At 35.0% G+C, this 108,924-nt stretch carries 96 protein-coding genes and 5 tRNA genes (1 of these 101 only partly in view); 39 read left to right on the top strand and 62 right to left on the bottom strand.

Annotated features, from left to right (window positions below):
- The 8 genes from J3U63_RS01835 to J3U63_RS01800 form a co-directional block, all read left to right on the top strand.
- On the top strand, positions 1-185 hold a 185-nt coding region (locus tag J3U63_RS01835; protein ID WP_267370314.1), incomplete at its 5' end, for a hypothetical protein.
- An 806-nt stretch (positions 186-991) separates the two neighbouring features.
- A complete protein-coding gene (locus J3U63_RS01830) occupies positions 992-1,300 on the top strand; it encodes a phage holin family protein (protein ID WP_267333252.1) in 309 nt (102 codons plus the stop codon).
- Between the two features lie 201 nt (positions 1,301-1,501).
- Entirely contained in the window at positions 1,502-1,942 is a 441-nt protein-coding gene (locus J3U63_RS01825; RefSeq protein WP_267370313.1) for a lysozyme, read from the top strand.
- Positions 1,943-1,964: 22 nt separating this feature from the next.
- Entirely contained in the window at positions 1,965-2,312 is a 348-nt protein-coding gene (locus J3U63_RS01820) for a hypothetical protein (RefSeq protein ID WP_065633599.1), read from the top strand.
- A 563-nt stretch (positions 2,313-2,875) separates the two neighbouring features.
- The gene (locus J3U63_RS01815) at positions 2,876-3,712 is read left to right on the top strand and encodes a hypothetical protein (protein ID WP_267333250.1); all 837 of its coding nucleotides are present in this window, start codon (positions 2,876-2,878) and stop codon (positions 3,710-3,712) included.
- 696 nt (positions 3,713-4,408) lie between these two features.
- Positions 4,409-4,726: a hypothetical protein gene (locus J3U63_RS01810; RefSeq protein WP_267333249.1), complete on the top strand. Its 318-nt coding sequence runs from the start codon at positions 4,409-4,411 to the stop codon at positions 4,724-4,726.
- Positions 4,727-4,940: 214 nt separating this feature from the next.
- Positions 4,941-6,320, top strand: a complete 1,380-nt coding sequence (locus J3U63_RS01805; RefSeq protein ID WP_267370312.1) for a sialate O-acetylesterase — start codon at positions 4,941-4,943, stop codon at positions 6,318-6,320.
- Between the two features lie 80 nt (positions 6,321-6,400).
- Positions 6,401-7,243, top strand: a complete 843-nt coding sequence (locus J3U63_RS01800) for a hypothetical protein (RefSeq protein WP_267370311.1) — start codon at positions 6,401-6,403, stop codon at positions 7,241-7,243.
- A 584-nt stretch (positions 7,244-7,827) separates the two neighbouring features.
- Here J3U63_RS01800 and J3U63_RS01795 read toward each other — a convergent pair.
- From J3U63_RS01795 to J3U63_RS01640, 31 genes are all read right to left on the bottom strand, one after another.
- The gene (locus J3U63_RS01795) at positions 7,828-8,469 is read right to left on the bottom strand and encodes a cysteine hydrolase (RefSeq protein WP_267370310.1); all 642 of its coding nucleotides are present in this window, start codon (positions 8,467-8,469) and stop codon (positions 7,828-7,830) included.
- 674 nt (positions 8,470-9,143) lie between these two features.
- A complete protein-coding gene (locus J3U63_RS01790) occupies positions 9,144-9,407 on the bottom strand; it encodes a PAAR domain-containing protein (RefSeq protein ID WP_267370309.1) in 264 nt (87 codons plus the stop codon).
- Positions 9,408-9,423: 16 nt separating this feature from the next.
- Entirely contained in the window at positions 9,424-10,293 is an 870-nt protein-coding gene (locus J3U63_RS01785; RefSeq protein WP_267344929.1) for a hypothetical protein, read from the bottom strand.
- On the bottom strand, positions 10,293-11,078 hold the full coding sequence (locus tag J3U63_RS01780; protein ID WP_267344927.1) for a hypothetical protein: 786 nt from the start codon (positions 11,076-11,078) through the stop codon (positions 10,293-10,295). Before J3U63_RS01780 ends, J3U63_RS01785 begins: the two co-directional genes overlap by 1 nt.
- Positions 11,079-11,081: 3 nt before the next feature.
- The gene (locus J3U63_RS01775) at positions 11,082-11,429 is read right to left on the bottom strand and encodes a hypothetical protein (RefSeq protein ID WP_267344925.1); all 348 of its coding nucleotides are present in this window, start codon (positions 11,427-11,429) and stop codon (positions 11,082-11,084) included.
- Between the two features lie 95 nt (positions 11,430-11,524).
- The gene (gene tssE / locus J3U63_RS01770; RefSeq protein WP_065632972.1) at positions 11,525-11,959 is read right to left on the bottom strand and encodes a type VI secretion system baseplate subunit TssE; all 435 of its coding nucleotides are present in this window, start codon (positions 11,957-11,959) and stop codon (positions 11,525-11,527) included.
- The gene (gene tssJ / locus J3U63_RS01765; protein WP_267333244.1) at positions 11,956-12,474 is read right to left on the bottom strand and encodes a type VI secretion system lipoprotein TssJ; all 519 of its coding nucleotides are present in this window, start codon (positions 12,472-12,474) and stop codon (positions 11,956-11,958) included. Before tssJ ends, tssE begins: the two co-directional genes overlap by 4 nt.
- A gap of 16 nt (positions 12,475-12,490) precedes the next feature.
- The gene (tssG, locus tag J3U63_RS01760; protein ID WP_267344923.1) at positions 12,491-13,531 is read right to left on the bottom strand and encodes a type VI secretion system baseplate subunit TssG; all 1,041 of its coding nucleotides are present in this window, start codon (positions 13,529-13,531) and stop codon (positions 12,491-12,493) included.
- Positions 13,495-15,258 (bottom strand): type VI secretion system baseplate subunit TssF, encoded by a 1,764-nt coding sequence (tssF, locus tag J3U63_RS01755; protein ID WP_267370307.1) that lies wholly within the window; start codon positions 15,256-15,258, stop codon positions 13,495-13,497. The genes tssG and tssF overlap by 37 nt, the downstream gene beginning before the upstream one ends.
- Before the next feature lie 54 nt (positions 15,259-15,312).
- Complete coding sequence (tssA, locus tag J3U63_RS01750; RefSeq protein ID WP_267370306.1) at positions 15,313-16,923, bottom strand: type VI secretion system protein TssA; 1,611 nt, start codon at positions 16,921-16,923, stop codon at positions 15,313-15,315.
- 28 nt (positions 16,924-16,951) lie between these two features.
- Positions 16,952-20,278 carry an ImcF-related family protein gene (locus J3U63_RS01745; RefSeq protein ID WP_267370305.1) on the bottom strand — a complete coding sequence of 1,109 codons (3,327 nt, stop codon included), beginning with the start codon at positions 20,276-20,278 and terminating at the stop codon, positions 16,952-16,954.
- Between the two features lie 5 nt (positions 20,279-20,283).
- Entirely contained in the window at positions 20,284-21,282 is a 999-nt protein-coding gene (locus J3U63_RS01740; RefSeq protein WP_267370304.1) for a hypothetical protein, read from the bottom strand.
- 203 nt (positions 21,283-21,485) lie between these two features.
- Positions 21,486-21,758: a PAAR domain-containing protein gene (locus tag J3U63_RS01735; RefSeq protein ID WP_082209441.1), complete on the bottom strand. Its 273-nt coding sequence runs from the start codon at positions 21,756-21,758 to the stop codon at positions 21,486-21,488.
- A 113-nt stretch (positions 21,759-21,871) separates the two neighbouring features.
- Positions 21,872-22,570, bottom strand: coding sequence for a hypothetical protein (locus J3U63_RS01730; RefSeq protein ID WP_267370303.1), 699 nt, complete (start codon positions 22,568-22,570; stop codon positions 21,872-21,874).
- Positions 22,571-22,635: 65 nt separating this feature from the next.
- Positions 22,636-23,526 carry a DUF6708 domain-containing protein gene (locus J3U63_RS01725; RefSeq protein WP_267370301.1) on the bottom strand — a complete coding sequence of 297 codons (891 nt, stop codon included), beginning with the start codon at positions 23,524-23,526 and terminating at the stop codon, positions 22,636-22,638.
- Between the two features lie 27 nt (positions 23,527-23,553).
- Positions 23,554-26,961 carry a toxin VasX gene (locus J3U63_RS01720; protein WP_267370300.1) on the bottom strand — a complete coding sequence of 1,136 codons (3,408 nt, stop codon included), beginning with the start codon at positions 26,959-26,961 and terminating at the stop codon, positions 23,554-23,556.
- 19 nt (positions 26,962-26,980) lie between these two features.
- On the bottom strand, positions 26,981-27,889 hold the full coding sequence (locus tag J3U63_RS01715; protein WP_267344939.1) for a hypothetical protein: 909 nt from the start codon (positions 27,887-27,889) through the stop codon (positions 26,981-26,983).
- Positions 27,890-30,271, bottom strand: coding sequence for a type VI secretion system Vgr family protein (locus J3U63_RS01710; protein WP_267370298.1), 2,382 nt, complete (start codon positions 30,269-30,271; stop codon positions 27,890-27,892).
- Between the two features lie 13 nt (positions 30,272-30,284).
- Positions 30,285-33,071 (bottom strand): type VI secretion system ATPase TssH, encoded by a 2,787-nt coding sequence (tssH, locus tag J3U63_RS01705; RefSeq protein WP_267370296.1) that lies wholly within the window; start codon positions 33,069-33,071, stop codon positions 30,285-30,287.
- A 75-nt stretch (positions 33,072-33,146) separates the two neighbouring features.
- A complete protein-coding gene (locus tag J3U63_RS01700; protein ID WP_065632981.1) occupies positions 33,147-33,635 on the bottom strand; it encodes an Hcp family type VI secretion system effector in 489 nt (162 codons plus the stop codon).
- A gap of 35 nt (positions 33,636-33,670) precedes the next feature.
- The gene (locus J3U63_RS01695; protein WP_267370295.1) at positions 33,671-35,428 is read right to left on the bottom strand and encodes an OmpA family protein; all 1,758 of its coding nucleotides are present in this window, start codon (positions 35,426-35,428) and stop codon (positions 33,671-33,673) included.
- Between the two features lie 11 nt (positions 35,429-35,439).
- Entirely contained in the window at positions 35,440-36,105 is a 666-nt protein-coding gene (gene tssL, locus J3U63_RS01690; protein ID WP_267344944.1) for a type VI secretion system protein TssL, short form, read from the bottom strand.
- 9 nt (positions 36,106-36,114) lie between these two features.
- A complete protein-coding gene (gene tssK / locus J3U63_RS01685; RefSeq protein ID WP_267344945.1) occupies positions 36,115-37,467 on the bottom strand; it encodes a type VI secretion system baseplate subunit TssK in 1,353 nt (450 codons plus the stop codon).
- 35 nt (positions 37,468-37,502) lie between these two features.
- The gene (tssC, locus tag J3U63_RS01680) at positions 37,503-39,035 is read right to left on the bottom strand and encodes a type VI secretion system contractile sheath large subunit (RefSeq protein WP_065632985.1); all 1,533 of its coding nucleotides are present in this window, start codon (positions 39,033-39,035) and stop codon (positions 37,503-37,505) included.
- Between the two features lie 77 nt (positions 39,036-39,112).
- Positions 39,113-39,613 (bottom strand): type VI secretion system contractile sheath small subunit, encoded by a 501-nt coding sequence (gene tssB / locus J3U63_RS01675; RefSeq protein WP_267344947.1) that lies wholly within the window; start codon positions 39,611-39,613, stop codon positions 39,113-39,115.
- Positions 39,614-39,993: 380 nt separating this feature from the next.
- A complete protein-coding gene (locus J3U63_RS01670; protein ID WP_267370291.1) occupies positions 39,994-40,176 on the bottom strand; it encodes a hypothetical protein in 183 nt (60 codons plus the stop codon).
- 107 nt (positions 40,177-40,283) lie between these two features.
- Complete coding sequence (locus J3U63_RS01665) at positions 40,284-40,982, bottom strand: hypothetical protein (RefSeq protein ID WP_267370290.1); 699 nt, start codon at positions 40,980-40,982, stop codon at positions 40,284-40,286.
- 54 nt (positions 40,983-41,036) lie between these two features.
- Positions 41,037-41,927 carry a DUF6708 domain-containing protein gene (locus J3U63_RS01660; protein ID WP_267370288.1) on the bottom strand — a complete coding sequence of 297 codons (891 nt, stop codon included), beginning with the start codon at positions 41,925-41,927 and terminating at the stop codon, positions 41,037-41,039.
- A 150-nt stretch (positions 41,928-42,077) separates the two neighbouring features.
- Positions 42,078-43,289: an MFS transporter gene (locus J3U63_RS01655; protein ID WP_267370287.1), complete on the bottom strand. Its 1,212-nt coding sequence runs from the start codon at positions 43,287-43,289 to the stop codon at positions 42,078-42,080.
- Positions 43,290-43,786: 497 nt separating this feature from the next.
- Positions 43,787-44,641 carry a methylated-DNA--[protein]-cysteine S-methyltransferase gene (locus J3U63_RS13275; protein ID WP_323849516.1) on the bottom strand — a complete coding sequence of 285 codons (855 nt, stop codon included), beginning with the start codon at positions 44,639-44,641 and terminating at the stop codon, positions 43,787-43,789.
- A gap of 837 nt (positions 44,642-45,478) precedes the next feature.
- A complete protein-coding gene (locus J3U63_RS01640; RefSeq protein WP_267370285.1) occupies positions 45,479-46,018 on the bottom strand; it encodes an HPP family protein in 540 nt (179 codons plus the stop codon).
- Between the two features lie 114 nt (positions 46,019-46,132).
- Between J3U63_RS01640 and J3U63_RS01635 the strand changes: the two genes are divergently transcribed.
- Complete coding sequence (locus tag J3U63_RS01635; RefSeq protein ID WP_267370283.1) at positions 46,133-46,690, top strand: TetR/AcrR family transcriptional regulator; 558 nt, start codon at positions 46,133-46,135, stop codon at positions 46,688-46,690.
- 190 nt (positions 46,691-46,880) lie between these two features.
- On the opposite strand, the gene J3U63_RS01630 is transcribed toward J3U63_RS01635, so the two are convergent.
- Positions 46,881-46,968: transfer RNA gene (locus tag J3U63_RS01630), tRNA-Ser, on the bottom strand.
- 191 nt (positions 46,969-47,159) lie between these two features.
- On the opposite strand from J3U63_RS01630, the gene J3U63_RS01625 reads away from it, so the two are divergent.
- The 6 genes from J3U63_RS01625 to J3U63_RS01600 are packed head-to-tail and all read left to right on the top strand — an operon-like array spanning position 47,160 to position 50,683.
- Complete coding sequence (locus J3U63_RS01625; protein ID WP_267333231.1) at positions 47,160-47,477, top strand: TusE/DsrC/DsvC family sulfur relay protein; 318 nt, start codon at positions 47,160-47,162, stop codon at positions 47,475-47,477.
- Between the two features lie 22 nt (positions 47,478-47,499).
- Positions 47,500-47,796 (top strand): cell division protein FtsB, encoded by a 297-nt coding sequence (gene ftsB, locus J3U63_RS01620; RefSeq protein ID WP_065632994.1) that lies wholly within the window; start codon positions 47,500-47,502, stop codon positions 47,794-47,796.
- A gap of 11 nt (positions 47,797-47,807) precedes the next feature.
- Positions 47,808-48,509, top strand: coding sequence for a 2-C-methyl-D-erythritol 4-phosphate cytidylyltransferase (gene ispD / locus J3U63_RS01615; RefSeq protein WP_267348063.1), 702 nt, complete (start codon positions 47,808-47,810; stop codon positions 48,507-48,509).
- An 8-nt stretch (positions 48,510-48,517) separates the two neighbouring features.
- Positions 48,518-49,003, top strand: a complete 486-nt coding sequence (gene ispF, locus J3U63_RS01610) for a 2-C-methyl-D-erythritol 2,4-cyclodiphosphate synthase (RefSeq protein WP_267370282.1) — start codon at positions 48,518-48,520, stop codon at positions 49,001-49,003.
- A 23-nt stretch (positions 49,004-49,026) separates the two neighbouring features.
- Positions 49,027-50,049 (top strand): tRNA pseudouridine(13) synthase TruD, encoded by a 1,023-nt coding sequence (gene truD / locus J3U63_RS01605; RefSeq protein WP_267343739.1) that lies wholly within the window; start codon positions 49,027-49,029, stop codon positions 50,047-50,049.
- A gap of 4 nt (positions 50,050-50,053) precedes the next feature.
- The gene (locus tag J3U63_RS01600) at positions 50,054-50,683 is read left to right on the top strand and encodes a protein-L-isoaspartate(D-aspartate) O-methyltransferase (protein ID WP_267333227.1); all 630 of its coding nucleotides are present in this window, start codon (positions 50,054-50,056) and stop codon (positions 50,681-50,683) included.
- Between the two features lie 233 nt (positions 50,684-50,916).
- On the opposite strand, the gene pnuC is transcribed toward J3U63_RS01600, so the two are convergent.
- Both pnuC and nadR read right to left on the bottom strand, forming a co-directional pair.
- Positions 50,917-51,606 carry a nicotinamide riboside transporter PnuC gene (pnuC, locus tag J3U63_RS01595; RefSeq protein ID WP_267366750.1) on the bottom strand — a complete coding sequence of 230 codons (690 nt, stop codon included), beginning with the start codon at positions 51,604-51,606 and terminating at the stop codon, positions 50,917-50,919.
- A 2-nt stretch (positions 51,607-51,608) separates the two neighbouring features.
- Positions 51,609-52,844, bottom strand: a complete 1,236-nt coding sequence (gene nadR / locus J3U63_RS01590; protein ID WP_267333225.1) for a multifunctional transcriptional regulator/nicotinamide-nucleotide adenylyltransferase/ribosylnicotinamide kinase NadR — start codon at positions 52,842-52,844, stop codon at positions 51,609-51,611.
- Positions 52,845-53,074: 230 nt separating this feature from the next.
- Here nadR and J3U63_RS01585 point away from each other — a divergent pair, with 230 nt between their 5' ends.
- Both J3U63_RS01585 and recD read left to right on the top strand, forming a co-directional pair.
- Complete coding sequence (locus J3U63_RS01585; RefSeq protein WP_267370281.1) at positions 53,075-54,652, top strand: mucoidy inhibitor MuiA family protein; 1,578 nt, start codon at positions 53,075-53,077, stop codon at positions 54,650-54,652.
- Between the two features lie 24 nt (positions 54,653-54,676).
- Positions 54,677-56,533 carry an exodeoxyribonuclease V subunit alpha gene (gene recD / locus J3U63_RS01580; RefSeq protein WP_267370280.1) on the top strand — a complete coding sequence of 619 codons (1,857 nt, stop codon included), beginning with the start codon at positions 54,677-54,679 and terminating at the stop codon, positions 56,531-56,533.
- Positions 56,534-56,972: 439 nt separating this feature from the next.
- Here the strand turns inward: recD and J3U63_RS01575 are convergent, their stop codons facing one another.
- The 12 genes from J3U63_RS01575 to trxB all read right to left on the bottom strand — a co-directional run bounded on the left by J3U63_RS01575 (position 56,973) and on the right by trxB (position 68,595).
- Positions 56,973-57,698 (bottom strand): amino acid ABC transporter ATP-binding protein, encoded by a 726-nt coding sequence (locus tag J3U63_RS01575; protein ID WP_065634203.1) that lies wholly within the window; start codon positions 57,696-57,698, stop codon positions 56,973-56,975.
- Positions 57,695-58,396 (bottom strand): ABC transporter permease subunit, encoded by a 702-nt coding sequence (locus tag J3U63_RS01570; RefSeq protein WP_065634202.1) that lies wholly within the window; start codon positions 58,394-58,396, stop codon positions 57,695-57,697. The genes J3U63_RS01575 and J3U63_RS01570 overlap by 4 nt, the downstream gene beginning before the upstream one ends.
- Position 58,397: 1 nt before the next feature.
- On the bottom strand, positions 58,398-59,132 hold the full coding sequence (locus tag J3U63_RS01565; protein WP_065799040.1) for an amino acid ABC transporter permease: 735 nt from the start codon (positions 59,130-59,132) through the stop codon (positions 58,398-58,400).
- 80 nt (positions 59,133-59,212) lie between these two features.
- Positions 59,213-60,121, bottom strand: a complete 909-nt coding sequence (locus J3U63_RS01560) for a glutamate/aspartate ABC transporter substrate-binding protein (RefSeq protein WP_267333222.1) — start codon at positions 60,119-60,121, stop codon at positions 59,213-59,215.
- A 229-nt stretch (positions 60,122-60,350) separates the two neighbouring features.
- A complete protein-coding gene (gene lnt / locus J3U63_RS01555) occupies positions 60,351-61,892 on the bottom strand; it encodes an apolipoprotein N-acyltransferase (protein ID WP_267370278.1) in 1,542 nt (513 codons plus the stop codon).
- The gene (corC, locus tag J3U63_RS01550) at positions 61,885-62,757 is read right to left on the bottom strand and encodes a CNNM family magnesium/cobalt transport protein CorC (RefSeq protein WP_267333220.1); all 873 of its coding nucleotides are present in this window, start codon (positions 62,755-62,757) and stop codon (positions 61,885-61,887) included. The genes lnt and corC overlap by 8 nt, the downstream gene beginning before the upstream one ends.
- 73 nt (positions 62,758-62,830) lie before the next feature.
- On the bottom strand, positions 62,831-63,295 hold the full coding sequence (ybeY, locus tag J3U63_RS01545; RefSeq protein ID WP_267333219.1) for an rRNA maturation RNase YbeY: 465 nt from the start codon (positions 63,293-63,295) through the stop codon (positions 62,831-62,833).
- Between the two features lie 19 nt (positions 63,296-63,314).
- Positions 63,315-63,785: a 23S rRNA (pseudouridine(1915)-N(3))-methyltransferase RlmH gene (rlmH, locus tag J3U63_RS01540; RefSeq protein ID WP_267370277.1), complete on the bottom strand. Its 471-nt coding sequence runs from the start codon at positions 63,783-63,785 to the stop codon at positions 63,315-63,317.
- A gap of 4 nt (positions 63,786-63,789) precedes the next feature.
- Positions 63,790-64,107 carry a ribosome silencing factor gene (gene rsfS / locus J3U63_RS01535; RefSeq protein ID WP_267370317.1) on the bottom strand — a complete coding sequence of 106 codons (318 nt, stop codon included), beginning with the start codon at positions 64,105-64,107 and terminating at the stop codon, positions 63,790-63,792.
- A gap of 178 nt (positions 64,108-64,285) precedes the next feature.
- The gene (gene cydC / locus J3U63_RS01530) at positions 64,286-65,917 is read right to left on the bottom strand and encodes a heme ABC transporter ATP-binding protein/permease CydC (protein WP_267370276.1); all 1,632 of its coding nucleotides are present in this window, start codon (positions 65,915-65,917) and stop codon (positions 64,286-64,288) included.
- A complete protein-coding gene (cydD, locus tag J3U63_RS01525) occupies positions 65,911-67,629 on the bottom strand; it encodes a heme ABC transporter permease/ATP-binding protein CydD (protein ID WP_267333216.1) in 1,719 nt (572 codons plus the stop codon). The genes cydC and cydD overlap by 7 nt, the downstream gene beginning before the upstream one ends.
- A gap of 12 nt (positions 67,630-67,641) precedes the next feature.
- A complete protein-coding gene (trxB, locus tag J3U63_RS01520) occupies positions 67,642-68,595 on the bottom strand; it encodes a thioredoxin-disulfide reductase (RefSeq protein ID WP_267370274.1) in 954 nt (317 codons plus the stop codon).
- Positions 68,596-68,915: 320 nt separating this feature from the next.
- Here trxB and J3U63_RS01515 point away from each other — a divergent pair, with 320 nt between their 5' ends.
- Entirely contained in the window at positions 68,916-69,101 is a 186-nt protein-coding gene (locus tag J3U63_RS01515) for a hypothetical protein (protein ID WP_065633294.1), read from the top strand.
- Positions 69,102-69,168: 67 nt separating this feature from the next.
- On the opposite strand, the gene J3U63_RS01510 is transcribed toward J3U63_RS01515, so the two are convergent.
- Both J3U63_RS01510 and J3U63_RS01505 read right to left on the bottom strand, forming a co-directional pair.
- A complete protein-coding gene (locus J3U63_RS01510) occupies positions 69,169-69,834 on the bottom strand; it encodes an NAD(P)H-dependent oxidoreductase (protein ID WP_267370273.1) in 666 nt (221 codons plus the stop codon).
- 8 nt (positions 69,835-69,842) lie between these two features.
- Complete coding sequence (locus J3U63_RS01505; protein WP_267343746.1) at positions 69,843-71,105, bottom strand: AmpG family muropeptide MFS transporter; 1,263 nt, start codon at positions 71,103-71,105, stop codon at positions 69,843-69,845.
- Between the two features lie 266 nt (positions 71,106-71,371).
- Between J3U63_RS01505 and J3U63_RS01500 the strand changes: the two genes are divergently transcribed.
- A complete protein-coding gene (locus J3U63_RS01500; protein ID WP_267333258.1) occupies positions 71,372-72,361 on the top strand; it encodes a 2-hydroxyacid dehydrogenase in 990 nt (329 codons plus the stop codon).
- A gap of 56 nt (positions 72,362-72,417) precedes the next feature.
- Positions 72,418-73,497 carry a lytic murein transglycosylase B gene (gene mltB, locus J3U63_RS01495; RefSeq protein WP_267333212.1) on the top strand — a complete coding sequence of 360 codons (1,080 nt, stop codon included), beginning with the start codon at positions 72,418-72,420 and terminating at the stop codon, positions 73,495-73,497.
- 117 nt (positions 73,498-73,614) lie between these two features.
- On the opposite strand, the gene J3U63_RS01490 is transcribed toward mltB, so the two are convergent.
- Positions 73,615-74,427 (bottom strand): sulfite exporter TauE/SafE family protein, encoded by an 813-nt coding sequence (locus J3U63_RS01490; protein WP_267333211.1) that lies wholly within the window; start codon positions 74,425-74,427, stop codon positions 73,615-73,617.
- Between the two features lie 306 nt (positions 74,428-74,733).
- On the opposite strand from J3U63_RS01490, the gene J3U63_RS01485 reads away from it, so the two are divergent.
- The 3 genes from J3U63_RS01485 (at position 74,734) to J3U63_RS01475 (ending at position 77,332) form a co-directional block, all read left to right on the top strand.
- Positions 74,734-75,153: an OsmC family protein gene (locus J3U63_RS01485; RefSeq protein ID WP_065633299.1), complete on the top strand. Its 420-nt coding sequence runs from the start codon at positions 74,734-74,736 to the stop codon at positions 75,151-75,153.
- A gap of 111 nt (positions 75,154-75,264) precedes the next feature.
- Positions 75,265-76,620, top strand: a complete 1,356-nt coding sequence (locus J3U63_RS01480; protein WP_267333210.1) for an APC family permease — start codon at positions 75,265-75,267, stop codon at positions 76,618-76,620.
- Between the two features lie 85 nt (positions 76,621-76,705).
- On the top strand, positions 76,706-77,332 hold the full coding sequence (locus J3U63_RS01475; RefSeq protein WP_267333209.1) for a LysE/ArgO family amino acid transporter: 627 nt from the start codon (positions 76,706-76,708) through the stop codon (positions 77,330-77,332).
- A 216-nt stretch (positions 77,333-77,548) separates the two neighbouring features.
- Here the strand turns inward: J3U63_RS01475 and J3U63_RS01470 are convergent.
- The 3 genes from J3U63_RS01470 to J3U63_RS01460 form a co-directional block, all read right to left on the bottom strand.
- A tRNA-Lys gene (locus J3U63_RS01470) sits at positions 77,549-77,624 on the bottom strand.
- A gap of 20 nt (positions 77,625-77,644) precedes the next feature.
- A tRNA-Val gene (locus J3U63_RS01465) sits at positions 77,645-77,720 on the bottom strand.
- Positions 77,721-77,755: 35 nt separating this feature from the next.
- Positions 77,756-77,831, bottom strand: a tRNA-Val gene (locus J3U63_RS01460).
- A gap of 201 nt (positions 77,832-78,032) precedes the next feature.
- Between J3U63_RS01460 and J3U63_RS01455 the strand changes: the two genes are divergently transcribed.
- The 6 genes from J3U63_RS01455 to tusA all read left to right on the top strand — a co-directional run bounded on the left by J3U63_RS01455 (position 78,033) and on the right by tusA (position 82,320).
- On the top strand, positions 78,033-78,980 hold the full coding sequence (locus tag J3U63_RS01455; protein ID WP_267370272.1) for a PilN domain-containing protein: 948 nt from the start codon (positions 78,033-78,035) through the stop codon (positions 78,978-78,980).
- Positions 78,973-79,446, top strand: coding sequence for a hypothetical protein (locus J3U63_RS01450; protein ID WP_267333207.1), 474 nt, complete (start codon positions 78,973-78,975; stop codon positions 79,444-79,446). The genes J3U63_RS01455 and J3U63_RS01450 overlap by 8 nt, the downstream gene beginning before the upstream one ends.
- Complete coding sequence (locus tag J3U63_RS01445) at positions 79,443-79,811, top strand: hypothetical protein (protein ID WP_267370270.1); 369 nt, start codon at positions 79,443-79,445, stop codon at positions 79,809-79,811. Before J3U63_RS01450 ends, J3U63_RS01445 begins: the two co-directional genes overlap by 4 nt.
- Positions 79,804-81,132, top strand: a complete 1,329-nt coding sequence (locus J3U63_RS01440; RefSeq protein ID WP_267370268.1) for a secretin N-terminal domain-containing protein — start codon at positions 79,804-79,806, stop codon at positions 81,130-81,132. The genes J3U63_RS01445 and J3U63_RS01440 overlap by 8 nt, the downstream gene beginning before the upstream one ends.
- Before the next feature lie 127 nt (positions 81,133-81,259).
- Complete coding sequence (locus J3U63_RS01435; protein WP_267333204.1) at positions 81,260-82,066, top strand: Cof-type HAD-IIB family hydrolase; 807 nt, start codon at positions 81,260-81,262, stop codon at positions 82,064-82,066.
- Positions 82,067-82,083: 17 nt separating this feature from the next.
- On the top strand, positions 82,084-82,320 hold the full coding sequence (gene tusA / locus J3U63_RS01430) for a sulfurtransferase TusA (protein ID WP_267333203.1): 237 nt from the start codon (positions 82,084-82,086) through the stop codon (positions 82,318-82,320).
- A 33-nt stretch (positions 82,321-82,353) separates the two neighbouring features.
- On the opposite strand, the gene J3U63_RS01425 is transcribed toward tusA, so the two are convergent.
- Complete coding sequence (locus tag J3U63_RS01425) at positions 82,354-82,761, bottom strand: protein YgfX (protein WP_267333202.1); 408 nt, start codon at positions 82,759-82,761, stop codon at positions 82,354-82,356.
- A gap of 262 nt (positions 82,762-83,023) precedes the next feature.
- Here J3U63_RS01425 and J3U63_RS01420 point away from each other — a divergent pair, with 262 nt between their 5' ends.
- The 4 genes from J3U63_RS01420 (at position 83,024) to J3U63_RS01405 (ending at position 86,537) form a co-directional block, all read left to right on the top strand.
- A complete protein-coding gene (locus tag J3U63_RS01420; RefSeq protein WP_416379648.1) occupies positions 83,024-85,555 on the top strand; it encodes a PBP1A family penicillin-binding protein in 2,532 nt (843 codons plus the stop codon).
- Between the two features lie 14 nt (positions 85,556-85,569).
- A complete protein-coding gene (gene rsmD / locus J3U63_RS01415; protein ID WP_267370267.1) occupies positions 85,570-86,133 on the top strand; it encodes a 16S rRNA (guanine(966)-N(2))-methyltransferase RsmD in 564 nt (187 codons plus the stop codon).
- Entirely contained in the window at positions 86,133-86,390 is a 258-nt protein-coding gene (locus J3U63_RS01410; RefSeq protein WP_267333200.1) for a DUF1145 domain-containing protein, read from the top strand. The genes rsmD and J3U63_RS01410 overlap by 1 nt, the downstream gene beginning before the upstream one ends.
- Before the next feature lie 71 nt (positions 86,391-86,461).
- Positions 86,462-86,537 (top strand) — tRNA-Gly (locus tag J3U63_RS01405).
- A gap of 272 nt (positions 86,538-86,809) precedes the next feature.
- Here the strand turns inward: J3U63_RS01405 and J3U63_RS01400 are convergent.
- The 9 genes from J3U63_RS01400 to J3U63_RS01360 all read right to left on the bottom strand — a co-directional run bounded on the left by J3U63_RS01400 (position 86,810) and on the right by J3U63_RS01360 (position 96,972).
- Positions 86,810-87,208 carry a hypothetical protein gene (locus tag J3U63_RS01400; protein WP_267370266.1) on the bottom strand — a complete coding sequence of 133 codons (399 nt, stop codon included), beginning with the start codon at positions 87,206-87,208 and terminating at the stop codon, positions 86,810-86,812.
- Between the two features lie 19 nt (positions 87,209-87,227).
- Positions 87,228-88,394: a hypothetical protein gene (locus tag J3U63_RS01395; protein ID WP_267370265.1), complete on the bottom strand. Its 1,167-nt coding sequence runs from the start codon at positions 88,392-88,394 to the stop codon at positions 87,228-87,230.
- 22 nt (positions 88,395-88,416) lie between these two features.
- Positions 88,417-89,235: a PoNe immunity protein domain-containing protein gene (locus tag J3U63_RS01390; RefSeq protein ID WP_267370264.1), complete on the bottom strand. Its 819-nt coding sequence runs from the start codon at positions 89,233-89,235 to the stop codon at positions 88,417-88,419.
- Between the two features lie 6 nt (positions 89,236-89,241).
- Positions 89,242-90,060 carry a PoNe immunity protein domain-containing protein gene (locus tag J3U63_RS01385; RefSeq protein WP_267370263.1) on the bottom strand — a complete coding sequence of 273 codons (819 nt, stop codon included), beginning with the start codon at positions 90,058-90,060 and terminating at the stop codon, positions 89,242-89,244.
- A 6-nt stretch (positions 90,061-90,066) separates the two neighbouring features.
- A complete protein-coding gene (locus J3U63_RS01380) occupies positions 90,067-90,885 on the bottom strand; it encodes a PoNe immunity protein domain-containing protein (protein ID WP_267343758.1) in 819 nt (272 codons plus the stop codon).
- Positions 90,886-90,891: 6 nt separating this feature from the next.
- Positions 90,892-91,695, bottom strand: a complete 804-nt coding sequence (locus J3U63_RS01375) for a PoNe immunity protein domain-containing protein (RefSeq protein WP_267370261.1) — start codon at positions 91,693-91,695, stop codon at positions 90,892-90,894.
- 26 nt (positions 91,696-91,721) lie between these two features.
- Complete coding sequence (locus tag J3U63_RS01370; protein ID WP_267370259.1) at positions 91,722-93,092, bottom strand: hypothetical protein; 1,371 nt, start codon at positions 93,090-93,092, stop codon at positions 91,722-91,724.
- Positions 93,093-93,193: 101 nt separating this feature from the next.
- Positions 93,194-95,722 (bottom strand): type VI secretion system Vgr family protein, encoded by a 2,529-nt coding sequence (locus J3U63_RS01365; RefSeq protein ID WP_267370258.1) that lies wholly within the window; start codon positions 95,720-95,722, stop codon positions 93,194-93,196.
- 578 nt (positions 95,723-96,300) lie between these two features.
- Complete coding sequence (locus J3U63_RS01360; protein ID WP_267333195.1) at positions 96,301-96,972, bottom strand: JAB domain-containing protein; 672 nt, start codon at positions 96,970-96,972, stop codon at positions 96,301-96,303.
- Between the two features lie 744 nt (positions 96,973-97,716).
- Between J3U63_RS01360 and J3U63_RS01355 the strand changes: the two genes are divergently transcribed.
- The 6 genes from J3U63_RS01355 to J3U63_RS01330 all read left to right on the top strand — a co-directional run.
- On the top strand, positions 97,717-98,952 hold the full coding sequence (locus tag J3U63_RS01355) for an NRAMP family divalent metal transporter (protein ID WP_267366719.1): 1,236 nt from the start codon (positions 97,717-97,719) through the stop codon (positions 98,950-98,952).
- Between the two features lie 15 nt (positions 98,953-98,967).
- Entirely contained in the window at positions 98,968-99,744 is a 777-nt protein-coding gene (locus J3U63_RS01350; RefSeq protein WP_416379647.1) for a LamB/YcsF family protein, read from the top strand.
- A gap of 78 nt (positions 99,745-99,822) precedes the next feature.
- Positions 99,823-101,421, top strand: coding sequence for a 5-oxoprolinase/urea amidolyase family protein (locus J3U63_RS01345; RefSeq protein WP_267370257.1), 1,599 nt, complete (start codon positions 99,823-99,825; stop codon positions 101,419-101,421).
- On the top strand, positions 101,414-103,162 hold the full coding sequence (locus J3U63_RS01340; protein ID WP_267370256.1) for an acetyl/propionyl/methylcrotonyl-CoA carboxylase subunit alpha: 1,749 nt from the start codon (positions 101,414-101,416) through the stop codon (positions 103,160-103,162). The genes J3U63_RS01345 and J3U63_RS01340 overlap by 8 nt, the downstream gene beginning before the upstream one ends.
- A 599-nt stretch (positions 103,163-103,761) precedes the next feature.
- Positions 103,762-108,366: an autotransporter outer membrane beta-barrel domain-containing protein gene (locus tag J3U63_RS01335; protein ID WP_267370255.1), complete on the top strand. Its 4,605-nt coding sequence runs from the start codon at positions 103,762-103,764 to the stop codon at positions 108,364-108,366.
- Positions 108,367-108,726: 360 nt separating this feature from the next.
- Positions 108,727-108,924 carry the start of a TetR/AcrR family transcriptional regulator gene (locus tag J3U63_RS01330; RefSeq protein WP_267343767.1) on the top strand. 408 nt of this gene lie beyond the right edge of the window, so the window shows 198 of its 606 coding nt (coding positions 1-198); it begins with the start codon at positions 108,727-108,729; the stop codon falls past the right edge of the window.

Here is a 108,924-nt window from a genome sequence, read left to right as displayed (position 1 = left end):
GGACGGTGTTAGTGGCGTATTACTTAAAGAATGTGTCTTGTAATGCACAAGCGAAAGCGATAGGTAAAAGGCCTCACGACATTATCAATATTTTGAATCAGGCACAAAGTTTTGTGGGTGGAAATATTTATCCATTTTTCAATAAAAGTAGTAAAAATGTTAAACATTGCAGTGAAAATGCTTGACATTGCGCAAATAAGCATATATAATTAGTCCATAATCAAAATTTAAACGCATAAAAAAGCCCGCTAGCAATAGACGGGCTTTTTTGTTATGTGATTAAAATTGATATTACCTATCTAATTGCTTTAACATGAAGTTGTTTAATTTAAAATATTTTCATTATATATTTTGGCTGTCTTTAATTTTTTTATTAAAAGATAATATGCTTTGTTTATCATTTATTAGTTTAATGGCATGCCTAGTTTAATTATTCGTTATCTTTAATGACTACTTTCTGTTTTATTGCACCACCTTTTTAACACGAAAAATTGAATAAAAAACAATAAAAATATAATGTTAATATATTTGTTATTGGTTAGTATTTAAAATCGTCATTTTATTACACTCCAATATTGTGATAATGATCCTATCCTTTGAATTGTTTTAAACGATATTGTTTGATTTATAATTATTTATTTTATTTAGTAAATCTTATAATAAAATCATAAAGTAACATTTAACCAATTCCATCAAAATTAAAAATGTTTATACCTTTCTATTTGTACAAATTATCGTTCTTATTATCTCAATCAGATCGCGTAGATTGATTATAAAAAATAATTACTAGTTTATAGTTAGGATAAATAGGATTTTCCTGCTTAATATTATTTATCGATAAATAAGTTATTTTAGTATCAAACAATTGAGTACTAATCAAACCAATTTAACATTGGTGTTTTAGTTTATGTTTAAAAAAACTCACATTATACCTATTCGAACATCATTCATTTTAATTATCTAATTCAAAAACACTTATAAGGTTAAACATATGCCAATCAAAGATCCCGATAATATCCATTGGATAGTTGTTGTATATTTATTTTTTGTTACGTTACTTGGCTCATTAGCCAGTTATTGCTATCACTTACTTAATGGTCATAAGTTCTTTTTGTGGACGTTAATTGCTCAAATATTTATATCGATTTTTGCGGGTGCTTTGGTCATCCTTATTGCTAGTTATTTCAATTGGGCTTTTGAAATGGCTGGAGGAGTTGCAGGTTTGGCAGGCTGGTCAGGCGCTAATTTAATTAAAATCCTAGAAGAAAAATTACTTAAAAAAATGAAAGATAATGATTAATAAGTTATTTTTATAGATTATTGAAATAAATTAATCACATAATCAATGTAATAAATTATTCTAAAAATTATTGATTATTTTTTTACTATTTATTGATAGTTAATAATGTTCTTTTTTATTTCTTCTGATTCCCATCAATTATCTAAAAAATTTCAATGCAATATACAGATTTATAACACTAAACAATATTAGGACAATGTAATGATTATTAGTGAAAAAGGGTTAGAACTTATCAAAAGTTTTGAAAGTTTAGCGGTCAAAGCCTATAAATGTCCAGCTGGAATCTGGACCATTGGTTATGGTCACACCAAAAATGTGAAAGAGAATGACAGAATAAGTCAGGCACAAGCTGAATGTTTTTTAATGCAAGACTTATATCCAGTTGAGCAGTCGATTAATAAATTGGTGAAAGTTAAGTTAAATCAAAACCAATATGATGCGTTATGCTCATTTGTATTTAATGTCGGTGTATCAGCATTTAATCAATCGACTTTATTAGCAAAATTAAATATTGGTGACTACCTTGGTGCATCGAAAGAGTTTTGTCGTTGGAACAAAATCACTGTTAATGGTGTTAAACAATTATGCATTGGTTTAGCTAATCGTAGACAAGCTGAAGAAGATTTATTTAATCATTTCTAACTAATCTTTTAGGGAAATAAAAATGGCAAAAATTGCAGGTGTTTTTATGTTTCTATGCTTGTTATTAATTTGTTTGTATATAAAACAAATCCAGGTATCTAAACAAAGGTTAGAACAAGTTCAAGAACTGACTAATAAGCTTTCTCAGCTTGAACAGAAAACGATAAAAGATAATCAAATTATTGCTAATAACGAAATTACAAAACGAAACCTTGAAAATCAATCCTTAGAATTGCAGGAAAAAATTGATGACTTACTTAAAAATAACCAATGTGCTAATGAGTATGTTCCTAGTGATATTACTAACAGCTTGTACGAAAGAGCAAAAAGTTTACATCAATCGACCAATATCCGAAAGCTTATTAACTGATTGCTTACCTGCTTTACCACCTAAACCATTAACCTTTGCGAGTAGTCTTAAATATAACGAACATTTGCTCAATGTTATTGAAAAGTGTAATCAAGATAAAAGGGCAATCCGAGCTTTAAACCAATAAGGTGGTTGATAGAAATTAGAATGATATATCAATAACTTATTAATTTAATTTCTGTTTTTCTATAGCGGCGTAAGGTATCAAATAAAAATACCCAGTTTTTAATACATATTTTAACACCCTTTCATAGCGTGGTTTTAACGGGTTAATTGACTTAAATTTATACTAAATTAACTCGTTATATTAATGCTATCCCCCATTTTGGTTGGCAGTCAATGCAATAACCCATTCTTTTAATCAAAAAAATGAATAGTAAGTTGTTTAATAACAACTTCGCTATCTACCTATCGATATGACTGGCTATTATTTTACTAAATAGTGAGTCATTTTCGATTATTACCTTGTGTAATAACATTAGTAAAACCTTGCGAAATAAACTTTTATTCAAAGTTGAACGCAAATTTCTTTTTAATTTAAATAACAAATAATGGAGAATTTTATGTCAAATTTACAAGATCTAATTCAGAACAGTAACTTAATTTCAATGGCTGACATTGAAAAAATGATTAGTTTAGAAGCAGTTACCATTTATAAGAAATACATTGAAAAAACCGGCGATTTTAGTAATCAGCGAGAAGCTCGCCCAAATAATTTCGCTTTAGCACTGTTTATTAATAAGTTAGTTCAAGAAGGGTTGCATAATAAATGTACTGGTTTGTTTTATTTAGCATCCCCTAACAATAACTTTGAGCATATTAAGTATAGTATAATCGGTGACAATGTTATAGATCGATATAGCGATTACCCAACAGTTCGATATGATGGAACAAAAATCGAAAGTCGTGCAGATCTTTATGATCATCAAATCATTGATGGTTCATTAGACAAGGATTTATGTTTGGTATTTATGATGTCTAAACCTTCTACTTATGGATTTGATTGGGGCGGAGAAGACGAAGTAAACCACGTACATGCATTTTCTTCTGCTGGTAATGCAGATTTCTTCGACCAAGCTATCTTTAAATGGAATAATGGTAAAAATGCTGCTGTATCAAAATCTGAAGATCCACAAGATCCTGTCGGTGTTTATGTTATTCATGTTGATGGAACTTCATTAGATTACCGTCATCGTGCTGTTAATTTAACAAAATATGTTCCGCGTTCATGTGCTAAATTCTGCCCATCTTTATTAAATTATAACACTATTAAAAATCCAGGTAACGGTACAATGAAGATGTATGCTACATTTAGTAGTGGAATTGAAGGAAAAGGTTTAACTCCATCTGAAATTACTAAGATTCAACAAATTTTTACTGAATTCGAAGCATATCTATAATCATTAATTTATTTTTAAATTAAAAACCCACAATTATTGTGGGTTTTTTCTTGCTAATAAATGGCTAGAAAAAGATTTTAACTTTATGATTATAATTTAAATTATCAAATAACTTTTCATTTATTGCTTAATGCTAACTAATAAAGTGAAAAAGTGCATGTTTTAAAACGTGGTATAGAAGCTTTTAAGTGCAGCTACAAATAGGGTATAACCACCTATCTACCATAAATTTAAATGATTAATTCTAGTAATGATTGTTAAATATTTTAGGCAGCAATTACGATGTTTTTAAAAGTACAATTCAACCCTCAAGTGTAAAAATTTAAAAAAAGTATGCTTACATCACTATTTAATAGCTAAACATTAAATGAATTAAAGTATTACTTGTTTCAAACTAGGTATGCTTTATCGATAAGTTATCCTCAATAAAAATCGAAGTTTATAATCATTTTTTCGCGTTTTAGCAAATTAAATTAGGCTAATCAAAAAATCCAAGCTTTTTTTAATTAGACGTAATTATATTGTCTTAAAAATAATTTATATATCAAAAACTATAAAACTCATATTTTCAAATAGATAGAACAATACAAATTTGTATGGTGGAGGATGATATCTTCTTATTTATGAAAAGTAATATCAGATCTAATTTAATTATTTAGCTATATTTTTTATATGAATAACAAAGGTGAAAATAATATGACAAATTCAAATGAAACATTAAATGATATACCGTATCAAACAAACACGCTTCCACAAAATTTTTATGATGTAAAAGAGGATGGCTATTATATTTGTAATAGAAATGGTGAATATGTTTTAAAAATCGATAAAGACGGTAACTTTCATTTTATCAATAAAGAACCTTCAGCATTTACTAATACCCCGAATAATGGTTTTTCGATTATTGATAGGTTAGGTAATGTTGTTTTTAGAATTGATGAAAACGGATTTTCAGAATTTAAAATCAATCGCCAATTTGCTCTCAAATTGAGAGTGATTTTAAATCAATTATAACAACATAGATCATCAACATCGATGTCTAAAAAATAACTTAAAAATGTTAAAAGCAAATCATATGGTTGTATCTGCTATTCATTTTAGGTTTTTTAGACTGAAATTGAATAAAAGTAAAACAGGTTTATTTAGTTACTTGTTTGTTATAACAAACCTTGTTTAATTTGATAACTGTATTTTGCTTTTTATATATAACTAAGGACAAATAGCAATTATGGTAAATTTAAACGATTTATTGGATCCTGAAAAGTCAATACCAGAAAATTTTTCATTCAATAATACTCAAAAAAATGGTTTTACTATTGCTGATGAGCAAGGCAATGTCTCTTTCAAAATTGATGAAGAGGGTAATACAGAATTTAATATTGATAAACAATTTGCTGCTAAATTAAAAACATTAATCTATCCACCTGATTCAGGACTTGCTGATATTAATCATATTATTACTTATGGTCAATCACTAGCAGAAGGTTCAAATTCACTACCAATTCAGACACCAACTAGTTTTTCATCGTCAGCAAAAATGTTTAATCATGGTATCAAAACACGATACGCTTCGCAAAATAAATACCAGTTCTTAGACAATCATCGTGAGTGGCAGAATGGGGAGAATGGTGAAACACCTGCTGCAGGCACTGCAGATATGTTTCTTCGTGAGTTTGATAAAAAATCATTAAAAAATAAATGGATACTTTCTTCTTGCTGTGCAAGAGGTGGCAAGTCTATATCAGAGTTATCTAAAGGTACTGAGTACTATAATTATATCCTTGAAGATGTTAGAAATGGTATGCGTTTAGCAGTTGAACAACGAAAATCATATAGGGTGATGGCAATTACTTGGACTCAAGGTGAGTATAATTACGGTACAGGTATTAATCAATATAAAAAAGCCTTGAAACAATTACGCACTGATCTTATTCAAGATATAGAGGCGATTACAGGTGATGATTATTCAGATTTACCATTTATTATGTATCAAGTTTCTTCCTCTTATTCTAGTAAAAATTCAAAAGATTATCCAGATGTTGCATTAGCAAAATTAGAATTAGCGCTTGAAAAAGGTAGTGGATTTTATCTGGCTACACCTATATATCAGTTGAGATATCATGACGAATGGCATTTGTTAGGACCAAGTTCTAAGTTATTAGGTGCCTATTACGGTTATGTTTTGAGTAAAGTTATATCGGGTGAAGATTGGCAGCCATTACATCCAATTTCTCACACTATCAACGGTAAATTTTTAAACCTGAAATTTAATAAATCTGGTTTAACATTTGATAAACCTGAATATTTCGAAAATATAAATTTAACTATCCCAAATAGAGGGTTTTCAATAAAAAATTCAGTGGGCGAAGAAATTATAACTAATGTTGAACGACTTAGTGATGATAATAATTGTGATACGCTTCGTATAGAGTGCAAAGAGAGCCCAAAAAATCTAATAATTACTTATGGTTTTTTCGATATAGAGAATCGGAATGCTGGTGAGTTGCATGATAATAATAACATTGTCTATCGTATAGGTAATGAAGATTACCATTTATATAACTGGTGCGTTATTTTTAATTACCATTTAAGCGAGCAACAAAATTAATTTATTTTGATTAAATCCTAAAACTAAAATATCGATTTTAATCAAATTTTTTAAACAACAAAAATAAGTGGAGAGTTTTTATGTCAGGTTTAGCAATTAAAGTTTCAAATGTCGATTGGAATAAAAATAATTTAGGTTCTGTTAATTACGGTAGTGATAATGGTAATAATATTAATAGAATTACTACAGTGAGTGAAAAAGCTTATGCAATTTATGAAGATTATATTACCAAGTCAGAAAGACCAGATAGTCAGTGTTTATTATTACTTATTAATGACTTAGTAAAAGAAGGATTAGAACAAAAATGTAAAGGATTATATTATCTTTCATCAAAATATCAAAATATCAATCATATTAAGTATAGTGTAATAGGGAATTATAACTTAGACTCTTATGCAGATCCCATGATTTCAGTTAATGGTATTCAAGCTAATGAAAATGTTAGTCTATTTGATCACTATGAGTATGATCTAGGAAATGTTGATTCGAATCTATGTCTGGTTTTCATGATGTCTCAAGCTTCAACTCGTGGTATTGAGTGGGGGGGAGAACAATATGAAAATTATGTGCATTCATTCGTTTCTGCTGGAAATGCTTCTTATCTTGAAGGAGTCATATTTAGATGGGGTAAGGGGAATGATAAAATCGAATTAGTAGAAGATAATCAAAAAAATGATGGTGTTTATGTTATTCATATTAATAAAAATAAGCTAGTATATAAACATAAAGGAAAAACAATCAATAAAACACTCTCTGAGCAATCAAAATCTAAGTTTTGTCCTCGTTTAATGAATTACAGAACCATAAATGACCCATCAAAGGGGACAATGAAATTTTATGCTACATTTAGCCGAGAAGATTTAACTGCCGCTGATATCAATAAAATCCATGAAATTTTCACAAAATATGAACATTTACTTTAAACTATAAGTTTGTACTTACATTTAAAGTCCATACCTTGGTATGGGCTTTTCTTCTCTATAAGTTCACCATTTATTGTCATTATTAAAGGGATAATTTTATATCGTTATCCAAGCTCTTGCACTTCACAATTTTCTACTCCTCTCAACTAGGTTAACATTCTAATTGTTATTAATAATCATGATGTTATTCTTTTCATAATCTCTTCACACAAATTTAGTGTTTAGCTTTTTGCTATATTACTAAGATTTCACTTGTTTTACTCATATTAGATAAAAAGTTTTCAGTGCCCCTTAATCTCTTTTATATTAAAATCTATATTTAATTGGTATCTCATTAATTTTTTAATCCTATCAAAACAATTAACTCACAATCATTGACATATTTTTAGATAAGAGCAAAAAGTACTTACTAATGATTCGTTATATTTCAATTTAAACAGATTGTTATTGATTGCTTTAATACTGTTAGTTGATATTTAGCTTAAATTTGATGAGTATGATATAGCTATCCCAATGTTGGGACAGCCTAACTTATTTTTTATATTAAATTGAATCTATTTAAAATATTTATATTGTTTAACAAGTTAGCGATCATCGTACAATCGTTCAAATTCTTTAGTCGTTATCGATTCGCCGTAATGAGGAACTGTGTATTTCAGCATGTGTTCTTGCTGAATTTTATCGAATGTACCTGTAGCATCACTAATGATGACTGGAAAATAGCCTTTGTCTTGAGCTTCACGAAAAGTCGATTCTACACAAACATTGGTCGCGTATCCTACTAAATAAAGTGTTTCAATACTATTGTTTCTAAGGTAAATGTCTAAATTAGAACCAGCAAAGCCACTTGATCCGGTTCTACCCATTACAATAAATTCTTCATTTTTTGGTGTTAATGTTTCATAAAATTGCGAATTAAAACTATCGACAGGAAATGTACCAAAGTGACTAATTGCATGCCTTAGGCCTGTTTTTCCATTGGCTAACTCTGGATAACCTTTTTGAAATCTCAAACCACAATGGATAATTGGCATGTGAATTTGCCTTGCATAAAATAAGCTTGATTCAATATTTTTGATTGATTCTTCAAATAGATCTTTATCTTTAAAGCTTTGGTATAAATGCCCAGAAGGATGAAGCCATTCATTTTGGCATTCGATAAGAATTAATGCAGATTTTTTAATATCTTCTGTTTTTGATTTTAACCTAGGCACATTTGTATCCATAAAATATCCTTATAAAATATGTTGTTATGTTTAATTTAAACACCTCATCATTATTGATATTTGGTGTTTATTTTTATACAGGTATGCTATTTTACTGATATAAACATATTTTGCAATTTATTTACAATAATTGTAGTTAAATTACAATATGGGTGAATTGGTATGGTAATTGATTATCAATTTTTAAAAACATTATTTAGTGGTGTTGGGAAGGTATCTCAGATAACAGCAATACCAACACGATAAATTCCTTATAGGGAAGGCAAAGGTGTTGTAAAAAGTCTTACTAAAGGAGAAGCGCAAAAATAGATAGGATAGCTATTTCAACATTAAAAAAAGCTTTTCATTAAATAGGTTACAGATGAAGGATCCATTTTAAAAACAACCAAACTAAAAGAAGTCAAAAGTATCGAAATGGTGAAATTCACATTAAAAAAGTTAAGAAAACAGAGCGTATTAATTAAAGTATCTACACTTTTTGATATAACAAAATCAGGTCATCATATTGGCTAAAATATACGGTGGTTTTCACTTTATGACCCTGTTTTTTAGGTGCTTTAGCGATAAATAGTGATCTCACCCAGTTGAAGAACATCAAAAAATACTAGCATAAAACCACCAGGCAAAATTATTGGGTTTGATACCTTGTTCCATAACAGGTTGATGCCACTGCATTATTTTTCACTCCCAACAGTTGGTAATGTTGAAATAAGTGTACAACCACATGCACATTTACATCCGTCAACAGCAACAGGAGTATTAAACATTAGCCATGTAGCATTGCCTTCAATGATTGGATTTATACCATGGCCTGGTTTAGGGCATGAGACTTTATCTCCAACTAAAGCAACAGGCTTACCGGCAAAATCGGCTCCGGAAGTACTAATCACGTTGCCACCATGAGTGTGTCGATCACCCAATCTAATGATCCCTTTCATTAATCTTTCCCCCTTATTATTTTTCAGCACCTATTTCACAACGAATCCTATCCCATCCTTGATAAGGCTCAATTTTGATATTTTTGGAAGCTTCAACACGTTCGATATAAGCAGGATCATGATAAATTTCCCAGTACATCCCACCTAATTTGACAGATTCATCCTGAATTGGGTGACGTAAAATTTGATATTCTTGTTTTAGATCAGAATGTGGATTAAAAAAAACGGTTTCCCCAAATATCACATCCCCATTTTTTAAAATAAAATAACCTGTATTACCAGATATTGTGATTTTATGGTTATATGCAGAAGAGTCTTTTGGGTGAATATCCTCAAAATTTACCGTTAAAGGTTTATCATCTATTCCAATAAAGCGTTCTATCTCATCACCGGATACTGCTGAGTAGCTTGGCACAGTACCTTTAATAAACGTGTTACCGCCATCGAGTGAATACATGACTGCGGTTAAATCTTGCGTAGGAACTGCAATATATGCATGCCCAGGATTATAATATTCAAACTTTGGTAACTTATCTTTGGTGTAAAAAGTTTCATCAATGCGAGTGTGGATATTATTTTTATCATCGTGATACCAGATTAATCCTTCACAGTTTTCCCCTTGAAGCTCTAAATAACGCTCTGCATCATAGCGATACACCACCTGTCTTTTATCGCTTATATAGTAAAAGATGCCTTTATCAGGTCCCATCGCATATACTTCAGGATAAATAAGTTCATACCCGGGACGAGGTTTAGGTTGTGGCACGGTTAATCCTATGACTTCACTTTTTTCAGGTAACATTGAGCCAACCATTACAATCACGCCCCATAAACAGAGAGGGATAATAATAAAAAAGATTAATAAGAATTTACTTAATCGTGACATTATTGTACTCCTTTATTCATTAACCCTATCGATTGACGTAACTTAGCTTGCAAGTTTATTAATGGCGCATAGCGATTATAAATTATTTCGTACTGCTTTTTATTAATATCACACTGCCAATGGTACCAGCCTTTATAATCACTGGGCATCTTTGGCATCTCGGTTATATTACCTTGCCACCGTTCACCATTATATTGTTCACCGTCTTTCCAATATTCGACGTCTTTAGATGAAAGCACATCAACTTGAATATGGGAGCCAAATGGTTTTGGAGAGCGATAAATTCCGTTGGTGGTATCCATAAATAATTGATTTCCAACAACAACGGTTCCTTTAATCTGTTCTCGTCCAGGACGAGGAATATTAGAAAAACCATGAACATCGATTGATTTAAAAGTTCTCCCTCCATCTTGGGAATAACGAACTGTTGCGTAATCAGTACGAGGAATTAGAATATAATCCCCAACAGCATGTGCAAACGGTTCTGTTAATACCTCAGCCGAATGGATAGCCAACTCGTTATAAACCTGTTTTTGCTCATCGATATAATAAAGTTTGCCTTCGCAGTCAGAGCCGGTTAACTGCAAATAGCGATAGGCATCAAATCGGAATACTACTTGCGTTGGTGAAATTTGTCTTTTTTTATCTTCGCCTGGTAAGGGAATGATCGCACAAAATACCAGTAAAAAGGCGAAATAACAGACAGCTGTCCATATTCGCCAACGCTTAACAAGCCCAAGTATAGTGAATGAAGCTGTAATCAATAGATAGATAATTGCTAACATAGTTTACTCCGTTGTTAAATCAGGCTCAGGTAAATAAAACTGTACTTTTGGGTAAGTACTTAGTAATTCATATTTGTCTTTTAAAAGTTCCTGAGTTTGTGCTTGTATTCCTGCGTCAGTAGAACAAGAAGAAATATATTTATTAACGACAGTTTTTGGCATATGTTTTTCTGGATAACCCATTGATTCCTTTATTTCTTTAGGAAGCACTCCTTTTTTCATATACTCGATTGCTTCCTTATCAGTATTAGCAGGGTCACGCCAATCGGCATAATGTCGCCAGTTTTGTAATAGTGTTAAATTAGTGGAACAAATTCCTTTAACCAAACCAATCGCCAAATCGTATGCCATAACATGCTTTGGCGCCAATTTATTTATTTTGATTGCTAAACGATTTTATAAATTTAATGTGAAAATAACTAACTTAAAATTTATTATTTAATTGGTCAATTTTTGTTAACAGTGACACCATTACGGGTGTATTTCAAACGAGCTTTACCATCGGGCATAAAATAAGTTCCATATTTGACAAGTCCACCTTCTTTTAAATGGCAGGTTAGTTCATAAGCAAGGACCATGGTATCATGGTTTTTATCGTCGATATGGATATCAATAGAAGATAACCTAGGTTCATACTTTAATAGTGTTTGTTCTATTGCTCTCATCAAAATATAAGCTGATGAGGGTAGGGCTTGAAAGATGGTTGACATATCAGGTAAGCCATAATCGGGCATATGTTTTACTGCACCAGCCCGACTATTTAAGATACGTTCAATATTATCCATGACACTAATAATGGTTTGCTCATTTTCCGCCACATCGTCGATGGGGATGCCTGATTGAAAATAGCCATAAAGAATATCGTATAATGAAGCACTCATTTACTTTCATCCACTAGTTTTATAGTATATTGGCTTGCAATAATTTGCCGTGGTTTAGTGATATTTAAATCACTACGGGTTAATACCATTCGCCAACTATTTTCCTTTAAATTAGGGTCTTTATAAAGTGCGGCAATTCCCACAACCTCAGCTTTTTTATCAAAAGGAACATCAACAGAAACTGATGTGTTAGGTTTCAAAATCAATTCTTTACTCTCAATTAATGATTCCTTTAGTGCATCACTATCTTGGTTGACCAGATCCTGATAAGGAACGGAATTAAATGTTTTGTCATCCTTTAATTGATAAATACGAATAACAACAGGTGAAGAGCGGCTGTCATCATCCATATTTAATTCTGCTCTCGCAATAAAATCCAGATGTATTGTCCTAATATCCCATGAAAAAACAGAATTACTTAAGCCAACTGCACCTTCTGATACGCTTTGGGCAATTCCACAACCTGTTAATCCTATGGTTAATATACTTATTATCAAGACACTAATTAATCTCATACTTAATCCTTTTCTATTATGCAGCATAATCTATTCCAGAGTAGTGGCCTATGTTCACAGCAACTTCATCCTCAATCTTTTCATTAGTCGTGTTTTTTATTAATGATGCTGTTTGACCTAGACGACTATTGTTAGGCTTTAATTGACTTCGCGGTAAAAATCGACGTTGAATACAAAGTGTCATTTTGGCATCAACCTGATAACCTAAATAAGCGCGTAATAAAGCCATCAAATCACGATGTAACTGCCCTCCAGGCAGTAAATCAATCACTTGCTGTTCATACTGAGGCGTAATCGCAATATGAACGGTTTGATTACACTCTCTAAAACGAGAACCTAATACCGCCCCTCCATTTAAACTAACCGGTTGTACTTTATCGCCTAATTGTGCTGGGTTATCAATTGACTGCCAAATAGGGTAGAATTCACTTACTACTACTTTTGCATCATGTACTAAAACACGTACCAAGCCAACAATACCGTCAGCTGTACGTGTTTTTTGTGTGATTAAACCTAATAATGCCAAAAAACGTGATGCTGGCGTACCAATTTGTTCTACCGTGCCTTTGATACCCAGTCCAGTTAATCCAAGCAAACATTTTGATAATGGATCTTTTCCTCCACTTAAAAAACTCGCAGGATAATGATATTTTAACCAAATACGATAAAACTGAGTGATGGTACGATGATTAAACATATCCAAGAAATCAGTCATCACTTGATAGTTTTCTTCACGACGAATGATATTATCAAGTAAGCCCAGTGGTAGTACCGAGTCAACCCCATATAATCCTAAAAATCGCGTTCTTACTGTCGCGGGTCGATTAACATAAGGCGCTCTTTCGATATATTTTAGTTCACTAGCAGGAAAAGACATATCGATCGATGGTGCAAAACGCAAAGGATCGGCTGCGGGTGTTTCGTATTTGCCAAGTATAGGTTCATTTGCATACATTTGCTCAAGTAATTGACAAAAACGATAAAAATTCATTTTTGGCAAAACACTTTCAAGTGTTTGCATTAAAAGGCTGTTTTCGATATTTTGCTGTGATTCCATATAATTTTATTTCCTGTTGGTAAAGGAATAATAACTAATTTAGTGAATAAATTTACATCGGCATACAGGGCAAAAAATTGATGTATCAACTCACCAAAAAGCATGACATCGCCTTCACCGGCAAACTGATAACTATTGAGCGTAACCTCTATTTCTATACCTCGCTGTAGCATTCCTTTTTCGATACGCTTAATCATTCGATGAGAGACATTAACAATGCCCTCCAATCGTCGACGATTGAGTTCGTTATCGGTCCAATCATATAAAGCTAGCGTTCCTCGTAACACTTCTGCATTCATCAAGGAGAGATAATTCGGTGCTAAATGCGACAAAACGCGCCAATAAAAACGATCTTCAGTTGGCGGATAACATGGTAATGTTGGCGAACATAAATTGTGTACGCGGCTTATGCTGTTTTGAGCATGACAAAGTTCATCAATACGGGCATTGCGTAATACTTTACGCGGCAACATACCATTTGTACCGGTAATTTGTAATGATAATGTTTCGGTTTCTAACATTTCATCTTTATCCCAGATCTTACCGCCCAGAATTAACCAAGTTTCATGTAATCCTGATGCACCTTTGCGAACACGTGTATGATAATATCTTTCAGGTGCATCATGCCTTAACATTCCTCCTCGATGTTTGAAGCTGGTAAAAGGCACATAGTGATAACGACCATTACGGGTGATTGCCTCCACATGTTCAACAGAATAAACCTCGACATGTCCATCTTGACGAAGTAACGGCCTAAGTAAATACTCGCTCTCCAATTGGTTAACAACGATCGGATCTGCCTCTAATTCAAATAAATTGATAACAGGAACACAATGTAAACGGATATTGTCGTGATTAAACGGCATATCGGTTGGCCAATTTTGATTTAAAATGAGCTCAATATCGATATAACGGCAATGCTCTGGTACATCATCAATATTGAGTCCATGAAGATCCACAAACATAAATTTTTCACGAAAAGCGAAATATTCCAATAAAAGCTGATAGCCGGCAAAAGCATTATCTGGTTTTAACCATAACCGATCATCATCAGAAAAACCAACTGGGGTTATTTTGCCTTGAATTGTTACCCGATTTTCCGGGTTTGTTGAATACCGTAAATGCATGGAGGCAACTTGCTGCGTTAAAGCAAAATGCAATGTCGACGCAATGGGGCCATCAGCATTCAAATAAAGTCGTAATTTAGATAGATCAAGTTGTTCAAAATCTGCTAACTCACCAAAACTTAAACGCAAAGTAATCATACTCCGACCATCATGATGAAATCCTAAGTTAGCTTGACTAATTTTAATTGGTTGTAATAGGACATCTTGGGTTGTTCGGTAAGGGCATTTAGTGCCAGCTTGTCCAAGAGGCTCACTTTGTACTTTTAATCCTTCAGGAATGAGCTCTTGGCGCGATAGTGTTGCATAATTGGGTGTTAACTCGATAATCGATAATGAGGGGATTAAACGTAAATAATGTGGCCAAAGTAGGCTAACCAGGCTTTCAGTGAGTTCAGGCAAATCATCATCAATTTTTTGGCGTAAGCGGCCGGTCAAGAAAGCGAAGCCCTCAAATAAACGCTCTACATAAGGATCGCGATCACCTACTCGATCTAAATTTAGTTCACTTGCCCTGTCAGGATGAATTTTTGCAAATTCTTTTCCTGCTTCACGCAAATAGCGCATTTCTGATTCGTAATAGCGTAGAATTAGATCATCCATTGTTTGTCTCTTTGATTATTATTTATTATTCCTATCCAAATACCATGAATCATATTACATTACACTTAATGCTCTTGCGGGATCGAGTTGCATTAATTCATGATGTAACTGCTCAATTTGAGCAGAAAGATTTGGTTTTATACCATCTTTGAGATGATTTTTTTGTTTCATTAATCGTAGTAAACATCGTTTTACATCAAATAACAATTCCGGTTCCCATTGTAATAACGTGATACTTTGTTGTTGTTCATTAAGTCCAATTAACAGTTTTAGTGCCACATCTTGTTGACCAAATTGTTCAGCTACACGTGCTTGGGTGTATTGTAGAAAATATCGTTGCTTAGGAGAGCGTAATGACGGTAAATTTTGTAACCATTGAAACGATTTCTCTAAATTTTCAGTGTGTGCGAGTTCTAATGCTTGTTTTTCAATCTCATTCCAATCGTTTTCGCCCGATACAGCAATTTGTACCATACTTTCACCTTCATCTAAATGGTGAATACGGGCATTGTTACTTATCCAACTTAGTGTTTCATCATCGGCAAATGGCATCCCATTTTCAAAACAAAGATGTTCAACGCCGTTTAACCGTTCTAGCATCAAACCAATATCAGTTAGATAAATATCAGCCCAAGATTGATAAGGTTCTCCCATTTTTTGTAATGCTATTATGGTTGCACGTTGTAAATCTAACCAAAAGTGATTGGCACTTTCGGTGAATGCAGCCTCGGCTCGTTCAAAAAGATCATGCCATTGTTGTTGAATAATTAAACGACTAATATGTTGTTTGAGTTCTGTTCTTGGTGCTGGCAATCGTGTTTTCCCACGATGATCCGCTGGTGGTAAATCATTTATGGTATCCCAACGAATAACTCGTAAAAAACGCCCTGCTGCTAGGTAGCCTTCAGGTTTTTCGCGTAAAAAAGAAGCCATTTTTCTAGCTTGTTCGAGTAAGTCTCGTTGGGAGCTGATTTTGACTTCACCTTCGCCACGAATTGGTGTAGATAATGGTGGGGAAGGTGGTGGCTCCTTGGTGTTTTCTTCCGTCTTATTTAGGTTGGGCGCTTGCTTGATTCCATTTGTAAAAAAATGAACTAAAGCTGTTAAATCAGGGGCGCTAATTGGGTGATTAAGATCTTCATTTACAAATAACGTATTACAACAGGTATCAATCATGTTTAATGCTACAATAATACGTGTTAAACACGCTTCTGGTATCGGCTGTAATGGGGTCAGTTCATCAATAAATTTACTACTAGCTAACCACTCTATGGCATTTTTACGAATATTGTGACGGGAAGGGTAAATCGATTCACCAAATTTGTCCAATAATCCTGCTAGTAGCTCAACCCCATCAGCAAACCCTTCTGCACCATCAATATGTAAACGGGCCAAGCAATAATAAGTGGCGACACGAATATCTTTACTATTTTGTTTCAAGATAGTTTCGCTTTCTGTTGCAATCAGCGTGTAATTAATACCTGAAAGTTTAGTTATTTCTTCTTTAATCTCTTGAAAAGAATCAGAATATGTTAAATCTTCACCCGCTGGTTTATCTAAACTAATTGGCTGTAACCAATCCGCCCAATGTTGATTTAATTGTTGTGCTATGGATTCTTTTGGATCTTGCTGTCCAAAAAAACGGTTCAATAGTTGACTAAACATAAAAATATTCCATTTTTATAATACATCATTATTCAAATACATTTTGCGGCAATGAAAAATTCCGCAATTTTAACAATGTCAACGGACCACCACCTAATTGAGTGCGTAAAATAAAGCGTAGTTTACGATCATCGGGTGCATTCCAAATCAATTCATAACGACTTGAATCTAATGGTTTCACAGATGCTGATTCAAGTAGACGTATCCATGCCCAATCACCACTATAGTACTTATAAAGACGCATTCCAGATGCATCACTACTCCAACTCAATTGTGAAGAAAGTGAATAGCCATCGCCTGGCCAGTTAAAGCGTTGCCATGTTGGAATTTGATTAAAATACTCTAATTTTTGTTTATTAATTACCAATTCAGAACGCGCGATGTTATTTCCACTGCGAGGCATGATATCAAACGACAAAGCAACATCACCACTTGATAATATTTCTGTTGCAATTTGATTAAATAGTGTTAAAGCTTCAAGGAATTTAGGTGAAAAATTTAAGCCCTGCGCATTAGCTGTATTCACAACCCAGCTTCCACCTTTCTTCTCTAATACACCACTTAATTCACTGATAATAAAACGATCGATAATTCCAGTGTCAGGTCGTAAAAAGCGCGCTAATTCCGCTAACGATGCATCATTTTCTCTGTCTTTAAATGGATAACGGCCAGAAAACGATTTTTCCCATTGACTTGCCACATAATTATTCCATAGATCGTTAAAGCTTGTGGCGGCAGGCTCTAAAACGACTTGCCATGCTTGTTCTAAAGGCTGTTTAAATAAATTGTAACCAAACCCAGACCACTCCTCACCAAGATTTGCCGCGATTAAGTTGCCATAATCGCGTGTTTCAGTTAAATCGACAGAAGTCCCTTTAAAAACGCTTTTTGCTAATTCTTGCATTCTTGCTTGAGGATCTGCGCTGTTTGTAACATTTTGTAACTTGAGGCGAACTTGTGTCACTCTCAGTAAATAAGTTTGCAAAGAAAGTCCATTAGTATTGTCATTTTTTAACAAGTTGTTCACAGGTGAAAAAGTTGCTGTTAATGGACCTGATGCTTCATTATTTTTAGGTAATCCTGTTTGAGATTTACTCCCCATAAGTTCTTGTGCTGAACGAATCAAACTGTCGGACAATCCATCCCCGGTATATGCCACTTCTGATTGGTATTTCACCACATTCATAAGCGCAATTAATGGTGATTGTCTGGTATCAGCCAGTAAAGTGAGTTGCTCAATGACATCCGATACATTATCGGCTTTATGCCACTCAATTGTATTTAAAAATTGTAACCAAGCGGCACTATACTCACTAAAATAACGTTCAGTAAGTTGTTGTTTTAACGTTTCGGGCGAAATAGATGATGTTGATGCATTTACCCCATCACTTAATACCCAATCGATTTGTTCTTTACGTGACTTAGCAATATTATCAATTTCATCTTTGATGGTATCATCCCAAGCTTTTCGGGTATAGACACCAGGTACATCCATATCATTCGAAAAGAGTAATCGGCTATCTAAACCTTCAAGCAATTGATTTAAGTTTTGATTTGCATAGTGCTGGCTTGCTCGCTGAATCATCTCTTGGTAAAGGGTATTTACCGCATTTTGTACACCAATATTATTAATCAAAATTTGGCGGACGTCTTTAATCAAACGCGGATTGCTAGATAGTGCCCAATCAGGATGCATATTGAGTACTTGTCCCCAAAAACGAACCAAATCCGGCATTAAACGTAACCAATCACCATCATTTACTCCTTGAGGTGCACGCCATATTTCACTAGCAAATTTGCTTAAATAATCTCCATCACTTTTATCCGGATGATTCATCATTAAATAAGCTTTCAATGCATCGTATGCCGATTCTACCAGTTTATTTCGTCTAGGATCATTTGGTGGTAATTCAGTCAGTAATGTTAAGTACTGAGTTATATTGTCATAAAATGGCGTTGCAATATTGCGTGAATTGGTTGCACGATAGGTAAGCCACAATTTATTTAATAGCTCATTATTATGATTTAAGCCAAATCGATACGATAATGGTGCACCGTGTTGTTGCCGAAAAAGTAACTGTTCTAAACGTTGTTGTAACTGGTATTGAGTTTGCAATTGAACCGTATAGTTTTGCGTTACTGAATTATCAGCTTGTTTAACCAATTCGACGCTATCATTGATTAGTGATGCATTACGGAAAAATGAAGTCAGTAATGCAACACTTGTCACTGTCATTACAGCAATTAAAGCGTAACAAGATAATAACCCCCATTGAATCCCCATTCTTCGTCCAAATTGTAAATTTGCATCATCACTAATTGACTGCCATGTTGGTGTCATTAACAATGAATGTTCAAAAAAAGAGGAATCGTGATTTGAATTTTGCTGGTTAGACATAAAAAACAGACCACGAACGCAAGGAGAGAAACGGAAGGAAGTCAGCAGGGTCAAGTAACGTTTAATATTAGTGATATCACCTTTAACTAAATTTTGGCTAATTTGCAATAAAAAGGCGTGACAAACATTCTTTTTGATTTGTTGTATTCCACGTTTACTACAATCTTTGGCTAATTGATTAAGTGATAAATCAACAGACTCCATTGACTCTTTTTTTAACGTTGAAAAGAAAATGCCAACACTTTGTTCAATGCGCCCAGCTTGTGACCACTCTTCTTTTTGCCTTGCAACTAAATAAAGTGGTGCCGACCAATTTAAAATTTTATTTCGTTTATGTAACTGGACTACTGCTTTTTCGAGAGCTAATTGATGTTGCCGTGTATTATCTAAATAATGCTCAGGTAAAGCCCAAATTAAGGCATTAATTGGTTTTCCCCAAAAAGGCACACAACGAGAAAGTTGTTTTTTTAAGGCTTGCAACCAAGGAGTATTGACCTCATCTTGTATATCTCCACCATAAATCATTAACGTCTCATCACATAATTGCCAGCCTTCAGCCGTTAAATTTGGTAATAAAGCTTGAACATCAGAAGCAGAGCCTAATACTAAACATTTGCGAATTTTATAGCGCCAAAAGATGCCGTAGCGACTATAAAAAAACTTAACTATTTCATCGAAAAAACCAGTCTTTTCGGATTTTTTTGTTTTTTTATCATCAGTATCAATATGACTTTTATCCATCATTTTGAAGTTGAATTTTATTATTTTATTTAATGACAAAAATATCAAATTGTTTAGATGCGATAATACCAATGCAATAATGATTACGACAGTTGTTGCTAACCATTTATCGCCATTGGTCGTAAAAAAAGAAAAACTGTTTTGCCAAATAAAATAAATAACGATAATTGCAATCAGAAATAACAATATCATCCAAGTTATAGTGATTTTTTTCATTTGTTCTATTTTCCCTGCAAATATTCAACAACTTGAGCACTAATGTTTGGATTACCGACTATCACAAACTGTTTATTCTTAGTTGTTAGTGTGTTTTCTACAGCTAAAGCTAATGCCAGCCAATAAGTACTATAACCTACAGAACCAATCGAGGTATCGATATTAAAAATGCCGTTTGGTTTGAAATCAATGTCATTAAAGTGATTCATGATTTGAATATTAATGTCGTTTGATATACCGCCATACCAAACACCGTCAAAACGTTTATTATCTGTATTTCCCCACAATAGAGCTTTATCTATTGTTTGACTTAATGAATCTGTCTGTTCACTACGGCACACTTTTACTAAAGGTAACTGTAAGGTTGATAAAAATGGTGTTTTAACTGCGCGTTCGCCTGCTAATAGCATTAATGATGCAAATTCGCCTTCATTTTTTGTTGGGGAATTAAATAAATGAGCACTAATAACAAGTAGCAAATCGTCATCATGATCACTATTGTCTAGCCATGCTTCTATAAATTTAGAACTACTTTTAGTGTCTTCAATTTTAAAACTCGAAGTACGAATAAGTGAACCTACCGTTTGTGACCATAGGTTTTCAAGATTCTCGATTGGACTTGTTGAATCAATAAAAAAACGCACATGAATGTTCAAATCCGATGGTAACTGGTTAAAATAAGATTTGTAATGCTGTTGCCATTGTTTAAATAGTGGCTCTAATCGTTCATAAAAATCACCACTATTTACATTATTAGGTAAGGATAATGCACTATGTGGAATAATACTACTACCACTTGGATGACGCTTAGTAATCAGTGCAAATCGGTTATTAACAATACCGTTGGCATTATTATATTCACTATATTCGGTGGTAAGGTTGTAATACAAAACATATAACCCACGCCTTGCGTAGTTAACCAGTTGTTGATAGCGTATATCTCGGTAAGCGTTCCATTGTTTAATATAGGTTTCTCGATAACCTCTATAATAAAGACCATACAAAAATATAAACACCCAAATTAAAACTGGTAAGACTAATGCTCCGAATACAAATAATAAATTAGCTATGGTGTAAAAAAAGCTCAATACAAAGGTAGTGATGCATCCTATTATAACAAAAACGATTAATAACCCCCCAAAAAATAAAAAGTTAAATTTCTTGGGGTTAGGTAGGGTGGGGGGTAATGATGTTAAATCAACAGACATTAACCTTTCCCCACATTAGTTAGCGATGAAATTAACACACATCCACAAGCAGCATGGTGACCATCTAACGCGACGGGCTTACCCTGATCAAGAAAGGTTGGCTCTCCCTCAATGATGGGATTGACACCATGATCTTTTTTCGGGCAACTAACCATATCTCCGATGCGCGCTAAGGGCTTTCCTTGAATAATTGTTGTTGAGGAGGCCGAAATAACTTTGCCACCATGATCTGTCGAATCGCCTAAGCGAATAACGCCACGCAATTTACCCATTGTTTATTTCCTATTATTTTTTATTTTATAATTAATAATGTTTGTATTCGCAAGCAACATTAATCTTTAATACTGTTAAAAAATACCTAATACCGCCAATTTTTTAAATAACATTACTCCCTTTGTGCTAAAAAAAATGCATCATCAATAATTTCAATTTTGTTTAGTATATGCCACTCTTTGTCACCGGCTTCCTTGGCAAAAAATGCACTATAACGCGCTTGTTTTTTGCTTAAAATCTGTTCCATCCTTTTCCCGTATAATTTTTTGATAAAGGGCATATTGGCTTTTAACCAGTCATCAGGCAAATTCTCGATGGTAAAATCAAAATAGACTCGTTTCCTTTTTCTCCCAGAAATATAGGTAATATCTTCAGTAGGAGGCATATCCTCATATGAATTTTTAAGACTCTGCACAACAATCCGACCAAAACAAAAGCCATCAGACTTTCCTTGACGACGAATATGCTGTTGTCCTAACGGGGTTAAACTATAACGATAAATAGGTTTGCCATCATCTTTACCGGCAGGCTCTTCGCTAAATAGCCCCATCTGAGCAAAAGCATGTAATGAATTGTTTAGAATATTATTATATTTGATATTAATTGATTCAGCAGGCGGAGATAGGGTATTTATTGATGTATAAGGATAAACGCCTTTCCCCGGAAAATATAAACAAAACCCTTTATCACCATTAGGGTTAGATGCATCAAACTCTTGTTGAATTTTCTCTTTAAAATGCGCAAAGTCACACTTGGTGAGTAAAAACACTATCCCACCAAGTATTAATATTACGATTATTCTCATATTCATGATGTACCTCTTATCTATCGTTATTCTTAAGTTTAAATTATAAATAAACTGCTGTACAAGCAGACCTATGCTTGGTGCTCAATATTGTAGGGTGGATACATTTTATCCACTAAGTCATACTGTTTTTCAATTTCGGCCAATTCTGCTTTCGAGCGGGCTTTCGATGCTTTATCAACACCTTCCGGCCAGATAATCGGTGAAGCAAAACGAGGGTTGATCTCATGTGACCAATGTGTTGGTTGTACTTCACTTTCATAACTTAGTTCACGTGCAAATGACATATACTCCATAATCCACAGCCATTCATCATAAAGTACAGGTTCATCACATACTAAAAAATAATCAATTACTTCAAAGGTACCGGGTTTACAGGCTGCTAACCATAATTCGTTAACAACCCCTTTATGGCGTGAAAACGCACTTAAATTATCCCACTCAAATACTTTAATATCGGGAGTTGCCATTCGTATTAAGACTTTCCATGGAAACCAAATATAATGTTTATTCAATTGTGGGTCGTAAACATAGACTTTACCGGTTTGTCGATTAAAACGGACCGGAATATCGGCAGGTAACATTAAACTGCGAATGGTATAACCAGTAGCATAAATACCAAAGCTTGGTATAACAATAGCATTAAAACCTACCGCCAAAAGGGCTACTCCGATACTTCCAGTTCTGGTTATAGATACCACTATAGCGTATAAAAAAATACTGGCAATAATTAGTCCAACAATAAAAATTAATAATCCAATTAAGATATAGAATGTTCTATCACTGTTACTAAATCGTCCCACTTCACAATAGGTATCATCGGCATAACGCATCCCTTTTAAACAAGGTCTCCCTTGTTTATCTTGCTTAAAGCGTGTTCCTGAATCATAACGGGAGATAGATTTTTCTAAATCTTTTGTCCAACCCCAAATTTTGGGGGTATAACGCGTACTGTTAAACATAATTATTGATCCTCTACCTAATTCGATTTAATACATTATTGGTTCAGGTGTTTCGTATATTACAGTATTTAGTACCGAACTGGTGACTAATTGATCTTCAATGGTTAGGGGTTCTTCATTCTTTTTAGTTGTATCGGCAATATAATTAAGGAATAACCTTACCTTTAAGCCATTGGTAGAGGGCAGTTTTACTAGTTTTTTATTTACAACTAGTGTACCTATTTGTTGAGTAGGAATATTGCTATCATTCTCTTGGTCTGTTACAACAGTTTTATCTAATATCATAACCTCTTTTGAACTTGATTCGTTTTCATTAGTTATGGTCGTTATCAATGTGTTGATAGGCGATAAACCATTGGTTTGCTGAACGGCTGGATTAGTCATTTCAAAATCTTCACCGTTACCATTAAAACTAATCATAGTTTGTTGTGAAGAGGTACTATCATCGATAATCACCAAACCATCATATTTACTAGTTGTGTCATTAAAATTGGGTACTTCCATCACTAACATAACGGTTGGTGCATCATAATCCATCCCCATTATAGTACTGTATTGAAGTTTCAGATTAACCTTAATGCCTTGCACACAAATTAGAAAATCATTCATAGCTTGTTTTAAGCCAACAAGGGTTAATGGGTAAGGTTGTTTTGAACCATCATTAATTTCGCGTAGTCCAAACGCGCAGCGGTCAAACCAAATTTCCATTGGTGTTAGTCGATAATATTCACTTAGCACCGCACAAAGTATGCTTAATCCAGCTAGTACAAGCGCGCCCACTAATCCCAAAGGGCCAGCGATTGCAAAAGGAGCCAATATTGCAAGAGAGACCGATCCTAAACCAAAAAAACCAGAAACAGAGTACCCTTTTTTAATATCAATGGCAGAAAAAAATAAATCTTTTATGTTTCCTAGAATGCCAATAACTCCAAGAGCTTTATTGATTATTTTTAAGTTATTAAGGATTAATTGATTCACTTGTTTAATGCCTAGTTTTGCTGTAATTGACTCCATTCCTGGCAAAATATTGTTGACCTTACTACCAAATTTTTTAATTAAATCACCATAAATTTTTAATGCTAATAGTGTTGACGAGCTATAACCCATTATAATATCTATACGTAATTTAAGAACTTTATTTGGATCGACTGAAAAGCTTTCAAGTTCTTTAATATTATCTTGTGTGGATTTATGTTCCATAATCAATGAAAAGACATTGATTATAGTTAATCCGCTAAATTTGCTAAAATTAACAGCAGATTTAACCTTTTTTTGCATCCACTCCTGATTTTTTTGATTAATTATATTAATAACGCGTTTTGCTCTCTCTTTATTTTGAGTTTGTTTGGCAAAGATGACTTCGATTTCATTAGCGCCGCAGGCTCGTATACTTTTTAGCTTGTTTTGTAATTTATTGAGATTGACATTTTGATCGTTAACGCGATTAAAATATTCTGCTAACTCTTTTGTCTGTTCGCCATTGCCTTTAATAAAGAATTTTAACATTAATGTTTTTTCAACTTCTGTTGGGGTAATGACAGTACCTGAAGAGGGAATTTTGCTTTTTAACAGTTCTATATTATCTGATTTTATATAAGCGGTAACTTCACTAAAATGTATATTATCGCGTTTAAAGATTGTTCTAACGCCCGTTCCGTTGATAATGTCATGACCTGCTTGATACGAAAAAGAGGGATGATATTGTGTCATTTGAAGTAAGGCATTCCCCATATAAGTTAAAATAGTACTTGCCATTGATTCAATGGCTTTCGATTCATTATCAGTTAAATAAGAAAAAACTTGATCAGCTAGTTTATTTGCAGCATCTTCTCCATCTAACATATCCCAAAATGATTTTTCATTACCGGCTATTGCACTATAAATTAATCCCTTTTTGTCTCTGATTATCTCGTCCCATACACCAAGAATATAAAAATTATTTTTTTCGCCTGCTAAAATGTAACTTAAGTCCATTAATTTACGTTGATGATTAGCTGCATCCTTATAGTCAATTTCTATTTCCCAAAATTTTACCTCATTATAGCGGCTAATTGTTTGTTTGGGATATATCACGTCTTTGATGGCACCATCAAGTGCTATAGCTTTGCCATTCTCACCAGATAAATAAGTTGATGTTTTAATTTGTTTACCTAAAAACCAACGCAAATTTAGTACATAATCTCTTGGGCTTTCTTTTATTTGTTCTTGTAGTTGCTTAAACTTTTCATCATATTCTTGTTTAAATTGTTCTAATGCGCCTTTTTTTAATTGACTTTCGAGTTTTTTCCAATACTGATCAAACTTATACGATGCCATACCTGCTTTACTTAATTGATAGTGAATATTTCCTAAATCATCCACTTCAGCACTGGTATGATCATATGCCGGTTTGTTGTTCCATACATCACTGATATTGGTAGGATAAGAAACATAAATATCACCAGGCTCTGATTTATCTTGATAGTGTTTTTGTGTACTTTCTTTGTACGTGGTAATTAATTCAGCTATTGTTTTTTTGTGAATTATTTCCTCAGAAAAAAGTTTATTATAGGTATAAGGGTATAATTCACTGTTTTTGTCTGTTTTACTATCAAGTTTTTGATCACCTGTAAAATTATTTTCAACATTAAGCTGAAAATTTAAATCTTCTAAAAGACCTAAGTGGTCTTCTAACACTATGCCCCCTACTTTTTTTCCTGATTTACTTTCATAATTCGAAACAAAGTTAGCATAAAGTTCTTGCTGTTTTTTTCGATCTTTATAATTAGGAAGATATTGGGTTTTTCCCGATAAATTAGGCAAAAACTCTAAAATAGGTAATGACCAATTTGTTAATTCGACGCCCCTTGTATTAGATGTAGGGGATTGACAAAAAGAAGTTAAATCGATTTTAGTAAAACGCGCTAATTGAGTGGTTTTTTTATAATGGTTTCGTGCCTTTTTATTCCATGGGTATCGACTATATGCTATCCATAAATAAGGATTTTTTTGTAATAGTTTGTCATTAAGCTCTACTGTAATAAATGAGGCTGGTACAAAATGATTATTGACTGTACAAGTTTCAGGTAATGGTTCGCTTTTTTCTTTTTCTAAATCTTCTGGTCGTTTTTCTAATAAAATCCCATCCTCAACCACTTGATAATAGCTAATATAATCTTTTTGTGATTCACTTTTGCCTCCCAAAACATAGACATAACCTTCTCTTAATGGTCGTAATATAGATTGATGATCTTGAAATTTTTCGGCAGGCTCTCGATCATCCAAAGAAGGAATAACGGAATCGTCTATTTTGGATGTAGACCATTTAGGATTAATTGCTGATTTCCGTAATAAAAAAATTGGATAGCCATGCCTTTCGCAAGCGTGCCCGTTGGTATTTAATGAGTCAATTTTTTGTGATTTACTTGACACTGATTCCTTACTGACTGGTGACATGTTATACCTCTTAATTGTTTTATTCTACTTCAATACCAATTTCGTTCCACATCGATTGTGAGAATGTTTCAAAGGTTTCATTTAATGTTATTGAATCTTCTATAGCAAGTTTGACTGCATCAGAAAAATTTTTATACTTCATAAGATCTTTGCCTGACATCAATGAATAAAAACTATATGATATGATATCTTCACCTTTAGTTAAGCCTATGCTCTTTGCATGAATTATTTGGTTAGCACTGCGTAATAGAGCATCATGCGGAAAGAAGTCTGCATATTCTTTCCACAAATCGGCAAGTCCAAAAACTAATATGGGTTGTTGTTGTTTTTGGAGTGCTTTTTTTAAAAATATATTTTGAAATGAAGATAACGTATTGGCGTTATTTAAGTTCCTTAATATTTCTAACTCACCATAATAATTCAAAAAAATATAATTAGCAGCAAAGTCAAAGTAGAATAAAGTGGCATTTTCCTGTAATAAACACTCTTTTATAACTTGTAATCGAACGTGTTCAAAAAATGGTACAAATTCATTGGTCTCAGGGTTGCTCAATGTTCCCAATTTGTTACCATATTCAACCAATTTTTCCGCAAGCAAATCTATGGATAATTCGCTACTTATCCATCCACAAATATAGTGTCTATAAAGTTCTTGTTCCTTTTGACTTGTCCTTAACATTAGTTCGATCAGTTCTAATTCAATATCTTCATTAGGTTTTGCTAATAGAATTAAATGTGGACAATGATTAGGATCGTAATATAGATCCGAACGTAAAACTGGTTGTACATCCTCTTTGCTAAACACACCTTTAATATTATCTAATGTTAACAATTCTATATCCCTTAATGATTTAAGAGCATCAACAAGTAGATAACGATAGCAATTGGTTTTGTTTTCGTTTAAGCCATTTATTAAATTCTGTAACATTTACCTTAAATCCTCACGACATTTAGTTCCAGCAGGCAACACTGGTGGTGGGGCACTATAGTTTGATGGGCCAAGAAGATTAAAACTGGCAGCCAAAACCTGAACATCACCTGGTGCAATAAGTTTTATACTGCCTTCTTCCAGTACGATTCCAACTCCATCACAAGTTAAAGTAAGTTTTTTATTGGCTGAAATAATTACTTCATTATCAGTACTTGTGATTTTCATATTTTGTTTGGACGTTAAAAGCATTTCATTATTTTGTGCCTGTATATCGATATTACCTTTTGATGCAAATATTTTAATTCCCATTTTATTGGCAAATAAACTTATCATATTTCCAGCTGTCACCATAAAACGTTTGAAAGTACTGATGTCGACACTGTTTTGTGCTGTTTGAATGATGTTTTCACCCGCTGTTTGTTGAATTGAACTTGGGGTTACATTTGCTATACCCGAAGGTGCATAGTTCACAATAGCGGGTTGTTTTAACTGCTGTAGGCTTTGTTCAAGTAATTGTTTTTGTGATTGTAAATCTGCTAATTCAGCTTCTGCCCCCTGTGCTAATTCGTTAAGTCTTTTTACTAGTTCGCAAGCTTGCTGTAATTCATTAATGGCTTTATCCATTTGCAGTTGAACATTACTCGCTTTACTTTGTTCTTCACTGGTAATATAAAGCCCTTTACCCGCACGTATTGCTCCCCACTCATCACTACGCAGTTCAAATCCTTCACCTCGTTGCTCTTTTTTTTCATTAACAAGATGACCAATGTTTAGCTGCGTTTTTCCGTATTCAGTAGCTAATTTTATGTGTTCTTGGCCTCGCTTATCATCCATGCGCAATTTATTATTGGCTGGAGTTCGAATTACATTGCGGTGTTTGTTAGCTGTTGCAACGTGATCTGGATGAGCGCTGTCATGCATTGCATGCGAAATATAAGGACGATCAGGATTACCATCGGTAAAGGCAATAGCGACTTCGGTGCCTTCAATAAGTGGAAAATGAAAACCATAAGTGCTACCAGCGTAAGGCTTGGCTAGTCGTACCCATAAGCTTTCTTCGCCAGGTTTCCAGTTTTTTAAATCAAAGTTAAATTTAACTCGATAACGACCTTGAGTATCAAGGTAGCCGTAGGTATCGTTATCTGGACTGGTAACTCTTGCTGGCACTGTACCTGCAACTTGTGGCCATGGCAGTGGAATAGGGCGATAAGGCTTCAATGGGTTATAAGGGATAGCTGTAAACTTCAGTTGATATGATTCACTGCGGTTACCTAAACTTTGTGTGGTAAGAATAATTATCCCTTCACTCAAGCCATTGATCGGGTTTTCGCTAATAATTATGCGTTGCCCTGGGGTTAAAGTATAATCGTTACTGCAACCATGAATCACAACTTTATCGCTAATATAATGCTGATGACGAATTTTTGCATACCACTGACCACTTTCAATTTTATTGTCATCTCCATGCTCTTTATAGTGTTCACCATAACGATAATCAGTACCAAAGGTTGTGTTATCTTGGGGTAAGGAATTAACGTTTGAATGTTGGTTTGCTTCAGCTAAACGATAATTGTAATCTTGGGTAGTGACGTCGCGCTCAACCATTTTACTTTGTAGCTGTAAATCCCAGATACTACTAAGTAAACCATCTATCATGTCGCTTGGTGCTTTAAATGGGATTTTGCCAGCGTTTTCAAACCCTTGCTCATAATCACTCATTACCAACACATCGCAATGGTGCTCAGCATGACTTTCAAAGCGAAACCAAATCCCCACATCACTTAATAAGCGCTGAATAAATTCCAGATCACTTTCCTGCCATTGAGTAATGAGTTCACGTGCAGGGTAGCTTTCTTTAAGCTCTAGTCGATAATCAACGCCGGTAAAACCATGGCTACGCAGTACTTCTTCAACCACGCTGACTACGCTTTGATTTTGAAATATTGCACTGCTTCGACTCAATGAGAGTCGGGAAAGTCGTGGTGATAAGACTACCTCATATCGTGCTTCATCTTTGTTAACAGATAGTTGATTAAAGGCAGTAATTATTCCATAACAAACTCTTGAATGACTTTGTGGCGTCACGGCACTAAGTGAGCTGAGTACTGTGGTTAAGGCATTCGCGCTTATAGGGTTAAAAATAAATGATGCTGGTTGATTTAACACATCATCAACCAATAATCCTTTATCACTGCTAGTAAAAGTAATAGCATAATGCCATGGCTGGTTAAGCTGTTCATCCCCTTTAATTTGTAAAATAGAAATGGGAGATGACACGCCATCGATCATGAGCGTATAGCGATTGTGGCCCATAGTCGGTAACTTATTGAGCAAACCTTCACCTAATTGCTGCGTAAGCTGATTAAATGCTTTTACCATACTGATCCCCTATCTATTTAACCTTACTTTTTGGTTTACTACTATTTTTTATATTTTTCTCAGTAGTATTTTTTTTCGGTTTTACTTTTTGATTTGGCTGTTTAGCCCACTCAAGTATAATGCCGTCATTTTCATCAAAATCGAGAATTAGTGTTTGCGTTGTTTCTTTATGGTTAATATTTTGTAACAGTAAGCTTGAAACTACGGGTAAAATTTGTTGATTCAAAATACTGTCGATATTTCTGGCTCCGGTATCTGGGAGTAAACACGCGGCAACTAATTGGTTGTAGAGCTGTTTGCCAACATTAAAATCAATTTTGTAATGTTTTTGTAATCGAGACGCGACTTTGTTCAACTTCATTTCCACAATATGCCGTAAGGCATTGTCGCTTAGTGGGGTGTAAATAACGGTCTGGAAACGGGCAAGTAGTGCCGGTTGAAAGTGTTCTCGAATAATTGGGCGCAATAATTCATGTTGGGTGGCAACATCTGCTTGAGGCATTTGTTCAAAAAGTGTCATCAGTTCATCACTGCCTAAATTCGATGTCATTAAAATTAGTGTGTTGCGGAAATCAATTTCGCGACCTTCACCATCGCGCATAAAACCACGATCAAAAACTTGATAGAATAGGTTAAGTACATCACGGTGTGCTTTTTCCACTTCATCCAATAAAACAACACTATAAGGACGCTTTCTGACGGCTTCTGTTAATATGCCTCCTTGACCATACCCAACATAACCCGGCGGTGATCCTTTTAGCTGTGATACTGTATGAGATTCTTGATACTCAGACATATTGATAGTAATTAGCGATTGTTCACCACCAAATAATGTATCAGCTAATGCTAAAGCCGTTTCGGTTTTACCAACTCCTGATGGTCCAACCAGTAAAAATACGCCCATTGGTGCTTCTTCTGACGTGAGTCCGGTTTTAGCTGCGCGAATTCGCTTGGCAATTTCATGCAAGGCATTATCTTGACCAACTACACGTGAACGCAGATCGTCTTCAAGAGTTAGTAAATGGCTTTGTTCATCTTTTAATAAACTTTCTAAAGGCACGCCGGTCCAATCAGCAATAACAGAAGATACGGTGCGACTATCAACATCGAGTGATAATAATGGTGTAGTACCTTGTAGCTTTGTTAACGCTTTTTGAGTATCAAGTAGTTGTTTACGTAATTTTTTATCGGCTTGAGGTGTTAATTTTTTGCGTAATTCAATTAATTTTTCAACTATTTCTTTTTCTTTTTGAAACTGGGTTTGCTCGTCAGTTAAGTGTTGTGTTAATTGTTTTAATTGGTTATCGATTTCGGTTATATGCTCTGTTGATGTTATTTCACCAAGCAAAGCATCCGCTTCAATCGCTTGTTTTTCAATAGTGAGTGCATCAATTTTAGCTTCAATTTTTGTTATTGATTCAGGAATGGTATCAAGTCCCATTCTAACTCGCGCCGAGGCAGTATCTAATAGATCGACAGCTTTATCTGGCAATTGTCGGCCACTAATATAGCGTCGAGATAGCAACACTGCTGTTTTAACTGCTTCATCAAGAATGTGAACGCCGTGATGTTTTGCATAACGGGATTTTAGTCCCCGTAACATAAGGTTTGCTTTTTCATCATTCGGTTCATCGACTTTAACCATTTGGAACCGACGTTCAAGTGCAGCATCTTTTTCAAAGTATTGTTTGTATTCTGACCATGTTGTGGCAGCAATAGTCCTAAGTTCACCTCTGGCTAACGCAGGTTTTAATAAGTTAGCCGCATCTGCACCACCAGCAGAATTACCAGCCCCGATAATCGTATGCGCTTCGTCAATAAACAGCAATATTGGAGTTGGCGATTGCTGAACAGCGTCAATCACATTTTTCAGTCGTTGTTCAAATTCACCTTTAACACCAGCACCTGCTTGTAATAATCCGAGGTCTAGCGTAAGTATACTGACATCTTTTAGATTATTGGGTACATTACCTTCTGCAATACGTAATGCTAATCCTTCGACTAATGCAGTTTTCCCAACCCCCGGTTCACCTACTAAAATTGGATTATTTTTACGGCGTCGAGATAAAATATCTACCATTTGACGAATCTCGTCATCACGACCAAATACGGGATCAATTTTACCTGTTTTGGCTTTTTCGGTGACATTTTCAGTAAAACGGGTAAGGGCTGCTTGTTGATGATTTTGTTTAGTTTTTGTTTTTAAAACAGATGATTGCGATGTTTTAGTTTCTGTCATGTTTTCGCTGGTATTGGTTTGCGAGGCTCTATCTAATTGATCTTCTGTATGAGTGAGCTCTTCAGCAGAATAGCGATATTGATTACTTGGATTTTCATCAGACATTTCATCTAACATTGCACGCATTTTTTGTAATGAAATAGCTGATAAACTCAATAATTGCCATGCATTTTGTGCTTTTAAACAATGAGGGTTTTTTTGTAGTGCCTGTAAAATATGCACGGAACGAATCATGTCTTCGTTATCTTCTAATGAAGCTTGTAGCCATGCTGATTGTAATATGGCAATCAACGATGATGATAAACTGGGTTTTTCATTAATTGTATGGGGTAATGCATCTAGATAACTGAGTAAACCTTGCCAAATGCTATCCATGTCGAGTTGATAATGCCTTGCAATAACCGTAATATCTCCTGAACCTTGTTCTAATAATTTTAATAACCAATGTTCCAAAGTAATTTCAGTATGTGCTCGTGTTTGGCATAATCCCGCAGCTGCTTCAAGAGCCTTTGCACAATAGGGATTTAGTCGTCTTAATAACACAGAAGGATCAGCAATCATGAATATTCCTTTTATTCTTTTAATAGTAACCAATAATGGTTGATCCTATTAATAACAGGATCAACCGATGCGACATTAGCCTCGGCTTTCAACCCAACTGTCTGAATGGATTATATTGCCATCTTTGTAAGTCCAAGTTATTTTTTCATAACGTAGTTCAACACGTTCTAAGTGATTGTATTGCTCTTTAGTTGGATCTTTAATGTTATGCATTTCAGGTTTAATCGATACCACTTTTACACCATCCATCAATGTATTAAAGTATTCGACTTCTTGTCCTGCATCATTAATTTTGTACCATTTGATTTCAACAGATTTTAAGTTTTGACCAGTGGTCACTGCTTTATAAAGGTAAGGTGATGAAGCATCGACTTCTTTCACAAATTCAAGTGGTTTGTGCACGCGGGTTCCGGTTAATTTTCCAGTATTACCATCAGTAGGTATGTAAACTTTATGATCAAATTCAACCACTTCTACACTACCTTCACGTCCGACTACCGTTACAGAACCTTTTATTTCTGCACCACCGTCATCTTTAAGAAACATATATGCTGGGACTGCCATTGTATTTACTCCTTTTGTTTTTTTGTTACTAATTTTTATTTATGGTTCGTCAAAATGCAATTTGACATTTGAGGAATTAAACTAATTTCTACACGCCTGTTTTTGGCACGATGTTCAGGGGTATCATTATCCACTAACGGTTTTTTAGCCCCATATCCTTGTATTGCAAAACACGTTTCTGGAATATCACTGGTTTTGATGATCCAGTTTCTTACCGCAACAGCTCGTTCAAGCGATAGCGTTAAGTTTTTATTTTCATCACCTGTAGAATCGGTATGACCGGTAATTAAAATAAGCCAGCCTGTTCCTTGATTAGCATTAATCTGGTTTTTCATTTCCATTAAAGCGTTAATCAATATTTTACTTGAGTCTGGTTTTAGGTTTGACTGGCCCACTTCGAAGAGCGATAAACTATCCAGACGAATCACTGGTGGTTCTTTGACTACCACTTCAGTTTCTTTGACAATAATTTTTTCTGGTTCAGGTGGTTTTGCCACATAATCACTCATTGTGATATTTAATGGTTCGATAAGTCGTAAACCTTGATAAAGCCCCATACCTAAACGAACAGGCTCACCTTGTGCAAGGTATTGATTTAAGATTGCTCTATCATTTTTTAATTGTTCAAGCGCTTGGCGTTTTTCTTCATAAGAGTCCATAGGAATTAACTGGTAATGATGAATATCATTTTGAACTTGCTCGGCAAGTTTAAGGTTATTCCAAAATGATGCACCCAAACAGCCCATTCCAAAAAGGGATGTGATAATGATTAAACCGCAAATCATGGTACAAATTGGCGAAAATGGGTATGCAATTGGCATAAACTTAACTAATGCATCGGGTGGACTGATGATTTCTTGTATTTTATGTGTATTAGGAAGTGGTAAGGTGGTCAAACTTTCCCACAATTTTTGGATAACGTTATCGCTAGTAATAGATTGATTAGTAGGATAAATAGCCATCGCTGTTGGTACACATTTGGTAATAGGCTGTTTTGAATCTGTTAGCGTACTTAATACGACATGTTCAATCCAAGACTGGGTTTCGATCAAGAAAGGTCTAAGTCGTAATCGACGTTCTCGTTCGTCAGACGAAATTTTGATGTCATTTACCCAGTTATCAATTGGTGATAAATAACGATCAAGCAAGTATAAGCGCTCATTAACTAATTGAAACCAGTAAATGGGTAATGGATTTTGTTCATCATAAATTAAATCATTAAAACCAATATGTGTAGATATATAGACAGGTAATTGATATTTTGCAATGCGGCATGTGTCAACCCAAGATTGACGAAAAGCTTGTAACTTTGCAATCAATAATCCTTGTTTGTCTTCTAATTCAGGTGCAATAGCTAAAAATATACCAACTCGACCTAACATGTCAGGCCATTTTGAGATTAATGAATCATAGACAATTGGTAGGTGTGAAAACTCTTCAACATAAATCCAAACCGCTTCAGATGAGACTAAAACATTTGATTCAGCTAATGATAAATCATTAGGGAAAAAATCCTTCGCAGCACTACCTGTTACCAATAAAATCGGTAAACGATAGCGTTGTCTTGCTGGCAATAAATCTAGTTTTTGAGTTAAAAATTGGATATTGGCTGTTGATGAAGCAAGTATTTGTCGGTATCGCTTTAGTCGCCATAAAAGTCCACCCGCAATCACTATAATTACAATAGTTCCAATTATCTTCCAACCAATGGTTATGGGTAAAAAAACAAATAGTAACAATAGGCTCAATATGACTGCGTAAATAATCTGGATACGCTTAGGGTAATCGCTCATAAAACTCCCTTTTAACCGACAATTTGTTGAATCAATGTATCGAGTCGATAATTTAATACAAAATATAGCGCTACGACGGCAACTATCGATAATCCAGTGCAAGATAATAAGGCTGTCTTTCGCCCCCAATAACGATGAGTTTGTGTTTGTTCAATTATTGGATGTGATTGCTCTGGTTCATATTCACGCAAAGCTTCGCGCAAGGCTAAAATGAGATGTTCTCGTTCCATTTGCGGTTTATCAAGATAACGACCTTGAAAGCCTAATCCTAATACACGATCAAAACAACTCAACACTAAAAAGTCTTTTTTATCTGCTTTTAATCGTGCACGAACTTTGTCAAATAAGTCATTGCCGGCATTATGAGTATTAAAAAAGATAACTTGTAATGGTGCACCTAACCATTCATCGTAATCTTGATTTTTAGGATTATCGCGATCACAAAGCAAGACTGTTTCATCTAATAATGCACACAATGCATAGCTGATATCATCAATCACGTCTTTACTGTATTGAGCGTTAAACAATTTTTCCCTAACGGCCATTACTTGTTGTTTACAAAGTTCATATAATTTGTGACCAGAAGGGATATCTGCTTTAGCTTTAAGTTGTACCACCACTAAGATTGAATCTCTTAGCAATTCATCAATAACCACTTTTTGAGGTTCTATACTCATATTGTTTTCCTAAGATCGCAAAACCGCGAACAGTTCCATTGAAATATCAGGCATTGCCCTTGGGACATAAAATTCGCAACATCGGGTTAGTAACATATTTTTTGCTGCTTGATTTGAAAGATCCAATGCAAAATATTGATTTTCCAAACGCATCGGTATTGCCGCAGGTACATGACTTAGTGCTTTTATAGGTATGCCCGACAGCGCTGAATGTATAATTTGTCTTACATCATCAGGTGCCCCTGCTTTACATAAAATAGGAAATTGCGATTGCAATTGATGACCAGGCATACTTGAACGAACTGAAAGATAAAAATCTGCATCTTCAACAAGGCGAGAATCATTTAACCGACCAGTCCACAGTGTATCTTTGTCATGAACTAGGTCAATTTTGATCACGCGAGATGGTAGACTTTCTTCTAACAGGTTACGGACTAATCCAAATAGCGGAGGAAACACTTCATTGAGTTTTTCATGTTGGTAAGCAGGTATATCATCAACGTCATTCGCCAATGAAAATGTTAGTAAAGCCCCTGTTAGTGCAGTTAGCGTTTGATAAAGATTTTCCGGATGAATAGTTGGATTATCCCGTAAGAACTTAAGTTGTGGTTCAAAAGTGTTTAATGCATTTAAGAGCCAAAATAAAGAGACATCAGCAATTGCAAATTCCGCCATTTGCTGATTACGCTCATGACGCATACCCATTAAGCGCTGGCGTTTTGCTTGTATTTGAACACAGAGCAGTTCTAATTCTTTTAATAGTGCACCACTTTGAGTGAAGAGATTCATAAGTGGTGGAATATAGTCAAAGTCTAGAACAAATCGACCATTTAAATCACGCTTTAATTTAGCAATTGGGCAGGTTAGGTAATCACTATGATCTTCAAAGTCGAATAAAAACGTTAAGGCATAACGCTCTACAGCAATGGTTTCAGCATTTTGACCAAATAAGTCAGTTACTTCAATCCATTCTTGTCGATAACGTAAAGGTCGCTCAAGGCGCTGATTATCTTGTAAACAGTTGCCTCCGTTCGCTTGTAGTAAAGCAATACCTACCAAAACAGTAACCTCTTCAAGCTCGACAGGGATTTCTGTATTGAGTGATCTAATTTCCGGTAATTTATCTGCAATATCGGTATTAATGACCACGCCATCAGGAAAACGGATACTAATAGATTCAGCCATGAGGCGATCAGCTGTTAGCGCTTGCGTATCTATAGTCAGCTTTTCAATTCCCCACGGATTAGCCACCGACATGGCGGCTAACTTTTGTGATGAAAATTGATTCCATAATGCCTGTTGTTGGAATTGTTGAGGCGTCAAAAAGACACCTTCATTCCATAAAGGACGAAAAATTTTCATGTATCGTAACACTCCCAGTATTTATATGAATGATATTACGCTTTGGCTTTAGGCATTTGTGATACCATTGACAAATTAATATCCATTCCTTCAATCTGGAAATGAGGAATTAAAAATGTTTTAACACGGAAAAATCCTGGGTTATCTTCAATATCCTCAACCATTACTTTCGCTTCTCGTAATGGATGTGCTGCTTGAACTTCATCGCTTGGATCGGTCATTTCGGTAACAAGATTGCTAATCCATTTATTTAATTCGAGCTCTAACACACGACGATCTTTTGTTGCACCAATATTTTCACGTTGAATGACTTTCAAATAGTGTGCAATGCGTGATAATAAGAAAATATAAGGCAAGCGCGCATTGATACGGCTATTTGCGGTGGCTTCTTTTGTGTCATAAAGAGCAGGTTTTTGTGTTGAATTAGCCGAGAAGAAGCATGCATAATCTCTATTTTTATAGAAAGATAGAGGAATAAAACCTAAGTTTGCAAATTCAAACTCACGTGTTTCAGGAATAAGAACTTCTGTTGGAATTTTAACTTGATTACCTGTTCCTAAATCATAAAGATGGATAGGTAGGTCTTCAACTAGTCCACCAGCTTGAGGGCCACGAATCTGAACACACCAGCCATTGCGTATAAAACTTTGTACCATATTAGCTGCAAAAGCATACGAAGCATTAGCCCATAAGTAACGGTTATGTTCAAGACCTTTAACGTCTTCAATATAGTTGAAACTACGCACTGGCACAGTATCAGGTCCGTAAGGTAGGCGCGCAAGTACTCTTGGTAATGTTAACCCTACATAACGAGAATCATCAGTATCACGGAAACTATTCCATTTGGTGTACTCTGCACGATCAAAATAGTTGGCGATGTCTTTTATCGCTGCGACTTCTTCCATCGTTTCTTTACCAAAGAATTTAGGTCCTACTGAACCGATAAATGGCATATGTGCTGCTGCTGAAACTTTTGAAATGTTACGTAATAAAGCAATATCTTGTGGATTACGATCAAATTCATAATTTGAAATTGTCACACCAATTGGTTCACCACCTGGTGTGTCATATTCCTGAATATAGGTATGTCGATAAAAACCGGTTTGGATAATTTCAGGAGCATCTTCAAAATCTTGACGTAGTTCTTCTTTGGATACATCTAATAATTCAATTTTCACATTACGACGAAAATCGGTACGATTTACTAGAAATTTTAATCCACGCCAAGTTGCTTCAATTTCCTGAAATGTTTCATTATGCATAATAGCATCAAGTTGACGGCTCAATTTTTGATCTATTTGGCTAATATGATAATCTAATAAATGTTTATCAAGTTTTTCAATTTTTTGAGAAGAATTTTGAATCAGTTTAAGAAGGATATTAACAGCTATAGTAACTCGTTCATCTTGTGAAGATTCTGACAATACGTCATTATCTTCATATTTATCAATTTCGCTCGCTTTTTCAATTGGATTTAAATTAATTTTGTTGAATAAAGATTGATAAACACTACCGTTATCTTCTAATGCTACTTTATTTGCATTGTTTTGTTCTTTTTGTACAGTCATCATTTTTTCCTTACATTCGTATCAAACACAGTATTCCTTTTTAGAAAGTTTCTAAATAGAGTTATTAAAGAACATATCTATTTAGTACTTTCAGCTACAATGGCCTCTAATTCAGCGCGAAGCTCATCGGATAACTGTTCATCTTTCACGATTTTTTCTAGCTCATAACGAAATGTAGCGTTATCTAACAAATTGGATTTCAAATCTCTTAACAAATTGCGCATCGCCAATAATGAGCGTAATTGTGGGATTTTTTTGGCAATTTGTTCAGGCGAGAAATCATTCATAGATTCAAATGCGAGATTAATACTGATATCACTTCCATCGTCAGCAAGTGTATTAGGGACACTAATTGAGGCTTCAGGTCGGAAATCTTTCAACACGGCGTCAAAATTATTTTTATTAATTGAGACTTTTTCTTTTTCAGATAATGGACGTTTGTCTTTGCCCCGACCATAATCGCCAATAGATAATACCTTTAGCGGTAATTCAACTTTCTTTTTAGCACCACCAGTATGGAGATCTAAATGAATATTTACGCGAGCAGGAGGGACTTCATTTTGATAACTATTTGACATATGTTTTCCTTTTTTTTCCTTATTAAATTTGAATATTTACTAAAGCAAAATAGATAATTTTTATGTAAAAGTTATTTTTTTCCATTGGCTATAATTTATTATTTTAATGAAGCATCCTGCTCGAATAAGTGGTTTGATTAAGTTGATTCAACACTAAATCTATAATAACTTTCACAAATTTATATTTTTTATAACCAACATCTTAAACAATGTTTAATAATTTGCCAAGCTATTTCGATTATCAAAACCATGTATTTTATGAAATGTGATCATGTGTGAAATTTAGACAGATTTTTAGTTACTTATTTTTATATTTGGTTTAAATTAATCCAGATAAATAGAGTAGGAGCCTAATATAAGTCAAATTAGTGTATAAATAATTAAAATTGGTTTTCATTTCGTGTTGATGATGAAATAAATGATCGTTTGTTACAAGCAGCATGGTGACCATCTAACGCCACTACCTTACCCTGATCAAGAAAGGTTGGCTCTCCCTCAATGATGGGATTGACACCATGACCTGTCGAATCGCCTAAGCGAATAACGCCACGCAATTTACCCATTGTTTATTTCCTATTATTTTATAATTAATAATATTTGTATTCGCAAGCAACATTAATCTTTAATACTGTATAAAAAATACCAAATACCGCCAATTTTTTAAATCACGTTAGTCCCTTTGATGTAAAAAAAATCCATTATGAATTATAATTCCGTTTACAATATGCCACTCTTTGGCGCCGGCTTCCTTGGCAAAATACGCTTTATAACGTCCTTCTTTTTCGCTTAAAAGCTCTTCCACTTTTTTTCCATATAATTCTTTGATAAAAGGCATATTGGCTTTTAACCAATCTTCAGGCAAATTTTCGATGGTAAATTCAAAATAGACTGGTTTTATTTTTCTTCCAGAAATATAAGTTATTTCATCGTCATCAGTAGGCATATCCTCATATGAATTTTTAAGGCTCTGCACAACAATTCGACCAAAACAAAAACCATCAGTAGATGATTGACGGTAAAAATGCTGTTGCCCAAAAGGGGTTAAACTGTAACGATAAATAGGTTTGCCATCATCTTCACCGGTAGGCTCTTCGCTAAATAACCCCATTTGGCTAAAAGCGTGTAATGATTGATTTAAACGGTTATTACCTATGATGTCAAGAGCATCAGTATATGGCGGAAAGGTATTTATTGATGTATAAGGATAAACGCCTTTCCCACTAAAAGATAGACAAAATCCCTTATCACCATTAGGGTTAGAAGCATCATACTCTTGTTGAATTTTCTCTTTAAAATGAGAAAAGTCACACTTGGTGAGTAAAAACACTATCCCAGCGAGTATTAATATCAAGATGGCTTTCATATTCATGCTTTAATCCTTATTTATAGTTATTCTTATATTTAAACTGCTTTACAAGCAGGTCTATGCTTGGTGTTCAATATTGTAGGGTGGATACATTTTGCCCACTAAGTCATACTGTTTTTCAATTTCGGCCAATTCTGCTTTCGAGCTGGCTTTCGATGCTTTATCAACACCTTCTGGCCAGATAATCGGTGAAGCAAAACGAAGATTAATATCATGTGACCAATGTGTTGGTTGTACTTCACTTTTATAGCTTAGCTCACGTGCAAACGCCATATACTCCATAATCCAAAGCCATTCATCATAAAGTGCGGGAGCATCACACACAAGAAAGTAATCAATCACTTCATAAGTGCCGGGCTTACATGCGGCTAACCATAATTCGTTAACAACCCCTTTTCGCCGTGAAAAAGCACTTAAATTGTCCCATTCAAATACTTTAATATCGGGAGTTGCCATTCGCATTAAGACTTTCCATGGAAACCAAAAATAATGTTTATTCAATTGTGGGTCGTAGACATAGACTTTACCAGTTTGTCGATTAAAACGGACAGGAATATCGGCAGGTAACAATAAACTGCGGATGGTTAAACCAGAAGTACAAATGCTTAAAAAAGGGACAATGGCAACAATAAAACAGAGCCAAATAAAAGCCAGTCCGATATTATCTAATTCGGTAATGGCAAAAATTGCTGCATATAACAATCCTCCTACAGAAATCAACATGCTAATAAAAGCCAATAGTCCAAATAAAATATTGTTGGTTCTTTCGCCATTGCTAAATCGCCCCAGTTCACAATAGGTATCATCAGCATAACGCATCTGTTTTAAATAAGGTCTTCCTTGTTTATCTTTTTTTAAGCGAACCCCTGAATTATAACGGTTAATCGATTTTTCTAAATCTCTTGTCCAACCATAAATTTTTGGTGTGTAGCGTGTACTATTAAACATAATTATTGATTCCTGTGTTTTATTAAAATGTATTAGCACGATTAGATTTATTGGTACATCATTGTTAGTTGATATACATTTAGAGCATCATCACTTGGCAATTTTCAACAATATTTCACATAACAACACATTTTCAACTTTTTTTTAATATTATTTCTCTGCATCTGATAATTTTTTTAAGTTGGCTGGTTTTGAGAAAAGAATAATTGCTAACTGAATAAAAAAACCAATAAAAACAGCGAAAATGCAATTAGTTACACTAAAATTTGCACTTATGTATATACCTAAAGCAGCGCCTAAAGGCCGGGCACCAAAAGTAACCGTCATGATCACTGAAGATATTTTCGCTATCATATTATTAGGCGTAACTAACTGCCTTAGCGAGACTGTAGATATGGTCCATATGATGGGGCCAAATCCAAAACAGAAAAAAGATATAAAAACCAATTCCTTGACAGGATATATGGTAGTTAAAAGCATTAATATTGAAGCTACAAAAGCTGATACAGGCCCTAAAGTCAGTTGGAATCCAAAATTTATTTTTGTAGATATAAACTTGTATAGAACGGATCCCAAAAACATTCCTAAACCGATTAGGCTTAATAACATTCCGACTTCAAATGAAGTAAAGGAGAGATTGTTGATAGTATAGTAAGCAAATATTGATAATAGCAAATTAAATGATAAATTAAAGACAAAAGCCGTTATCGTTATAGGTCTTAAATATTTATTTTTAAGTAAAAAAATAAAACCATCACATAGTTCTTGAATTATGTTTCTTTCTGATTTTTTTTGTACAGGCTCCTTGGGTAAACATATTAGAAAAAAGGCACTGATGATTGAAAGTAAAAAAGCCAATATGAATGCTAATCCTCCTGAATAAATGCCAGCAAGAATACCACCGAATGCTGGACCGGCAGTAAAAGCCACACTTTTGGCAATTTCTATTGATCTATTGGCATTAATTAACTGATCTTTTATGACAAAAGATGCGACTAAAGCGGGACTTGCTACACTGTAAATAACAGTACCAATTGCTATAAAAAAACCGAATAATGCAATTTTATTTATTGTCAGATTCCCTAAAAATGTCAAATAAAACAATATAAATATGGCTGCTGCACGAACAATTTCCATTATGATCATCAATTTCTTTCTAGATACTCTATCTGCAAGTATTCCCATTGGAATCGATAATAATAGAAAAGGTAACGTATTTATCATTTGTATAAATGCTGTTTCAGACGCTGAAGCATGTATAGATAGTACTGCTATAATCGGCAGCACAGCTATTATTATTTGTTCAGAGAATTGCGCACATAAATTGGAATAAGAAATCTTATGAATTAGTAATTTGTCCATGTTGTTATTTTCCTCATACTGACACTTCATAGCTATATTTGCATTTTCTCAATCTTACTAACAATCCGAATCTTGCTAAAATATTAACCTTTTGTTTTATATTTGATAAATTTAGTTCATTGACACTTCTTGAAAAAAGATTCTATAGTCGCTATTTATTTTTATGAATAATAGGAAATGTTAACCAAAGATAGTTATATGGATATTTATGTTGGATTTAGATTAGGACAATATATATGTTACATTGCTCGTGAATTAGATGTTTTACACAACAGTGACAAGATGATAATCATTTGATTGTTAATAATTTTATAAAATATTATTTTTTCATGAGTATAGTGTCGCCATATAGTTTATGGTTTTTCTCGAAAATACGTCTCATATCTATTGTACTTTTCAGTCTTGCAATTTAGCTTTCCGTGGATTTTTTATATAACCATTGAACATTATTTGCCTGCATTTATTTTTTTGCTAATTCCCAACGATGCTCTTTTTGGTTATTCCCTCCGTTTAGGATCTATTTTAATACCTTCCCAACCGATCATGGCTGCTTTACGGTCACTACCCCAATGGTATTGCCCTAATAATCCTGTCGATTTTATAACTCTATGACAAGGAATTAAGAAGGCCACTGGGTTATCACCAATAGCAGAGCCAACCGCACGACTCGCTTTGGGATTATGTATCTTGTTTGCTATGTTGCTATAAGTTGATAGTTTTCCCATAGGAATGGATAACAAAGCCTGCCACACCTTAAGTTGAAAATCCGTACCTTTAATATGTAGCTTTATTTTAGCTAGTTTTGACCAGTCTTGCGTAAATACGAAGATTACATTTTGTTGAATCTGGTCAGTACATTGTCGATATTGCGCATTAGGATATAGCGCTTTCAATGATTGAAGTGATGACTGTTCATCCTCAACAAAAGCGAGATAACAAATTCCTTTTGTTGTTGATGCAATGATGGTTTCACCAAAAGGGCTATCTATAAAACTATAATTAATTGATAAGTTTTCTCCGTTATTTTTATATTCTCCCGGCGTCATACCTTCAATATCAATAAATAGATCATGCAACCTGCTGGTACTCGACAAGCCTAATTCATAGGTGGCATCCAATAATGAGGCGCTTTCTTCTTTTAGAAGGTTTTTAGCGTGAGTGATACTGATATATCTTAGAAATTGTTTAGGACTTACTCCAGCCCAATTAGAAAACATACGCTGGAAATGATAAGGACTTAAATGTACATGTTCTGCGGCCTGTTCGAGCGTCGGTTGAGATTGATAATTTTCACTCAAATATCCAATGGCTTTTTTTATTCGATCAAAATCTCTCTGTTTTTGTTTATTCACTTTGAATACTCCTTTTCAGCAAACCAATGAAGTTATGAGTGATAGGTACCCTACAGTATCATTAATAAATTGTGCCATATTTTTCTGAGACACAGTTTTAATAAACACTAAAGAAATATCAAACTTGATCAATTTCCAGACAAAAGTATTTTCTCGGTCGAGTCTTCAATGAAGAGAGATAAACGTTATATCTTTCTACTCATTGCCTATTTGAAAATTATCGAATTTGTCTTGGCTCTGGTAATAACGAGCGATGTTTAGTAAAGATAGACGTATAAATCTTTATTTGCTCTAACTGCAATTACCATTCCTAAGTTATCTTTTATACATGTTGTTTGAATTTTTTTTAGTATTTGACCGTTGATTAGTTTTATTAATCAATACAGTATATTTACTTGTTGATAGCTTATTTGTGTTTTTCTCTATAATACGTATTGATAATAAACAAAATCAGAACGATTAAAAACCCGAATCTTGCTATTAAAATAATTCATTTTATAAAATAAGTAGCAATTGTGGGGCAAACATTTAATCGTGTCTGTTTCAATCGGATAGCCTACCAATTGGGGTGAGAATTTATTATGTTGGCGTTTATTAGCGAGTATTCTTCTCTTTGATGTTATTGCATAACAGTATACAGATCCAAAAGAGCAGGTGTCATATGTGTCAATATCAATAGATTGTATACATTGGCAAGTTGATCGTTACTTATCATCTTGCTCAACCAATTATAAGCGCTCGGTTATCTTTTCTAGGTGTCTTTTATCAATACGAGATCCATAATATCTATATTGCAAGTTGATAAGTAATTCCTTAGCTCAATTAGAGGTATTTTAATCACTCCTTCTGTTTATTATTTAAAATTGCTAACCAATAGATTGGCCACTTGCTTTTTGATAGTAGATTGTTAATAACATAGGCTATTATTACCAGAGAGATGGAGCCTGAAAGCACGGGAAACAATAAAAAGCTGAAATCGTAATTAACCTGACTTGCTGTTAATAATATAACCAACGGATTTGCGCCTGCTGGTGGATGTACACATCTTAAGAATTGCATTGCTGCAATAGCACAGCCCACCGCTAAAGCAGTAATAAAAATTGAATCACCAAATAATTTTAAAAATACTAGACCAACAAATGCTGATATTAGATGGCCAAAAATTACATTCCTTGGTTGTGCTAGAGGAGATCGAGAAACAGCAAATAAAATGACACATGAAGCGCCAAACGGAGCCATAATAAAATAGCTACCAGAATAGATAGTCAGATATTCAAGAGTTAAAATTGCCAAAGTTCCGCCTAACAGTCCTTGAAATAAATCTAGTAATTTAGGTCTATTAGGTAGTTTTTCACTCCCCCAAAGAAAGAATTTCATTAATTGTTTTCCTTATAAGTTATAATATATGAATAGATAATCTGAACAGATCTGTACATCAAATTGATAATAGTACAGATCTGTTCACTCTGCAATTTATTTGGGTGATTTATTTTGAAAAAAACAGATGAATTAATTATTAAGACGGCAGAAAAACTGTTTTATAGAACCGGTTTTTCGAGTGTAGGGGTAGATGATATTAGGGATGTGTCAGGCTGCTCTAAAACTACATTGTACAATCATTTTGGAAGCAAAGATAAACTTATAATGGAAGTATTGAAAAATAGAGACTCAATATTTCGTTCAAAGCTTGAGGAGTCTATTAAAGGACTTAATGGTAAAAATGCGATTTTAGGAATATTTAAATGGCATAAACAATGGTTTTCTGAAGTGGATTATAATGGCTGTTTATTCATGCGAGCAGTTGAGGAAATGCGAGAAACCTTGCCTTGCGTATCCGATATACTAAGGGCGCATAAAGAATTTGTTAGAAACCTAATTTATTCAAAACTTGAAGAGTATTCCGATAAAGCGTCTTTGGCAAATACACTGATGGTGATTTTTGAAGGATTGATTAATATTAACGTAGTGTATAAAAATGATAAGAATCTTAATGATCAGATTGAACAAGATTCCATTACTTTAGTATCAGCGCTGTTGAATAGGCATTAAATATACAAATATTGTATTAGTAGAGAGTTTATTATAATCATTTTAAGATTATTTGTTTTTATTTATAAAAATATAATATTTTGGAGGAGTAATAAATTTAAGGGTTACAGTATATTCTAAGGGATATTTTTTAAGGAAAGCTGTTTATTAAAACTTGAATTGCGACTAATTGATCAATCTTTAGGAAAGATGGCGGAAGCGCAGAGATTCGAACTCTGGGAGGGTCGCCCCTCGCCGGTTTTCAAGACCGGTGCTTTCAACCGCTCAGCCACACTTCCGCAATGGCTGTGAATATTAAAGGAGACTTATGAATTTGTAAATAGCTATTTTCAATTTTTTCATCGTTTGCTTTAAATTTCATCAAATTTGAGGTGAATATTCGTGTCATGATGCTTTTACCATCAAAATAGTGCCATCATTTCTTTAAATGAGTATAATATGATTTAAATAAAACAGCGTGTTTATAAAAATGTTAAGTCAAATACCAACCGATGATAAAGGTTACCTAAAAAATTGGCAGGATTGGAGTGTTGATTTAGTCCCACTGTTGGCCGCTAAAGAGTCGATAGAATTAACCGATGCGCATTGGGAAGTGATATTATTTGTTCGTGATTTTTATTTAGAATATAAAACTTCACCAGCTATTCGAGCATTAGTTAAAGCTATGGAAAAAAAATTTGGCACAGAAAAAGGTAATAGTCGCTATTTGTATAAGTTATTTCCTGATGGCCCGGCAAAACAGGCAACTAAACTTGCAGGTTTACCGAAACCAGTTAAATGTATCTAAATTTAGTGAATAGATAAAACTCATGATTAGATGGAAAGTCCCATTAATTTTATTAGCTGTACTTAGCTATTTGCAATACTCACTGTGGTATGGCAAAAATAATGTTTATGATTATCAAGATAATGTTCAAATATTAGCAGATCTTCATGAACAAAATGCGCAATTGAAAGACCGTAATGAACAGATGTTTGCTGAAATTAATGATTTGCAGCGTGGTTCGGAAGCGATAGAAGAGCGAGCGCGTAGTCATTTAGGTATGGTCAAGCCCAATGAGTATTTTTATCGAATTATTGTTGATTCAAAAACACAACATCGTTAAGGCATAATGCAGTGAATAGGAATTGTAATATTACGGCCATTGTTCCGGCGGCAGGAATAGGTTGTCGAATGCGTAGCCAATTACCAAAACAATATTTAAAAATTGGCTCAATGACGGTTATCGAGCATACCTTAAATAAGTTATTATCACATCCTAAAATAGCACAGATTATCGTTGTTATTAGCCCTGAAGATGTGATGTTTAACACACTAGCTATTGCTGCGCATGATAAAATAAACGTTACGATAGGCGGTAAAACTCGTGCTGAATCTGTATTAGCAGGTTTACATTTGTTGCAAGATGATGATTGGGCTTTAGTGCACGATGCAGCTAGGCCTTGTGTTCATTATGACGATATTACGCGTTTAATTGATATTGTGTTAAATTCACAGCAAGGCGGCATTTTAGCCACTCGCGTCAGTGATACGATAAAGCGTGCCTATCAAGACAATGATAAAATAATTGAACGTTCAGAAGATAGAACGCATTTATGGGCAGCTGCAACCCCTCAATTATTTACAGCTAAAGTACTCAAATCATGTTTACTTAATGCGTTGAATAATCATATAACTATCACCGATGAAGCTTCTGCTATTGAGTATTGTGGAGGGCATCCTATATTAGTTGAATGTCGCCGAGACAATATAAAAATTACTCAACCTGAGGATTTAGCATTAGCTACTTTTTATTTAACTCATTCAACTTTAAAGTAGGTACCAGTATGAGAATAGGGCATGGATTTGATGTTCATAAATTTGGTGGTGATGGACCAATTACTCTCGCCGGCGTGAAAATTCCTTATCAATATGGTCTGATAGCGCATTCCGATGGCGATGTAGTATTACATGCTATTACCGATGCTTTAATCGGTGCATTAGCGTTAGGTGATATTGGAAAGTTTTTTCCTGATAACGATCCGCAATACTTAGGTATAGACAGTCGCATATTATTAAAAAAAGTTTATAGCACAATACAAGTTAAAGGGTATCAACTGGTTAATTTAGATACCACAATAATTGCACAGGAACCAAAAATGCGCCCCCATATTGATCAAATGCGGATTAATATTGCCGAAGATCTGAATGTTCATTTTGATCAAATTAGTGTTAAAGCAACAACCACTGAACAATTAGGCTTTACTGGGCGTAAAGAAGGCATTGCTTGTGAAGCAGTAGTGTTATTAACTAAAATAGTTAAAGACAATTAAATTGAAAAAAATAGGTAGTATCTGTGTTAGCTGAACTAAATTATTTTTATGGAAAACCCACCACAATTGGCCAGTATAAACAAAAATTTGAAGATTTTGTTGTTACAGAAGATCTTGGTTTTGAGTTGACCAACGATGGTGAACATGTTTTTGTTTTTTTACAAAAACGTGATTGTAATACCATTTTTGTTGCCGAGCAGTTGGCAAAATATGTCGGTATTTCGGCTAAATTTGTGAGTTATGCAGGGTTAAAAGATCGTCAAGCTGTCACTCAACAGTGGTTTAGTTTACATATGCCAGGTCAAGCTACGCCTGATTTTTCGAATTTTAATTTAGATGGATGTAAAATACTAAAAGTAACTCGCCATAATAAGAAATTAAAAATAGGTGCATTAAAAGGCAACTATTTTAATATCAACCTAACATCATTAAGCAATAAATCCGAAATTGAATCAAAATTAGCTTTGATTATACAATTTGGTGTACCAAATTATTTTGGTGAACAACGTTTTGGTCGTGAGCAAAATAATGTTGTTCAAGCAATAAAATGGGCCAATGGTGAAATATCTGTTACTGATCGTAAAAAGCGTAGCTTTTATCTTTCCGCTGCTCGAAGTGCAATTTTTAATAATATTGTCAGCCAACGAATTGCACAGAATTTGCATCAAACAGTGCTTGATGGTGATATATTACAGCTTGCTGGTCGTGGCAGTTGGTTTGTTGCCCAAGCTGAAGAGTTACCCTCTTTACAACAACGTGTACATCAAGGTGAAATCAATATAACAGCACCTATGGTTGGTGATTCGCCATTAGGGACAACATCTGTCGCTTTTGAATTTGAGCAATCTTGTCTACAAAGTTGGTCTAATTTTAACTCATTATTTGCCAAAGAGCGCGTTGAAACAGCAAGACGTTCGATAGTCGTTTATCCATCACAATTGAGTTGGCAATGGTTAGATGATAATAATGTTAATTTGAAATTCTATTTACCATCAGGTTGTTATGCAACAAGCGTGATACGTGAATTGATAATAGGAAGTGAGTAAATACATGCAAAGTTTAAAAATGCAATCTTTAATTAAATTGTTGCGTCAGCAAGGAATCAAAGATGAGCGTGTCTTAACAGCGTTTGCTGCTATTCCTAGGGAGCATTTTGTTGATGAGGCACTTTCTCATCAGGCTTATGATAATCGGTCTTTACCTATTGGTAGTGGGCAAACTATTTCACAACCTTACATTGTCGCCAAAATGACAGAATTATTGAAACTAGAACCCCATTCAAAAGTACTTGAAATTGGAACTGGCTCGGGTTATCAAACGGCGATATTAGCTAAGTTAGTCGATCATGTTTGTTCTGTAGAAAGGATTAAAAGTTTGCAATGGAATACTAAACGGCGTTTAAAACAGTTAGATCTTCACAATATTTCAACGCGTCATGGAAATGGCTGGTTAGGTTGGCCTGAACGAGGTCCTTTTGATGGTATTATTGTTACGGCTGCTGCATCTGAAGTGCCTAGTAAATTACTCGAACAATTAGCCGATAAAGGTCGATTGGTTATACCGGTAGGTAATGAACATAAACAAATTTTGCAGGTTATTGAACGAAACGGTGATAATTTTATTGTCAATAATGTTGGTGATGTTAAGTTTGTTCCGTTAGTAAAAGGTGATATTGAATAACCAAAGCCATCAAATTGATTGATGGCTTTTATTTAATACATTTGGATTGTATTCTAGGCCTTTCTTATTTGTGGCGATCTCAAGTGAGTTTGGTAATTGTTACGTATTACGTTTTATACTAACTATATAATCTATATTTTATAGATTCTTATTTGGGCGTTTTACTTTCCTTTAGTATCCTTTTATTCTAAAACGTGAAATTGAACTTCTATACCTGACTCAAGCGTAACAATTTACTGTTTTTGTTCAGAATGTTTCCATTCACAAATTCCATAAATAGCATTGAACAAATAAATCAGGTATTGAGTTGCAATGATAATATTATTGGTATAAATATTTAAACCAATAACCAAGACATTCAAAATCACCCACAAATACCAATTGAATGAATATCTCATCATCAGTAAAAGTTGAGCAACCACACCTAATCCAAAAATAAAACAGTTTGTAATCAGTTGATATATTGTATTATCTACGCCAATAGCATTAGTTAAATAGACATTAAAAAAGACAGCTATAATCAGAAAAATAAGGGTATATAAAAAAGCTTGCTCACTAAGTGATCGAACTTTGACATGTTGATGACTATCCAGGTTTTTTTGCCAAGTGATTAATCCATAAACATGTGAGCCAAAATAGTAAAAAGTAGGCAAGCCTGCACCAATATTGCCACCAAGAAAGTTAGCGCAACACTCAGCGACTACAGCTAGCATTCCTAGCACATTCCCTAAGTTTTTGCGTTTAGCTAATAAGATTACACATAACAATCCACAAAATGCACCAGCATACGACACGGCATAACGTAAATTGAAATTATTAAATGGATCTGTATATAAAAAAGCTAAGGTGACACAAAGTACACAGAAGTAAGGATAAAATCGATTACGTCCTATAGCGATAATAAAATTGGCTAATTTATTCATGATTAAGACTCTTCATCGTTGATAAGTTGATTGACTAGTTCAATACAGCGTAAATATCGTTCATCATAGTCAGGTGAATCGATTTGAACATAGCTAATATGGTTTTTTTCTAATAATGAGATAAGTAGCTGCTGAAAGTCCTTTCGCTGTTTTGGGCTACCTAAACTACGTAATCCATCAGCAACCCAAGGAGTGTTATTACCCAATAAAATAACCAGATCAAATCGATAGTTGTTGATCATGGCTTGTAAAAATGGATGCTCTTTACCTTCATATTTTTTGCAAAATGCTTGTGTGGTAATAAAATCAGTATCAATGAACGACACTTTATTGGCATGTTTGATTGCAAAATCAATATATTGTGCATGTCCTAAAGCAATTTTATCGTAATCTGCATATTGCAATGCTCGTTCATCCCCACCAAGTTGAGAAAATACATAATCACGACCATATTCCCAAGCGCTAGTGGTATTAAACATATTGGCTAACTTATTGACTAATGTCGATTTACCACTTGATTCACCACCAAGAATAGCAATAGTTCGTACAAAAAACGGTCTAACTTCAGTTGGAATATATTGCCAATTTTTTAAAGGGGCTTGGCGAATTTGAGTGCCACTTACTTGCATAAATCGGCGTGTAGGATCAATAAGTACGGTATCTAAATCGAATAAATCTTTATACATCGCTACATCTTGTGGTTCACTGGAATAGACACAACTAGGATTAATGCCTTTTTCCTTAAATAACTTTTTAACGCGATCACTCCACTCATTCCAACCATTTGGATATGAAGGAATACCATCTTCTTCTAAAAGCTCAATATGGATATTTTTTTGATATTTAAACGTTTGTAATAACCAACGAATCCGATCGTTAATTGTTGGTTGGCGTGACATTGCACTTTGTTTAAATAGCGCCATATCTCGCATCGTATCGGAACAAAGAATCACATAAAGTTCGTCAACTTGGCTAATAGCTCGTTGAATAAGATAAATATGACCAGTATGTAGTGGATAAAACTTGCCAAAAATAACACCTACTTTTTTATGTTTACAATTGGGATCAATTTGCAAATAGTGATGGAGTGATTGTAACTTTTGAGCGCTAGGATTTTTGATTTTATCATTAATTAGTTGGCTCAAATAACCTTTGGTCATTTGGCAGGCATCAGCAACTGTTTGTAACGATAAATTTTTGCGTTTTATGGCTGTTTTCAAATAACTAAAACCATTCATATCGCCTCCTTACCTTTTGTTTTTTATCTGTAACAAAATGTACAATATTTTTAATAATTGTTCAATATATTAAACAATTAAAATAATTTTGCCTAATTAAGTTAAATCTAATAGTAATTAAATATAAAATAGAGAATATTTATTTACCGTTAAAAAACGGGCAATATCTTTTTTAAGTAACACAAAATTAATTAATAAATAAAATTATCATGATATAAGGAAATGATTAAATGAAAAAAATTGCATTAGCAATTGCATTAATTTCAGGAAATGCTTTAGCAAATAATGACGTTAAGTTAAATAAAGTGACACTATTTATTCAGGGCGCAGAATTACAAGGTCAGTCAACTGTTTCATTAACTAAAGGTGAAAGTGAAATAGTATTAACAGGTATTGCTAATGATATTAAGCCAAATTCAATCAATGTTGGTTTTGGTAGTAATAGTGATGTTCAAGTACTATCTACATCATTAAATGAAAGCTATTTGGGTGACATTAGTAACGATGAAAATATTCTGTCGATTTTCGAAAAACAAAAACAGTTACAAGAAAAGCGAGATACGGTCGAAATCCAGCTCAAAGCTGTCAATGAGCAAATATTACTTTTACAAGGTAACCGTTTAGGTAGTTTAACAAGAAATGGATCTGAAGACTTAACAGCCATGAAAAATGTATTAGATTTTGTGAAAACCAATTTAACTACGACGTTAAATGAACAGAATCGATTACAAAAAGAGGTCGATCAGTTAGACGAACAGATAAGCCAATACCAAAAACAGCTAGAAGAAAAGCAAACAAACAATGGAAAGCTACACAATGCCGTTATAGTCAAAGTTGCTTCTAAAAAAGATATAACATTACCTATCACGCTTTCATATATAACAACCAAAGCAGGTTGGGAACCTGCTTATGATGTGCGAGTAGCGGATATCAACTCACCTCTGCAATTAACATATAAAGCAGAAATTCACCAAAACACCGGTTTAGATTGGCAAGATGTGGATTTTAGTTTATCAACATCCAATCCAAGCAAAAATATTACTCCGCCAAATTTTAATCCATGGTATATTGACGTTTATAGTGAAAAAAGTGGTTTATTTTTTTCTAAATCAGCAAAAGAAGAACATTATGAGCGCGAATCTAAATCGAAATTGGCTAACTCTGATCAACTTGGTAATGTTAACACATTAGGTATCAATACCCGTTTTGATATCACATTACCTTATACCATCAAAAACGATAGTAAAAATAATATACTCACTTTGCAAACAAAAGAAGTTAACGCAAATTACCAATACACCTCAATGCCTAAAGTAGATAGTAGCGTATACTTACTCGCACAAATAAATGATTGGGATAAGTTGAATTTATTATCAGGAAAAGCCAATATCTTCTTCAATGGTGATTTTATGGGTGAAACAATTATCTCCACTGAAAATACCAAAGGGACATTAGATTTGTCATTAGGGCGCGATAAAAGTATCTTAATTACCAGAAATCGTAATATTAAAGAAACCTCGACGCCATCACTATTTGGTAATGATGTTTCACAAAAGTATGCATATACTATTGATGTCAAAAATACCAAAACGTTGCCAATAAATATTGTCGTAAACGATCAATTACCTGTTATTTTAAATAAAGCGGTAATACTTGATGATGCCAAATATGATGGTGCAAAATATGATAAACAAACCGGATTATTAACGTGGCAGTTCACTTTAAACCCAAGTGAAAGTAAAGACCTGAATATGAGTTTCAAAATTACTTATCCGAATGATAAAGAAAATGATATATATGGTTTATAACCCCTATAAAACAAAGTATAAAGTATGTTAACAACGTGGTTAGAACAATTTAAACAAAATAGTCAAATTAATTTACTCGATATTCATTTAGCCCAGTTTTTAACAAAAAAAGCTCAACTAGCTGATGATATTGTCGTTAAACGTTTGGCTTTTTTAGTTTTATTGCTCAGTTTTGAGGTAAGAGCGGGGCATGTTTGTTTGGATATTTCCCAAATAAACGAGCAAAACTATGATCCGCAGCTTTGGCGTGATTTAGCTTCCCCCACTTTGCAAGATTGGTTAACCACTATTTTGCAAGCACAAAATAATCAGATAATCAGCGACGGCACGTTGCTTTCACCGCTTGTATTTATTGATAATAGACTCTATTTTCAACGTATGTACCTAGATGAAAAGCAAGTTGCATCTTATTTTAATTATCCCTCATTTGAACAACAATTAGCGTCACAGGCTGATTTAATTACGATTTTAGATCAATTATTTACTCAACGTTCGGCAACCATTGATTGGCAAAAAATTGCTGTAGCAGTGGCATTAACGCGTAAAGTGGCTATTATTTCGGGTGGACCAGGTACCGGTAAAACCACAACAGTGGCTAAAATATTAGCTGGCATTTTGTTAACCAATCCTAATTCTCGCATTGTTGCAACTGCTCCAACGGGGAAAGCTGCATCAAGGTTAACAGAATCACTTAGCCAAGCCATAGCACAATTGCCTGTTAATCAAAAAATTAATATTAAGGCAGAAGCCATTACTTTACATCGTTTATTGGGCGCTAAAGCAGATAATCGTTCTTTTCATTATAATAAACAAAATCCTCTTCACGTTGACGTATTGGTGATTGATGAAGCATCAATGGTTGATCTTAATATGATGTCGAGAGTGATTGATGCATTACCCATTGCGGCACGTTTAATTCTATTAGGAGACAAAGACCAACTTTCATCGGTTGAGGCTGGCGCGGTATTTGGTGATCTTTGCGCTTTTATTGGTAAAGGCTATAGCCCTTCACGCGCCAAGGAGTTAACGCAATTAACCGGTTATGTTGTGCCGAGTGAGCAGAAAGTTGCAACAATTACCGATAGTATATGCTTATTACAAAAAAGTTACCGATTTGATCAAACCTCAGGTATTGGTGTATTGGCTAATGCGGTAAAAGAGGGCAGTGTTAGCAAGGTAAAAGCACTGCTCAGGAATGCTGAATTTAATGACATTCATTTCTATAATTTAACATCAAAACAGACCTATCAGTCTATTTTAAATGAAAGTGTTAAACATTATTCAGATTATTTAAAGGCAATCAAGTCTAGTGGTGATAATGATATTATGTCCATTTTAGCTAAGTTTGCCAACTATCGCCTGCTTTGTGCTTTGCGATCAGGAATGTTTGGTGTTAGCGGCTTAAACTCACAAATTGAATCTCTATTAGCTAACCATAAGTTAATTCAGATAAAGAATAAAGAGGCATGGTATATCGGCCGCCCTATTATGATTTTACGTAATAGTGCCGCATTAGGGTTATATAATGGTGATATTGGCATAGCCCTACCTGCTGAGCATGATAGTAGTAAATTACGTGTGTATTTCCCTTTTGCTGATGGTTCAATCAAAGGGTTTTCACCCTTCAGGTTACCTGAGCATGAAACGGCTTATGCAATGACTATTCATAAATCACAGGGTTCAGAATTTGATGATGTAAATATTATATTGCCAACTGATTATTCACCATTACTCAATCGCTCTTTACTTTATACTGCAATTACGCGAGCTAAAAAAACTGTATCGATTTATGCCGATACTCAAATTTTAGCGCTTTCCGTCAAAAGTCAAATACATCGTGAAAGTGGGTTAGCTCAACAAATAGAAAATACTTGCCCATAACATAGTGATGGTAACGTTTTTAGTCTAAAAAGTTTGCTAATTGTTTTAGTCAATAATAGCGCTAAGCTGTTTAAGTTCGTAAATATAATTAGCGGGTAGGATAATTTAGGTAGTCTAGACATAGCTTCTGGAATAATTTGTTATGCATTTTTAAAATACCAAATTGATGGTGCATAGTTTATTATTTTCTTAAATCAATCCTTATTTATTGTTAAGCTACTTAGATATATCTCATTACTGGCAATATTTGACTTGCAAAGATAACTCATCAATTTTAGTGAAGGTTTTTTGTCAAACTAACTAGATAAAAATAAACGTTGTTAATACATCATGAAGAATGATTTATCTACATAATTTTTTTTATGTAGATGATAAGCAATAAACTAGGTAAACAGCACTTGCTATATTAACCAAGTGCTGTTTATTTTTATGATGATAATTAATGAATAATCTTTGCTAAAAAGTCTTTAGCACGATCTGATTGTGGATTAGTAAAGAATTGCTCTTTTGAGGTGTCTTCGATGATCTCACCTGCATCCATAAAGATAACACGATGTGCAACTTTACGAGCAAAGCCCATTTCATGTGTCACTACCATCATAGTCATACCTTCATAAGCTAACTCTACCATAACGTCTAACACTTCATTAACCATTTCAGGATCGAGTGCAGATGTTGGTTCATCAAATAACATAACAATAGGATCCATACAAAGTGCGCGGGCGATTGCTACTCGTTGCTGTTGTCCACCAGAAAGCTGAGCAGGGTATTTATCTGCATGCGCCAGTAAACCTACACGTTCTAATAGATTTAAAGCTTTTTCACGCGCCTCTTCATCTGCTCTTCCCAATACTTTGATTTGAGCAAGGGTTAAGTTTTTTAATATTGTTAAATGGGGAAATAATTCAAAATGCTGAAACACCATGCCTACTTTAGATCGAAGTTTAGCTAGGTTGGTCGATTTATCCGTGATTTCTGTGCCATCTATAATAATTTTACCCTTTTGTACAGGTTCTAAACCATTTACAGTTTTAATTAGTGTTGATTTTCCTGAGCCAGATGGGCCACAAACAACGACTACTTCGCCTTTTCCCACTTTTGTTGAGCAGTTCTTTAATACTTGAAATTGTCCATACCATTTTGATACATTTTCTAAGGAGATCATCGATTTATCCCTTTTTTGAAATAATTAACTAAACGTGAAGCAGTAAAACAAATTATAAAATAACTTGCTGCTGCAAAAATAATCATAGAATATTTTACCGTGCCACCTTGCACGTTGCCGATTTGTGTCACACTTGCGCCAAATAAATCAATCAAGCTCATGACATAAACTAAAGATGTATCTTGGAATAAGATAATACCTTGAGTGAGTAATAGCGGTACCATTGATCTAAATGCTTGCGGTAAAATGATTAATCGCATCGCTTGCGCTTTGGTCATACCGAGTGCGTAAGCAGCGTGATATTGGCCTTTAGCGACAGCGTTAATACCTGCGCGAATAATTTCAGAATAGTAAGCTGCTTCAAATAAAGCAAAGGCAATCATTGCTGATACAACGCGAACATCGGCATAAGGTGGTAAGTTAAATACATATTTAATAACTTGCGGAAGCGCTAAATAGAACCATAACAGTACTAAAAGTAGTGGGATGGAACGAAATAAATTCACATAGCATTTAGCAAATATGTTAAGTATTTTGTTATTTGATAAACGCATTAATGCAAGCACTGTTCCCCAAACAATGCCAAAAACGACCGCATTGAGTGTAATTCTTGTGGTCAACCATAAACCACTTAATAAAAGATGATAGTTGTCTGATACTAATGAAGGTATATTAGCAATCCAATCGAATAACTGCATTTTATCCTCCATGATTCATGTTAGGTAAGCGCGTATGTTTTTCAACAATTCGCATAATAGTCAGTACTGCATAATTGATTAACATAAATGCAATAGTGACGCCACAAAGTATCTCCACAATACTATTAGTCGATTCATTAATGCGATCAATTTGACCAATGAGATCGATTAGCCCAATAGTTGACGCCACAGATGAATTTTTAATGATATTCGTCATTTCTGAGGTTAATGGTGGAATTATACGTCTATAAGCATTAGGTAATAGAATGTATATGTATGCTTGACGATTCGTTAATCCAAGTGCGATAGCCGCATAACGTTGACCTTTAGGTAAAGTCTGAATACCTGTTCTTACTTGTTCTGCGATACGTGCTGAAGTAAATAATCCTAAAGCAATTGCTGCTGTGATAAAAGAGCTGACATTTGGCGATAAGCCAGATATAAACCATGTTTTTAAGCTACCTGTTAAAATTTCTGGAAATAACATATACCATAAAAACATTTGTACAAGTAATGGAATATTACGAAACAGCTGAATATAACTTGCCGCAAAGTTATTAAGAAACTTATTGTCAAGTGTTCGGCATATCCCGACCAAAGATCCTAACACAAAGGCAATGATCCAAGCGGTCACAGCTAACGACACTGTCACAAAGATGCCATCTAATAGCCAGTTTAAGTAAATCCCATCACCATAAGGGGTGGGTTCAAAAAATAGTGTCCAATTAAAACTCATAATATATTTAATTCACTAATTTAGGTTATGTACTAAATGCTAATACATTTAGTACATGGATTAGAAAGATAAGAATAGTATTAATCTAATGCTTTATCATTAGGATTTGCAAACAGCTCAACCATTTTTGGTGAAATTTCAAGTGCCATGTTGGCGCCTTTTGGTGGAACAGGTTGAGTGAACCATTTGTTGTAAGATTCAAGTGCTTTTCCTGATTTTTGTGCGTCAGAAATAGTTTTGTCCATTAATTGTTTAAATTGAACATCACCTTTTCTTAACATACAGCCATAAGATTCATAAGATAATGGCTCGCCAACAATTTTCCAATCATTTGGTTTTATTGCACGCGAACGTTCCCCAGCAAGTAACGCATCATCCATTAAAAATGCTTCAGCACGTCCTGTTTCAAGCGCATTAAATGCATCACCATGATCTTTAGGGGTAATAATACGAATACCTAGGTTTTCTTTAGCATTGATTTGATTTAAACGAATTTCAGAAGTTGTGCCGGCAGTGGTAACCACATTTTTGCCTTTAAGATCTTCAATACTTTTAATATTACTGTCCGCTTTTACTAAAAAGCGCGTACCAACAATAAAAATACTATCTGAAAAATCGACAGTTTTTTGACGTTCAAGATTATTCGTTGTCGAACCGCATTCAAAATCATAAGTGTAGTTATTTAGTAGTTGAATACGTGTTTTAGACGTAACTGGTAAATATTTTACTTTAAGATTTGGTAAATTAAGTTCTTTTTTAACTGCATCGACAATTAAATTAGAATAATCTTGGGAATAACCAATAACTTCTTGATTATCACCGTAGTAGGAAAACGGAATTGACGATTCGCGATGACCAACAACAATCACACCACTTTCTTTGATTTTAGCTAATGTGCCACTGAGTTCTTCTGCAACTGCAGTTCCAGCCATTAGACCTAACATTGCAAATGATAAAACTAATTTGGTTAATTTTGTTTTTTTGTTCATAGTCATCTCCTACTGTTTATTTTGTATCATATTAAATTTATTTAATATTTTTACAAAGGGCGTATATTATAACTTATTTTTTAGCATAAAAGTACTTTTTACTGTTTATTTATAGATTATTGGAGCTAGATACATTAATTGATATTTTGCATTTTTAGCAATTAATGAAGCCTCAGGTTTTAGTTGGAACTCAATTTAATTTAAGCAATAATTATGCCAGTATCTTAAATTATGAACGTTTTTTTATAAAAGTGATAATACACATGAATAGGATAAGAACATAATAAGGTAGATTTCCCCATCTTGCATAAGGGGTTAAACCAGTGGTTGGGGATAATGTTGCATTTAACACACCTTCAGTAAATGCAGGTATTTGTTGAATAATATAGCCTTTTTTATCAATAATTGCAGTTATGCCATTATTGGTACTACGGATTAAGGGTCTGCCAAACTCTAATGCTCTTGCTTGTGCCATTTGTAGATGTTGTTTTGGCCCAATACTATTACCAAACCAAGCATCATTTGAAACAGTCAGTAAAAAGTCAGTATCCTGTTGAAAGTTATGCCATATGTAATTAGATAAAATCACTTCGTAACAGATTGCCGTTGTAAATTTAAATCCTTGCATTGTTAATTGGGGTTGCTTTTTATCGCCTTGTTTCATTGATGACATAGGAATGTCTAGCAATGCGGCAATCGGTTCAAGTACAGATTCTAACGGAATAAATTCACCAAAAGGGACTAAATGATGTTTTTGATAACGATTGGTTGTTGGATACTGATAAGCTTCTTTACCTCCTAACACTAAGAGCGTATTGTAAATATCACCGTTAGCTTGGTCTTCAGCGTTTTTTAAACGGTAATCAATAATACCCACCGCTATTTCGGAACCTTTAGCCCTCGCTTGGTTATCTAAATAATATAAAAACGGTTGTTGATTTATTTCGAAGTCAGTAATGCTCGCTTCTGACCAGATGATGATTTTATCTTTGCCTAAAGATTGTTGTGTGAGTTGATAATAAGTTTTTAACGTGCTTTCCAATTGTTCACTATTCCAACGTAATGATTGTGGAATATTACCTTGGATTAACGAAAAGTTGGCTATACGATTCTGATCTACAGTTGTCCAATTAATATCTTTGAGTGAAATTGGTGCAATAAAGATCGCTATTAGTGCAATTATCGCACCAAGCACGTGCTTTTTATGAACCTTGGAGCGCAATTGGTGTAAAATATAAAGTATTAATCCACAGATAATACTAGTAATTAAGTTAACCCCTTCTATACCAATAATAGGAAAATATGCACGCAAAGGGCTATCTAGTTGGCTATATCCAAGCTCTAGCCAAGCAAATCCTGTTAAAATATAGCCACGTAGAAATTCGCTAAATTGCCAAATTACAGGTGCAGTAATAACAAGTTGTTTAAAAGAAAAGGCAGGGGCATAGCGATCCAGCATTCTTAATAACAGTGCAAATAGCATTGGATAAAGCGATAAATAGACAATTAATAGTCCCAATATGACAATAGCAATCGCGGTAGGTAATTCACCATATTGTTTGATACTGATATAAATCCAATGTACGCCACCAACAAAATAACCTATCCCCCAAGTTAACCCTATCAATAAGGCCTGTTTTTTGGATTTGTCAGCAATTAACCATAATAGACCAATAAATGAGATAAAAGCTAAAGGCCAAATATGAAAAGGCGCATAACTAAAAACAGCTATGCCCCCCAAAATTAAACTTAGGAAAAGGTGTTTAAGCATTTTCTGGTAGCTCTAAATTAGGTATAGTTGCACCTTCAGGAATTGTTACATGTAATTGAATGATACGCCGGCGATCGACTATCGTCACTTTAAATTGATAGCCATCAATCAAGATACTTTCGCCGCGTAACGGTAAACGACCGAAGTGTTGCATAACCAGTCCACCAATGGTATCCATTTCATCATCACTAAATGAAGTAGCAAAAATTTCATTGAAGTCCTCAACAGGTGTAAGCGCTCGGACGGTATAAACGGATTGAGATAAACGACGAATATTACGATCTTCGACTTCATCGTATTCATCTTCGATATCACCAACAATCAGTTCTAGAATATCTTCGATAGTAACCAGTCCTGATATACCACCAAATTCATCAATGGCCATTGCCATATGGTAACGCTGCATACGAAACTCTTTCAACATATGGTCAACACGTTTACTTTCGGGCACAATGACCGTTGGTCGTAGGATTTTTTTTAAATCAAAATCAGCAACACCTTGGCGAATAAAAATCAGTAAATCTTTGGCAAGTAGCACACCTTCGATGTGATCTCTATCTTCACTGATCACAGGATAACGAGAGTGTCCATGTTCAGAAATAATATCTAAACATTGATCAAGCGTGTAATTGTCTTTGATTGTGATTATTTGAGAGCGGGGAATCATAATGTCACGAACGCGTTGTTCTGCAATATCCATCACACCTTCAATCATATCAAGCGTATCAGGATCGATGAGTTCGTTTTCTTCTGCTTCGCGGATAACTTCGATCAGTTCTTCTTTATCTTTTGGTTCTGAATTAAATAACTGACTTAACCATAGTGTAAACCCTTTTTTGGTTCTCCGGTGATTATCATCACTCATTTGCTCTCTTCCTTTGTTTTGATTTATTGTTTAATTAGTTGTGGTAGATAGTTATATTAACTAAATGCTTACATTAGTCAATTGCTTGATAAGGATTATCAAAGCCTAATTGCCGCATAATGTCTATTTCAATATTTTCCATTTCTTCGGCTTCTTCGTCAAGGATATGATCATAACCTAATAGGTGTAAGCAACCATGAACAATCATATGCGCCCAATGTGAAGTTAGTGATTTATGTTGCTCTTGCGCTTCAGCTTCTACCACCTGCTTACATATAATTAAATCGCCTAATAGTGGCACATCAATTTCAATCGGTGATTCAAATGGAAAAGATAATACATTAGTCGGTTTATCTTTATGGCGATAAGTATTGTTTAGCTGTTGGCTTTCAGCTTGGTCAACAATGCGGATGGTAATTTCTGCTTGATCCATAAATTGTGGTAAAATCACATCTAACCACTGCATTATTTGTGTTTCGCTCGGTAGGTTGTCAGTTTCTTCACTTGCGATTTGCAAATCTAAAATAATTTCGCTCATTTTATTTTCCTAATGACGATTATTCACGATGATAAGGGTGATTGGTGGTCAAGCTCCAAGCGCGATATAAACTTTCGGCAACAATTACCCGTACCAGTGGATGGGGCAAAGTAAGTGGAGAAAGTGACCAACTCTGTTCAGCTGCAATTTTACATGCAGGAGAAAGACCTTCAGGACCACCAATCAGTAAGCTCACATCGCGACCATCGGTTTTCCAGCGCTCTAATTGTTGAGCTAAATTGTGTGTTGTATATGCTTTACCAGGAATATCGAGTGTGACAATGCAATTACCTTTACCGCAAGCATTTAACATCATTTCACCCTCTTTATCTAAAATGCGGACAATATCCGCATTTTTGGTGCGCTTACCGGCAGGAATTTCAATTAGTTCTAAAGGCATATCTTTAGGAAAGCGGGAACAATAATCATCAAAAGCTGTTGTAACCCAATGAGGCATTTTGTTGCCAACAGCAATAAGTTGAATCTTCACTAGATTAACTCCACAGTTTTTCCAGTTCGTATAGTTGTCGGCTTTGTTCCTGCATAATATGTACGATAACTGAATCCATATCAACTACTACCCAATCTGCATCATTTTGACCTTCACTACCTAAGACCAAATATTTTTGTTTTTTTGCTTCATCGAGTAAATGTCCAGCTATTGAGGCAACGTGACGATTAGACGTACCAGTACAGATAATCATATAATCTGTAATACTTGATTTGCCTCGCACATCTAGGGTAACAATGTCTTTGCCTTTTAGATCATCAATTTTATCAATAATAAAATCTTGTAACGATTGTTGCAAAATAATCTCTCTACTGTTAAATATAAAGCGTCATTATAGCATATTTTTTAAATAGAATGGTGGTGATAATACGCCGAACTTTTGGTAGCAAAATTAATTTAGCCGTTTACTCACTTAACAATCACTAGCTATCCCCAATAAACGTTGTGATCATTGGGCAGTAGGGAAATGTAACTATAACTTAAAGTGTAATAACCCGATCAAATAATGGATTATTGGTTAAACGATGAGTAACCATAAGTAACGTTTTTCCAGCACATGTCTGTTTAATTAATTGAATTATCTGCTGTTCAGTTTGTTGATCAAGGCTTTCAGTTGGTTCATCCATCAAGATCAAAGGCGAGTTATGGAGTAAAGCTCTTGCGATACCTATTCGTCGAATTTCACCTCCCGATAATGTTCGTCCACCTTGTCCAAGGGGTAAATCTAATCCTTGTTCGGTTGCAAGTAGTTTGTCCAGTTCGACTTGATGTAATACCTCTATTAATTGCTTATCTGATGCTTGGTCATTACCAATAAGTAGATTTTGACGAAGGCTATCACTAAAAATAGTGATAACTTGGGGTACAACGGCAATGACTTTGCGCAAAGTTGGCTCATCGAGTTGTTCGATAGGCGTGTTATTGATAAGAATAGTACCAGAATTGGGTTGCCAGCTACGCGTGACTAAACTTAGTAATGTTGATTTGCCGCAACCGGTTTTACCCACTAATGCTATATGTGCACCAGCTTCAACCGTTAATGAAAAATGGGTTAATATCGCAAAAGGTTGATTTGGATAACAAAAATTTATGTGATCAAATTGTAATTTTGCTGAATTTAAATCAATTGTTTTGCCATGTTCAACAAACTGTATATCGGGTGTTTGGTTGAAAATATTTGTTGTACGTTTAGCTGAGGCAATGACTTGACCTAAAAAGATAAATGCCGCAGGAATTGGCATTAAAATTTCGTTACTGGCAAGGCAAACAAATACAAATAATGCAACAAGTGGTGATAAGGTATATTGGGTTATAAGCCAAAGCACCAGTAATGTTAAAAAGCCTGCAATTAGTATAACCAGAGCGGTTGATAATGCCACTAAGGTTGATTGGCGTTGTTGATTGTAAAGCCAGTTAGATTCAAGTTCATCTAGTTTAACTCGGTAACGGCACTGTGCGTTAAATAAAATGAGCTCAGCTTGCCCTTGTAAATAATTGATTAACAGCGATCGATACTCACTTTGTTGCTGAGCTAGCTGTTCACCCAATTGCTTACCAGCATAATAAAAAATCATGGGCACAGCAAGTAGGGTTACCGTAAGTATAATACAAATGATTAATGCAATGGGTAGATTAATGGTACTTAATCCAATAAATAGCAGCACAATCATGACTAATGCCGTTACAATTGGTGAAAATAATTTTAAATAAAGATGATCTAGTGCATCAATATCAACAATAAAACGATTAAGTAAGTCAGCTTTTTGATAATGCGCTAATTGATTAGCACTTAGCGGCAATATTTTTTTAAAGGCCAACGTTCTTAAATACGCTAAAATTTTAAAGGTCGTGTTATGATCCACTAATCGTTGCATATAGCGTGAAGCTGTTCGTGTAATTGCTGCCGCACGTACACCTGCCGCCGGTAACATATAATTAAACGTATACAAACCTGCAACACCAACTACCGCTGTTGAGGCTAAAAACCAACCGGATAAAGATAATAAAAAAACACTGGCAAATAACGTCAGTATAGACAGTGATAATCCCAAAATAATTTGCCAAAAATAGTGTTTATACAGTGCAATATAGGGGCGTAAAATGGCTAACATGCATGCTCCTTGCCGTTAATACTCTGTAGTTTTCCCTGTGACAATTGCCATATTTGATCATACTGTTGCATATCTTCATTTTGGTGAGTAATGGTAATCGTGTTGATCGCAATATGTTGTTGATCAATTTGCTGTACCGTTTGCTTATCTAAGCTGGCTGTGGGTTCGTCAAGAATCAATAATTGACACGGTTTTAACATTGCTCTAGCTAATGCTATACGTTGGGCTTGTCCAACTGATAGTCTCACTGCATCTTCCCCTACTTGTGTATCTATACCAGAGGGCAATTTGGCTATAACATCTAGTAATTGCGCTTTTTTTATGACGGTTTCGAGTTCTTGGTCTGATGCATTTTGTTTACCCAGTAAAATGTTTTCGCGCACAGTGCCATTAATTAAGTAAGGATTTTGACCAATCCAACTAATTTGTTGTTGCCATGTTTTGATCTCTATTTGGCTAAATTCAATATCATTAATGGTTAGCGATCCTTGGTAGGGTAAAAAGCCCAATAATACATTCATTAATGACGTTTTGCCTTCACCACTGGTGCCTATCAAAGCTAGATTGAACGGTGCCTTTAGCGTGAAAGTTAAAGGCCCTACAATAGGCAAGCCTTCGCTAGACATGACGATTAAATTAGTTGCTTTAATCGTCTGTAATGTTTGCTTAAATTCAATATTGGTTTGTAAGTTATGACTTGCTTGTTTTGGTTGCTGTTGGCTTAAAAATGTTTCGATATTATCGGCCGCTGCAATCGCTTCTGCTTTGGCGTGATAATATGTGCCAAGATCGCGTAGTGGTTGAAAATATTCAGGCGCTAAGATAAGCGCAAAAAAGCCTGCAAATAACGTCACTGTGCTATTGTATGAACCAAAATTAAATTCACCTAGATAAGAAAAACCAAAATAGACTGCAACAATTGCAATTGATATTGAAGTGAAAAATTCTAATACCGCAGAGGATAAGAATGCTACTTTTAATACTTGCATGGTTTTGATGCGAAAATCTTCAGATGCTTGGGTTATTTGTTTGGCTTGTTTATCACCTTGATTGAATAACCGAATGGTTGCTAGTCCTTTTAGGCGATCTAAAAAATGCCCACTAAGGTAAGCGAGTGCTTTAAAATGGCGACGATTAATATCGGCAGCCCCCATTCCAACTAAAATCATGAAGATAGGAATAAGTGGGGCTGTACATAGTAATATACCTGCCGCAGCCCAGTTGAACGGTAAAATAGCAAAGAAAATTAATATAGGAACCATACTCGCTAGCCGCATTTGAGGCAGATAACGAGCAAAAAAATCGTGCAGCTTGTCAACTTGTTCAATGAGTAAAGTGCTCCAAGCACCTGTAGTGCTCTGATTTAAATAAGCCGGGCCTAGTAATTCAAGTTGATTGATAAGCTGGTGTCGAATGTTTTTGCGAATTTTTGTAGCCAATGAAAAGTTGATTTTTTCACGAAAATAAATCAATGCAGCACGCGCTAGAAAGGTAATGACGAGCGCTAAAAAATAGGGCAGTACTTTATTTAAATTACGTTGTTCAATAATTAATTTTTGCAAAATAATAGCCAATAGCGCTGCTTGAACAATGATCAAAATAGTGAGTAAAAGGCCAGTTAATAGTGAAGCACGCAAATCAGCTTTATGTAGTTTTGCGTGCTGTTTTAACCAACTAAGTAGATAGGTTTGACGTTGTTTATCTAAAGACATGAAATTTTATTTTTATTTTAAATTATCCAAATAATGCTCGGCATCTAACGCCGCCATACAACCTGTTCCCGCGGAAGTAATCGCTTGTCGATAAACATGATCCATCACATCACCTGCAGCAAAAATACCTTCAACACTCGTTTGCGTTGCATTACCTTGTGTGCCTGATTGTACTTTGATATAACCACCATTAAGTTCAAGCTGTTCTTCGAATATTGCGGTATTGGGTTTGTGACCAATAGCGATAAATACGCCCATCACAGAAAGTTGCTCGGTGAGATTGCTATCTTGTGTGCTACGCATCCTAACACCTGTTACCCCCATATTGTCACCCAGTATTTCATCCACGACTTGATGAGTATGCAATATTACTTTACCTTCTTTTACTTTTTCATTTAGTCGATCCATTAATATTTTTTCTGCTCGAAAACTATCGCGTCGGTGTATTAAGTGTACCTCACTCGCAATATTGGCAAGATAAAGTGTTTCTTCTACAGCAGTGTTACCACCCCCTACGACTGCAACTTTTTGATTTCGATAGAAGAATCCATCACAAGTGGCGCAAGCCGAAACGCCTTTACTTTTGAAAGCTTGTTCTGATGGTAATCCTAAGTATTGTGCTGATGCTCCGGTAGCAACAATTAATGCATCACAGCTATATTCAGTTTCACTACCGTAAAGTTTGTAAGGTTTCTTGCTAAAATCAACACGATCAATTTGGTCGATAATAATTTCTGTATTAAATCTTTCTGCATGTTCTTTCATTTTGACCATTAATTCAGGACCGGTTAGTTCCGGTGCCCCAGCTGGCCAATTTTCAATTTCGGTAGTGGTTGTTAGTTGTCCACCTTCTTGTGTGCCAGTAATCAATACTGGTGATAAATTTGCTCTTGCAGCATAAACGGCTGCCGTGTAACCGGCAGGGCCAGAACCAAGTATTAATAAACGAGCATGTTTAGTTTTCATATTACTATCCTTATTATTTAAATATTCTGGCTATTAGCAACCAAAGCTGTGCAATTTATAACTGATAAGTTTAACATTATCAATCCATGTCATGAAAAAAATTGATTATTGCAGTAATAGGTTATCGCAATAATTTTTTATTGTTGTAATTTTCAAAGTTTATCTTTATATTTTCATTTTTTTTAAACTATTTTCTTATTTTTAAAACTATATTTTGTTTAATTTCTTTTTTTAAGTGATTAAAATTAATCTTTTAAATTTTTTGTGACTTTATTCCGGTTATCTGTTTAGATTACCCGTATAAACTAAAAGGATATAAGATGAATAATACTACTATAGAAAAAGTCGAGTCAGTGCTTTCAAAAATTAGTTGGGCACAACAAATGTTAAATTCGGTGCAACAACAGGTTAATGATCCTCAACTTGGTAATATTTTATCAGGCATTGAGTTTATAATAGATTGCGCTTCTTCTGATGCAGAAGCGCTATATAATTTAGTGAAATAAAGGGTAGTGTGATGTTAGTTGGCTTACCCTTCATCTCGCCGAGTGACGAGTGAAGGCAATTACTGCCTTATTTGTCATTAGGTAAATAAGTTGTCATATCGGTAAGTGGCCAGCGAATATGTGGTGAACTAGGTTCATCAGCCCGATATCCAAAGGCGATACAAAGTCCAACACCAAATACTTGGCCGCTGAATTGAGGAATTGTATTTTCAAAAATTTTGATGACTTTATCACTCTCAAACCCACCTATTGCACAGGAATCGATGCCTTTGAAAGCAGCAGCCGTCATCATATTTGCGCTTGCTATATAGATTTGCATTTCTGACCAGTGATTGAGGGTTAAACCGTCAGCGAGTCCATGTTTACAAAAATTGATAAAAGATTGACATGCAATGTCGATAGCGGTTTTATCCTCTGGATTCGGTAAGGTTCGAGCAATGGTTCGACGTAAATAATCACTTTGTAATGTAAAATTATTAGCCTTACGATAAAGGGCAACAACGTAATGCGAGCAGCTAGTTACTTGTTCTTGATCATAACAAATTGCACGTAATTGCTTTTTAATTTTATCATTGCTCACCACAACAAAATGCCAAGGCTCCACGCCAAATGATGATGGAGATTGACGTGCTGCTTCTAGAATATATTCCATATCGATATCATTGATTTTTTTATTGATGTCGAATTTTTTACATGCATGTCTAAATTCAAAGGCCTGATTTAATTGATCCATATTCTCTCCTAATGTTGTGTATTCCATGGTGCAACTTTAATTAATAATAACATACCTGGTAAGGCTAAAATCGTACATAAAGTAAAAAAGGTTGTCCAACCTAGATGTTCGACCATCACGCCAGTCGTTGCATTTATCAATGTTCTGGGAATTGATGCGATACTTGTAAATAAAGCAAACTGTGTTGCTGTATAAAGTGGATTAGTAGTTTTCGCGATAAACGCGACAAATGCGGCAGAACCTAATCCCACCCCTAATGCTTCAAATCCTATAACAATGGCTAACATAATTTGTTGATAACCGGTAATGGTTGTAAATGGCCCTTCAATCGATAACCAAGCAAAGCCTAAAATAGAAATAACCTGTACAAAGCCAAAAGCCCAAAGCGCTCGATTAATCCCAATTTTGATCATCAATATTCCACCAACTAACGCACCAAAAACACTCGGCCATAAAGATGCATTTTTAGCAATCCAACCAATATCTAATCGACTATAACCCATTTGTAAATAAAAAGGTGTAGCTAAAGAGGTTGCCATACTATCGCCCAATTTATAAAGAAATATGAAGGCTAAAATAATGATTGCATTTTTAACACCTTGACGAGTGATGAACTCACTAAATGGTTTTATGATGATCGCTTCAAGATTATGATTTTTGACTGGTTGGTTAAGTGGTTCTTTGACCCATAAGGTCATAATGATAGCTGGAATCATAAATAGTGCAGTAATAATAAAAACACTATGCCAAGCTAAATAACTAGACAATATAAGCGATAATGATCCAGGTACGAGTCCTGCAATTCGATAGGCATTGGTGTGTATACTATTCCCTAGACCCAGTTCATTATCAAGTAAAAGCTCTCTTCTAAATGCATCTAAAGCAATGTCTTGCGTCGCCGAGAATAGCGCGATAATAAAACAAAGTGTGGCAATGAGCCAAATATTGAGTGAAGGCGATAAAAAACCTAATAAACTAATGGATAAAACTAATATGATTTGCGATATGAGCATCCAGCCTCGGCGTCTGCCTAAATGGAATAATGAGGTATTATCCATAAAGGGGGCCCAAACAAATTTAAAAATATAAGGCATTTGCGTTAAAGAAAATGCACCAATTGTTTTAATATTTATTCCTTCGCTTTCTAACCACGCAGGTAAAAGTTGTAGTAATAAATAAAATGGCAAACCAGATGCAAAACCTGTAAAAATACAGATGAGCATTTTAGTTGTAAAAATGGTTTTAAAGATGGTGTTTTGCGTATTATTCATTATTTAACATTAATGGTTAGTTTTTTTGCAAAGTGTTATCATAGCACATTAATAACAAATAATTGTTAAAGCCAATAAAAAGCGTTTTACTCTGACTAGATTGACTAAACGTAAAAATTTTAACTCGTTTTGACTTATTTTAATAACAATCTTAATCTAGGTAGTTAAACGCTTTTTGGACAGACTTAAAGTAAAAACATTCAAAACAAATAATCACGATATTCATTGCATAAATTTGAAAGAGGTTAATTAGTATGAAAGGTAAAATCAAAATAGCGGTTTTTAGTAGTAAACATTATGATAAAGAACATTTAGAGATTGCTAATAAAAAATATGGCTTTGAGATTGAATACTATGAACATAAACTTAGTCATAAAACAGCAGTTACAGCCCAAGGTTATGATGCCGTATGTGTATTTGTTAATGATGAAGTTGATAAGCAAGTTTTACAAAAATTAGCCCATTATGGCATTAAAATACTCGCATTACGCTGTGCTGGGTTTGATAATGTGGATTTAGCTGAAGCTAAAAAATTGGGTATTACCGTCGTGCGAGTACCGGCTTATTCACCTGAAGCAGTTGCTGAGCATGCTGTTGCGTTAATGATGACACTCAATCGTCGAACTCATAAAGCTTATCAGCGTACCCGTGATGCTAATTTTTCACTGGAAGGTTTAACTGGTTTTAACATGCACAACCGCACCGCAGGGGTGATAGGTACAGGTAAAATTGGTCAAGCAGTTATCCGCATCTTAAAAGGGTTTGGCATGAATATTCTTGCTTATGATCCCTATCCAAATGATATCGTTGTCGAATTAGGTGCTCAGTATGTTCAATTAGACGAACTTTATGCAAAATCAGATGTCATCACGTTGCATTGTCCAATGTCACCGGAAAATTATCATTTATTAAATAAAGATTCATTTAACAAAATGAAAAATGGCGTAATGATTATCAACACCAGCCGTGGTGGCTTATTGGATGCTACTGCTGCAATCGAAGCGTTAAAACAGACCAAAATCGGTGCGCTAGGTATGGATGTTTACGAAAACGAACGAGATCTCTTTTTTGAAGATAAATCTAATGATGTCATTTTAGATGACGTATTTCGACGTTTATCATCATGCCATAATGTGATTTTTACAGGGCATCAAGCTTTTTTAACTCAAGAAGCATTATTAAATATATCTGACACAACTTTAAATAACATACAACAGATATCAGAAGGAAAAGCAAATCCTAATATTGTTGAGTAACGCCAATAATTTTAGGATATTGCTTATTGTTTTAAATAACAAAATATGGATGAATTATGCAACGTATTGTTATCGTAGCTTCTATGCTTTTATTGCTTGCTGCTTGCACAAGTAACAAGCAATCTTCACCCACACCGATGCAAGAACATCGAGGACATGCGAATGTTAAAGGCGGTGTTTACCTAGAACAAAAACATAATCAACCGCTAACCAATAGCGGTCCGTTAGAAATTACTAAAGAAAAATTTATCGACCGAATGGTCAATAAATATCGTTTTGATCGCCAACAATTGCGAAATGTACTTGCTCAAACAAATAAACTTGATTGGGTGATTAACTTGATGGATAAACAAGCACCAAAAACAGGTGTATCAACGATACCAAATGGCGCCTGGATTCGGTATAAAAATAAATTCATCACTGATAGCAATATACCTAAAGGTGTTGATTTTTGGAATAAGTATGAACCCGATTTGAAACGCGCTTACCAAGAATATGGTGTGCCACCCGAAATTATTGTTGGGATTATTGGTGTTGAGACTGGTTGGGGGCGAGTAATGGGTAAAACAACTATTATTGACGCTTTATCTACACTCGCCTTTTATTATCCAAGACGCGCGCAATATTTTTCTGAAGAGCTGGAAGATTTCTTGTTAATGTGTCGTGATGAAGGTGTCGATCCCTTTGACTTGAAAGGATCGTTTGCAGGCGCGATGGGATATGGTCAATTTATGCCATCAGCTTTCCGAAATTATGCTGTAGATTTTGATCGTGACGGACATACCGATCTTTGGAATCCTGTCGATGCGATTGGTAGTGTGGCTAACTATTTTAAAGCTCATGGCTGGAAACGTGACAAAAAAGTGGCAGTTATGGCGAATGGTCAAGCGCCTTTATCACTTGATACTGGGTTTAGTACTAAATATTCAATTGAAACCTTAGCTAATGCTGGTTTGAAACCACAAAGTTCTTTAGAGGGTTACAAAGAAGCAAGTTTACTACGCTTGGATATGGGGGATCGTTATCAATTTTGGTATGGTTTACCTAACTTTTATGCCATAACACGTTATAATCACAGTACCCATTATGCGATGGCAGTATGGCAATTAGGGTTAGCTGTTAAAGAGGCAAGATAGCGTTAAATAGATAATTTATTAAAAAGGTCGCTTTAGCGACCTTATTTTTAAGAAGGAATTAATCTTATCTTTATCCATCCTCGTTATTCGTTACTATTAATAAGTGCTATATTTTCATTACAGAGAAGATACCAATAATTTTAATGCTAACAGTAATAAAAAAATGCCGAAATACTTGATTAATTTATTAATTGATAATTTTTGTGCTATTTGAACACCAACTTTAGCCATGGGTATACTGGCTAGCATAATTGAAAATACAGCTGGTAGATACACAAATCCAAGACTGTATTGAGGAAGCTCTGGAATGTTCCAGCCAGCAATGATATACCCAATTGTTCCACCTATTGCAACTGGCAGAGTAAATGCCGCTGATGTGCCAATGGCTTTACGCATATCGATACCACATTTTTTCAAGAATGGTACCACTAATACACCACCACCTACGCCGACTAATGCCGCAAAAACACCAATAAATGCACCAACAAGCACAAAAACACTATTCCCTGTACTCATTGTTTGAGTGGTTTGATTGTGATTAACTTTACTGGTCTTAAAAATAAATTTTCCGCCAATGTAGAACAGAAAAGCTATAAAGATCCACCTAAGATAGACACCGGGAATATAAGGGGTCATATACGATCCAATTATTGTACCGACAATGCAACCCAATACCATTTTCTTTAACACAGACCATTGAATATTATGGTTTTTATTTTGCAACCAACTCGATGATAAACTCGTACCAATGATTGTTGCTAATGATGAAGCAACTGCAATATGGTTGATCCAGTTGTTACCAAAATTGAAATGGTCAAGTGTAAAAATCAAAGCAGGAACGATTAATGCACCACCACCAATACCGAACATGCCAGCCAGCAAACCGGCAAATGCGCCAATACAGATGAAAATAACAAATTCAACAAGCATTTTAAGTCCTTATAGTGATTAACGTAAAACTAATCACTTTTCCATTTGTTAATTAGATAAATTGATCACTGGGTTAATTATTTTAACAACAGTGTCGATTATTTTTCTCATTGGCTGGTTATTGTACCTGACATATTTGAATGGTAGCAATCTATCAAAGAGTAAATAATCAAATATTAGCAATGAGTTTAATCACAATCTAATACGCTAAAAGATGACATAATGATCAAAAAAGCTTATGTTATTGAGTAATTCAAAAGAAGTCACAAAATATTATGACAATTTTATATTGAAAGGAGTGAAATAATGAAAGATCGTTTAAAGTGGATTGATGATTTTGGTTTTTTAGGTGAAACCGCAAGTGGCCACTCATTGGTCATGGATGGAGGCATTGAGCACGGAGGTCGTAATCGTGGCGCTCGTCCAATGGAACTTTTACTGCACGGTGCTGCTGGCTGTATGGCTTATGATATTATCGCTATCTTAAAAAATAATAAAAAAGATGTGCGTGATCTTTGGATTGATATTGATAAAACGCAGGCAGAATCTTCACCCAAGGTTTACACCTCAATTAATTTCCATATTGTGATTACCGGTGTAAATATTGACAATGAAAGCGTTGAAAAAGCGGTAAAGCTTGCGTCAGAAAAATATTGCAGTGCTTCAATTATGTTAGGTAAAACAGCCAAAATGTCTTATACCTATGAGATTAGAGAGCAACGTTAACTATTTTATATAACTTATAATTATAATCTAATAACTAGCTGATCTTAGTCTGTTTTGCATTAATCGTATAACATTCTATTTTGTTGAATGAAATGTAATAAGAGTATGATTATGCAGCAGTTAAAGAAAAATATGCGATTCCGAGATTTAGTGATTTTGGGATTGCTTTTTATTGGTCCAGCAGCACCAGTAGGATTATTTGGTGTGTTATACGCGATCAGTGATGGTGCCATTGCTTTAGTGTATATTGTCGCTACTTTCGTTATGGCTTTTACCGCGTATTCTTATGCTAGAATGGCTCGTGCTTTACCACATGCCGGCGCAGTTTATGCCTATTGTTCTGTTGGTATTCATCCCAATGCTGGTTTTTTAGTTGGCTGGTTATTGCTACTTGATTATATGTTTATTCCTGCTGTTGCTTATCTATTTAGTGGTATATCACTCAATGCATTGATTCCCGAAGTGCCTGTATGGATCTGGACTTGTTTAGCCGTCGTGATTACCACAACATTAAATTTAATTGGGGTTAAAAAATCAGCAAAAATCACATTAATTATCTTAATTCTTGAAATTATTATCCTATTTGCTGTGTTATTGGTGGGTATTTGGATTATCGCAAATAGTGATATTAGCCGCAATTGGTTACATCCTTTTATTGGTGGTGAGTTATTTACTTGGGGCAAATTATTTAATGCGGTGTCTATCGCAGTTTTATCTTATTTAGGCTTTGATGCAATTGCTACTTTTTCTGAAGAAAATAGTGGTCAACGTAACATAGTGAGTAGAGCGATTATCTGCTGTTTAGTTTTAGCGGGTGCTTTATTTGTAGTACAAATTTATGTTGGTGCTTTACTTAATCCCTATAGTGCAGATTATTTAAATAGTCATCCTGAACTAAAAGGTAAAGCTTATTATGACATTGTTAATCACGAAATTAATGTATGGTTAGGATGGTCATTAAGTTTAATGAAAGCGATCGGTGCATCATTTGCGGCAATGGTTGGGCAGGCTGCGGCAAGTCGTTTATTATATAGTATGGGACGAGATAAACGTTTACCTTCATTTTTAGCCAAAGTTGGTCAAAAAAGTGGTGTGCCAACTGTTGCAATTTTATTTGCGGCGATCTTTAATTTAGTTTTAGTTGTTATTGCGGCAAATAATGATAAGGGGCTGCCTACTTTAGTCTCATTTGTTGATGTCGGTGCATTAACTGCCTTTATAATGTTACATGTTGCAGTAATTGGTTATTTCAAATTCAAAAAAGCTTCTAAAGGATGGCTTTCTTGGGTTTTTGATATCTTAGTGCCTATTGCTGGTATTGTAGTATTATTACCGGTATTAACGCATATTGATAACGATGCAAAAATTGTTGGCGCAGTTTGGTTAGCTATTGGCACTGTCATGCTCTACTTGAATAAAAATCGCAATCAACCGCTTTGGTTAGAACAAAATAACCAAGACAGTTAATCGATTTTCTTTAATGGATATAACAACTTGATTGTAGCACATGATTATATAATAATACCTTCATTTTTAATTAAGTGTTATAACCATGCTTTCAGAAATAGTAAACGGTGCGTTAATTTCAGCCAGCTTAATTATTGCTATTGGCGCTCAAAATTTGTTTGTTTTAAAACAAGGATTATTAAAAAACCATATCTTTTATGTATCAGCCATTTGTTTTGTCTGTGATTTTGCCTTAATGTCTATTGGTATCTTAGGTCTTGGTACGTTTATTAGTCGTAATCCGTTAATTACCAATATATTGGCAATATTGGGCGCGCTTTTTCTAATTTGGTATGGTTTTGGTGCATTTAAAAGTGCGATTAATGGTACGAGTAGCATGCAAATAGAATCGCAAAGTACCGATAATACTAGCCGGGTAAAAGTTGTAATGGCAACCTTGGCCGTCACTTTACTTAATCCACATGTATACTTGGATACCGTTGTCATTGTTGGCGGTATTGCGGGCACGCTAAACAGTCAGCAAAAATTGGCTTTTTTGATTGGTGCTGTTTGTGTTTCTTTTATCTGGTTTTTCAGCATTGGCTATGGGGCAAGATTACTTACCCCTTTATTTAAACAAAAAAGAATGTGGGTAATTTTGGACTGTATTGTCGGTGCTGTGATGTTTTATATTGCTTATCGATTAGTTACGTACGTGTTTTTTGCAAATTAGACCAACCAAATTCGATTGATGATTGATAATTCATCGTTTATTTTTTGATAACATTTATTTGAATTATTTAAAATAAATTTGCTAAGCCGTGCATTTAATCTTTCAAGATTAGCATGTAGTGTTAAGAAATTGATTCCAAACAGATTTGTCGACTGCGAGTGTATTCATGGTCACTCTATAGTTATTAAAATAAACTTGAATCGCAATGAAAAAAGATGGTGGGTCGTGAGCGATTCGAACGCTCGACAAACGGATTAAAAGTCCGCTGCTCTACCGACTGAGCTAACAACCCATATAGAAAACTGCTAAAAGTGGTGGGTGATACCGGGTTCGAACCAGTGACCCCCTCCTTGTAAGGGAGGTGCTCTCCCAACTGAGCTAATCACCCCAAATGTTTTATTTCTAAAACGTCACGGTAAAGATTGGTGGGTGATACCGGGTTCGAACCAGTGACCCCCTCCTTGTAAGGGAGGTGCTCTCCCAACTGAGCTAATCACCCTTACCGTGTGGATGTGCATTATAAGGCACGTCTTATTTCAGTCAACCTTTTTTTTTATATTTCTGCAAAAATAGCCTTGTTCGGTTTAAATTTAAACATTTTTTGGATGATACTTCACAAAAACACGTATTTGCGATTTTTATTTTGGCAATGATGCTTATGATTGAGTCATGAAAATTAAATTACATGAGCTGCTAATTGATGAAGACTATAAATAAATATCGAGTGGTTATGTTTGTTGAGCCATCAATCATACGATATAAAGTAATAAACAACCGGGATCGATTAACAGCTTCATTGTCTGAAGATTTAATGGAATATCCTTATCAGAATTTTGTTGATATTGACCTATTGCTCAGTGCATTACAAGAAAAGTTACCTACACTTGCTTCTTTTGAATTAAATTTGCATGAAGATTATATTCAATCCACTAAACTTGAACTTCCCCAAGTTAAATTAAATTTAAATGAAATACTTTTATATGTTGAAGCCTCTATCTATAAACTGTTTGAAATGCCAGCCAGTCACGCGTTTTTTGATTTTGTTTATTTGGCTAAATCACAAAAACAATTAATGGTTGCGATTTGTGATCGTAAATATGTGAATCAATGGGTTGAGCTATTTAAAAAACATCATTGTCGGTTGAGTTTTATCGGTTGTGTTTTTAAACAGTATAAATTCAATTTTTTACCTTGGAGACAGTCAAAACATAAATCACAAAAACTTTATTTAGCAATGACTACATTAAGTTTAATTGGAATTTTGAGCTGCCAATTTTGTTATTGGTGGCTGCAAGTTAGCAGCGAATTAAATTATTATTTAACACAATGTTCTAATCAACAAATAATTAAACAAAACTTAGCTCATCAGCTCTCAACATATAAGCCCGATCCTTCACCGAGTCAACAGCAAATCAAATGGTCATTATTATTGATTTCACAGCTTTTACCACAAAATATTTGGTTGACCTCGTTTACTTATACTCCCAATAAAGTGAGTTTATTAGGACATAGCTTCAACTATAAAGATATTACAGACTTTAATTTAAATTTATTACAGCAAGACCTTATTGAACAAGGACACGTTAAAACGATCAGTAATGATAATCAAAGTTTATTGTTTGATATGGATTTAAAGCTACATGAATAATGATTTTTTTTATAGACCATTTTGGCAACAATATTTAATTTGCATTTTATTTCCTATTATTGCGTTTTTAATAGGCTATTTAGTTTTAATTGAGGATATACAAAATGAGTCAATAAAACAGCGTGCGTTATACCAAGAACAGTTGCAACAAATTGCATCATCGAAACTAAAAATTGCGCGTTATCAGGCAGGAAAACAACATGCATTACGCGTGATTAATCAAAATCAACTCGCATATTTTATCGAGAAAAATCAATTGGTATTAAACATGTTTAAATATCATCAAACGGATACGGGTGTTAGGTGGGAAGTTGGACTTAAAGGTAATTTTAGTCATTTTATTCATTTTCTATCCGAACTCAATAATGAATATTTTTATTTGGATTTTGAAAGTTTAACTATCACCAATCAAGAAACGTATCTTCAAATTATTTTTACGTTATTGTTCAAAAAGGAGAAGGAGTGAAAATCAACTTTTTTATAGCCCAATGTTTATTATTGATTAGTGTTTTTTCTCGCGCTGATAATGAAGTAAATCGTGATCCTTTTTTACCTTCTCAACAAGTGACGTGTAGTGAACAACAAGAGAGTTTACTAAAGCAGATCAAAGTCTGGCAATTTAAAGGGATAGTAGCTCAGGTGAATAATTCTTATCATCAAATTTGGCTTTATTCTGAAAATCAGTGGTTATCAATCACCGATGATATTGTGCCACATGTGTTATTTCCTTGGTTTATCCAATCTTTGCAAAATAATCAAATGATATGGCAGGCAAATCTTACGAACTATTGTCATGACACAGTGCAATGGATGATGCAATTAAATGAATAGTACACAAATGATGTGTTTTTTTCATCAAATTTTAAATGAAGTGAAATTAAAATTAAAGGTTGTCGGTTTGGGTCTGTTGATAATGATAGTCGTGACTACCAAGATTGATGCCAATCAAATCACGGCTGATCGATCATCTGATTTGAGCATCTCAAACAAGGTTTCAATTAATTTTTATCAAACTGATATTGCTATCATTTTACAGGCTTTGGCTGACTGTAAAGCATTAAATTTAGTTATGGCTGATGATTTGTCTGTGAAGCAAACTATTAAATTACGTGATGTGGAATGGCAAAAAGCTTTAGATATCACTCTTCGATCAGCAAATTTACAGGCAAAAATAGAGGAGAATATTTTATTCATTTCCAAAGCTGACGATCCTGAACAGTTAAGACAAAAACGGCAAGCTGAGATGAAGCAACAAGAGCAAACACAAGCACTAAAAGCACTTTCTATTGCCGTTAACCATGCCGATTTGACTACGTTAATCGATGCCATTAAGCAGCAGGGCTTATTATCGGAACGAGGTAGTGTTGTGATGGATAAACGGACAAACTCATTAGTCATCACCGACATTTCAAAGCAATTGGATCTGATTAAAAAACTGGTTGAAGTTATTGATAAACCTATGCCACAAGTCCACATATCAGCACATATTGTCACAATGAGTGATGAAAGTATGGATGAACTTGGTATTAAATGGGGATATGCGGGGGGATCCTCACAATTACTAGATAAGTTTGATGTTGGGCTTGGTGTGATTAATTCAACTTCAACGTTAGGATTTAACTTAGCAAAACGTTCTGGGAGTTTACTTAATTTAGAACTGTCAGCATTAGAATCGGAAAATCAACTTGAAATTATTGCTAGCCCTAATTTATTAACTGCCAATCAAAATACGGCGTCTATTAAACAAGGAACAGATGTGCCTTACGAAGTATCAAGTGGTAATAATGGTGCAACGACAATAGAATTTAAACAAGCTGTTTTAGGTTTAGAAGTCACACCTAAAATACTTGACGATAAAAAAATGATTTTGGACTTGTATATTACACAAAACACTACTGGTCGTTCTATTAAACGCCGTGAAGGTGGGGAAGCATTAGCGATTGATACGCAAGAAATTAAAACACAAGTTATGGTGAAAAGTGGTGAGACTGTTGTACTAGGGGGGATTTTTCAACAGTTAAATGATAAAACTAAACGTGATGTGCCCGGTGTTAGTGAAATTCCTTTGGTCGGTAACTTATTTAAATATAAAGGTAAAAAACAACAAAAAAGAGAATTAGTTATTTTTATAACCCCACAATTAGTTGAGTAAATGCCAACAGCGTTGTATTATACAAGGTCTTATTTTTGATGGTTTACTTTGCTTATAATTTATTATATTCAAATTATAAGGTTTTTATTCATCATAATTACAACTTATTATTACTATAGAGAATATTATGTTTCGTGTTGTTGCTTCTGATCTGGATGGTACTTTATTAACGCCTAAGCATAGCTTGTCACCTTATACAAAAAAAGTGCTTCAAGCTTTACGTCAAAAAGATATTCATTTTGTTTTTGCAACTGGGCGTCATCACATAGATGTCGCGCAAATGCGTGAAAATATGGAAATTGATGCTTTTATGATTACATCTAATGGTGCTCGGGTACATGACAGTGCAGGTAATTTAGTTTTTAGTCAAAGCATTAAACCAAGTTTAGCTAGCGAACTTGCTAAAGAATGTATTGATGATCCACTAGTTTATACCCATGTTTATCGAGGGGATAATTGGCTTATCAATAAAGAAGATACTTATTCTCTTAGCTTTTTTCGTGATACTGATTTTACTTATCAGTTTTTTAATCCACTTGATTTTGCAACTGATGATATTGCTAAGATCTACTACACAACAAGTGGCGATGAACTCCACCCACACTTAGTAAAAATCAAAGAAAGACTTGATGCAAAATATGGCGATAAAGTAAGTATCACATTTTCGTCATTGAATTGCCTTGAAGTTATGGCGGAAAATGTATCAAAAGGTAGTGCACTTAAAAAAGTCGTTGAAAAGTTGGGACTCGAATTAAAAGATAGTATCGCTTTTGGTGATGGCATGAATGATGTTGAGATGTTATCTTTGGCAGGTAAAGGTTGTATCATGGAAAATGCTAGTGCTGATTTAAAGCAACGATTACCTAACTTAGAAGTCATTGGATCAAATGTTGATGACGCTGTTCCTCATTATTTGAGTCATTTATTTCTTTAAAAAATCTGAATAATTTTATGGATCTTAATTTTGATAAAGAACTTAATACGTTAGGATTACGATGTCCTGAGCCTATTATGTTAATTCGAAAAACGATTAGAGAACTTGAGATAGGTCAAGTTCTTCATATTGTAGCTGATGATTTTGCCACAACGCGTGATGTGCCAAGTTTTTGTAGGCATATGGATCATGAGCTATTAGCATCTCAAATAGAATCGGAACCTTATCACTATTGGATAAGAAAATCGCATTAATATTTGTTAACAATTTAATGAATACGATTCATATTAATCAATCAATTCAATTTGAAACAAATAATAACGTAGCGTTCGCCAATCGTTAGGTATTAGATGATCTGTCATCAATAATAATGTACATCGTTTACCATTATGACGTGATTGTAAATTAAGAATTATCATATAGCGAAGCAATAAAGGTTTGCGTAATAAATACCAACGTTGCTTATGCCAATATATCTGGTTGATATGGTGAAATAAAGCAAATTCTCCTTTTATTGTTTTGCAATAGCGTAGCGCTCGAAACCATTCGATAACCAAGATTAATGTCACAATAAAGGTATAACTATTTAATGTGGTATGAGCAAATTGTAATAAACACAATATGACTAACATCAAATAAAAAATTGAAAAAATAGCAATTTGTTGATAAGAATTCGTCAGTTTTGTGCTCCACATATTAATACCTCGATCTTGATAAAACAGGATTATTACATGGTATTGTTAAAAATTGCTTAAAATTAAGCTTAATATGGGAGATAATATCCAGAATTATGTTATTTTTATCATATAGATGTGTAATTACCAAAAGCGCTGGATGACTAAATTAATGATATATTTATTCACAACTATATGAATTAAAACATTTTAGGGTAACAAATATAGCATTTGTTGCCCATATTTTATTTAAAAATTAAATTAGGAATAATTTGTGATATTAATTAGAGTGTTGAAATTTATTCTAAAACTTTTAATCGGCTGCTTTCTTTGTGGTTTAATTATTGGAATCGCTGGATATGCCTATTATTCAAAGGATTTACCCGATGTTGCGACATTGAAAGATGTGCGCTTACAAACACCAATGCAAGTATTAAGTAAAGATGGTGAATTGATCGCTATTTTTGGTGAACGTCGACGCACTCCATTGAAGTATGATGAAATTCCGCCCATTGTGGTTAATGCCGTGATTGCCACCGAAGATGCGCGTTTTAATGAACATTTTGGTATCGATCCTATTGGTATTGTCAGAGCAATGTATATCGGCGTGAAACAGAAAGGCTTTTCACAAGGTGGTAGTACTATCACTCAACAAGTGGCAAAAAACTTTTTTTTAACGCCAGAAAAAAGTATCTCACGTAAAGTAAAAGAGATGATTTTAGCGATTCGTATGGAAAAAGAGTTATCAAAAGAAGAGATCATGGCGCTCTATCTTAATATGATTAACTTTGGTTCCCGCGCTTACGGCGTTGCTGCTGCTGCTTATACCTTTTTTGGTAAAACCCCTGATCAGTTAACTATTGATGAAGCTGCATTATTGGCCGGTTTACCTAATGCACCTTCGGCTTTTAATCCAATATCTCATCCTGATCGCGCTCTGACAAGGCGTAATTGGGTTTTAAGTCGTATGCTTGATCAATCCTATATTACCCAAGCTCAATTTGATGAAGCGATAAAAAAACCATTAAGCGTGAGTTATCATTCACCACAGATAGAATTTTCAGCCCCTTATGTTGCTGAAATGGCACGACAATTTATGTATGATAAATTTGGTGAAAATGCTTATACTGACGGTTATAAAGTCTATACAACTATTTCCAAAACAGACCAAATAGCCGCAACTGAGGCTGTCCAAAAAAATATTATTGATTACGATATAAGACATGGTTATCGTGGTGCTGAAAAAATATTGTGGAAAAGTAACGAACCCCCATTGAATGCAGAACAAATTCAGCAAGCGTTAGATAAATATATTTGTTACAACCAAATGTGTCCAGGGGTTGTTATGCAATCTTCCGACACTGAAGCCAAAGTTGTTTTATCCGATAAAAGTGATATTAAAATATTATTTGCTGGTATGAAGTGGGCTCGTCCATTTATTAGTGATAACCAACAAGGTGCGTTTCCCAAAAAAGTATCGGATACACTAAAACCAGGTCAATTAATTTGGGTGAAAAAATCAGGTGACAATTGGGATTTAGCACAAATTCCTGCGGTAAATGCGGCACTAGTCTCTTTAGATTCTGATAATGGTGCTATAAAAGCAATTGTCGGTGGTTATGATTATAATTTAAGTAAATTTAATCGGGCAACACAAGCGCTACGTCAATTAGGTTCAAACATCAAACCCTTTATTTATACAGCCACGTTAGAACAAGGTTTGACTATGGCTACCTTGCTCAATGATGCGCCTATTGTGCGTACCAGCGGTAGTCAAATATGGCAACCTAAGAATTCCCCTCCAAATTACGCAGGACCACTTCGTTTAAGAATTGGTTTAGGGATGTCTAAAAACGTGATGATGGTTAGAGCGTTAAGGGCCATCGGTATTGATTACGCAGCAAGTTATTTGGAGCGTTTTGGTTTTCCGAAAGAAAACATTTCACATAATGAATCTTTAGCACTTGGATCAGCATCATTTACGCCGTTACAAGTGGCAAGAGCTTATTCGGTTATTGTTAATGGTGGTTATTTGATTTCACCTTATTTAATTGAAAAAATTGAAGAAAATAATGGCGACAGCGTGATATATCAGCATCAACCTTTAATTGCTTGTCACAATTGTCAGGATGATGAAGTCTCTAATGACTCAAAACATCTATCCCTTAATAATGTTGAAGATGTCGCTAATGAGTCAGGTAATGAAGAGCCTGAACAAGCCAATCTTAAATCTGATGATAAATTGATATTACCAGACATTAATGATGCTAATAAAACAAATGATAATACACCTAAATATGCGCCTCATACTATAAATAGTGGTATTGCATTTATTATGAAAGATGGCCTACGCTCTATCGTCTTTGGCGGCTCAGATTGGCAAGGCACGGCTTGGCGTGTTAAAGCTCTAGGTCGAAAAGATGTGGGAGGAAAAACAGGTACGACCAATCAGTCCAAAGATGTTTGGTTCTCAGGATTTGGTGGGAATATTGTTACAACTGTTTGGATGGGATTTGATGATCATCGCAGGGAATTAGGACGCACTTTCCGAGCCGAAGCGGGCGCTGTGACAGCAAATCCGGTGTGGGTTGATTATATGAAAGTAGCATTAAAAGATGTGCCAGTACAGGAAGATGTACAACCTGAAAATGTTATCTCTGTCACGATCGATCAAAAAACAGGATTACTCCCTAACCCTGGTGCGAAAACCATGTCAGAGTATTTTATTAAGGGAACTGAACCTACAACATATGCGACACAAGAAGTCGGTACCAGTGTGACTGATTCACAAGGTAATACTTCAGAGCTATTCTAACTTAAGGATTTTAAATGAATGGTTCGATAAGAATTATTGGTGGCAAATGGCGTGGGCGTAAATTGCCAGTTCTAAATAAACAAGGCTTGCGCCCAACCACTGATAGAGTAAAAGAAACATTGTATAACTGGTTAATGCCAGTTATACATAGCAGCGAGTGTTTAGATTGTTTTTCGGGAAGCGGATCATTAGGTTTTGAAGCTGCATCGCGTGGTGCGCAGAGTGTTACTTTACTTGAGAAAGATAAACAAACCGCTCAACTATTAATCAAAAACACACAACTTTTAGCAAGCACAGCTATAGATGTTTATCATACTGATACTTTACAGTGGCTTAATCGTTCAGCTTATAAACAATTTGATATAGTATTTATCGATCCGCCTTTTCATCAAGCTTTAGTGGCAAAAACCATTAGCCAGCTTGAAGAGAATGGTTGGTTTAAACCTTCTGCTTATATCTACATTGAAACTGAAATAAATTATAATGTCATGAATGATATTCCATGTAATTGGTATTTACATCGCGAAAAAACCGCAGGGCAGGTGCACAGCTACCTTTTTATACGAGAAGACGTTTAATGTTTATATTTATTGGTAAAGTTTTATATTCCTTAATTTGGTTGTTTTTTTTATTTAATCTTATCTATCCTTATCCAAGACCGGCAAACATTGTAGCCTATGTTGGATTAATCGCTTTTGCTATAACCCATGGTTTACAAGCATGGATGTTACAATCAACGATGACAAACCAAGAAAAAGAGCAGGACAAATATAAAGCACTTCGTCTTTTTATTTTTGGTGTTTTTGAATCACTTAGCTGGAAACAAAAAAAATAGAGAAAAAAGTGGTTGTCAGATACAAAAATTTTTGTATAATGCTCACCACTTCTTTAGAAGTCTCCAAATATGCGGGAATAGCTCAGTTGGTAGAGCGCAACCTTGCCAAGGTTGAGGTCGCGAGTTCGAACCTCGTTTCCCGCTCCAATATAACATCGAGTATAGTCCATTAAAGTCCACAAAGCTTAGAATTCGCAAGTGATTTAACGGTTTTACTTTTCAGTATAGAATAGAGTCATCCAAGAGAATTTAGCCCAAAAAATGTGTTATTGTAGTAATGTATTTTCTGAACAGTTCGTCTAAATATTGACTAGCTATCTAGGCAGCAGCACATTACTGGAGCTACAAGGAACTTCTTGTATCGAGTTAGATGATATGTCCACGCCAAAACAAAATATAATGACTTCGCGTAGCTTTGGTCAGTTAACCGGTGAGTTATTTGATTTACAGGAAGCTATCTTCAATGGTATAGGTTTTACGGGCACAGTAGGGACACCAGCGCCCAAGTTGAATGAAACTCGCTGCGCGTTGTCACCGATGTCCCTTAGCGCATTGCATTGCCATGTGACTTTATCATTCATGGTGGTGTAGTGTTTTTCTAAACATAATCCACCTCGAGCAGCCGCTAAAGCCTGTAAATCTGCTTGTCTATGGCGTTTTTTGCCATTAATCGCACTACACAGTGCTTTGGAATATTCGGGGGTGCTTTGTCCTTTAATACTCGGCCACTTGGCAAGTGAGTGTAGGATTTTTTGTTGTAAGGCGGTTAGTGCATGTTTGAGGGCACTGTCGCAATCGGGGCGAAGTGTTAAAGTCATAATAAACCACTCAACTAATTCACTCCGTTACATTATCATCTATGGGGGGCGATACTACGGTAAACCATAGATTATCCAGAATACTCGCTACTACAAGTTGTGTTTGTTGTGTTTTTGTTACAGCTTGTGTTGTTAAAGCAAGGAGTAACCAATAACTTAATGCTTTACTGGGATGACCGAAATAGGTATCTAACGGATAGATTGCAGGGTACTCCATTTCGCTAAGTATGATGTCATATTCAAAAAATAATATTCTCAAATCCGCTACAGCTTTTTCATCGAATTGACTATACCAAAGTTGTTCAATATGACTAAATGCGGGTTGAATTTCATGCATTTGTGCAATTGCCATAGGAAATTCATCCCGATTTGTTTGCATTGATCGTAAAACGTAACTTTGCGCACGTAAATTTGGGATGTTTGTGTATAAAGACTCATTAGCCAGTAATAAAGCACTCATAAATGCAGAACTATCGGTTGACTGTGCATTATCTGCAATAATCAAATAGAGCATAGGCTCTTCATTATCGATGAGCTGATTAATATCATCCTGCTGTGAACCAAATATTGACTGATAATCAAACTCAAGAGGAAGACTTCCGCCTAATTGCTTATATGCCTGTCGAATCAATTTTGTTTGTTCAATGTGGTATTCAGGCGAACCTAGTAATAACACCTTAAGAGTATAGTTATTGCCTATTTGATTTAAATAGTCATAAAAATTAGCGAATATCCATTCATAGGATTCAAGATAAAATCTGTGATTAGTTTTACGAAAACTAAAAAGTTCATGGGCAGAAAAATGCAATTGACCTTGATTTTTTAATAGGTCATCAACTGATAAATCTTGAGGCGTAATGACAACACTACCAAGCACAGCCAACGATTGCATTGACCATTCTTGCCATTGCTTATTACGGTTTTTGATTTGTTCATCCCAAATTTTGACTTTTTCCTCTTCTAAACCATACAAAAAAATGCGTACACTAAATAGCAATCCCGTTACAAATAGTGTAATACCACTAAGAATCACAATAAAAAGTGTATTATTGCTTACACTCACAGAAGTAACAAACAGCATAAAAAATAATACACACACAAATACCAGTAGCATGATACTGATCCAGTTCCACAGTCTAATTGGCTTAGGTGTTGGTAGTTTTGCAATATCTGTTTTAGTCCACACGTTTTAATTCCTATCTTTTCCTTTAGGCTATTGATTGACTACGTGCATACTCCACCATATTTTTTGGGTAGTACATAAAATGGTGTAACGTACTGTCATCAATATTTTTTAAATACGCAACAGCAGCAGCTTCAAAACACCAGTAGCCATGAAAAGAACAACAATCTCTGGAGTCACCTTGTTGCAATAAATGAATATCAATATAGACATTACCTGCTTTACGTAGCCCATCGTACCAACGGCGTAAGTATTCATCTAAGAACTTTAAGGTAGCTTTAGGTGTTTCTGCATGAATCGCTTTATAAAGAGGGTTGCGAAAGCTCAGTTCTCGTGGCGTTTTTGCTTCGGTAATCGGATAGTTTGGAATTTTCATAGCAATCAGACTATCTAACGCTTTTTCTGGATTTTCTTTGTCAAAATCAACTGCTTTAACAATGGTTTCAAACCAATCTTGGCGGTCAAATAAAATAGCTAAACCTAATAAATTTGATAATGTTTCCGTTTCAAAATATTCCGTCAGGATAGTAATATCCATTCTATCATTAGGATTGGCAATATTATATTTATCTACATAATCAATAGAACTCGGTATGTATTTTAAAATACACTCCATTCTGGATGATAATCCAATGATTTTTTTACCTACGGTATAATCTAAACAGAGTTGTTGATACTGTAGTCCTATCATAAATTCAGCATAACCATCTTTTTCCCTTTTCATATCACTATCAACCATACTAATTAGTTTGGTTAATCTTTCTTGGAAATAATGGTAAAAATCCTCATCTAATAGTTTCTGACGACGTTGTTGTTCAAATTCGGATAACTCAGAATCAGTCATTTTCAATTAAGCTCCATGATTTTCCCGTGCATATTGAACCATGTCTTTTGGGTAGTACATAAAGCGGTGTAACGTACTGTCATCAATATTTTTTAAATACGCAACAGCAGCAGCTTCAAAACACCAGTAGCCAACAAACCAGCAACAATCCCTAGAATCGCCCTGTTGTATTAAGTGGCTATCAATATAAACATTGCCTGCTTTACGCAATCCATCGTACCAACGGCGTAAGTATTCATCTAAGAACTTTAAGGTAGCTTTAGGTGTTTCTGCATGAATCGCTTTATAAAGGGGGTTGCGAAAGCTTAGTTCTCGTGGCGTTTTTGCTTCGGTAATCGGATAGTTAGGAATTTTCATGGCAATGAGACTATCCATAGCTTTCTCTCGATTTTCTTGATCAAGGTCGACAGCTTTAACAATGGTTTCAAACCAGTCTTGATGTTCAAATAAAATAGCTAAACCCAGTAAATTCGATAACATATCTGTTTCAAAATACTCGGTTAAGACAGTAATATTTATGTAATCATCTGGGTTAGCATGATTATAGCGCTCAACATGATCAATTGTGTTCTGAGTATAGTTTATTACTTTTTCCATAGTTGTAAATAAATCTACGACAGGTTTACCTATTGTATAATCAAGACATAATTGTTGGTAATATAAAGTTATCATTGGTTCTAAAAAAGGATCATCTATTTTTTTTATCTCTTTCAATAATTCATTTATCTGCACATTTAAGTTATTTTGTACATAAGGATAAAAATCTTCATCTAATAGTTTCTGGCGGCTTTGTTGTTCAAATTTGGATAACTCAGTATCAGTCATTTTCAATTAAGCTCCATGATTTGCCCGTGCATACTCTACCATATCTTTTGGGTAGTACATAAAACGGTGTAACGTACTGTCATCAATATTTTTTAAATACGCAACAGCAGCGGCTTCAAAACACCAATAACCATGGAATGTGCAACAGTCTCGTGAATCACCTTGCTGTAATAGATGAATATCAATATAGACATTGCCTGCTTTACGTAATCCATCGTACCAACGGCGTAAGTATTCATCTAAAAACTTTAAGGTAGCTTTAGGGGTCTCGGCATGAATTGCTTTATAAAGTGGATTTCTGAAACTGAACTCTCTGAAAGTTTTTGATTCGGTAATCGGATAGTTAGGAATTTTCATGGCAATGAGACTATCGATAGCTTTCTCTCGATTTTCTTGATCTAAATCGACGGCTTTTACAATAATTTCAAACCAATCTTGGCGTTCAAATAAAACACATAGGCCTAATAGATTAGAGAGAATTTCAGATTCAAAATATTCTGTTAGAATAGAAATATTCATTGTGTCATTTGGATTAGCTAAATTATGTCGATCTACAAAACTGATTGAATTTTTTGTATATCCAATAATAATTTCTAGGCGAGAAAATAATGTCGAGATTGGTTTGCCTACAGTGTAATCTAAACAAAACTGTTCATATTGAGCATTTATCATCGACTCAACAAAAGGGTCTTTAGTCTGTTTTATTTGTGTTTCAAATTGATTTATTAACCAATTTAGATTATTTTGTACATAAGGATAAAAATCCTCATCTAATAGTTTCTGACGGCTTTGTTGTTCAAATTTGGATAACTCAGTATCAGTCATTTTCAATTAAGCTCCATGATTTGCCCGTGCATATTGAACCATGTCTTTTGGGTAGTACATAAAACGGTGTAACGTACTGTCATCAATATTTTTTAAATACGCAACAGCAGCGGCTTCAAAACACCAGTAGCCATAAAATGAACAACAATCTCGCGAGTCGCCTTGTTGCAATAAATGACTATCAATATAGACATAGCCTGCTTTACGTAATCCATCGTACCAACGGCGTAAGTATTCATCTAAGAACTTTAAGGTATCTTTAGGGGTCTCGGCATGAATCGCTTTATAAAGGGGGTTGCGAAAGCTCAGTTCTCGTGGCGTTTTTGCTTCGGTAATCGGATAGTTAGGAATTTTCATAGCAATCAGACTATCTAACGCTTTTTCTCGATTTTCTTTGTCAAAATCAACAGCTTTAACAATGGTTTCAAACCAATCTTGGCGGTCAAATAAAATAGCTAAACCTAATAGATTCGATAATGTTTCCGTTTCAAAATACTCAGTTAAAATTGTAATTTCTGCCTTGTCATCTGGGTGAGCATGATTATATCGGTTAACGTGATCAATTGTATTTTCGGTATAATTTATTACTGTGTCCATCGTCGGCAATAAATCAGCAATCGGTTTACCTACTGTATAATCAAGGCATAACTGTTGATAATAAAGATCTATCATTGATTCCATAAAAGGATCTTTAATAGATTGTATCTTTTTTTTAAACTCTTTTATCTCCCAATTAAACCTTTCTTGAACATATGGATAAAAATCTTCATCTAATAGTTTCTGGCGGCGTTGTTGTTCAAATTTTGACATATTTGTTTGTCTCCTCAATTTATTCTTTACTTAGGCTTATTACTACTGCCTTTGTTTTTAATACGTCGATGTTTTTCTTGGATAATATTTTCAATAGTAGGCTCACCATATTTATGTATTACCACACCATGATGGACAACGTGATCAAGATCCGTTTTAGTGTCATCAAGTAAAGCTTCGATATGTGATAGTCCAGGTTCAAATAATAAAGATACAACTATAATATGCCTACAATATAAACTCTGTAAATTTTTCCGAATAATAGCATTATTAATATCGGTTAAAGAATCCCCTCGTAATTTTGATGATTCAATTTTAATACGATCGTTAATCCATTTATAACTCATCTGTACGATAGGTTTTCCTTTATCCGTTTCTTTCAATACACCTAATCTACTTGCAACATATTTAGTCGTTGGCCTCGCTACACCCGCAGTGGCTTTTGCTTCAATTACTGCGTATTTTTTCCCTTGGTTAGTAAGCGGATCTGCTCGCCATAAGCCGTCTATCCCTGTATCATTGCCTATTGCACTGTTATGGTTTAGTTTTTTAGCATCATTGAGTTTACCTAAATGTAATGAACTCGGTGATTGTTTCCATGTCCCTTGCTTAGCTTTATCATGCCCCTCCCATTGCCCTTTCCCCCAACCCAACTCTTCTAGGCAATAATAATCAGCAATATGTTCGCCCACACCACCAATAACAAAGTTCATATTGATATTGTTAAACTGACTTTTGATTCGAGCTGTCAAGTTACCTCGACTTTTTGTTACTGTCGGTGTGCTATCCTTATTTGTTGTGGATGCACCAGCGTTTTTGTTTTTAGCGGTGACGTTACTGGTTGTTGCTGAATTTTTGCGGCGCATGATACAACGCTCAATAGCAATTCGCACAGCAGGAGCGAGTATATCTTCAATAATGGTGGTTAATTGGCCGCTAACAACACGTAAAAACTCATCTAGCTTTTCAGGTAATCCAAGCCAACGAGCCGCTGTATATTCACTAAGTTCAGTAACGCTTTTAACTCGAATATCATCAAGATATCCTTGCAACACAGGAACATCTATCATCTGTGTTAGATATTTTTCCGGATTTAGTGGCAAGTCCATTTTAAAAAGGCGATTAGCTTCTTCTAAAATCGCCACAACCACATCAAACATCACTGGACCATAAAACTGCGGTTTTCTAATCAATGATTTAAATGCTAATCTAAATCCGCCACCGACACCGGGAATAACACAGATAATCCCCATCAACAGTTGAAATTTCGCTTGTGAAGACTCAGCGCGTGATGTTGAATTAAACAAATCCCAAGCTGCTTTTGCCACTTCAGATACAGCTACTGCTAATGACAATGGTGGAATACTTGAAGCTACTGCATAGGCCATATCGCCCATAATTTCAGCATAAGCATTTTTTTCATCTTGAGAAGCCTCGTCACTAATGGCATCATTTTGCTCATCATTTTCAAATTCTTGTTCAAGTTCTTCATCATCTTCTAACTCAATTTCATTATTATCGTATCAAAATAGACATTTGCTTGACCAAGTGGAGTATCTTCAAGCAAAGCTTCACCATTGTCATCTAAAATGCCTTCGCGCACAGAACCATCTTCAAATTCAACCCGATAACTCGCTCGAGGAATTGGATTTAAATCACTGTCATGGTAAAAGAGTTTAAGCTGCCCAGAGCTATCAACAAACGGAACAGGTAAAAGTGTCGGTGATAGATTGAGTTGTGATGGTCCCATTTTTTCAAGCGCCGCGGATTTCACACTGACATTACCTGACGTTCCTAGCTCTATGCCACTTCCACTAATTTTGATATAGGACCCCCCGCATACAATGGTAATATCCTTTGATGCTGAAATTAATAACGAACCATCCACACTATCAACCCTAATATCTTGCTTAGCGGCAATTTCCATTGCATCATTTTGTGCCTGAACTTCTACCTTGCCTTGATTGGCAAACAGCTTCATGCCTGTTTTATGAGCAAATAAACTGATGGATTCTTCAGCCGCTAAGGTAATGTTTTGCAGTGCACTAATATCGGTATGGTTTTCGGAGGTCGTCGTTATACTACTTGCAGAGGATAATTGGATATTGTTATCACTGGTTAACGCAATCCCTTCCGGTGCATAGGCTAAAATGCCGGCTTGTTTGAGCTGCGTTAAGGAGGCTTGGAGTTGTTGTTGATTATCAATGTCAGAAGGGTGCGCTTGCGCGGTTTGCGCCGCGTTATGTAGCGCTTTAGCAATTGACAATGAATTTTCCAGTTGCGTGATAGCACCTTGCATATCAAGCTGCTTACCTTGCGCTTTCGGTTCCGTTTGGGCAGTAAGATAGAGTCCTTTATTGGCTGCTATCGCTCCCCATTCATCGGTGCGCAGCTCAAAACCCTCACCACGCTGCTCTTTATTTCGATTAACCAAATGACCTAAGTTAAGCTGGGTTTTGCCGTATTCGGTGGCCAATTTAACGTGCTCTTGACCGCGTTTATCATCCATCCGTAGTTTGTTGTTGGCCGGTGTGCGAATAACATTGCGGTGTTTGTTGATCGTTGCCACGTGGTCAGGATGAGTTGAGTCATGCAAGGCATGAGCAATATACGGCCTATCTGGATTTCCCTCAGTGAATGCGATGGCAACGCCCGTACCATCAATTAACGGGAAGTGAAAACCATAGGTATCACCCGCATACGGTTTGGCCAGCCGTACCCATAAGCTCTCTTCGCCGTTTTTCCACGTTTTTAGGTCAAAATCAAACTTAACGCGATAACGACCTATGGTATCAATATACCCATAGGTATCGTTATCCGGACTAGTCACTCTCGCAGGTAATGTGCCAGTCACTTGTGGCCAACGGAGTGGCTGTGGTCGATACGGTTTTAATACGTCATATGGGATGGCGGTAAAGTGACATCGATAGGACTCACTGCGGTCACCATAGCTTTTAGTCGAAAGGATGATAATCCCCTCATCAATATCATCAATGGCACTGCCCTCGATAATCATCCGTTGACCCGGCATTAAGTTATAGTCGTTACATTCCCCCTGAATAATCAGTTTTTGACTGAGGTGTGCCTGATGGCGAATGCTCGCATACCACTGACCGCTTTCAACCTCACTATCATCACCTTTGTTTTTGTAGTGCTCACCATAACGGTAGTCCGTACCCACAGTGGTATCATCTTTAGCATCAGTATTAACCTGTGAATATTGGTCAGCGTCTGCGGTGCGGTAATTGTAATCTTGGGTAATAACATCCTTAGGCTGCGTCGTACTGGTAAACTGCACATCCCAAACGCTGTTTTGCCTGCCATCCACCATGCCGCTGGTGGCTTTAACCGCAATCTGCCCAGCATCCTCAAAGCCTTGTTCATAGTCACTGAGAACTAACACATCACAGTGATGCTCAGCATGGCTTTCAAATCGAAACCAAATTCCAACATCACTCAATAGACGCTGGATAAATTCGAGGTCACTTTCTTGCCACTGAGTAATAAACTCGCGCGCTGGGTAGCTATCTTTGAGCTCAAGCCGATAATCCACCCCCGTAAAACTATGCCGTCTGAGTATTTCTTCGACCACGCTAACCACACTTTGATTCTGGTAAATCGCACTGTAGTGGTCGTTTGCAAATAAGGCAAGGCGTGGCTGCAAGACGACACAGTAGCGGGCTTCGTCTTTACTGACAGATAACAAACTAAACTCAGTGATCACTCCATACAGGGTGCGCGGAAGTATCGGCATATCTAGGGAACTGATGTATGCTAATTGCTTCGCAAGGCTGGGGGCTTCAAAGGTTAACGAGGCAGGCTGACTCAATAAATGATTGATTCGCAGCTGTTTATTGGGGCTGGTAAAGATGATTTCATACCGCCAAGGGGTATTGAGTGATTCACGTCCGACAACCGAGACTATCGAAAGTGATGAGAGATCACTAAGTTTTAATGTATAACGGTTGTTCAAAGAATCAGAAATGATAGAACCAAGATACCCTGTTTCTCGCTGTGAGATCAACATAGGAATTTCTTATTATTTGCAATCAATTTTTATTATTGTTCACTTATTAAATTGTTTTATACGTAATAACGATAAGCGAATTAATTCTCAGAATGATAGGTTATTTATTAATTTATATCAATTATTTTTATATTATTGTAATATTAGCCTGTAGTTAATGTTGGTAATAATCTTTAAATCACATTTTTTGTAAACAATATCAGTAATAAGCATTGTACAAATAGCCATGCACTTTTGGTACTTTTCGGGCTTTCAACCGCATACGTCCAGATACTATAACCATATTCTAATCGTTTGTGGTATTTGAGTTTTTCAAAATTTTTTTTAGATGATAAGTATATTCTAGTGCTTCAACAGTGTGTTTTAGTGTGGGTAAACTTTGCTCTACTTGTTGTATTAGTTTATCATCTTCTAAACTATTGCTTTGCAAAGTTAATTGTACCACCTCGTTTATTGATTGTTGCTGTAATAACTTAGCTAGCTTATTTACCTGACTTAGATAAATTGTTTTTAATTTTTTAGTTATGTTATTTAATCTGTGTGTAAACGTCAAAAAGATAGATTGTAAATGATGTTTATTATTTTTTATTTAATAATTTTTCTATTTGTTTAAGTGTAATTCCCATTATTTTGGCGATAGCTTGCTTATCCATGCCTTTTTCTAATAAGGTTGTAACCATGATGATCTCTAATTTTTCCCTTCTAACTTTTTCTGATTTTGTTTTATGTTTTTCACATGCTAGTTTCTCTTTTGCTATGGCTTTTTCTTCTTTGCGGATTTGTTCCATAATTTGATAAGCAGGGACATATTTCAAGCTTTTTTCCAGTTCGTCCATTAATCCAATAGCTTTGAAACTAACATAAGTTTTGGTTGAAATAATTAGATGATCAACTAGTTCGATGTTAAGAATTCGTCCAACTTGAATTAGGCGATCGGTCATATCTTTATTACACACAGAGGGGGCTAAGCGTCCTGAAGGGTGATTGTGTACCGCAATCACACGTGATGCATTTTTCATTACAGCCACTCGAAAGACATTCATTGTTTCGATATTGACTGATTTGTAGGCGCCTAAAGCGATAAGTTCAATATGTACAATATAGCCAGCAGCGTTTAAACCGATAATCCAGAAATGTTCTTTTTCTTGATCTATTTTGTTATCACGTAGTAATACGTTTTTCATGATGTTATAAACATCATCAGTTCCTTCAATATAACGTTTATCATTTTTGCCCAGCTTAATATCCATTCGCAATTCGTATTTAGATAAAAAATGTACGAAATATAACATAAATCAGATGGTATTGTAAGCAATGGCTTTTGCGTCCCTTATTTATCAAGATTTATTGCTTATTTCGTAGTGATTTTAGGATAATAATAAACGGGATAAGTAAACGACATTGAATGTGCTTTTCGACAGTAAAAATATTTGAACGTGTTGAGAAAAACTTTACATTTAGACATGATTAATGCTCACGAGATCATTGATTGTTCAATGCCAAATTATAGACATGTTCGCGTAAATCGACTTTTTAAACCGCTTCAAACAATAGAATGAGGTTAAATAGGCACTTTTTTATATCGTACGATCGAGTAAAGATCGACAAATGGCATCGTGTTTGTGTTGCCATATTGATATAAAATAGACAAATTTATGTTACTTTTTATACTTAAATATCTATATTACCTTAAACATCTTTACATAAAATGTTATTTTTAGTAAGGTTACTTTACATTGTTTGCACCATTTGATGGCATGATTTTTTCTCATTTTGGTGCAAAACTAGCCATCTTTTTGAACACTATAACTCAATTATTATCCGTTACTAAAACATTATAATTATTTTTTATTAGTTTTTTACTTTAAAAACAGTAATTATATTTATCCACTTTTATAAAGATGTTAAGAACTACTGGCATAGTAATTGCTTGTAATAATATTGAATATAATTAAGTCAATAATTATAGAAATAAGTTTAGAGGAAATATGCATATGGAAAATCATAGCAGTAGTACAGTTGCTTTTGTAAAAAAGCGGCGCTCTTCGTTAATAAGTGCCATTTTTCTAATGGCCACTTCGGCAATAGGTCCGGGATTTATTACTCAAACAGCCACCTTTACCGTTACTTTAGGTACCGCTTTTGCTTTTGGTATTTTAGCTTCTATTATTATCGATTTTGTGGTGCAACAAAATATTTGGCGCGTTGTTGCTTTAACCAAAATGAACTCTTCAGATATTGCTAATGCAACTATTCCTTTTAGTGGCTATGTTTTAGCTATGCTTATTATATTTGGTGGATTAGTTTTTAATATTGGTAATATTGCTGGAGCTGGATTAGGTTTAAACGCATTGGTTGGACTCGATCCTAAATGGGGAGGGGCAATCAGTGCGTTAATGTCAGTTTATATATTTTCATCCCGACAAGCCAGTCACTTTATTGATCGCTTAATGATCGGTTTTGGTTTATTAATGATTATTCTGACATTATTTGTGGTGTTTGCTTCACATCCACCAGTAGGTGAAGCGTTAAAAGAAACGGTTTTCCCTAGTAGCATTGATTTTGCTTCGATTACCACAATTGTAGGAGGTACGGTTGGTGGTTATATTTCTTATGCTGGTGCTCATCGATTACTAGACAAAGGAATGGTGGGTGTTGAACATATTGACTATGTTTCAGGTGCAGCAACTAAAGGCATAATGGTCGTTGGTTTAATGCGTTACATTTTGTTTTTAGCTATTTTAGGTGTTGTTGCAAGTGGTGTGACTATTGATATTTCAAGTTATGCGGCTAATCCTGCATCACAGGCGTTTCAAGCAGCGTTAGGGGAATTAGGACTACGCATTTTTGGTTTGATTTTATGGGCAGCTGCAATAACGAGTATTATTGGCGCTGCTTATACTTCTATGACATTTATAACGCCGTTCAAACGTAATATTACAGAAAGACAACGAAAAATTGCCACCATTATATTTATTGTTACTTCGCTTGCTGTTTATTTAATTATGGGAACAGCCCCAGTGTCATTGTTAGTCTTTGCTGGAGGCTTTAATGGTTTAGTATTACCACTGGGTTTAACTATTTTTGTTTATATTGGATGGCGACGATCTGATCTGATGTCTGGTTATCATTTTCCTCGATGGTTATTATGGTCCGGTGTCGTAGTCTGTGCTATTACTTGGTATATGGGAGCCATGTCAGTAGCGACTATCTTCAATTATTTAAAATAGAAGGGCAATATGATCATCGACAAATTGATTGATTTAAATAGTGACCTTGGCGAAAGTTTTGGTCAATGGAAAATGGGTAATGACGAAGCAATTCTAAAAATCGTAAGTAGTGCAAATATTGCCTGTGGTTTTCATGCTGGTTCCCCTGAGGGAATCTTAAAAACATTAAACGCTGCCAAATTAAATAATGTGGCCATTGGTGCGCATGTTGGTTATCCAGACTTAGTGGGTTTTGGTCGTCGAAATATGGACATTGCGACCGAAGAATTAATTGCCGATGTCATTTACCAGATTGGCGCTTTAAAAGGGTTAGCAACGTCAATTGGTAGTAAAGTGAGTTATGTTAAACCTCACGGTGCGTTATATAACACTATTGCACATGATAAACGTCAAGCAATGGCAGTGATTGAAGCAATTTGTCTTATTGACCCAGCATTGACATTGGTAGCACTTGCAGGTTCGCAGTTAATTAATTGGGCAAAAGATAAAGGCTTAAATGTTGTAGCTGAAGCTTTTGCTGATCGTGCTTATCATGCTGATGGGACATTAGTTTCTCGAAAACAAGAAGGTGCAGTATTGCATGATCCTGATTTAGTTGCTCAGCGAATGTTACAATTGGTCAATGAAGGCGGTGTTACCTCGATTGATGGTCAATTTGTTCGTATTGATGCTGGCTCAATTTGTGTGCATGGTGACAGTTCTGGGGCTTTAGCTATGGCGCAAAAAGTGAAAGAAAGATTACAACAAAATGGCATTACAGTAACCTCATTTGCAAAGGTGAAAGATGTGTAAACTTGCCCACAACGTTGTACATTTAGACAAAATATCTCTATTTAGTCTTGAAGTATTTACCATTTACCGAGGTGTTTAATGCGTTTTTTACCTGTTAATATTGATGCACTGATTGTTGAGCTCGCTTCCCTTGAGCAAACAATGGCTCTGACGAATTCGCTGCAAAGCTTGTTAGCACAAGGAAATATAAAAGAGATTATTCCCGCAGCGCGCACCATTTTGATTCGTTATAATCCAATAACAATTGATGCGAATACTCTTGCTAACCACATTGTAAAACTCGATATAACATCGGATGTAATAAAATCAGGTGAACAAATAACCATTCCTGTTCGTTATAATGGTGAAGATTTAGATCAAGTTGCTCAATATTTGGGTATAACGGTTGATGAAGTTATTACGCGTCATACCAGTAATGAATACCAAGTTGCGTTTTGTGGATTTGCTCCAGGCTTTGCTTATATGGTATCGAAAACAGCTCAACTGGATGTACCACGTCGACAGTCACCTCGGGTTCGTATTCCAGCAGGTTCTGTTGCTTTAGCTGGCGAGTTTAGTAGTATTTATCCACAAGCAAGTCCCGGTGGTTGGCAATTAATAGGTATCACAGACGTCGCTGTATGGGATATTTATCGTGAGCAACCAGCTCTATTTAAGCCGGGCACTCGTGTTAATTTTGTAGATGCGAGTAAAACGGCAGTACAATATCATTTACCTACGACTAAAAGGCCAAATAGTGTTATTGAACCAACATCCGATATCAAAATATTATCGACCGGTTTACAAACGCTTTTGCAAGACAATGGTCGAATGGGGCAAGCAGCTTTAGGTATTTCAGAATCAGGAGCAATGGATAAAACGGCGCTACATAGTGCTAATCGTGTTTTAGGCAATCCAATTAATGAGGCCACATTAGAAATTACTCAAGGTGGGTTTAGTGCTCAAATAAATAGCCCTATGCTAGTTGCGGTAACAGGTGCGGTCTGTGATATCACGATATCAACCTCAACAGGTGAAAGATATCAAGCCTCAATGTATCAACCTATTCAGTTAGAGCATGGTGATACGATTTATTTAGGCCACGTTAAAAGTGGTGTACGAAGTTATTTTGCGGTGAGAGGTGGGTTTGAAGTATTACCGATTTTAACTAGTTGTTCTTTTGATACTCTTGCACAAGTCGGGCCTGCACCGCTTAAAGTTGGTGATACGTTAGCAATTAAACATCAGCAAAAATTAAATCCTGTTTCTTTAACTCAAACACCGGCTTTACATTATCCGTCTTCTAATGATGTGGTTGAGTTAGATATTGTACTAGGACCGCGTACGGATTGGTTTACAAAGCAAGCAATATCGCTACTTACTTCACAATTATGGCAAGTTACACCAGCTTCTAATCGGATAGGACTGCGCTTATTAGGCGATACACCATTAGCACGTGAAAAGCATCAAGAACTACCTAGTGAAGGAACCGTTATTGGCGCTATACAGATTCCAGCAAATGGACAACCCGTGCTGTTTTTAAATGATCACCCTTTAACGGGCGGTTATCCAGTCATTGGTGCTGTTTGTAACTATCATTTAGATTTAGCAGGTCAAATTCCTGTCAATGCTAAAATAAAATTTAATCCTATTGGGATGTTTAAAGAATTCGAAGGGAGTCATGTTGATCATGTCTGAACATAATAAAAAAATAGTGCATAAAGTATTGATTGCTAACCGTGGCGAAATTGCTGTGCGTATAATACGTGCTTGTCGTGATATCGGATTTTTGTCGGTTGCGATATATGCTGATGCCGATCTTGAGTCGCTTCATACCCAAATGGCTGATGAGGCATATGGTTTATTTGGTAATAAACCAAGCGAAACTTACCTAGATATTGATAAAATTATTACCATCGCAAAAAAATCTGGTGCAACTATGGTTCATCCAGGTTATGGTTTTTTGTCTGAACGAGTAGAATTTGCTAAAGCAGTACAAGATGCGGGTTTAATTTGGATTGGGCCGAATCCAGAAACCATCGAAATATTAGGCGATAAAGTTGAAGCCAGAAAACTTGCTATTGAAGTCGGGGCACCGTTGGTGATGGGTACTAAAGAGCCCGTTAAAAACGCCAAAGAAGTGGTTGAGTTTGCACATATGCATGGCCTGCCGATTGCGATAAAAGCAGCTTTTGGTGGCGGTGGTCGAGGTTTAAAAGTTGCGTGGCAAATGGATGAAGTTGAAGAACTTTATCATTCTGCTGTGCGTGAAGCAGCCGCCGCATTTGGGCGGGGCGAGTGTTTTTTAGAACAATTTTTGCATAATCCACGTCATGTTGAAGCGCAAATTATTGCTGATAGCTTGGGTAATATTGTGGTGGTAGGGACTCGGGATTGTTCATTACAGCGCCGCAACCAAAAGTTAATTGAAGAATCGCCGGCGCCTTTTATTAGTGAGCAGTTAGAACAACAAATTATAAAGGCTTCGATTGATATCTGTGCTAAGGCAAACTATGTTGGTGTGGGTACAGTTGAGTTTTTATTAAGCCAAGATGGTAAATTATCTTTTCTTGAGGTCAATACACGTCTACAAGTTGAGCATCCTGTTACCGAAGAAACAACCGGCATTGATCTGGTTATTGAACAACTCCGCATTGCGCAAGGTTTACCACTTAGCATTGAGCAAATGCCAATTCCTCGTGCCCATGCTATTGAATTTCGTATCAATGCAGAGGATGTGGCAAATGGTTTTTTACCTGCTGCAGGGATGATTACTCGATTTGATGCCCCGTCTGGACCCGGTGTACGCTTAGATAGTGGAGTAAAAACAGGATCGACTATCCCAGCAACATTTGATTCCTTGATGGCTAAATTAATTATTGTCGGTAAAAATCGAGAACAAGCAATTGCTAGGGCTAAAAGAGCATTAGCTGAGTTTGTCATTGATGGCGTTGCATCCGTTCTACCATTTCATCGAGAAGTACTTGAAAGTCCTGATTTCACAACTGATTTCAAAGTACATACTCGTTGGATTGAAACAGAATTCTCTGCAACTTTACAACCTGCCAAAAGACAAATACCACATTTAGAACCAAGTATCACCCATACTTTTATTGAAATAGATGGTAAACGTTGCAAACTTGGTTTGCCTACAAATCTTTTTGCTGGATTATCAACATCAACTAAACTTTCTTTGGCAGAACCCTCTTTGACACTAGAGTCCAATTCTACTTTTAGTGTTGAGTCACCTGTATCGGGAAGTTTATTTAAATGGTTGATTAATGATCATCAAAGTGTCAATCAAGGTGAAGTGATAGCAGTTATGGAAGCCATGAAAATGGAGGTTCCTATCACAGCACATCGATCGGGCATTTTAACGCATGAACTCAAAGAAGGCGAATACATTAATGCAGGGACTAAAATCGCTGAAATAAGTTAAACCAATGTGAAGTTATTAATAAGCTTCTCCAAATTAATAATTTTATCAACACATAACATATATTGGTGAGTATATTAATGTGAAATACTTGCCAATATGTTTATATGTAATTTTAAAATCATTTCTAACTGTGTTGATTTGATGATTACTGTAATAGGTAAATTTGAATCAAATATATCAATATATTAAAAGCCAATATTAATCATTAATATACGTGATTTTGATTATTTTGTCTTAAAATTGATTTTACTCAATATTATGTAAATTTTTATAATTTGATTGCTGTTTTACTCTCCATATGGTGAAATATAAATTGATAATTCGGTATGTATACAATTGATTGTAAAAAAGGTATCGAGTTACCAAAAGCTTTTCTTTTTTCCATCTTAAATTTTTAAAAATAGTTTTTAGCGTTATTTATTCAACAAGTCATTCTAGTTTTGAAGATTTATTGTGTTATTCAAATTACTTAGTCAATAAATAAACCAGTTTTTAAAATTTAAGTGCAACATTATAAAAATAACCAATTAATTAAGTTTTTCATGTTTTTCTATAAAAAAATTGGATGAAAGCCAATAATTGCTTTTGTGAGAGGAAATATGAACAAAGTATCTAAGTTAATTTGGAACACATCGCGTCAACATGATATTGACAGCTTAAGGAAGGCACAATCTAAACGTAAAACATTTTTGATTAATATCATTACAACTAGCATAACTGCGGCTATGATTTCGCCTAGTTATGCGAACTGTAGTAAGAATGATCAAATTGATCAGTCTTGTTCTACCACTCATTCTTCAACTTTATTTAACACTGATACTGCTAATTATATTCAGCGCTTTTCAAGCATTAGCACGCGTGGGCGTTCAATCCATTTGAGCCAAAATAGCGATGTTACAAATAATAGTGGCAATGGATATGAATATACTTCTGCGACTGATACAGACAGTTTAATCTTTGGACAAACAGCAGGTAAAATTACAGGCAGCACTAGTGGTCTAAACTTGGTACATCAAGGTACAAATACTTTATCAATAAATACTGCTGGAACCATACTGGGCGGTACAGATTATGGAATTGTGGCTGAAAATGCTGAAAACTCGACAGATATTATTATCACACAATTAACCAATGGTAGTATTACAGGTGGAAAAACAGGGATTTTAGTTGTTAATAATGGGAAAAGTACAACGAATGTTAATACTTCAGGTGCTGTTAATGGTAACCAAGAAGATGGGATATCGGTGATTAATGGTAATCAGGCAACCGACATTTCAATAAATAATGCTAAACCAGAAGGGGTTATTACGGGTGGTAATCGTGGTATAAATGTCGATAATCAAGGTAAAGGTAATACCGAAATTCTGGTTTCAGGTTCGGTAAAAGGGGTCAATGGCGAAGGTATTTTTGTTAAAAATAGTAATCAAAGCAAAATAATTACTATAAACCAATTAGAAGAAAAAAGTATAATTTCTGGTAATACTTATGGTATTTCTGTTTATAATTCTGGTTCAGAGAAAACCAGTATTTTGACAAAGGGAAAAGTAATAGGAAGTAATAGTGATGCAATTTACTCTGAAACAGCTGAAACAGGATCAGATGTATTTATCACTCAGTTCGAACAAAGTGAAGTTACCGGTCATAATAATGGGATTACCGTTATTAATAAGGGTAGAGGAGAAAGTACTTTTAACCTTTCTGGTAAAATAATTGGTGAACAGCAAGATGGGATTGTGGTTCAAAATTTAAACCCAGACTCAACTAAATTATCCATAACACAGGGTGGAGGAAGTATTTGGGGAAATGTTAATGGTTTAAATTTATTAAATAAAGGTAAAGGAGCGACAACCATTACAACCAGAAATGGTGTGGAAGGACAACAGAAAGATGGCATTATTGCGATAAATGAAACGGGTTCGGATCTTTTAAAATTAGATCAAACATCAGGTTCAATTAAGGGGCATAATAATGGGCTAAATTTTGTCAACAAAGGTAACAGCTCTATTATTATGAATATATCAGGTGATGTTACTGGTCAACAAGAAGATGGCATTAAGGCTATCAATCAAGAAGAAAGTGCTACAAATATCAATCTTACACAGTCTATAGGATATATCCGTGGTCACAATAACGGTATAAATGTCATAAATAATGGTCGAGGTTCTACTCAGATAGATTTGAGCAGTTATATTTTGAGTTATCAAAATGATGGTGTTTCAATCACTAATGGTAATACAGCCAATTCTCTTACGATAAATCAATATAATGGTACTATCACTGGTAATGGAAAGGGTATTAATCTCAAGAATAATGGTAAAGGAACAACCAATATCGGTTTATCCGGTACTGTGTCAGCTAATACTAATGAAGCGGTATTTGCAGAAAATGGTAATCAGACAGATGAATTAAATTTTATTCAGTCTGGTGGGAGCATAAATGGCAAGACAAATGGTGTTTATTTAATTAATAATGGATTGGCTTCGACCTATATTGAGACATCTAGTGTCATTGTGGGTGATTCTCAACATGCTTTATTGGTCGTTAATAACGATACAACTAATGATTTAAACATTAAACAGTCTGATGGCAGTATTACGGGTTTTTATAATGGTATTAATGCACTCAATAATGGTCAAGGGTTAACAGATATCGAAATTGCTGGTGAAGTAAATGGCTATAATGCTGAAGCGATTTTGATTAATAATGGTCTTAAAACCAGAGAGTTAAAATTTACAGTAACACAATCTGGTGATATAAAAGGTCATAGTAAAGGCGTGAATTTGATAAATAATGGCGAGGGATCATCTACTTTAGTTTTAAATGGTAAAATTAACTCGACGTTAGATGATGCGATAGATGTCTCTAATCAAAATAATACGACAGGCATAGATCTGACACAATCAACAGATAGTATTATCCAAGGTGCTAATAATGGTATTAAGTTAAATAATTCAGGTAAAGGCAATGTTGTAATCGTTACATCGGGGATTGTAGTAGGTAAAGCAAAAGCGGGTATTGAGGTTGATAATGGGACAACAAGCTCAGGTGTAAGTATCAAACAAAACCAAGGAGCCATTCATGGACGAGATAATGGTATTTATGTAAATAATAACGGCACCGATAATACAGTTATTGATATAGCTAATAAAGTTTACGCTGATGGTAACGATCAAAATAATAACAAAGATGCCGGTATTTACACTACAGGTCAATCAGGTACGGCAACGTATATTAACCTTAATAATGGTGCTAATGTTTATTCTATACTTGGTACAGCTATCAGAAACGAAGTAACGAATTCAACTATCAATCTTAATGATGGTTCTAAGGTTAGTGGTAAAATTTTGCTTGGAACAGGTAATGACACGTTGAATATTAACCAAGGTGCTGATATTTCTGATATAACTGTACTTGATGGTGGGCATAAAGCTACCCGAGATGGAGACTTGTCAGAGAAAGACGTCCTTAATTTTAGTACGCATCTTACTGGTTCTTCTGACTCAACAGGCAGTATCAACAATGTCGCTATTTTAGATTGGGAAAATATTAATGTTGGTCAAACAGGCATTTTATCACTAACAGGTGATCTTAATACTGATAAATTAACCCTTAGCTCGGGATCGGTGTTAGATTTAGTGCCATCCTTGCATCAAGCTACAGTGCGAGGAAGTGTGTATAATGCTGGTACTATTACACTTAATAATGGTTATGCTGGGGATAATTTAACTATTACAGGGGATTATAATGGTGTAAATGGCAGATTGTTACTTGATACAGTCGTTCAAGATAGTAATAGTCCGACCGATAAATTGCTCATTGGTGGCAATGCTTCAGGCCATACATCAGTAAACATAAATAATGTCGGTGGATTAGGTGCTAACACCGGTATGACTAATGGTATTGAGATTGTTAATGTCAAGGGTATAAGTTCAAATGATGCGTTTAACTTAGAAGGTAATCATATAGATGTTGGTGCTTTTGAATATTATTTATATAAAGGCGGTCTTAATCAAGAAAACGAAAACTGGTATTTGCGCTCTTATAAACCAACGAACCCAACAGACCCCGATAAGCCGGTTAATCCAACAAACCCGGATAAACCGGTTAATCCGACTAACCCAGATAAACCGGTTAATCCGACTAACCCAGATAAGCCGGTAAACCCAACAAACCCGGATAAACCGGTTAACCCAACAAATCCAGATAAGCCCGTTAATCCGACTAATCCTGATAAACCGGTTAATCATAAAGTATCTTATCGTAAAGAAGTGCCAATGTTTGCCGCAGTTGCTGCTCAATTACGTCAAGCAGACCTTATAATGCAAGGTAATATGCACCAACGTATAGGTAATACATTATTACCTGATGATTATACTAGTTGGGGAAGACTAATTGCTGCACGTTCAGATATTAAACAAGATGGTGACGTTGATGCACGTAGTAAAGGGAATTATACCGGTTTGCAAGTTGGAAGTGATGTTTGGTTAAGTGAAGATACTAATTGGCGAGCAGGGGGCTACTTTGGTTATTTATATGGACGGTTACATATGAATGGCTTTGCTAGTGGTGACTTTGGTCAAGTTGGTAAAAATAATCTCAACTCTTACTTTATTGGCGCTTATGGTAATTACATGCAAAACGATGGCACTTATTTAGATTTGGTTCTACAAGGTGGGCGTCATGAGGTGGATATTAAACCTGATGAAAATAAAAATAGTAGTCAAAAAGGTTATGGTATTAGCGCTTCAATCGAAGCGGGAAAACCATTTAATTTAAATTATTATGATTGGAAATTAGAACCTCAAGCACAAATTATTCATCAATGGTTAAATATCAATAACAGCCATATAAGTGGACAAACAACGGTTAAACAGGACGATAATGATTCTTGGTTATTCCGAGTTGGTGCACGATTAGAGAATAATTTTCAGACTGATTTAGGTACATTACGACCTTATACCCGTGTCAATTTGTTCTATTCGCCAGATGGTGATGATAGCACTATTTTTGCAAGTCCAAGTGCTTCAACAAAAATTAAAAGTGGTGCGGGCTATACAAGCACAGAGCTTGCTATTGGTGGAAGTTACGAGATCAATAGTCAAATAAGTGCATATACTGAAATTGGTCATACTTGGTCTAACAGCGGTGATGCCAATGTCAAAGCACCTATTACGGGATCTTTAGGGCTTAGAGCTAATTGGTAGTTTGAGTTAGATCCTAATTTTGTTTTAGACAAACCGATATCTTATTTAAGTAGGGTATCGGTTTTTTTATTGAGTTCATTTAAAAAATGTAATTAACACTAAGGATGTTAAGATGATTGAAACCATTAAGTATTCATCAAACTTAGTTTTAGTAAGTAGGATTTATTTATCTTATTGTTAATAAATAAGGCATCAATATTGTGATTTTTTCTACGTTTAATTGTCTTTAAATATTCCAAGTATTATTAAACTATTATAGTCGTATGGTTTACTAAGTATATAATCTGGTTGCTTTTGTCTAACTGACTGCTTATTATTAAAGAACTAGAATTGTGTAAAAATCGAATAATCGTTATTTATATGTCATCTCAAACACTCTCAAAAAAAGGAAATGATACTAAAACAGCATTAATTCGTAGTGGTATGGAGTTAATGACAACATATGGTTATCTATCATCAAATATTGAAAGTATATTAAAGCAGGTCGGAGTGCCAAAAGGTTCTTTCTATTACTACTTTAAAAGTAAAGAGGATTTTGGTCATGCCATTATTACCTCA

This window comes from Gilliamella sp. B2838, assembly GCF_026536185.1.
GTDB lineage: Bacteria > Pseudomonadota > Gammaproteobacteria > Enterobacterales > Orbaceae > Gilliamella.
Note: the sequence above shows the minus strand (reverse complement) of the source record. Positions and strands in the feature narration are given on the sequence as shown.

Excerpts from the sequence above, each read along its gene's own strand:
- J3U63_RS01830 (WP_267333252.1), top strand. The coding sequence starts at position 992 with ATGCCAATCAAAGATCCCGATAATATCCATTGGATAGTTGTTGTATAT.
- J3U63_RS01725 (WP_267370301.1), bottom strand. The coding sequence starts at position 23,526 with ATGTTTAACAGTACGCGTTATACCCCCAAAATTTGGGGTTGGACAAAA.
- J3U63_RS01565 (WP_065799040.1), bottom strand. The coding sequence starts at position 59,132 with ATGAGTTTTAATTGGACACTATTTTTTGAACCCACCCCTTATGGTGAT.
- J3U63_RS01815 (WP_267333250.1), top strand. The coding sequence starts at position 2,876 with ATGTCAAATTTACAAGATCTAATTCAGAACAGTAACTTAATTTCAATG.
- J3U63_RS01370 (WP_267370259.1), bottom strand. The coding sequence starts at position 93,092 with ATGGGCGATATGGCCTATGCAGTAGCTTCAAGTATTCCACCATTGTCA.
- J3U63_RS01715 (WP_267344939.1), bottom strand. The coding sequence starts at position 27,889 with ATGTTACAGAATTTAATAAATGGCTTAAACGAAAACAAAACCAATTGC.
- tssC (WP_065632985.1), bottom strand. The coding sequence starts at position 39,035 with ATGACTGTACAAAAAGAACAAAACAATGCAAATAAAGTAGCATTAGAA.
- tssG (WP_267344923.1), bottom strand. The coding sequence starts at position 13,531 with ATGGAATCACAGCAAAATATCGAAAACAGCCTTTTAATGCAAACACTT.
- J3U63_RS01795 (WP_267370310.1), bottom strand. The coding sequence starts at position 8,469 with ATGGATACAAATGTGCCTAGGTTAAAATCAAAAACAGAAGATATTAAA.
- J3U63_RS01490 (WP_267333211.1), bottom strand. The coding sequence starts at position 74,427 with ATGCTTGTTGAATTTGTTATTTTCATCTGTATTGGCGCATTTGCCGGT.
- rsmD (WP_267370267.1), top strand. The coding sequence starts at position 85,570 with ATGAATGGTTCGATAAGAATTATTGGTGGCAAATGGCGTGGGCGTAAA.
- J3U63_RS01655 (WP_267370287.1), bottom strand. The coding sequence starts at position 43,289 with ATGGACAAATTACTAATTCATAAGATTTCTTATTCCAATTTATGTGCG.
- tssB (WP_267344947.1), bottom strand. The coding sequence starts at position 39,613 with ATGTCAAATAGTTATCAAAATGAAGTCCCTCCTGCTCGCGTAAATATT.
- J3U63_RS01775 (WP_267344925.1), bottom strand. The coding sequence starts at position 11,429 with ATGGCATACGATTTGGCGATTGGTTTGGTTAAAGGAATTTGTTCCACT.
- J3U63_RS01695 (WP_267370295.1), bottom strand. The coding sequence starts at position 35,428 with ATGAGCGATTACCCTAAGCGTATCCAGATTATTTACGCAGTCATATTG.
- tssF (WP_267370307.1), bottom strand. The coding sequence starts at position 15,258 with ATGGATGATCTAATTCTACGCTATTACGAATCAGAAATGCGCTATTTG.
- ybeY (WP_267333219.1), bottom strand. The coding sequence starts at position 63,295 with ATGAGCGAAATTATTTTAGATTTGCAAATCGCAAGTGAAGAAACTGAC.
- J3U63_RS01640 (WP_267370285.1), bottom strand. The coding sequence starts at position 46,018 with ATGAAATTCTTTCTTTGGGGGAGTGAAAAACTACCTAATAGACCTAAA.
- tssL (WP_267344944.1), bottom strand. The coding sequence starts at position 36,105 with ATGAGTATAGAACCTCAAAAAGTGGTTATTGATGAATTGCTAAGAGAT.
- J3U63_RS01700 (WP_065632981.1), bottom strand. The coding sequence starts at position 33,635 with ATGGCAGTCCCAGCATATATGTTTCTTAAAGATGACGGTGGTGCAGAA.
- J3U63_RS01360 (WP_267333195.1), bottom strand. The coding sequence starts at position 96,972 with ATGGATATTAAGCTGGGCAAAAATGATAAACGTTATATTGAAGGAACT.
- J3U63_RS01735 (WP_082209441.1), bottom strand. The coding sequence starts at position 21,758 with ATGGGTAAATTGCGTGGCGTTATTCGCTTAGGCGATTCGACAGATCAT.
- J3U63_RS01335 (WP_267370255.1), top strand. The coding sequence starts at position 103,762 with ATGAACAAAGTATCTAAGTTAATTTGGAACACATCGCGTCAACATGAT.
- pnuC (WP_267366750.1), bottom strand. The coding sequence starts at position 51,606 with ATGAATAAATTAGCCAATTTTATTATCGCTATAGGACGTAATCGATTT.
- J3U63_RS01805 (WP_267370312.1), top strand. The coding sequence starts at position 4,941 with ATGGTAAATTTAAACGATTTATTGGATCCTGAAAAGTCAATACCAGAA.
- J3U63_RS01455 (WP_267370272.1), top strand. The coding sequence starts at position 78,033 with ATGAAGACTATAAATAAATATCGAGTGGTTATGTTTGTTGAGCCATCA.
- J3U63_RS01575 (WP_065634203.1), bottom strand. The coding sequence starts at position 57,698 with ATGATCTCCTTAGAAAATGTATCAAAATGGTATGGACAATTTCAAGTA.
- J3U63_RS01510 (WP_267370273.1), bottom strand. The coding sequence starts at position 69,834 with ATGGATCAATTAAATCAGGCCTTTGAATTTAGACATGCATGTAAAAAA.
- ftsB (WP_065632994.1), top strand. The coding sequence starts at position 47,500 with ATGATTAGATGGAAAGTCCCATTAATTTTATTAGCTGTACTTAGCTAT.
- cydC (WP_267370276.1), bottom strand. The coding sequence starts at position 65,917 with ATGTTAGCCATTTTACGCCCCTATATTGCACTGTATAAACACTATTTT.
- J3U63_RS01480 (WP_267333210.1), top strand. The coding sequence starts at position 75,265 with ATGCAGCAGTTAAAGAAAAATATGCGATTCCGAGATTTAGTGATTTTG.
- J3U63_RS01625 (WP_267333231.1), top strand. The coding sequence starts at position 47,160 with ATGTTAAGTCAAATACCAACCGATGATAAAGGTTACCTAAAAAATTGG.
- J3U63_RS01585 (WP_267370281.1), top strand. The coding sequence starts at position 53,075 with ATGAAAAAAATTGCATTAGCAATTGCATTAATTTCAGGAAATGCTTTA.
- J3U63_RS01720 (WP_267370300.1), bottom strand. The coding sequence starts at position 26,961 with ATGTCACCAGTCAGTAAGGAATCAGTGTCAAGTAAATCACAAAAAATT.
- J3U63_RS01790 (WP_267370309.1), bottom strand. The coding sequence starts at position 9,407 with ATGAAAGGGATCATTAGATTGGGTGATCGACACACTCATGGTGGCAAC.
- J3U63_RS01410 (WP_267333200.1), top strand. The coding sequence starts at position 86,133 with ATGTTTATATTTATTGGTAAAGTTTTATATTCCTTAATTTGGTTGTTT.
- tssE (WP_065632972.1), bottom strand. The coding sequence starts at position 11,959 with ATGAGTGCTTCATTATACGATATTCTTTATGGCTATTTTCAATCAGGC.
- J3U63_RS01560 (WP_267333222.1), bottom strand. The coding sequence starts at position 60,121 with ATGAACAAAAAAACAAAATTAACCAAATTAGTTTTATCATTTGCAATG.
- J3U63_RS01515 (WP_065633294.1), top strand. The coding sequence starts at position 68,916 with ATGAATAATACTACTATAGAAAAAGTCGAGTCAGTGCTTTCAAAAATT.
- J3U63_RS01730 (WP_267370303.1), bottom strand. The coding sequence starts at position 22,570 with ATGAATATGAGAATAATCGTAATATTAATACTTGGTGGGATAGTGTTT.
- J3U63_RS01485 (WP_065633299.1), top strand. The coding sequence starts at position 74,734 with ATGAAAGATCGTTTAAAGTGGATTGATGATTTTGGTTTTTTAGGTGAA.
- J3U63_RS01710 (WP_267370298.1), bottom strand. The coding sequence starts at position 30,271 with ATGGTAAAAGCATTTAATCAGCTTACGCAGCAATTAGGTGAAGGTTTG.
- J3U63_RS01825 (WP_267370313.1), top strand. The coding sequence starts at position 1,502 with ATGATTATTAGTGAAAAAGGGTTAGAACTTATCAAAAGTTTTGAAAGT.
- J3U63_RS01355 (WP_267366719.1), top strand. The coding sequence starts at position 97,717 with ATGGAAAATCATAGCAGTAGTACAGTTGCTTTTGTAAAAAAGCGGCGC.
- J3U63_RS01425 (WP_267333202.1), bottom strand. The coding sequence starts at position 82,761 with ATGTGGAGCACAAAACTGACGAATTCTTATCAACAAATTGCTATTTTT.
- mltB (WP_267333212.1), top strand. The coding sequence starts at position 72,418 with ATGCAACGTATTGTTATCGTAGCTTCTATGCTTTTATTGCTTGCTGCT.
- J3U63_RS01810 (WP_267333249.1), top strand. The coding sequence starts at position 4,409 with ATGACAAATTCAAATGAAACATTAAATGATATACCGTATCAAACAAAC.
- tssJ (WP_267333244.1), bottom strand. The coding sequence starts at position 12,474 with ATGAGATTAATTAGTGTCTTGATAATAAGTATATTAACCATAGGATTA.
- J3U63_RS01475 (WP_267333209.1), top strand. The coding sequence starts at position 76,706 with ATGCTTTCAGAAATAGTAAACGGTGCGTTAATTTCAGCCAGCTTAATT.
- J3U63_RS01665 (WP_267370290.1), bottom strand. The coding sequence starts at position 40,982 with ATGAATATGAAAGCCATCTTGATATTAATACTCGCTGGGATAGTGTTT.
- J3U63_RS01670 (WP_267370291.1), bottom strand. The coding sequence starts at position 40,176 with ATGGGTAAATTGCGTGGCGTTATTCGCTTAGGCGATTCGACAGGTCAT.
- J3U63_RS01570 (WP_065634202.1), bottom strand. The coding sequence starts at position 58,396 with ATGCAGTTATTCGATTGGATTGCTAATATACCTTCATTAGTATCAGAC.
- trxB (WP_267370274.1), bottom strand. The coding sequence starts at position 68,595 with ATGAAAACTAAACATGCTCGTTTATTAATACTTGGTTCTGGCCCTGCC.
- J3U63_RS01365 (WP_267370258.1), bottom strand. The coding sequence starts at position 95,722 with ATGTTGATCTCACAGCGAGAAACAGGGTATCTTGGTTCTATCATTTCT.
- J3U63_RS01435 (WP_267333204.1), top strand. The coding sequence starts at position 81,260 with ATGTTTCGTGTTGTTGCTTCTGATCTGGATGGTACTTTATTAACGCCT.
- ispF (WP_267370282.1), top strand. The coding sequence starts at position 48,518 with ATGAGAATAGGGCATGGATTTGATGTTCATAAATTTGGTGGTGATGGA.
- tssA (WP_267370306.1), bottom strand. The coding sequence starts at position 16,923 with ATGTTTAGTCAACTATTGAACCGTTTTTTTGGACAGCAAGATCCAAAA.
- J3U63_RS01785 (WP_267344929.1), bottom strand. The coding sequence starts at position 10,293 with ATGTCACGATTAAGTAAATTCTTATTAATCTTTTTTATTATTATCCCT.
- J3U63_RS01345 (WP_267370257.1), top strand. The coding sequence starts at position 99,823 with ATGCGTTTTTTACCTGTTAATATTGATGCACTGATTGTTGAGCTCGCT.
- J3U63_RS01745 (WP_267370305.1), bottom strand. The coding sequence starts at position 20,278 with ATGAAAAAAATCACTATAACTTGGATGATATTGTTATTTCTGATTGCA.
- J3U63_RS01780 (WP_267344927.1), bottom strand. The coding sequence starts at position 11,078 with ATGTTAGCAATTATCTATCTATTGATTACAGCTTCATTCACTATACTT.
- tusA (WP_267333203.1), top strand. The coding sequence starts at position 82,084 with ATGGATCTTAATTTTGATAAAGAACTTAATACGTTAGGATTACGATGT.
- J3U63_RS01820 (WP_065633599.1), top strand. The coding sequence starts at position 1,965 with ATGGCAAAAATTGCAGGTGTTTTTATGTTTCTATGCTTGTTATTAATT.
- J3U63_RS01800 (WP_267370311.1), top strand. The coding sequence starts at position 6,401 with ATGTCAGGTTTAGCAATTAAAGTTTCAAATGTCGATTGGAATAAAAAT.
- J3U63_RS01440 (WP_267370268.1), top strand. The coding sequence starts at position 79,804 with ATGAATAGTACACAAATGATGTGTTTTTTTCATCAAATTTTAAATGAA.
- J3U63_RS01660 (WP_267370288.1), bottom strand. The coding sequence starts at position 41,927 with ATGTTTAATAGTACACGCTACACACCAAAAATTTATGGTTGGACAAGA.
- corC (WP_267333220.1), bottom strand. The coding sequence starts at position 62,757 with ATGAGTGATGATAATCACCGGAGAACCAAAAAAGGGTTTACACTATGG.
- lnt (WP_267370278.1), bottom strand. The coding sequence starts at position 61,892 with ATGCTTAAACACCTTTTCCTAAGTTTAATTTTGGGGGGCATAGCTGTT.
- recD (WP_267370280.1), top strand. The coding sequence starts at position 54,677 with ATGTTAACAACGTGGTTAGAACAATTTAAACAAAATAGTCAAATTAAT.
- tssH (WP_267370296.1), bottom strand. The coding sequence starts at position 33,071 with ATGATTGCTGATCCTTCTGTGTTATTAAGACGACTAAATCCCTATTGT.
- J3U63_RS01380 (WP_267343758.1), bottom strand. The coding sequence starts at position 90,885 with ATGACTGATACTGAGTTATCCAAATTTGAACAACAAAGCCGTCAGAAA.
- J3U63_RS01385 (WP_267370263.1), bottom strand. The coding sequence starts at position 90,060 with ATGACTGATACTGAGTTATCCAAATTTGAACAACAAAGCCGCCAGAAA.
- J3U63_RS01390 (WP_267370264.1), bottom strand. The coding sequence starts at position 89,235 with ATGACTGATTCTGAGTTATCCGAATTTGAACAACAACGTCGTCAGAAA.
- J3U63_RS01600 (WP_267333227.1), top strand. The coding sequence starts at position 50,054 with ATGCAAAGTTTAAAAATGCAATCTTTAATTAAATTGTTGCGTCAGCAA.
- J3U63_RS01400 (WP_267370266.1), bottom strand. The coding sequence starts at position 87,208 with ATGACTTTAACACTTCGCCCCGATTGCGACAGTGCCCTCAAACATGCA.
- J3U63_RS01340 (WP_267370256.1), top strand. The coding sequence starts at position 101,414 with ATGTCTGAACATAATAAAAAAATAGTGCATAAAGTATTGATTGCTAAC.
- tssK (WP_267344945.1), bottom strand. The coding sequence starts at position 37,467 with ATGAAAATTTTTCGTCCTTTATGGAATGAAGGTGTCTTTTTGACGCCT.
- J3U63_RS01505 (WP_267343746.1), bottom strand. The coding sequence starts at position 71,105 with ATGAATAATACGCAAAACACCATCTTTAAAACCATTTTTACAACTAAA.
- J3U63_RS01375 (WP_267370261.1), bottom strand. The coding sequence starts at position 91,695 with ATGTCAAAATTTGAACAACAACGCCGCCAGAAACTATTAGATGAAGAT.
- cydD (WP_267333216.1), bottom strand. The coding sequence starts at position 67,629 with ATGTCTTTAGATAAACAACGTCAAACCTATCTACTTAGTTGGTTAAAA.
- J3U63_RS01450 (WP_267333207.1), top strand. The coding sequence starts at position 78,973 with ATGAATAATGATTTTTTTTATAGACCATTTTGGCAACAATATTTAATT.
- nadR (WP_267333225.1), bottom strand. The coding sequence starts at position 52,844 with ATGAATGGTTTTAGTTATTTGAAAACAGCCATAAAACGCAAAAATTTA.